Origin of the sequence: Nonomuraea sp. NPDC050022, assembly GCF_044460705.1 — a bacterium.
Classification (GTDB): domain Bacteria; phylum Actinomycetota; class Actinomycetes; order Streptosporangiales; family Streptosporangiaceae; genus Nonomuraea.
In genome coordinates this window covers 55298-165187 of the sequence record NZ_JBITKE010000020.1, presented here as the reverse complement: position 1 = coordinate 165187, position 109890 = coordinate 55298, and the positions used below count along the sequence as shown (strand labels likewise).

Below are 109890 nucleotides of genomic sequence, written 5' to 3'. Positions count from 1 at the left end.
GCGAAGTGTAGACGTGGGCCTCTTGCCGGAGGCGCGGGCACGCGGCTCGCGCCCCGGGGATACACCGCAGGCACGTCGGCGGCTTGCTGAGGTGACCGGACGCGGCGTGTACCGTCTCGTGGAAAACCCAGGAGAGGCGCCCGGTATCGGGGTCCAGCGCGGGCTTGGCGCACACCTGGCAGAGTCGGTGCAGCATGCATTCCCGTTGCCGCAGCGTGTGCAGCTCGTCGTACTGGGGTCTCCCGAGGCGGTGCGATTGCTGCCGGGCCCACAGGACGCCCAGGCCCCAGTCGCTCGCCGCAGGGTCGATGTACGACAGTCGCCGCCCGCTCAACGCCCACGCGTCGACGAGGACGGTCAGAGCCAGCGAGACGGTCTCCTCGCTGTAGGCGACGACGTGCGGCACCCGGAGGGCGGTCGAGGTCATTAGGAGGAGGTCAGGCGCGGGTTCAGGAGCAGCCATGCCTTGACCGTACGTCCACTTGCCCTATCTGGTCTATGGCTTGCTATAAATCAGTTAGATGGTTGACTTCGATCAACAGGGAGCATGTAGTGGAACAATAGGGCATGAGATAGCTCATCTATCGTCGCGAGCGTGCTCAACCGTGAGGGGCCTGTGCCGATATATCAGCAGGTCGCCAATGAGATCAGGCGCCGCATCGCCAGCGGGGCGATCCCGCCTGGCCACGCCATCCCCAGCGAGCACCAGATCGTCGCCGAGTTCGAGGTGTCGCGCATCACCGCGACGAAAGCCATCCGCACGCTGCGAGATGACGGTCTGGTCTACACGGTCCGCGGGATCGGCTCGTTCGCCGGCCCCGAAGACCAGCCGCGCGTCACCGAGACGACGTCGCCCTACCAGCGGGTTGCCGCCGAGATCGCCGAACGCATCCGCGCTGGCGAACTCCGGCCTGACTTCCCGATCCCGAGCGAGACGACGCTCATGCAGCAGTACGGCCTCGCGAAGGGCACTGTCAGGCGGGCGGTCGCTCTGCTGCGCGAGCAGGGGTGGGTGTTCACGGTGCCGATGCGCGGCACGTACGTGGCGGCGCGCAAGGACTGGCCCAAGGCCTGAGGTCGAGGTCATGCCCGCCGGTAAAGTGGAGATCCGCGCACTTGGGGGTTGGCGCGAGATCGCGCTCCTGCCTTGCCATTGTGCGTGGATTTTGCCCGCCGTACCCCGGCTGCTAGGGTTGTTTGCTGGCCAGCCTGGGCGAGCTGGTCGATTACGTATGTGCTCCCCAGGTCAGGTATCCTCTACGGGCCGGGGTCGTTCGTCCGGCTCAAAGGCGGAGTAGCTCAGTCAGGCAGAGCAAACGGCTCATAATCGTTGTGTCGCCGGTTCAAGTCCGGCCTCCGCTACTGCCCCTCCCCAGGTCGCCGACCTGGGCTTGGGCATGTCCCAGTCCCAAACGTAGAAAGGCACTCCCACGTGGCTGCCACCGACGTTAGGCCGAAGATCACGCTGGCCTGCCAGGAGTGCAAGCACCGCAACTACATCACGCGGAAGAACCGGCGCAACGACCCGGATCGGCTTGAGCTGAAGAAGTACTGCCCCAACTGCCGCTGCCACCGCGCGCACCGCGAGACCCGCTAGCTCTTTTCCGAGCGCGGTCTCGCCGGGGGCATTCTCCTGGCCTTACCCAACGCACAACCGGCGTCCTGCACCAGGGCGCCGGTTTGTCGTGTCTGCTGGTCGTCCCGGTGGCGGAAGCCGTCGGGTGTCATTGCGGCAGTCTCCGTCGGTCGTTCCGGTGGGCAATCCGCCAGCCGTCACCGCGGTGGAATTCACCGGTCGTCCCTGCGGCAAAGTCGTGGTCATCCCGGCGACAGCCGAACCTTGTTCTGTTAGCGTCTGCGTAACGGACATGCGAGGGAGCACAGATGGCCTTGAACCGCGACTTCGTGGGCCGGACGTACGCGTCCAAGTCCTCGTACGAGGTCAGCCGGGTGAAGATCAGGGAGTTCGCCGCCGCGATCGGTGACGGCAATCCGATCTACCGAGACCGGGACGCCGCCCAGGCCGCCGGGCATCCCGATGTGGTCGCGCCGCCGACCTTCCCCATCGTGTTCAGCCTGCAGAGCGGCGGTGAGGCGCTGGCCGATCCTGACCTCGGCCTGAACCTGGCCATGGTGGTCCATGGCGAGCAGCGTTTTGAGTACGTCCGCCCCATCTACGCCGGCGACGAGCTCGTCACCAGCTCCACGATCACCGACATCCGCAGCGCCGGTCGCAACGAGTTGCTGACGGTGAGAAGCGACATCGCCACGGTCTCCGGTGAGCCGGTCTGCACCACGTACAACACGATCGTCGAGCGCGGAGGGGCGGCCTGAGATGACTGCCACGGTGAAGTACGACGAGATCGAGGTCGGGTACGAGATCCCGGCCACCGGCTACGACGTCCGCAGGCTCAACCTGGTGATGTATGCGGGGGCGTCGGGCGACTTCAACCCGATCCACTGGAACGAGCGGTTCGCCAAGGCGGTGGGGCTGCCTGACGTCATCGCGCACGGCATGTACACGATGGCGCAGGGCGGCCGGTTCGTCACCGACTGGGTCGGCGATCCCGGCGCGGTGGTCGACTTCGGGGTGCGGTTCTCCTCGATGGTGGTCGTGCCCGATGACGACGAAGGCGCGACGATCACCATCAGTGGCGTCGTGGAGGAGAAGCTGCCGGACAAGCGGGTGGTCGTCGGGCTGACGGCCAGGGCGGGCGACACCCGGGTGCTGTCCAAGGCCCGCGCAGTGGTTCAACTCGCGTAGCGCGACGAGCCCGGCGAGACGAGCCCGGCGGGACGAGCCCGGCGGGACGAGCCCGGCGGGACGAGCCCGGCGGGACGAGCCCGGCGGGACGAGCCCGGCGGGATGAGCCGGGCGGGATGAGCCGGGCGGGATGATAGGCGGGGCGGCTCTCGGGTACGCGGCACCCTATGGATACAGCACCGCACCAAGGCAGGATCTGGCCCACGGTCGAATCGATCCCGGTCTCCGCGGTGACCGACAAGCCGCCCGGCCACCTGGGTCCCGTCAGGACCGAGGACGTGGCGGGCGCCGTCGGCACGGGCCGCGACACGACCGGCGGCGCGGGCGCGGCGACGGGTGTCGGCACCGCGGGGGCCAGGGCGAGAGGCGCTCGCGCCAATCCCGCCGACGAGCTGGGCTTCTCCGGTGACCCTGAGCAGCGGGGCGACCCGGGCGACGACATGCTGCACGCCCAGCGCGTCTGGGACGGAACCCTGGCCGCCAACCGTCTCGACGCGGCGGGCGTCGCCGACGAGCGGCAGCGGGTGGCGACCGCCGACGTCACGGCGTCCGTGAGTCTCATCGTCGACGGCCGGCCGGATGATGTACGGGCGTCCATAGAGTCGGTGCTCGAGCACACCGACGCCCATGTCCTGGCCCTCGACCTGGGAGACGTGGACGGTGCCGGCGAGGTGCTGCACAAGCTGGCGCTGCGCCATCCGGACCGGATCACCGAGTGGCGGGTGGCCGAGACCCCGCACTGGCAGGGCGGCTCGGCCACGTGGGGCGCCTGCCGGGCCAAGCTGCTGCGCCTCGACAGGTCCGAGGTGCACGTGCTGATGGAGACCTCGGTCGTACTGACCGGCGACGCGCTTACGCCGCTCGTCGCGGCGGTCGCGGACGGCGCGGTGGCGGCGGGGTGGCACGGCCTGGAGCGACCGCCGGAGGGCTCGGTGACGCCACCGGACGATACGGAGGCACCGCAGGGCGGCCTGGAGCGGCAGCTGATCGGCGCGGGGTGGCATGAGGCGGGACCGGGGCGCGTGCGCGCGTTGCGCGGCGACCTGATGGCGGTACGCAGGTCGGCCGCGATCGGCGCGCTGCCCGAGGATGCCCCAGACGGGAAAAACGCCGACCTGGAGCTCTCCATGGCCCTCAAGGGCGAGCTGGTCGTGCCCTCCGACCGCCTTCCGGTACGCCGCCTACGCCAGGACGGGTGAACCAGGACAAGGTGCTGGGCATGCCGAGGGCCTCATAAGCTTGTGCCCCATGGAGACCCTCGCGCCGTACACCACCCTCGGGCTGGGCGGCCCCGCCCGCGAATTCGTCGAGGCCAGTACGGCGGAGCACCTCGTCTCCCTCGTGGCCGAGGCCGACCGGCAGGCCCAGCCCACCCTGGTGCTCGGCGGCGGGAGCAACCTGGTGGTCGCCGACGAGGGGTTCGACGGGCTGGTCATCCGGGTCGTCACCCAGGGCGTGTCCGTCTCCCGTGACGGCGACGAGGTGCTGGTCACGGTCGAGGCGGGCGAGGACTGGGACGGACTGGTCACTCGCGCGGTGGCCGAAGGCTGGTCCGGCATCGAGTGCATGTCCGGCATTCCGGGGCTCGTGGGATCGACCCCGATCCAGAACGTCGGTGCCTACGGCCAGGAAGTGGCCCAGACCATCAGGTGCGTACGCGCCTACGACCGCAAGACGCGGCAGGTGGTCGACCTGGAGGCGCGGCAGTGCGGCTTCTCCTACCGCGACAGCGCGTTCAAGCGGGATCTGGCGCGGCATGTGGTGCTCGGCGTGACGTACGCGCTCGACGTCTCGGAGCTGTCGGGTCCCGTGGCCTACCAGGAACTGGCCACCCGGCTCGGCGTCGAGCCGGGCGCCCGCGTGCCGCTCGACCAGGCTCGTCGAGCGGTGCTGGAGCTGCGGCGCGGCAAGGGCATGGTGCTCGACCCGGCCGATCCCGACACCCGCAGCGCCGGGTCGTTCTTCACCAACCCGATCCTGACGGCCGCCGAGGCCGAGGAACTGGCGGCGCGGGCCCCCGGCCATCCGCGCTGGGACATGCCGGACGGCGCGGTCAAGGTGCCCGCCGCCTGGCTGATCGAGCAGGCGGGCTACCCCAAGGGCTACGAACGCGGCCCGGTCCGCATCTCCACCAAGCACACGCTGGCCCTGACCAACCCCAACGGCACGGGCACCACGGCCGATCTGCTGCTGCTGGCCGGGGAGGTGCGTGACGGGGTGCTGGAGAAGTTCGGCGTCACGCTCGTCAACGAGCCGGTGCTGGTCGGCTGCTCGCTGGAATAGGTCCCTGAGGGCCGCTGTTATGGTTGTTCGGAATTACCGAAGGGGAGTAGTCCCAATCGCGTGATCGACATGCTGGCGCGCTAGCGCGCCCGGTCACGCGGGCCTGTACGGGCGGACGAGACCTTCGGCCTGGTAGCTATGGATCAAGACGCTGCCGGGCCGAAGTCGTGCCCGAAAACTCCCTGGGTGCCTGCTTCCGGCTCGGTCGCGCGGAAGAGGACAGTTGGAAGCGTTCTGGATCAGCCTCGCGGTCATTTTCGTGGCCGAGATGGGTGACAAGAGCCAGCTCATGGCGATGACGTTCGCCACCCGTTTCAAGCCTTGGCCGGTGCTGGCCGGCATCACGATCGCGACGACCGCCGTGCACCTGGTCAGCGTCGCGGTGGGCGGACTGATCGGCGACGCGTTGCCCACCACCGCCATCTCCGTCGTGGCCGGCCTCGCCTTCCTGGGTTTCGCCCTGTGGACGCTGCGCGGTGACGAGCTGACGGACGAGGAGTCGAGCAAGGCCCGGCGTACCACCAGGAACGCCGTGGTCGCGGTGACGGTGGCGTTCTTCCTGAGCGAGCTGGGTGACAAGACCATGCTGGCCACCATCACGCTGGCGACGCAGCACGGCTGGCTGGGCACCTGGATCGGCTCCACGGTGGGCATGGTCGCCGCCGACGCCCTCGCGATCGTGGTGGGGCGCCTGCTGGGCAAGCACCTGCCGGAGAAGGCGATCAGGTATGGTGCCGCCGCCGTGTTCGCGATCTTCGGAATCGTGCTGCTGGTCGATGCGGTCGTTTAGCGTCGTTCGATGAGGACCTGGAGGCCGTCCAGGACGCGCTGGAGGCCGAACTCGTAGGCGTGGTCAGCGCTGTAAGCGGCGTTGTTGGCGGCTCCGGCGGCCGCGCCGACCCGGCTGGCCGTCGGATAGGCGGCCTCGTCATAGACGCGGGCGAGCAGCGGAGAGCTGACGGCCCACCACTGCTCGTCGGTCATCGCCTCGCTCTGGGCGGCCCGCTGGTCGGCGGCCGAGCGGGCGGAGGAGTGCGCGAAGCCGAGCAGGTAGGCCAGGGCGGCGTCCATCTCCACGTCGCCCAGGCCGAGCCCTTCGAAAGCCCGCAGCTCATGCTCGTACTTGGCCAAGACCCCCGGGCCGAGCGGCGGGCGCGTGGTGGACACGGCGAGCATCCACGGGTGTTCCTCGTACACCGTGAGGTTGGCCCGCGCCACCGCCTCCAGCCGCGCCCGCCACGGCAGCTCTGACAGGTCGGGGCGGGGCATCTGGCCGAGGACCGTGTCGAGCATGAGGTCGAGCAGCTCGGCCTTGCCCGGCACGTACGTGTAGAGCGACATGGTGCCGATCCCGAGAATCTGGGCGACCCGCCGCATCGTCGTGGCGTCGAGGCCCTCCTCGTCGGCGACGGCGATCGCGGCCGCGACGACCTCGTCGACCGTGCGGCCCTGACGTGGCCCGCGCTGCGCCGGCCGCGCTCCCGGCTGCCGCCAGAGCAGCTCGATGGTGCGGGCGGGGTCTCCGGCGCTGGTCCGGGCGATCGTGGGCGGCACGTCATCCATCTTCTCACTCAACTTAACTTCGTACATAGTACGATGTACGACGTACGGAGTTTATCGAGGGCGAGGAGTGGCGTTGCAGACGTCCCGTATCCAGATCATCGGCGCGCGCGAGAACAATCTCCGCGACATCTCCCTGAGCATCCCGAAGGGGCAGATCACCGTCTTGACCGGCGTATCCGGGTCCGGGAAGTCGTCCATCGTGTTCGACACCCTCGCCGCCGAGGCGCAGCGTCAGCTCAACGAGACCTTCACCGCCTTCGCCCGCAACAGGCTGCCGAAGTACGGGCAGCCGGACGTCGACGTGATCGAGAACCTGTCCGCCGCGATCGTGGTCGACCAGAAGCGGCTCGGGGGCGGCTCGCGCTCGACCGTCGGCACGATCAGCGACATCTACTCGCTGCTGAGACTGCTGTTCTCGCGGGTCGGCAAGCCGTTCGTCGGTTACTCCAACGCGTTCTCGTTCAACGATCCTCAGGGCATGTGCCCCGAATGCGAGGGCCTGGGCAGGACGGTCGCGCTCGACCTCGACGTCTTCCTGGACAGGTCCCGGTCGCTGAACGAAGGGGCCCTCCTGCACCCGCACTTCGCCGTCGGCACCTGGTACTGGAAGATCTACGCCAACTCCGGCCTGTTCGACAACGACAAGAGGCTGGCCGACTACGACGAGCGGGAATGGGCGACGCTGCTGCACGGCGCCCAGACCAAGGTGCCGCTGGAGTGGCAGGGCGGCACGATCAACTCCAGCTATGAGGGCCTGGTGGCGCGGTTCACCCGCCTGTACATCAAGAAGGACGTCGCCGAGATGTCCGAGGCCAACCGCCGGCTTTTCCAGGAGTACGTCACGACGGCCACCTGCCCGCTGTGCGCGGGCGCCCGGCTCAACCAGGACGTGCTCGGCTGCGAGATCGACGGCTTCAACATCGCCCGGCTCGCCGCGATGGAGGCCACCGAGCTCGTGGAGGTGCTGGCCGGGTTCACCGACCCGGTGGGCGCCCCTGTGGTGGCGAGCCTGATCGACCGGGTGCGCGACCTCGTCACGATCGGTCTCGGCTACCTCAGTCTCGACCGCGAGACCGCCACGCTCTCGGGCGGCGAGTCACAGCGCGTCAAGATGGTGCGGCACCTCAGCAGCAGCCTCACGGACATGATGTACGTCTTCGACGAGCCGAGCGTCGGGCTGCACGCGCGCGACGTCGAACGGCTCAACACGCTGCTGCGCAAGCTGCGTGACAAGGGCAACACGGTCATCGTCGTCGAGCACGACCCCGAGGTGATCGGGATCGCCGACCACGTCGTGGACATCGGCCCCGGCGCCGGGACGCACGGCGGGCAGGTGGTGTACGAGGGCACCGCGGCGGCACTGCCCGAGGCCGACACCCTGACCGGCCGGTACATGAAGCGGCGACTACCCCTGAAGACCGACTACCGGCGCCCCACGGGCGCGATGACGATCGCCGGCGCGAGCACGCACAACCTGAAGGACGTCACCGTCGACATCCCGGCCGGCGTGCTGACCGTCGTGACGGGCGTCGCGGGATCCGGCAAGAGCACACTGGTCAACGACGTGTTCCTGAGCCGGCACCCCGAGGCGGTGGTCATCGACCAGTCGGCCGTCAGCGTCTCGCGCCGCTCCAACCCCGCCACCTACACCGGGATGCTGGACGAGATCCGGCGGCTGTTCGCGCGGGCCGGCTCGGTGAGCGCCTCGCTGTTCAGCCCGAACTCCAAGGGCGCCTGTTCCGCCTGCCAGGGGCTCGGCGTCATCTACACCGACCTGGCGTTCATGGACGGGCTGAAGTCGACCTGCGAGGACTGCCAGGGGCGGCGCTTCCGGCCGGAGGTGCTGGAGCACAAGCTGGATGGGAAGTCGATCAGCGACGTGCTGGAGATGACGGCGGCCGAGGCGTACGCGTTCTTCCCGCAGCCGAAGCTCAGGCGGGTGCTGCGGGCGGTCAACGACGTCGGGCTCGACTACCTCACGCTCGGCCAGCCGCTCAGCACCCTGTCGGGCGGCGAGTGCCAGCGCATCAAGCTGGCCACTGAACTGCACAAGAGCGGCACCGTGTACGTCATGGACGAACCGACCACCGGCCTGCACATGTCGGACGTGAAGCGACTGCTCGACATCATGGACCGGCTCGTCGACGCCGGGAACTCGGTCGTGGTCATCGAGCACAACCTGGACGTGGTCAAGAACGCCGACTGGGTCATCGACCTCGGGCCCGAGGGCGGTGGGCAGGGTGGCCAGGTGCTTTTCGAGGGCACGCCGCGCGATCTGCTGGCGGCGACCGGCTCACACACCGCCGAGTTCCTGCGCCGGGACCTGGCCTCCTAGGGGAGTAGGTCCGTGACGCGACCGTCTCGGCCCCTGTGATGGTCCGTGGTGGCTGAGGTCCTTAGGAGAGATACCCCCTCCGGGGGAGCGGAAGAAACCGGTCCGTGGGTGGCTGGGGTCCTTCGGGGGAGAAGAGGGAGGCGGTCCGTCGTGGCTGGGGTCCTTCGGGAGGAATACCCCTTCAGGGGAGAAGAGGAAGCCGGTCAGACTCGCTCCTACCGGGACAGCAGGCAGAGACGGTGTGCGGCCGCGGCTGCCTCGCCTCGGGTGGTCACGCCAAGTTTGGCCAGGATGTTGGACACGTGCACGCTGACCGTCTTGGCCGAGATGAACAGCTCGGCGGCGATATCCCGGTTCGTACGGCCCAGCGCCACCAGCCGCAGCACTTCCGTCTCGCGTGGTGTGAGCAGCTCGGGGACGGTCGCCTGCTGCTGGACGACGCCGACACGGCGGGAGAGCGCCTCGATCTCGTCGATCAGCGGCCTCGCCCGCAGCGCGGCGGCCAGCGGCGCGGCCACGGCGAGCCGGGTCGCCGCGCCTTCCCTGTCGCCCGACCGCGCCACCGCGGTGGCCGCTCTGACGAGGGCCTTGGCCTGGTTGTGCGGGCGCTTGAGGCGCTCCCAGGCGGCCGCCGCCGCGTCGAAGTCGCGCGAGTACGTCAGTTTGTACGCCTCCGCCACCGGCCCGCTGACCTTGAGGTTCGCGGCCACCTTGGCGGCCTGCTCGCGCACCGCGCGGACCCGGTCGGGCTCGGCTTCCTCGGCGGTGTCGCAGACCAGGGTGAGCAGGGACAGCCGCCGCCAGCCCAGCATGGCTTTGGGGGACTGTGACGACAGCGACAGGATGTGCTCGGTCATGGCCAGCGCGGCCAGCGACTCGCCCTTGAACAGATGCCAGCCGATGCGCAGCCGGGTGCTGTTAGTGATGTCCTGCAAGAACTCCTCGGGCCGCTCCTTGAGCACGCCCAGCTCCGCCAGGATGCCTTCGACGACCGCGAGCTCGCCCCTGCCCAGTGCGATGTCGGCGCGTACGCGGAGCAGGTGGTTGTGGGTGCGCAGCACGGGACCGAAGCTGAGCGCCTGCCCGATGGTCTCAAGGGCCTCGTCCCAGCGGCCGATGGCCTCCAGCGCCTCGGCCCTGTTGAGGAGGATGAACAGCCCGTTGACCCGCATCCGGCCGTACTGCTTGGCCAGCTGCCAGCCCTCGTCGGCCAGCGCGAGGGCTTCCTCGGAGCGCCCCAGGTCGCTCAGCGCGTCGATGTTGTTGCCGATCGCCCGCGCGATGAGCCGTCCCGAGCTCTCCTGGCGGCCCATCTCCAGCGCGCGCAGGTTGGTGGCCAGCGTCGCCTCTGTGTCACCGTCGATGGAGTGGCCGAGCGCCAGGTTCAGCAGGAGGTCTCCTTCGAGGCACTTGTCGCCGAGATCCCGGCTCAGGCGCAGACCCTCCTCGATGAGCCGGGTGCCCTCCTTGACGTCGCCACGGAGCATCAGGTGCTGGCTCATCGGCATGATGACGCTCGCGCGGGCCAGGGTCGGCTCGGGCACCAGACGCAGCGCGTGCTGGAAGTCGTCGACGACGCCCGTCTTGCCCTTGTAGATCTTGAGGTTGGCCCAGCGCACGATCAGCGTGGCGACCCGGGCCGGCTCCTGGGTCTCGTCGAGCTGCGCCAGGGCCGCCTTGACGAACTTGATGCCCCGGTCGAGCTCACCGCCCGCGAGGGCGGCCTCGCTGGCCCGTTCGAGCACCGCCGTGTGGTCGGCGCCGATGCGCTCGGCCGCGTCCGGTACCCGGTCCCACAGCATGAGCACCCGTTCGAGCAGCGGGATCGCCTCGGTGTACGCGAAGGCTCCGAACGACTTCTGCGCCGCCTCCCAGGCCGAGATCAGTGCCCAGAGGTCGTTGCGCGCGCCGTACCAGTGGTGGGCCAGCTCCACGGCGGCCCGGCCCGGTGGCACCAGCTTGCGGTCGCGGGAGATCTCCTCGGCGTAGCGCGAGTGCAGCCGTTGATGCTCACCGGGCAGCAGCTCGTCGTGTACGGCCTCGCGGATGAGGGAGTGCCTGAAGACGTAGGCGCGGTTGTCGGCGATCTGCAGCACGTTCCCGGCGATGGCCGACCGCAGCGCGGCCTCCAGCTCCAGGTCGGACAGGCCGCTGACCGCGGCGAGCAGGGCGTGGCCGACCCTGATGCCGCCCGCGGCGGCGATACGCAGCACGCGCTGGGTCTCCTCGGGCAGCCGCTCGACCGAGCCGAGTATCAGGTCCTGCATCGACTCGGGGAACGCGCAGTCCTCGCCGCAGTCCAGCAGGGCCTCGACGAACAGTGGGATGCCCTCGCTGCGCTCGTAGACCTTCTCCACCTTGGGGTAGTCGGGGTCGATGCCGAGGATCCCGGCCATCTGCAGGGCGACCTCGTCCCTGGACAGGCGGGGCAGGTCGAGCCTGAGCACGCTGCTCACCCTGCCCAGCTCGGCGAGTACCGGCCGGAGCGGATGCTGCCGGTGCAGATCGTCAGATCGATAGGTCATGACGATCAATATCTGCGCGGTGCCGAGGTTGCGGCTGAGGAAGGCGATCAGGTCGCGGCTGGACCGGTCGGCCCAGTGGATGTCCTCGATGAGCAGGATCGTCGGCCGGTTGCCGGCCAGTCGTTGGAGGAGCGTCAGGAACTGCTCGAACAGGCGCGCCCGGCCCGTGTCGGTCTCGCCGTCGCCGCTGGGCTCGCCGAACTCGGGGAGCAGCCGGGCCAGGTCGCGTTCGGCGCCGCCCGGCAGCAGCGCGGCGATCTGGCTGGTGCCCTGCTCCCTGACCAGCTGCCTCAGGGCAGCCGTGAACGGCGCGTAGGCCAAGCCCTCCGTGGAGAGCTCGACGCACCCGCCGTACAGCACATGAGCGCCGCTCCGCGCCGCCTGCTCGGCGAAGCGCTGTACCAGCCGGGTCTTGCCGACTCCCGCCTCACCGCCGACCAGCACTGCTGTCGCGGTGCCCTTCCGGGCCTCGTCGAAGGCTTGAGAGAGGGCCGTGAGCTCCTCTTCCCGCCCCACGAAGACGGGACTTACCGAACGTCCCAGCATGTCGTCCAGCATGTCATGCCTCACCAGCCGCTTTCGACGCATTTAGGGCGGATTGATAAGCGGCTTTGGCCCGCTGGGGCGGTGGCCGCAAATGGGGGTTCCCGGGGAGTCGTCACACCGACCGTCCCGATCCCGTGTGACGGTCCGTCGTGGTCGGGGTCCTTCGGAGAGGTACCCCTTCGGGGGAGAGGAGGAAGGCGGTCCGTCGTGGTCGGGGTCCTCAGGAAGGCGCTGCTAGGGAGGGACGGTGGCCCGGCCGCGAGGGAGGGTGCGGCCGGGCGCTTGTGGGGCGGTCATGAGGAGCGGCGCTTGCCGAACACCGAGCGGCGCTCGGACTTGTTGCCCTCCAGTGCCTCGCGTACCTGACGGTGTCGCGCGGCCGCCTGGCGCAGCTCGTTGACGTGGCTCTTCATGATCTGGTATTCGATCTCGGGACTCATGGTGGTGTGTCTCCTTCTTGTGTCTTGCTGACACTCTTAAGGTTCGGGCTAAGGCCCCTACCGCCACATCGGGCGGATGCCCTATCTCCCGGGAAACTCCAGGCCAGGGAGTACCTAGGAGGGGCGCCGATGCCGCCTTAGAGATCCGGTTTGGACGTAGCCCACCTGGTCGGCGATCCTGTGGAGGTGTCAACTGTGACTACCTCGCTCGCCGACGTCGGCTCGTCCGGCGCGACGCTGCGAGCATTCCTGCACGGCCTGCCCGGTGTCGACCGGGTCGGCGCGGACCAGCGAGCGGCGATGCTCGGCACCCGCTCCATCAAGACCAGCGCCAAGGCCATGGCGATCGACCTGGCCATCTCGATGGTCGACCTCACCACGCTCGAGGGCGCGGACACGCACGGGAAGGTCCGTGCGATGTGCACCAAGGCGATGCACCCCGGCGAGGGAGCGCCCCGGGTGGCGGCCGTCTGCGTCTATCCCGACCTGGTGGCCGTGGCCGCCGGCGCGCTGCGCGGCTCGGGGGTGAAGGTCGCCTCCGTGGCGACCGCCTTCCCGAGCGGGCGTTCCTCGCTGGAGGTCAAGGTGAGCGACACCGCGCTCGCCGTCGCCGCGGGCGCCGACGAGATCGACATGGTGATCGACCGCGGCGCGTTCCTGTCCGGCGACTATCTCAAGGTGTACGAGGAGATCGTCGCGGTGAAGGCCGCCTGCGGCTCCGCCCACCTGAAGGTGATCCTCGAGACCGGCGAGCTGTCGACCTACGACAACGTACGGCGGGCGTCCTGGCTGGCGATGCTGGCCGGAGCCGACTTCATCAAGACCTCCACCGGGAAGGTGGCCCCGGCCGCCACGCCACCGGTGACGATGATCATGCTGGAGGCGGTGCGCGACTTCCGCGACGAGACGGGCCGGCAGGTCGGCGTGAAGCCGGCCGGCGGCATCCGCACCACCAAGGACGCCATCAAGAACCTCGTGCTGGTCAACGAGAGCGCCGGCGAGGACTGGCTGTCGCCCGACTGGTTCAGGCTGGGCGCGTCGTCGCTGCTGAACGACCTGCTGATGCAGCGCCAGAAGCTGACCACCGGCCGTTACGCGGGCCCCGACTACTTCACCTTGGACTGATGATGGCGACCTTCGCATACGCACCGGCGCCCGAGTCGCGCGACATCGTCGATCTGAAGCCGTCGTACGGGCTGTTCATCAACGGCGAGTTCGTGGACGGCTCGGGCTCCGCCTTCAAGACGATCAACCCGGCGACGGAGGAGAAGCTGGCGGAGGTCGCGACGGCCTCCTCCGACGACGTCGACCGGGCCGTACAGGCCGCGCGCAAGGCGTTCGGGGTCTGGAGCGCGATGCCGGGCACCGAACGGGCCAAATACCTGTTCAGGATCGCCCGCATCATCCAGGAACGCGCCCGCGAGCTGGCCGTGCTGGAGTCGCTCGACAACGGCAAGCCCATCCGCGAGTCGCGTGACGTGGACCTGCCGCTCGTCGCCGCGCACTTCTTCTACTACGCCGGCTGGGCCGACAAGCTGGAGTACGCCGGGTTCGGCGCGGACCCCCGGCCGCTCGGTGTCGCCGGGCAGGTCATCCCGTGGAACTTCCCCCTGCTCATGCTGGCCTGGAAGATCGCCCCGGCGCTGGCCTGCGGCAACACGGTGGTGCTGAAGCCGGCCGAGACCACGCCGCTGACGGCGCTGCTGTTCGCGGAGATCTGCCAGCAGGCCGACCTGCCGCCCGGTGTCGTCAACATCGTCACCGGAGCGGGTGAGACCGGCGCCGCCGTGGTCGCCCACCCCGACGTGAACAAGGTGGCCTTCACCGGCTCCACCGAGGTCGGCCGGATCATCGCGCGGACCGTCGCGGGCACCGGCAAGAAGCTCACGCTGGAGCTGGGCGGCAAGGCCGCGAACATCGTCTTCGACGACGCCGCGCTCGACCAGGCCGTCGAGGGCGTGGTCAACGGCATCTTCTTCAACCAGGGGCACGTGTGCTGCGCGGGCTCCCGGCTGCTGGTGCAGGAGTCGATCCAGGACGAGCTGCTGACGGCGCTCAAGCGGCGCCTCGGCACGCTGCGGCTGGGTGACCCGCTCGACAAGAACACCGACATCGGCGCGATCAACTCGGCCGAGCAGCTGGCGAAGATCCGCTCGCTCAGCGACCTCGGCGAGCAGGAGGGGGCCGAGCGCTGGTCGCCCGCCTGCGAGCTGCCGGACAAGGGCTTCTGGTTCCCGCCGACCGTCTTCACCGGCGTGGCCCAGTCGCACCGCATCGCCCGGGAGGAGGTCTTCGGCCCGGTGCTGTCGGTGCTGACGTTCCGCACCCCGGCCGAGGCCGTGGAGAAGGCCAACAACACGCCGTACGGGCTGTCGGCCGGGATCTGGACGGAGAAGGGCTCGCGCATCCTGTGGATGGCCGACAAGCTCAGGGCCGGAGTGGTCTGGGCCAACACGTTCAACCGGTTCGACCCGGCCGCGCCGTTCGGCGGGTACAAGGAGTCCGGATACGGCCGCGAGGGCGGGCTGCTCGGGTTGGAGGCCTACCTTGATGTGTGAGCACCGCCGTTCCCGCCGGGGTAGGCGGCGGGCGCAGGCCACGCGCGGCCACGCCTTCGCCCGCGCCGGAAGGCCCGTACGCACCGGCTGGTACGCCCACCGCTGCGGGGTGAGCCGGTGCGGCCAGGTCTTCGTGCCGGTCGAGATGTCGGAGGAGACCATGCGGAGGGGGCGCGGCGATGAGTAGGTTGGCCGTTCGCAAGACGTACAAGCTGTACATCGGCGGGGCGTTCCCGCGCTCCGAGAGCGGGAGGTCCTACGCCGTGACCTCGCCCAAGGGCGACTTCCTCGCCAACGCCTCGCGGGCCTCCCGCAAGGACGTCCGTGATGCCGTGGTGGCGGCGCGCAAGGCGTTCCCCGGCTGGTCGGGCGCCACGGCCTACAACCGGGGCCAGATCCTCTACCGGATCGCCGAGATGCTGGAGGGCCGCCGCGCGCAGTTCGCCGAGGAGCTGGGCGGCGGCAAGAAGGCGGCGCTGGAGGCCGTGGACGCCGCGGTCGACCGGCTGGTCTGGTACGCGGGCTGGTCGGACAAGATCGCTTCCGTGCACGGCACGGCCAACCCGGTCGCCGGCCCGTACTTCAACCTCTCCTCGCCGGAGCCCACGGGGGTCGTCGCCGTCGTCGCGCCCGAGGACCCGCTGGTGGGGCTGATCTCGGTGATCGCGCCGGTGATCGTGACGGGCAACACGTGCGTCGTGATCGCCTCCGAGCGGACGCCGCTGCCGTCCATCACCCTGGCGGAGGTGCTGGCCACCTCGGACCTGCCGGGCGGCGTCGTCAACGTCCTCACGGGTCATCAGCGGGAGCTCGCGCCTTGGCTGGCCGCCCACATGGACGTCAACGGGCTGGACCTGACCGGTGTGTCCGACGCTGAGCTGGCGCTGACCTGCGAGCAGGCGGCGGCGGAGAACCTCAAGCGGGTCCTGCGCCCGTCGCCGGACGAGGACTGGCGGGCGGCCCCGGCCCTGACTCGTATGACGCGTTTCCTGGAGACGAAGACGGTCTGGCACCCGATGGGGGTCTGACCGTCAGGCGGGTGGGATGTTGGCGTTGAGAGCCGTCACGCCGGTGGGATGTTGGCGTTGAGCCGGAACAGGTTGCCGGCATCCCACACCGTCTTCAGCGCGGCGAGCCGCCGGTAGTCGTCCGGATCGTAGGCCAGACGGACCTGGTCGGGCGCGGTGTTCTCGCCGTACAGGAAGTTGAGGCCGCGGCCTCCGGTGTCCCACGGCGACAGGGCCGCGCGGACGCCGTCGTGGAGAGGGCGCACCTCGCCGGGGTCGCCGCCCGGCGCGAGCCGGGACAGGACGCCGACCTGATACTGGGCGTCGTGGTTGACCACGGGCCCGAGGCCCGGCTTGTCCAGCGCGCCACCCAGGTGCCTGATCTCCAGGATGGCGCGCTCGGTCTCCAGCAGCGCGTCCACGGCCCGCGCGGGCAGCTCGCGCAGCAGCGAGTGGGTGGCGTAGTAGGCCATCGGCTCGGCCGGGTCGTTGTGGATGCTGCCCGACTCGGTGTACGGCAGCTCCTTCACCGAGTCCACGAGCCGGGGCCCGATCGCGCGCAGCGGCTCCAGCAGGCGCTCGCCCTCCTCCTGGCCGCCCGTGTACGCGATCCGCACGTGGCCGACGCGGCGGCCGCGGAAGACCTCGGGCACCTGCGGGGCCTCGGGGAACGGGATCACCGCGATGGACGAGGTCATCTCCTCGGGCAGGTCCCGTGTCCACTCGGCCCAGCGCCGCACTACGTCGGTGGCGGCGAGATCGAAGAACAGGCCGCCTCCGTACAGACCGGTCACCGGGACCAGCCCGATCTCCAGCGCCGTGACCACCCCGAAGTTGCCGCGCCCGCCGAGCAGCGCCCAGAACAGGTCCGGCTCCGTCGCGGCCGTCACCTCCCTGAGTACGCCGTCGGCGGTGACCACTTCGATGGCGCGTACCTGGTCGACGGCGTAGCCGTAACGGCGCGCCATGAGCCCGAGCCCGCCGCCGAGCGTGTAGGACACGGCGCCGACGGACGGGGCCGAGCCGGACAGCGGGGCCAGCCCGTGGCGGGCCGCCGCCTCGATGACTCGCGACCAGCGCACGCCCGCCTCGATCCTGGCCGTCGCGGTCTCGGGATCTATCCGTACGCCGGTCATCCTGCGGGTGCTGATGAGCAGGCCGCCGTCGGCCGCCATCGGCATACCGTGCCCGGTGGCCTGCACGGCCACCGGCAGCCCGTTCGCCGCCGCCATGGTCACGGCCGCGCTTACGTCGGCGGCGTCCGTCGCACCGACGATCACGTCCGGCCGGTGCCGGGCGAGGGCCTGGAAACCGGCCCGCTCATCGTCATATCCCTCATCACCCGGCCGGAACACCGGGCACTTCAGCAGGTCTTCCATGCGGTTCAGCTTGTGTCCGGCCCATCCAGAAGTCAAAGAGATGGATTGTCTGGCTGTTAGCATGATTTGTTATGGAGCTCCGACAGCTTGAGTACTTCGTGGCTGTGACCGAGGAGGCGGGCTTCACCCGGGCCGCGGCGCGGCTCCATGTGGCCCAGCCCGGTGTGAGCGCGCAGATCCGGCAGCTGGAGCGGGAGCTGGGCCAGCCGCTGTTCGACCGCTCGGCGCGGCAGGTGCGCCTCACCGAGGTGGGGGAGGCGGTGCTGCCGTACGCGCGGGCCGCGCTCGCGGCGGTCGCCGCCGCCCGGCTGGTCGTCGACGAGATGACCGGGCTGCTGCGCGGGCACGTCGTGATGGGTACCGTCTCGGCGCCCTCCGTGCTCGACCTGCCGGGGCTGCTGGCCGACTTCCACGACCGGCATCCGGCCGTGGAGATCTCGCTGCGGGAGTCCGATCCGGAGAGCCTGACCGAGGCGGTGCGGGCGGGGCGGATGGACCTCGGGCTCATCGGCATCGGATCGAGCGTGCCGCCGGGGCTCGACGCGCAGGTGGTGATCGACCAGGCTCTGGTGGCCGCCGTCGGGCTCACTCACGACCTGGCGGGGAAGTCCGATGGCGGGCTCGCTCACGAGCCCGCCGTGGGGGTCGCTCACGACTCGGCGGGGACATCCGCCATCACGCTGCGGGAGCTGGCGGATCGGGCGCTGATCTGCCTGCCGCGCGGCACCGGTCTGCGGGCCGCGCTCGACGAGGCGTGCGCCGCCGCCGGGTTCACGCCGCATGTCGCCTTCGAGGCCAGCGAGCCGTACGTGCTGGGGCAACTCGCCGCCAAAGGGCTCGGCCTGGCCGTACTGCCCGAGTCGGCGGTCACCGTCGCTAAGGACGACCTACACGTACTGGAGATCACCGAGCCGCGGCTGCGCGGCCGGATGGCGCTCATCTGGCGGGCCACGGGGCCGTCGGGGCCTGCCGCGCGAGCGTTCATCGACCACGCCCGCCACCGACTGCCCGACTTCAGCTGAATCGACCGTGTTCGCAGAGTCGGTTCGTCCGCCGGGGTCAGCTTGAGTAGCCGCGCGGCCGGACCGGTGGGTGTGCGGCTGACAGCTGGGCGGCCAGGCCGAGGAGTTGCGGCTCGCCGCCGGGTGGGGCGATGAGCTGGACGCCGATCGGCAGGCCGCTGGAGTGGGTGGCGATGGGGACGGTGAGCGCGGGCCAGCCGCACATGTTCCAGGCGCCGGTGGCGGGCGCGTACCTGACGTTGGCCAGCAGGTTGCGCAAGAGCCCGCGTTCGCCCCAGCGGTCGGCCTTCGGCGGAATCCGGGCCAGCGTCGGCGTGATCAGCACGTCGGCGTCACCGAACCACTGGTCGGCGCCGTACCCGTGCCAGCGGGCGCGGCCCCGCTCGCCGTCCAGCCTGAGCGCGTGGAGCACCCGGCCCGCGCGGGCCAGCGCGCGGGTGCGTGGTTCCAGACGCGCGCGGTCGAGGCCGGTGGCCGCTCCGGAAGCGCGGGTCAGCCAGGCGGCGATCGTGGCGGGGCCGAGGGCGGCCGGCAGGCGTTGCTCGTGCTCGACGACCGTGTGCCCGGCGACCCTGAGGGTCTCGGCCGCCGCGCGTACCGCAGCCTGGAACTCGCGGTCCATCGGCAGGCCCACCGGTAGCGGCTGCGGGGCGTAGGCCACGCGCAGGTCGAAGGGCTCCGGGGTGTCTTGCGGTGGCCGGGGCGCCCAGACCTCGTCGTCATCGTCCGCCCAGACCGAGCGGAGCATGCGCGGCCGGGGCTCGATCCGCTCGCCGCCGCGCCAGGACTCGGCCAGGCCCTCGTCGGCCGCCAGGACGGAGAGCATCAGCGCCAGGTCGGGCACGTTCCTGGCCAGCGGGCCGTTCTCGGTGAGGCCGCCCCAGGTCTCCGTCGGCGGTGGTACGAGGCCCGTGCCCGGCTTGATGGCGTACACCCCGCAGCACGCCCCGGGAATGCGCAGCGAGCCCATCCCGTCGTTGCCCAGCGCCAGCGGCACCATCCCGGCCGCCACCGCCGCGGCGCTGCCCGCCGACGAGCCGCCGGACGTACGGGCCAGGTTCCAGGGGTTGCGCACGGTGCCGTAGGCGCTGTCGCCGAAGGCGACCAGGCCCAGCTCGGGCAGGTTCGTCAGGCCGACGACCACCGCGCCGGCCGCGCGCAGCCGGCCGACCGTCTCGTGGTCCTTGGGCGCGGGCGTGTCCGCCGTCGCGGCGGATCCGCCCCGGGTGGCCTCGCCCGCGACCTCCAGGTTGTCCTTCACCGCGACGGGTACGCCCGCCAGCGGCAGGTCGGCCAGGTCGCGGCGCTCCTGCACGGCCCGCGCCTCGTCCAGGGCTCGCTCCCTGACCAGCCGGAACGCCCCGACTCCTGGATCGCGCTCGGCGATCGCGTGAAGGTGTTGCTCGACGACGGCCGCGGCCGTGACCTCACCCTGACGTACGGCCGTCGCGATCTCGATGGCGGACCTGCCTGTCCACAACATGCTTAAAGTGTGCGGGTTTTCACCCTTCGTTGCGAGGCTCCCGGCCGGCCTGCTTCAGCGCGAGCCGCAACGCGAACTCGATCTGCGCGTTGACGCTGCGCAGATCGTCGGCCGCCCACTTGGCGAGGGCGTCGTAGACGGCCGGATCGAGGCGCAGCAGGAGCTTCTTGCGCTCAGGCATACAGGCTGCCGGTGTTCACCACCGGCTGGATCGCCCGGTCGCCGCAGAGGACGACCAAGAGGTTGGAGACCATTTGCGCCTTACGCTCCTCATCCAGCTCCACCACCTGCTCGGCGGCCAGCCTATCGAGCGCGAGCTGGACCATGCCCACAGCGCCTTCGACGATTCGGGTGCGTGCCGCCACGACCTGCGCGGCCTGCTGGCGGACCAGCATGGCCTGGGCGATCTCGGGAGCGTACGCGAGGTGCGTGATGCGCGCCTCCAGCACCTCGATCCCGGCCAGCTCGGTGCGCTCGCGCAGCTCGGTGGTGAGCTCGGCGGCCACCTCCGTGCCGTCGCGCAGGCTGGTGCGACCGGCGTCGTGCGAGTCGTAGGGGTGCGTGGTGGCCAGGTGCCGCACGGCCGCCTCCGACTGGATCTCGACGTAGTCCTCATAGTCATCCACCGAGAACTTGGCCTTGGCCGCGTCGTCCACCTTGTAGACGACCACCGCGGCGATCTCGACCGGGTTGCCGTCGGCGTCGTTGACCTTGAGCTTGGCCGTCTCGAAGTTGCGGACCCGCAGCGTGATCGTGGTCTTGTTGGTGAACGGCAGCACCCACTGTAAGCCCGCGTCCTCGACCGTGCCGATGTAGCGGCCGAAGAACTGCACCACCTTCGCCTCGTTCGGGTTGACCACGGTGAACCCGCTGGCGACCAGTGCGAAGAGGACGATCCACCCGATGCCCAGAACCTCCGGCGAGCCGATGGCCGCTATGGCGGCGAGCACCAGCAGGACGAGGACGACCAGGAAACCGTTCAGGCGGAAGGCGTATCGTTCCATCCCGACTCCTTGCTATCGAAGTGATATCACAATGATAGCGCGTCTAGGCTTGGGCCGCGTGAACGGACCATCTCTGGCCACCGGCCAGCGCTCCCTGGGCGACCCCTCGATCACGTTTCCGCTGTGGCCGCCGCTGACCCGCGGCTGCCCCAGAACGAGCACCGCGTCATTGGCCTATCCGGTCGAGGTCGACTATGACTACGCCCGGGTCAGCGCCACCCTGTTCGAGCAGGAGCCGGGCCCCGACCTCGCGCGCTGGTCACCGCTGCTGCCGCCACTGCACGCGCCCACACTGGGCGAGGGCGGCACGCCGCTGATCCCGCTGGAGGGCGTGTACGTCAAGGACGAGTCGCGCAACCCCACCTGGTCGCACAAGGACCGGCTCAACCGGGTCGCCGTCAGCGCGGCCGTGGGCGCGGGCGCGCCCGGCGTGGTGGTGGCCTCGTCTGGCAATCACGGCGCCTCGGCCGCCGCCTACGCCGCCCGCGCCGGCCTGCCCGCCATCGTGCTGGCCTCGGCCGACGCGCCGCCCGCCGTCCATTCGCTCGTCCGCGCGTACGGGGCCAAGGTGCTCGCCGTGCCGGTCGAGGCGCGCTGGCCGCTGATGCGCGAGATCGTGGACCGGCTCGGCTACCACCCGGTCAGCAACCTGACCGTCACCCACACCGGGCACCCGTTCGGGGCCGAGGGCTACAAGACGATCGCGTACGAGCTGTTCCTGCAGCTCGGCGGGGTGCCGGCGGCGGTGTTCGCGCCGACGGGCTACGCGGAGCTGCTCTACGGGGTCTGGAAGGGGTTCACCGAGCTGCGCCGGCTCGGGCTGGCGGGTACGACGCCGCGCATGTTCTCCTGCGAGCCCGCCGCGGGCGGTCCCCACGCGCGGGCCGTCGCCACGGGGGCGCCGGCCGCGATCGTCTCGCTCGGGCACACGGACGCGTACGGCATCGGCGGCTCGGTGGGCGGGCACCGGGGCGTACGGGCGGTGCGCGACAGCGACGGAGAGGCACTGCTGGTCACCGACGAGGAGATGCGGGCGGCGCAACGGGCGCTGGCCAGGCAGGGGCTGTGGCAGGAACTGTCGGGAGCGGCGGGGCTGGCCGCCTACCGCAGGCTGGGGCGGGACTTCGACGGGCCGGTGGTCTGTGTCGCCACGTCCAGCGGGTTCAAGGATGTGGGGGTGGGGTCGGAGACGGTCGAGGTACTGACGAACCCGACCATGGACGACGTGCTGTGAGGTCGTCTGTGCATGCGGTGAGGTCGTCCATGGCCTGGCGATGTGCGCTGAGGTCCGCTGTGGCGCCGCCGGGTCGGGGCGGCGCGTCCGGGGTCACGCCTTCAGCCACACCCGGAGCGGGCCGATCGGGGTGAAGCCGTGCCGGGACGCGGGGGTCGGGTCGGTCTCGTAGCCGACCAGTGGGCGGCCGGGGAACAGCTCGGCCGCCAGAGCTACCGTGCCCGACCAGGCAGCGTCCAGGTCGCAGCCCAAGGCGAACACGTTCGAGACGCCCACGACACTGCCGCTCGCGTTGAGCGCGGCCCCGCACACGATGTCGCCGTCGATCCGGCCCGCCAGCACGGTGACCTCGCTCAGCAGTGACGGCCGGAACAGATCCCCGTCATCCGCCGGAAAACAGGCGCGCTCCCAGTCGCGGAGCGTGCCCGCGTCGCGGACCGCCTCCCAGACGATGACGTCCCCGGTCGCCGCCGGGGCGATGGCCACGCCGGTCGGGGCAGTTGTCTCGTCGGTCAGGGCGGTGGCCTCGCCGGTTGCCGCCGGGGTGATGGTCACGCCGGTCGCCGTGGGCGTGATGGCCTCGCCGGTCGTCGTGGCGGCCGGGCGGTGGATCCACTCGGCCTCGAACAGCAGGTCCCACCCGGGCGGCGGCTGGAGCACTGCGAAACTGTCCTTGACCGAGGCGCTCCGCTTGCCCTCGACCCCGGCCAGCAGGTCGTCCCACGTCCCTTCCGGGGAGAGGGTGACGGCATCGGGGTAGTAGGTAGGGCTGACGCCGGGGTTGGTCCAGCTCAGCGCGCTGAACGTGCCGGGGGACCCGTGCGAGCGGCACACCGCGTCGCACCACTCGGCGTTGTTGCGCGCCGCCTCAAGCAGCCGGTCATCGGTCATCTCGGCTCCGTCCCACCTGGCTCATCCGTCGGTCGGTTCCGGTCCCAGTTCGTCCGTCAGTCGGTTTATGTGCCAGTCGGTCGGGTTCGTCCGGCCACGGGGTCATCTCGGGTTCGCGCGGCGGGTGGGGGCCGCTGTGAGCGGGTCCTCCGGCCAGGGGTGGCGGGGGTAGCGGCCGCGTAGCTCCGCGCGGACCGCACGGTAGCCCTCGCGCCAGAACGAGGCAAGGTCCGCGGTGACCGCCACCGGGCGTCCGGCGGGGGAGAGCAGGTGTACGAGGAGCGGCACGCCCGCGATCTTCGGCGTCTCCGTCCAGCCGAACAGCTCCTGCAGCTTTACCGCCAGCACCGGTTGCCCGCCCGAATAGTCCACCCGGACTCGGGAGCCGCTGGGCACCGCGACGCGCTCGGGTGCCACCTCGTCCAGCCGTCGGCTCCATGGGATCAGCCGCTTCAGGGCGGTGGCCACGTCGATGCGCTCCAGGTCGGCGCGGCGGCGGGCGCGGGACAGCTCAGGCTCCAGCCAGCGTTCGGCGATCTCCGCCAGGTCGTCCATCGGGAGCCATGGGTCGCCGAGTTCGCGATGGCAGAACGCCAGGCGGTCCCTGAGGGCGGTGGCTTCCTTGGTCCAGGTCAGTACGTCCTCGGTACGCAGGCCGTACAGGATGGCCTCGCGGACGTCGGCGTTCTTGAGCGGGGTGGCGGAGAGCTCGATCGCGCCGAGCCGCTCGACGACGCGGGCGGACACATCGCCGCGGCGCTCGCCCGGCGGGGTCCGCCACGCGATCTCCTCCTCAGTGGTGACCGGGAACGCCAGCCTGGCCGTCTCCTCGTCGATCACCACGGCCTGCCGGATCCGGGCCGACGCCGAGCCGGTGGGACGGTCGGCCACCGCCACGGCCAGCCACTTCGCCTCGCCGAGCCGCGACCCCTCGGCCAACTGCGCCTGGGTGCCGGACGCCATCAGGTATCCACCGCCCCGCCGCCGCGCCACCCGCTCGGGAAACGCCAAGGCCACCGCCAGCCCGGCCATCGCGTCGTCGGTCATCTCCCGCTCGTCCGGTGACGCGGGCCCCCGGTCCGGTGACGTGGCCCGCCGGTTCGGTGGTGGGGCGGGTCGGTCCGGGGGTGGGGTGCTTCTGGTGAGGCGGCGGACCTCCTGGCGCCAGCGGGCCGTGAAGCCGTCGCGGCCGTGGCGGGCCGAGCGCCAGATCTCCACGAGGTCGTCACCCGCCTCGCGGGGGATTTGGTCGGACAGGAGCGCCACCACCTCGGCGGCGCGCGGTCCGAGGTCGAGGAGCGCTCTGGCCAGGCGCGGGTGCACGCCGACCAGCGCCATCCGCCGCCCTCGCGCGGTCACCCGCCACATCACCCGGCCGGCGCCGCCACTGGTCAGCTGGTCGGTGTCGTCGCCGGTTGCGTGGTCGGTTTCGTCGTCCGGGGCGTACGAGGGCGTGGTGGTGCCGGGGGTCGGTTCCAGGGCGCCCAGGGTGTGGAGGGTGCGGGTGGCGGCGGTCATCGCGGCGGGTGGAGGCGGGTCGAGCAGGGCGAGGCCTGAGGCGTCCGGGTCGCCCCAGCAGGCGGCCTGGAGTGCGAAGCCCGTGAGGTCTGCCAGCGCGATCTCCGGCCGTGCATGGTCGGCCAACCGCTCGTGCTCCGCCGCCGTCCAGCACCTGTACACCGTGCCGGGAGCCTCCCGTCCGGCCCGGCCGGCGCGCTGGTCGGCCGATGCCTTCGAGACTCGTACGGTGGTGAGCGAGCCGAGGCCCCGGGCGTGGTCGGTGCGGGGCTCCCTGGCCAGGCCCGAGTCCACCACCACCCGCACCCCCGGCACGGTCAGGCTCGACTCCGCCACCGACGTGGCCAGCACCACCCTGCGCGCCGACCCGGGCGACAGCACCGCGTCCTGGACCCGGGCCGGCGCCTGCCCATGCACCTGAAGTATCTCGACGCCGCCGGAGGACCGGCCGCCGGAGCGCCCGCCGCCCGAGCGCCCATCGCCCGAAAGTCCGTCGCCCGAGAGCGTGCCGCTGAGCAGGGCGGCCACCCTGGCGATCTCGCCTGTGCCGGGCAGGAAGCACAGGATGTCGCCCTCCTGTTCCGCCAGCGCCTGCCGTACCACCTGGGCGACATGCGAGAGCAGGGCAGGGTCGACCCGGAGCCCGTGTGGTGGGGCGACCGGGCGTACCGGTGGCGTCCACACGATCTCGACGGGGTGCGTCGCCCCCGACGCGTGGACGATCGGCGCGTCGCCGAGCAGACGCGACCAGGGGGCGGCGTCCGCGGTGGCCGAGGCGGCGAGGAGCCGCAGGTCAGGGCGGAGCGTGTCCCGTACGTCGAGCAGGAAAGCGAGCGCCGTGTCGGCGTCGAGGTGGCGTTCGTGGCATTCGTCGAGCATCACCACGTCCACGCCAGAGAGCTCCTGGTCGCGTTGGAGCCGCTGCAGGAGTACGCCGGTGGTGACGACCTCCACCAGGGGGTTCGCGCCGGTGTGCCGTTCGCCGCGGATCGTGTAGCTGACGCCCATCCGCTTGGCCGCGGCTCGTACGGCCAGTCGCCGCGGCTCCGCCACCAGCACCCGTAGCCCGGCCGATGCCAGGGCGAGCGGGACGACGGTGGTCTTGCCCGTGCCGGGCGGCGAGGTCAGGACGGCCGAGCCGGCGCGGTCGAGCACGTCGAGCAGCTCGGGCAGGACTTGCCGGATGGGCAGTCCATCAGCCGGGGACACCGGCCGCCCGTCAGCCGGGGACGCCCGCCGCCCGTCAGTCTGGGGCAGCGGGCGGCCGTCAGACGCGGACCACCTCTCAGACCGGGACATGAGCCGCCAAAAGGATCGCGTCGAGCAGGCCGGGGAAGCGGGCGTCGAGGCCGTCGCGCCGCAGGCTGATGTACTTCAGCCGCCCCTCCTGTCTCGACATGATCACCCCGGCCTCGCGCAGCGTCCGGTAGTGGTGTGAGGCCGTCGACTTGTGGACGCCGAGGTCGTCGCACGCCGCGGTGCAGGTTATCTCGCCGCGGCTGGCCAGCCGGATGACGATCTCCATGCGTATGGGGTCGGACAGCGCCCGCAACACCTCGGTGAGCTGGATGTCGGCAGTGGCCGGATGTGGAAGCAGGCGCATGGTCCGACCTTACCTCCGTCGCATTGTTTGACAACAATCCAACGATAGTCCAGTTTGATGAGCATCAAACTGAAGGAGACTCAGTGAGCAGTCGGCTCTATCCTCTCGCGCTCGGGAATTTCGCCGTCGGCACCGGCATGTTCGTCACCGCCGGGCTGCTGGCGCCCATTTCACATGATCTGGATATCTCGTTATCGGCGGCCGGCCAGCTGATGACCGTGTTCGCGCTGGCCTACGCGTTGCTGTCGCCGGTGCTGGCCGCCCTGACCGCGCGGCTGTCCCGCAGGCGGGTGCTGCTGATCGCGCTGGCCGTGTTCGTGCTGGGCAACACGTTGACCGCGCTGGCGCCTACGTACCCGCTGGTGATGGTCACCCGCGTGGTCGCGGCGGCGGGGGCGGCGATGTTCACGCCGACCGCCTCCGGGGTCGCCACGGCGCTGAGTTCGCCCGAACGCCGTGGCCGAGCGCTCGCGCTGGTGATGGGCGGCCTGAGCGTCGCGTCGGCGATCGGCGTGCCACTGGGTACCTGGCTTGGGTCCGCGTTGAGCTGGCGGGCGACGATCTGGCTCGTGGTCGCGCTCGGTGTGCTCGGCTTCGCCGGGGTGGTCGCCGTGGTGCCCGACGTCATGATCGAGACCACGGGACGGCTGGCCGACCGGTTCGCCCCGCTGGCCGACCGGCGAGTGCTGGCGGTGCTGACGACGCAGTTGCTGATGTTCGCCGCCGGGTTCGCCGCCTACACCTACATCGGCTCGCTGTTCGACCTGCCGCTGCCCGCCGTGCTGTGGGCGTGGGGGATCGGCGGGGTCGTGGGCAACCAGGTCGGCGGGCGGTTCACCGACAAGTACGGGCCGCGGCGGATGGTGCTGATCGGCATCGCCGCCTCGACGGTGTTCCTGGCGCTCATCCCGGTCGCGAACCTCGCCCTGCCCATCGCCCTGGTGTGGGCGCTCTGCTGGGGCGCGCTCGGATGGCTGGTCGCGCCGGCGCAGCAGTACAGGACCGTGGCGGCCGTGCCGCACAACGTGCCGATCGGTCTTGGACTGCTGTCTTCGGCGCAGTACGTCGGGTTGTTCGTGGCGGGCATCACCGGCGGCCTGGCGCTCGACGGGTACGGCAGGGCGGGCGTGATCGTGCTGGCCACCGGGCTCGCGCTGCTGGCGCTGGTCTTCACGCTGGCGACCTATCGGCCGGAGCCGACACGTTCGGCCAGTGAGTCCAGTAAGAGGGTGTCTGTCTGAGGCGTCAGCCCTGGGCGGGGATCCAGCCGATGGTGACCGCGAGGATGACGAACAGCCCGAGCAGGATGCGATAGATGACGAACCCGGTGAAGCGGTGCTGGCTGATGTACTTCAGGAACCAGGCCACCGCCGCGTAGCCGACGACGAACGAGATGACCGTCGCCAGGATGGTCGGCCCCCAGGTGGGTGCCTGGCCCCCGCCGATCTGGGCGACCTCCAGCAGGCCCGACGACAGGACCGCGGGGATGGCCAGCAGGAAGGAGTATTTGGCGGCGTCCTCGCGCCGGTAGTCGAGCAACAGGCCCGCCGTGATCGTGCCACCGGAGCGGGAGACGCCGGGGATCAGCGCCAGGGCCTGCGCGAAGCCGTAGACGATGGCGTGCGTGAAGCTCAGGTGCTTCTCCAGCGTGAGCCTGTTGCGGGCGGTGTAGTCGGCGAACCAGAGGATGATGCCGAAGACGATCAGCGTGGTGCCCACCAGGCGCAGGTCGCGGAAGACCGTCTCGATCTGGTCCTTGAACACCAGGCCCAGGATGCCGATGGGCAGGGAGCCGACGATCACGTACCAGCCCATGCGGGCGGCGTAGTGGCTGCGCAGTTCGGGCGTCCACAGGGCGCGGGTCCAGGTGGAGATGATCTCCCAGATCTCTTTCCTGAAGTAGATCAGCACCGCCGTCTCGGTGCCGAGCTGGATCACCGCCGTGAACGCGGCGCCGGGATCCTGCCAGCCGAAGAACGCGGACACCACGCGAATATGGGCACTTGAGGAGATCGGCAGGAACTCCGTGAGGCCCTGAATCAGCCCCAGCACCACCGCTTCGAGCCAGCCGATCACGACTACACCTTCCCCATACCCGCGTAAGTGACGAGGCGAGGCTAGCGGATACGGGGGCCCAGCAGTTGCTCGCGGAGTGCGGTCAGCTGGTGTGAGTGCTCCACGGAGCGGGTCTCGTCGAGCGAATCGAGGGCCAGCAGCAGCGCGTCGGCCACGATGATGCCGGTCAGCGGCTCGGCGCTGATGCCGGTGGGCGTGTGGGGGGCGGCCAGTACGGCATCGACGCGATCGGCGAAAGTGCCACCCAGCTCGTCCGAGATGAGGATCACGCCGGCGCCCACCGCGTGCGCCCGGTCGATCAGGACCGTGAGCTCCCTGAGTTTGCGGCCGGGCTGGAAGATGACGACGGCCTCGCCGTGCTGGAGCGAGAGCAGATCGTCGGCCAGCGCGAAGCCGGTGGCCGAGACCGCGCGGGCCCGGTGGCCACGACGGCCCAGCTTGAGCGCGAAGTAACGGGCCGACGGCTCGGAGGCGCCCGCGCCGTAAACGAGCACCGAGCTCGCGTGGGCCATCACCTCGATCGCGCGCTGGAACGCCTCCGCGTCATAGAGCCGGCGGCCGTGGTCGAGGCGCTCGCGGGCCTCGTCGAAGACCCGGTCCCAGATCGCCGACAGGTCGTGGCCGACATGGCTGATGCGTTGCCGCATGCGTACGTCGGGCGCCACGGCCGAGGTGAACTCACCGGCGAGCGCCCGCTTGAGCCCCGGCAGCCCGCCGAAGCCGAGCCGCTGCATGGTGCGGATCACGGTGGCGTTGCTCGTGCCGGAGGCCGCGCCCAGCTCCTGCGCGCTGGAGAAGAGGATCTGCTCGGGCGCGGCGGAGATCAAGAACTGGCACACGGCTCGCTCGGCGGGAGACAGCTCGTCCCAGAGCTGCTTCACCGTGCTCCTGAGCTGCTCGATCGGACTGTGTGAATTTTCCATTACGAACCTTGACTCCTGTGTAGCGCTCATTACTCTTGCCTGGAAACGACCGCTACGGACTCGTTGCCTCACTGAAATGAACGTTACAGGCATCGGCCGGTCCAAGGAGCACCATTGAGCCTCACTTCCCTGCCCGTCGTCGAGATCGCCGGGAGTCCGCGAGAACGCGGGCGCCAGTACGGCGAGCAGGCCCGCGAACGGATCCACCGGGCGCTGGCCTACTACGCAGAGGCGTTCGTCCACTCCAGTGGCCTGGCCTGGCCCCAGGTGACGCAGCGGGCGGCGCGCTGGGTGGAGCCGAGCAAGGCGTTCGCCCCCGACCTGGTCGAGGAGATGGAGGGCATCGCGGAGGGCGCCGGCGTCGAGTTCCTCGACATCGTCGCGCTGAACGCGCGCGGGGAGATCATCTACGACACCACGTTCAACTCCATGGAGCCGGACGGGTGCACCTCCTTCGCCCTGCTGGAGAAGGCGTCCGGCGACGGCCACGTGTACGCGGGCCAGAACTGGGACTGGCGGGCCGGCGTGGCCGACACGGTCATGGTGCTCAGGGTGGTCCAGCCGGGCAGGCCCACCGTGATCATGCACGTCGAGGCGGGCCAGGTCGGGCGGCAGGGGGCCAACTCGGCGGGCATCGCGCTCAACGCCAACGGGCTCGGCGGCCGCTTCGACGACGCGATCGGCGTGCCGCAGACGCTGATCAGGCGCCGGGTCCTCGACAGCGCCGACCTCAACTCGGCGCTGGAGGCGCTGACCAAGTCGCGGGCCCACATCGCCAGCAACGCGCTGGTCACCCACCGCGCCGGCTTCGCGATCGACCTGGAGACCACGCCCGGCGCGGTCGGCTGGATGTATCCCACCGACGGACTGCTCGTGCATGGCAACCACTATCAGGCGTTCATGCCGCCCCAGCTCGCCGCCACCTACCGCCCCGGCTCGGCCGACTCGCTGTTCCGGGTGCCGCGCGCGGAGGGCGGGCTGCGCGCCGTACGCCACGCGTCCGGCAGTGACGAGGCGCGCAAGCTGATCAGGCACGCCATGTCCGACCACCTCGGCTACCCCGAGTCGCTCTGCACCCACCCGGACGAGAGCCAGCCCCCTGTCAAGCAGTGGGCCACCCTGCTGTCGAGCTGCGTCGACCTCACCACGGGCGACTACTTGATCGCCGCCGGCACGCCCTGCGACCACGAGTACGAGCGCGTGCCCTGGAACCTCTACGACGGACCGCACGGAGAAGAGACGTTGTGAAGAAGACACTCGCTGTGGCCGGGCTGATCGGTCTCACCGCCGCGTGCGGTGGCCCGGCCGCCACCACCAAGGCGCCCGACCCGGCCAAGCTCACGCTGGTGAACCAGACGGCCAAGGCGACCGGCGCGCTCGACTCGGCCACCTGGCTGCTCGACGAGGAGCCGGGCACGCTGGACATGGACATCGACGGCAACACCGACAACCGCACGGTCCTGGCCAACGTCTGCGAGCGGCTCATGCAGACGCAGCCCGACATGACGGTCAAGCCGTGGCTGGCCGAGAAGATCGACCAGCCCGACCCCAAGACCATGGTCATGACCCTGCGCACGGACGCCACCTTCCACGACGGCTCGCCGGTCACCGCCGAGGACGTCGTGTGGAGCCTGAAGCGGCATTCGGGCGAGGGCATGGACGAATCCGACGAGTTCGAGGACGTCGAGTCGATCAGCAAGTCCGGCGAGGGCCAGGTCACGATCGCGTTCAAGAAGCCGAACGCGCTGTTCGTCCAGGCCATGGCGGGCGGCGCGGGCATCGTGCTGAACCAGAAGGTCGTGGACAAACTCGGCAAGGAGTACGGCACACCGGGCCACGAGGACGCCTGCAGCGGGCCGTACCAGGTGAAGGACTGGAAGTCGGGCACCGAGCTGTCCATCGAGCGCTATGACGCGTACTGGAACAAGGACGTCAAGCCGCTCACCAAGACGGTGACCTTCAAATGGGCCGGCGACACCGCGCTGGTCAACAGCCTGACGACGGGCGCGGCCGACGGCGCCTACCTCTCCAGCACCGGCCCTGCGGTCGCGCTGCAGGGCAACCAGGCGGTCAACGTCGCCTACGGGCCCACCACGCGGGTGTTCGTGCTGCTGCCCACCGACCGTGGCGTGCTGAAGGACCCGAAGATCCGCCGGGCGCTGTCGCTGGCGGTCGACCGGGCCGGCATCGCCAAGTCCGGGTTCGCCGGGCTGGCCAGGCCGTGGAAGGTGCCGGTGGGCGCGGGCGCCTGGTCGTACGAGAAGCAGGCCTTCCAGACGGCCTATGACCAGCTGTCCGGCGCGCCCGAGACGCCGTCGCTCGACGAGGCCAAGAAGCTCGTCCAGGAGGCAGGCACGCCCAAGGAGCCGATCGTGGTGGCCACCAACGGGGACGAGACCCGTACGGTGATCGCCAACGCGGTGGTCGACGCGGCCAAGAAGATCGGGCTCACCGCGCAGATCAAGACCGTGCCGCCGTCGGAGTTCGGCAGCTTCTACACCGACAAGGCGCTGCGCGCCCAGGTCGACCTGGTGCCCGACGACTGGTACATCACCAAGTCCGACCCGATCGGCTTCTACGACAACGGCCTGACGGGCTCGGCCAACAACTGGGTCGGCTTCAGCTCGCCCGAATACGACGCGCTCGTCGCGAAGGCGCTGGCCGGCACCGACGACGCCCAGCGCGCCAAGGACGTCATCGAGCTGCAGCGGCGCTTCACCGCCGACATGGTGTGGATCTCGCTCGTCGAGGTGCCGTCCGCGGTCGTGCTCGGTGGCAAGGTGACCGGGCCGCCCGCCTCCCAGGTCTACATGGGCTACCCGTGGGCCGCCGACCTCGGGGCCAAGGGCTGAGCATGGTCCGCAAGCTGACGGGGGTGCTCGCGACGCTGCTGGTCACCTCGTTCGTCATCTTCGGGGCGTCGTACGCGGCGCCCGGCGACCCGGTGACGTTCCTGGCGGGCGGCAAGGAGAACCTGACGCCCGAATACCTAGCGGCCGTCCGCGCCCAGTACCACCTGGACGACCCGTTCCTCGTCCAGTTCGGGCGCTGGCTCGGCGACGCCGTGACCGGCGACCTGGGCCGGTCCACGCAGTACAACGACCAGGTGGGCGACCTGCTCGCGGCGCGGTTGCCGAGCACGCTCGGGCTGGTCGCCTACGCGGCCGTGCTGTTCGTGGTGTTCGGCATCGCGCTGGGCGTGCTGGCGGCGGTGCGCGGCGGGCGGACCGACGCGGCGGTGGTGGCGGGCACGACGTTCGCCACCTCCGTGCCGCCCTTCGTGGTGGCTACCGTGCTGATCTCGCTGTTCGGCGTCCGGCTCGGCTGGTTCCCCGTCATGGGTGGCGGCTCGCTCTGGCACCTGACCCTGCCGGCCGTGACGCTGGCGCTCGGCGCGCTGGCGATCATCAGCCGGGTCACCAGGCAGGCCATGGTCGAGCAGCGCGAGCTCGACCACGTGACCGTCGCCCGCGCCTCCGGGCTGTCCGAGCGGCTGATCGTGGTCCGGCACGTCTTCCGCGGCGCGCTGGGCCCGATCGTGACCATGTGCGGGCTGGTGACCGCCGGGATGCTGGCCGGGACGGTGACCGTGGAGACCGCGTTCGGCCTCAGCGGCATCGGCTCGCTGCTGGTCAACGCGATCAACACGCACGACTTCCCCGTGACGCAGGCGGTGCTGCTGCTCATGGTCACCGCCTACATCGTGGTGACCACGCTGGTGGAGCTGGTCCAGCCGCTGATCGACCCCCGAGCAAGGAGGCGGGCATGACCGCTCTGGCCACCACGCTGTCGCCGCGACCGGCCCGGCCGCTCGGCTACCTGCTCGCCGCCGCCTTCCTCGGCCTGGTCGTGGTCGGCGCGGTGTGCGCGCCGCTGATCACGCCGTTCGAGCCGGACGCGGTCGACTTCGGCGCCTCGCTCGCGCCGCTCTCGCCCGAGCACCTGCTCGGCGCCGACCAGTCGGGCCGCGACCTGCTCACCCGCATCCTGTACGGCGCCCGCACCTCGCTGGTCGGCCCGCTGCTGCTGCTGGCCATCGCCTCGGCCCTCGGCGTCGCCCTGGGCACGCTGGCCGCCTGGCACCGGGGCTGGGTCGACGCGGTGGTGTCCAGGGTGACCGACGTGATGTACGCCTTCCCCGGGCTGCTGTTCGTGGTGCTGATCGTGGCCGTCTTCGGCAACGGCATGACCACGGCGGTCATCGCGCTGGGCCTGGCCTACGCCCCGACGATCGCCAAGTACACCAGGAGCGTCGCGCTGGCCGAGTGCGGCAAGCCGTACATCGACGCCTATCGGGTGCAGGGCATGGGCGGCCTGGCGATCTGCGTACGCCACCTGGTGCCGAACATGGGGCGCTCGATCGTCGGCTACCTCGTGGTGCTGTTCGGCGAGGGGCTGATGAGCCTGGCCACGCTGAGCTTCCTGGGGTTCGGCGCGCAGCCGCCGTCGTCCGACTGGGGCCTCATGGTCAAGGAGGGGCAGCCGGCGATCGTGCAGGGCGCCTTCCTGCCCGTGCTGGTGCCCGGCGCGGCCATCGCCCTGGTGGTCGTGTCGTTCAACGTGATCGGCGTACGGCTCGCCGACCGCATGGGCGTGAGGGGAATCTGATGCTGCTCTCCGTGGAGGACCTCACGATCGAGGCGGGCGGCCGGCGGCCGATCCTGCGCGAGGTGTCGCTGAGCGTCGGCAAGGGCGAGGTCGTCGGCTTGGTCGGCGAGTCCGGCTCGGGCAAGTCCACGATCGCCCGCGCGGTGCTGCGCCTGCTGCCGCAGGGGGCGCGGGTGTCGGGCCGGGTGCTGGTCTCCGGCGACGACGTGCTCTCGATGAACCCCGCGGCGCTCAGGGACCTGCGGGCCGCCCAGGTGTCGATGATCTACCAGGATCCGCGCTCGTCGCTCAACCCGGTACGCCGGATCGGTGACTTCCTCACCGAACGCATGGTGCTCACCCTGGGCCGATCCAAGGCCGAGGCCCGTACGCGGGCGCTGGAGCTGCTGGCCGCCGTCGGCCTGCGCGACCCCGAGCGGTGCGTGCGGCAGTATCCGCACGAGCTGTCCGGCGGCATGCTCCAGCGCGTGGTCATCGCCGCCGCGCTGGCCGCCGACCCGGCCCTGCTCCTGGCCGACGAGGCGACCAGCGCGCTCGACGTGACCACCCAGGCCGAGACCCTCGCGCTGCTGCGCCGGATCCAGGCCGAACGGGAGCTCGGCATGCTGTTCATCACGCACGACCTGCACCTGGCGGCCGCCTACTGTGACCGGGTGCACGTGCTGTACGCCGGTGCGGTGGTGGAGTCGCGGCCGGCCAAGGAGCTGTTCGCCGACCCGCGGCACCCGTACACGGCCGGGCTGCTCGCCTGCACGCCCGAGCTCGGCGACCCGCGCCCGATCCGCCCCATCCCCGGCCGGCCGCCGTCGCTCGACGACGCGTTCACCGGCTGCCCGTTCGCGCCCCGCTGCCCGCACGCCACCGGCGACTGCGACGCCTGGCAGCCGCGGCCCCTGACCGTCGCGGGCGGCTCGGCCGCCTGCCGCCTTGTGGAGGCCTGATGACTGCCGTCCATGGCCTGATGGCTGCCGTCCACGGCCCGATGCTCGCCGCTCACGGCTCCGTGCCGCCCGTACGAGACCTCGTGGAGGCCTGATGCTGGCCGTAGAGAAGCTCAGCAAGTCCTTCCAAGGCACCGTGGCGGCCGATGAGGTCTCCTTCGAGCTGGCGCCCGGCGGCTCGCTCGGGCTGGTCGGCGAGTCCGGTTCCGGCAAGACCACGATCGCCCGCATGCTGGTCGGCCTGGTCACCCCCGACTCCGGCACGATCACCGTGGCCGGCCGCGCCCGCGGCCCGAAGGAGCGCAGCAGGGCGGCCAGGCTGCGCCGGGCCCGCGAGATCCAGATGGTCTTCCAGGACCCCTACCTCTCGCTGGACCCCCGGCTGACCGCGACCGAATGCCTGCACACCTCGCTCCGCCTGCATGGCAAGCCGCCCGCCCGCGCCGCCGAACTGCTCGACCAGGTGGGCCTCGGCAGCCGCGAGGCCGGCGCGCGCCCGCACCAGCTGAGCGGCGGCCAGCGGCAGCGCCTCGCCATCGCCAGGGCGCTCGCGGTCGAGCCGTCGGTGCTGGTGCTCGACGAGGCCGTGGCCGCGCTCGACGTCTCCATCCAGGCCCAGATCCTGGAGCTGCTGGCCCAGGTACGTCGCGACGCGGGCGTGGCCCTGCTGTTCGTCAGCCACGACCTGGCCGTGGTCCGGCACCTGTGCGAGGAGACGCTGGTGCTGCATCGGGGGGTGGTCGTGGAGCGGGGCCCGGTCGAGCGGGTGCTGGCCGAGCCCGAGCACCCCTACACGCGCCTGCTGCTGGCCTCGGTGCCCGGCCCCGGCTGGGATCCGGCCAAAGTGGTGCGCTGAGCGCACGGTCCAGGTGGTGCGTTAGCGCACGGTCCAGGTGGCGCGTGGCGCGCGGTCCAGGTGGGGCGTTAACGCACGGTCCAGGTGGCGCGTGGCGCGCGGTCCAGGTGGGGCGTCAACGTACGGTCCAGATCGCCTTGTTCGCTGTGGCGTAGTCGGTGAAGTCCCGGGCGGGCCGGCCGAGCGCCTGGTGGACGCCGTCGGCGAGGTGCGCGTTGCGGCCGTCCAGGACCTCGGCGAACAGCCCGTTCAGCCCCTCGATCTCGTTCTCGGGCACGCCCTGCTCGCGGGCCCCGGCCGCGAACTCCTCAGCTGTCACCGGGACGTAGACGATGTCCCGCCCCGTCGCCTTGGCCAGCTCGGCGGCCACGTCAGCGAAGGTGAGCAGCCTCGGCCCGGTCAGCTCGTACAGCTTGCCACCGTGGCCGTCCTCGGTCAGCGCCGCCACCACGACGTCCGCGATGTCGTCCACGTCCACGAACGGCTCCGGCACGTCCGCGATCGGCAGCGCTATGACCCCTTCGAGCACCGGGTCCAGCAGGTAGCCCTCGCTGAAGTTCTGCATGAACCAGCTGCACCGCACGATCGTCCAGTCGGCCCCGGACGACTGGACGACCTGCTCGGCCGCCTCGGCCATCGGTTCGCCCCGGCCGGAGAGCAGGACCAGCCGGCCGACGCCGCCGGCCACGGCGAGCGAGGTGAAGGCCTGGATGTCTGCCAGGGCGCCGGGGAAGGCGAGGTCGGGATAGTAGGTCACGTACACGGAGTCGACGCCGTCCAGCGCGGGCGCCCAGGTGGATCGGTCGGTCCAGTCGAAGGGCGGTCGCGCGGAGCGGGAGCCGATCCGCCACGGGTGGTCGAGAACGGTGAGCCTGTTCGCCACGCGGCGGCCGGTCTTGCCGGTGCCGCCCAGCACCAAAGTTGTCATGGCTCAAGTAAGCCGCCGAAGGCTGAGACTCTCCATGGTTGAGAAGCGCAATCCCATATGCGATCGTCTAGGCCATGGACCAGCTAGCCGCCCTGCTCGACGGTCCGCGGGCGAGGGGCGCCTTCATGCTCCGCTGTCTGCTCGATCCGCCCTGGTCGCTGCGCATCCAGGACGAGGCCCCGCTCACGGTGGTGGTGATGGTGCGCGGTGAGGCGTGGGTGGTGCCCGATGAGGGGGACGTCGTCCGGCTGTGTCCTGGAGAGGTGGCGATCATTCGCGGGCCCAAGCCGTACACGGTGGCCGACAGCCCGTCCACGCCGCCGCAGATCGTCATTCATCCCGGCCAGCACTGCACGACGGTCGATGGAGTGTCGCTCGCCCAGGCCATGGACCTGGGCGTACGCACCTGGGGCAACGCCGCGGACGGCGAAACCGTGATGATCACCTGCGCCTACCTCATGGAGGGGGAGGTGAGCAGGCGGCTGCTGGAGGCACTGCCCACGCTGCTGGTCCAGCGGGGTGACCCGCTCGTCCCGCTGCTGGGCGCCGAGATCGTCAAGGAGCAGCCGGGGCAGGAAGCGGTCCTCGACCGGCTGCTCGACCTGCTGCTCATCTCCGTGCTGCGGTCATGGTTCGCCACCCACGAGGCGCCGGCCTGGTATCGGGCGCAGAGCGATCCGGTGGTGGGCCGGGCCATGCGGATGCTGCACAACAACCCGGCCCACCCGTGGACGGTCGCCGCGCTGGCCGCGCAGGTGGGCGTCTCGCGGGCTTCGCTGGCCAGGCGCTTCACCGAGCTGGTCGGCGAGCCGCCCATGGCGTTCCTGACCGGCTGGCGGCTGGCGCTGGCCGCCGACCTGCTGCGCGAGCCCGACGCGACGGTCGGCTCGGTGGCCAGACAGGTCGGCTACGGCAGCCCGTTCGCGCTCAGCGCGGCCTTCAAGCGGGTACGCGGCGTCAGCCCGCAGGAGCATCGGGGGGCGGTCCGGTGAGACCGCAGCCCGCAGGAACACCGGGCGGTCCGATGAGACCGCTGCTGCTGATCGACGTCGACGGCGTGCTCAACCCGTTCAGCCGGCCCACGCCCGACTTCCGCCGCTACCACTGCACGGTCGGCGATCAGGTCTACACGGTGCAGCTCAACGCCAGGCACGGCACCAGGCTGCTGGAGCTGGCCCTGGTGACCGGGGCCGAGCTGGTCTGGGCGACGACCTGGGAGCAGCACGCCAACGAGTGGATCGGGCCCCGGCTCGGCCTGCCCGAGCTGCCCGTCATCCCTATGGGACCGGACCAAGGCGGTTTGTACGGGGAAATGTTTAAGACCCCGCACGTAGCCGCTTATGTCGGCCGCAGGCCGTTCGTATGGTTCGACGACCAGGTATGGCTGGAGGACGAGGAATACCTCAGGGGCGCTCAGGGTCTCGATGATTTCCTGCTCATTCATGTTGATCCGAGACAGGGCCTGACCAGCCAACACCTCGCCCAGGCGCATGAGTGGCTGACCCTCTCAGGGTTTTCTCAGGGTGCCTAGTGGGATATCTCCAGCCTGGACATCCGTTTTCCAGATAGGTGCAACCACACGGAGGAAACAATGTACCGCTCACGAGAGCACAGAATCCTGGCCGGCGTCTGCGGCGGTCTCGCCGACAAGATGGGCCTGCCCCCCACCCTCGTCCGGATCCTCTGGCTGCTGCTGTCGCTCATCCCCGGGCCGCTCTGGGTGGTCTACGTGGCCATGTGGATCCTCGTCCCCGAGGAGCCGAAGCGCTACTAGTCGACATACCCGGGACATACCACCCCCCGTTAGGGTCGCGCTCCATTGCGTACGCGACGGAAGGTGGCAAAAGTGATATCCCGGAACTACCGGCTGGGTGCTGCCTGTGTGGCACTGGTTGCCGGCTGCGCCGCGCTGTCGGCCACGAGACCGGCCACGGCGGCGGGTACCGCGACTGCCACGAGCGCTGCGGCGGGCACTCTTAGGTTCACCTACGAGAAGGGCGAGATCTCCTCGGGTACCGCACTCGAGGTCAATGAATGCTGCACGCACTCGCTCGGGATGAGTTCCCTCGGGCGGACCGGTGAGCACGCGGTCATGAGCCAGCTGAAATACGGCGATCCGGAGGTCGAGGGCGGAGTCAGGGCGGAATCGCACACGCTCCACAACAAGGCCAGCCACTTCAGGTCGGGCATCACGGCCTACTACGGTTTCAGCATCTACATCCCGAGTACGTGGGAGAAGGATTCCAGGGAGGAGATCGTCTTCCAGTGGAAGCCGTGGCGCGACAAGTGCGAGGCGCAGAAGTGGCCGAGCGCGTTCATCACCGTGCAGCCCACCGGTAAGTTTCAACTGCGCGTCAACTCCGACGGCAACCGCTGCTCGACGTCCGAGTCCCTCCAGAAGGCCAGCTACGACCTGGCCGACGCGCAGCCGGGGCGGTGGCACGACTTCGTGTTCCACATCAAGTGGAGCCACGGCAGCGACGGCGCCCTCACCGGCTGGCATCAGACTGACAAGACGCCCGGCTGGAAGAAGGTCGTGAGTGCCACCGGGGCCAACACCTTCAACGACGACGCCGAGACCAAGGGCTATCTGAAGTGGGGGCTCTACAAGCCCGCTTGGAACACCGCACCGACCCTCGTCGAGAACCGGGTGATCTTCCACGACAATGTCGCCGTGGGCACATCGTTCAACGCGGTCAACCCCGCGAAGGACTAGGGAGTGTTGCAAAGCGGCCGTCGGTAGCGAGCAGCGGTCCAGGGTGGTGCATCGCGAGGCGGAGGAGGGAGTCAGCCGGGGGTTGGCTGGCGGCCGAAGATGACTCGCGGGGCAGGGCGACCCCGCGAGGTGCCGCGCTGGGCGTCATGCAGCAGGACATGGCTTTAGAAACACCGCCTGGGGCGTCCTATGCTGGAACGCATGAGGGCTAGGCCGCTGACACTCGTCCAGGATGAGCTCGTCGATTACGACAAGGCGATGGAGCGCATGACCGACCTCGTCGGTGAGCGCCAACGAGACGAGCGGCCGGACACGCTCTGGCTGCTGAGCCACCCGTCGGTCTACACGGTCGGGCGCCGCACGCCGGTGACCCACCTGCCGGACCCGTCGCGCGGCATCCCCGTGGTCGAGACCGGCCGCGGGGGCCAGCTCACCTACCACGGTCCCGGCCAGCTCGTCGGCTACCTCATCGTCAAGTTGGGCGAGGAGGAGGGCATCGTCGACTACGTACGGGAAGTGGAGCTCCGGCTGGTCGAGGCCCTGGGCGCGCTGGGGCTGCCCGCGGAGCGCCGCGACACCCCGCCCGGCTCCGAGCTGCTGACCGGCGTCTGGACGTCCGAGACGGGGCGCAAGGTCGTGTCCATCGGGATGCGGCAGAGCCGTGGCGTCACCAGCCACGGCTTCGCGCTCAACGTCGACGGCGACCTGGAGCCGTGGCACTGGGCCGTCGCCTGCGGCATGCCCGACGTGGACATGACCTCGCTCAAGAGAGAGCTGGAGGCCACGTCCATGGACACCGTCCGGGCGGCCGTGGCCACCGCCTTTGAAGCGTCGTAAGCGTCTTAAGGCATGGGCAGTTCGTCGATGGTCCGGCGGGGCCCGGTGAACCAGTGCTTGGCCGACAGCTTCCACCACAGGGCGATGCCGAGGAGCACGACCCCGACCAGGACCGGGGCGTAGTTCACGTCCGTCCAGGTGAAGTTCTCGTTGCCGGGGATCGCCGAGGGCTTGATCGGCATGATGAAGTAGATCGAGATGATCACGATCTCAATGCAGGCGATCCAGCACATGGCCCGATATTTCCGGCCAAGGGTCCACGGGCCGGGCCGGAAGTTGTCGCCCATGCGTAGCCGCAGCCAGATCGGGATGAGGAACGCCAGGTACAGCCCGATGACCGCGATCGACACGACGGCGAGGAAGGCCACCGGAGTGGTCGAGCCGGGCGGCGCCCAGAGCGCGGGCAGCGTGATCAGCGCGGCCACCACGCAGCCCGCGAGGATGGCGTTGACCGGCGTCCGGTTGCGGTCGACCTTCGACCACAGCCGCCAGCCCGGCACGGCGCCGTCTCGCGAGAACGCGTAGGTCATCCGCGACATCGAGGTCACGCAGCTCATCCCGCAGAAGAACTGGCCGATCGTGGAGATCGCGAAGACCGCGGTGGCCAGCGGCGAGGAGAGCGCGGTCTCGAAGATGGCGCCCACGAAGCCGCCCTGCTTGTTGATCTCGTCCACGTTCGTCGCGGCGAACAGGAAGGCCAGCAGCAGGATCCAGCCGCCGATCGCCGAGTAGAAGATCGACTGCCAGAGTCCGCGGGCGGCCGCCGTGGAGGCGCCCTGGGTCTCCTCCGACACGTGCGCGCAGGCGTCGAAGCCGGTGATCGTGTACTGGGTGAGCAGGAAGCCCAGCGGCAGCACGTAGAACCAGAACGGAATGCCGCCGTCGCCGTCGCCGAAGCCGGAGTTGTTGATGGTGTCGGTGAAGACGAAGCCGACCGTCTGGTGGTGGCTCGGAGCGAAGATCAGGATCGCCACCACGATCGCGGCACCCGCCACGTGCCACCAGACCGAGACGTTCTGCAGCATGGAGATGAGCCGGTGGCTGTAGATGTTGATCAGCGCGTGGAGCACCAGAATGATCACGAACAGCAGGAAGGCGTTCCCGAGCGAGGCCTCCCAGCCGCCGCCGGTGAGCCGGTTGATGGTGATGTTCAGGAACGTCGCGCAGCCGTAGTCGACCGACGCGGTGACCGCGATGAGGCCGATCAGGTTGAGCCAGCCGGTGAACCAGCCGTGGATCGGCTTGCCCATGGTGGCGGCCCACCAGTAGATGCCGCCCGCCGTCGGGTACGCGGAGACCAGCTCCGACATGCAGAGACCGATGATCAGGATGAAGACGGAGATCAGCGGCCAGCCCCAGGAGATGGCGATGGGGCCACCGTTGTTCCAGGCCTGGCCGAAGGTGGTGAAGCAGCCGGCGAGGATCGAGATGATGGAGAAGGAGATGGCGAAGTTGGAGAAACCGCTCCAGGTCCTTGACAGCTCCTGCTTGTAACCGAGCTCGGCGAGGCGCCTGGAATCCTCTTCTGTGGTCATTGAGGTCTCCTTGGGGGGATGCGCGGCGGAGGACTCTCTAGGATTTGGTCTATCTCTAGACCATTTCCATGTCACAGGCAAGGCGTTACAGCGGAGTTTCGAGCTGGTAAGGACCGTTCTTTACCTAAATGTGGACCTCGTCGCTAAATGCGCAGTACAAGCCACGGCGGCGCCCACGGCGTACCAGAACAGGTCGGGCGGGTTGAACGTGCTGCCCAGCAGCGGCCGCAGCAGCGGCGGGATCTCCCAGAGCTGGGCGAACTCGATCGCCCAGCTCAGCGCGGCCGACCCCAGCGCGGCCCACACCGGCCGGACGCGCGGCAGGACCAGCACGACGAGCAGGTAGATCAGGACCGTGTAGAGCGCGTCGCCCGCGTACTTGGCGAACGGTCCGTCCCACAGCAGCCGCACCCCCAGCCCGGCCACAACGGTGACGACAGCGGCGGCGAGCACGAGCCAGCGAGACATTTGGCTCACGTTAGTAGCATCGGCCTACATGAGCGCGACGATGGTGGTCAAGGACCTTGCGGCGGGGCACGGCGAGCGGATCCTGTTCTCGAACCTGGATCTGGTGGTGGCCCCCGGCGACGTCATCGGGCTCGTCGGGGCCAACGGCGCCGGGAAGTCCACGCTGCTGCGCCTGCTGGCCGGGATCGACCGGCCCGAGCAGGGCTCCATACGCCTCAGTCCGGCCACGGCCACGGTCGGCCACCTGCCGCAGGAGCCGGAGCGCCGCCCCGGTGAGACGGTCGGGCGGTTCCTGGCCAGGCGTACCGGCGTGGAGCAGGCGCAGCGGGAGCTCGACGACGCCACCCAGGGCCTGGTCGAGGCGCGGCCGGGCGCCGACGACGCCTACAGCGTCGCGCTGGAGCGCTGGCTCGCGCTCGGCGGCGCCGACCTGGAGGAGCGGGCGGCCGAGATCGGGCTGCCGGTGGGCATGGACCAGCCCATGACCTCGCTGTCGGGCGGCCAGGCGGCCCGCGCGGGACTGGCCTCGCTGCTGCTCAGCCGCTATGACCTGTTCCTGCTCGACGAGCCGACCAACGACCTCGACCTTGACGGGCTCGACCGGCTGGAGGGCTTCGTCCAGGGCCTGCGGGCCGGCACGGTGGTGGTCAGCCACGACCGGGAGTTCCTGGCCAGGACCGTCACCAAGGTGCTGGAACTTGACCTGGCCCAGCAGCAGATCCGCCTGTACGGCGGCGGCTACCAGGCCTACCTGGACGAGCGCGAGGTGGCCAGGAGGCACGCCCGCGAGCGGTACGAGGAGTACGCAGACACCCGCGCCCAGCTGGAATCCCGCGCCAGGACACAGCGGGCCTGGATGGAGAAGGGCGTCAGGAACGCCCGGCGCAAGGCGACCGACAACGACAAGATCGGCCGCAACACGCGCATCGAGACGACCGAGAAGCAGGCCGCCAAGGCCCGCCAGTCGGAGAAGCTCATCGAGCGCCTCGAGGTGGTCGAGGAGCCGCGCAAGGAGTGGGAGCTGCGGATGGAGATCGCCGCCGCGCCGCGTTCCGGCGCGGTGGTGGCCACGCTGCGCGGCGCGGTGGTCCGACGGGGCGCGTTCACGCTCGGCCCGGTCGACCTGGAGATCGGCTGGGCCGAGCGGGTGGCGATCACCGGGTCCAACGGCTCGGGCAAGACGACGCTGCTGGCCGCGCTGCTCGGCCGCACCCCGCTCGACGAGGGGCACGCCACACTCGGGCCCGGCGTGGTGGTCGGCGAGGTGGATCAGGTCAGAGGGCTGTTCGAGGGCGGGGAGCCGCTGCTCGACGCGTTCGGCGCGCAGACGCCGGAGCTGCCGCCCGCCGAGGTGCGGACGCTGCTGGCGAAGTTCGGGCTGCGGGCCGCGCACGTGCTGCGGCCCGCCGACACGCTGTCGCCCGGCGAGCGTACCCGCGCGGCTTTGGCGTTGCTGCAGGCTAGAGGCGTTAATCTACTCGTGCTGGACGAGCCGACGAACCACCTCGACCTCCCCGCGATCGAGCAGTTGGAGTCGGCCCTGTCGAGCTACCCAGGCACGCTGCTGCTCGTCACCCACGATCGGCGGATGCTCGACGCCGTGCACGTCGATCGTCGCCTGAGACTGAGCGACGGGACAGTTCTTGAGTCGGTCTGAAAATTTACACCGCTCAAGGAAACGAAGGTGAAACAATTTTCCGGCACTCGTTGACACGCAGTGTTCGTATGGTGTGCCTTTCTCTACACAGGACACCCCCGCCTGAAGGTGAGGCACAATGAGGAAATGGTTCGCACGCCTGGCTCTGCTGGGCGTAGCGGTATTAGTCGCAGGTCAGGGCCAGGCGGCCCAAGCCGCGGAACCGGCAGCGGGGAAGAAGATCGTCCGCATCGGCGCCACGCAGTCGATGGACTCGATGAACCCCTTCCTGGCGGTCAGGCTGGTCTCGTCGGCGATCCAGCGCGAGATGTACAGCTTCCTGACCACGCCCGACCCCAAGACGCTGCAGCCCAGCCCGGACCTGGCCGAGTCGTGGACGACCTCGCCCGACGGGCTCACGTGGACGTTCAAGATCCGCAGCACCAAGTGGTCCGACGGTACGCCGGTCACCGCCGAGGACGCGGCCTGGACCTTCAACAAGGTCATGACGGATGACGCGGCCAAGACCGCCAACGGCCCCGCCGTCGAGAACTTCGAGAGCGTCACGGCCAACGGCCAGGAACTGACCATCAAGACCAAGGCGCCGCAGGCGTCCATGCTGGAGAACCCGATCCCGATCGTGCCCAAGCACGTCTGGGAGAAGGTCACCGACATGGCCAAGTACGAGGCCGACGTCTACCCGGCCGTGGGCAGCGGGCCGTACATCGCGGTCGAGCAGAAGAAGGACCAGTTCGTCAAGCTCAAGGCCAACCCCGACTACTGGCGGGGCAAGCCCAAGGTCGACGAACTGCAGTTCATCTTCTATGACAACCCGCAGGCCGCCATCGCCGGTCTGAAGAAGGGTGACATCGACCTGATCGGCCGCATGACGCCGCCGGACTTCGAGTCGATCAAGGGCGACCCCAACATCGAGCAGTGGAACACCCAGGGCCGCCGCGCGGCGTACCTGGAGGTCAACCCCGGCGCCACCACCACGGACAACAAGCCTGTCGGCGACGGTCACCCCGCGCTGAAGGACCCGAAGGTGCGCACCGCGCTGCACTACGCGATCGACAAGCAGAAGCTGGCCGACGAGGTGCAGAGCGGACTGGCCAAGCCCGCCGACGGCTCGATCATCCCGCCGATGTACAAGGAGTTCTTCTGGGAGGCCACGGGCGACCAGAAGGTCACCTATGACGTCGCCAAGGCCAACAAGATCCTCGACGACGCCGGTTACAAGAAGGGCGCCGACGGCGTCCGTACGATGCCAGACGGCAAGAGGAAGCTGGAGTTCCGCTTCAGCATCCACACCGACACCCCGATCGAGGACAAGCTCGCCGAATACCTGACGGGCTTCTTCAAGGAGATCGGCGTCACGCTGACCACGGTGAAGCTCGACTCCAGCAAGTTCAGCGAGCAGACGGGCGTCACGGGCCTGTACGACATCGCGATCAGCGGCTGGTCGGTCAACCCCGACCCCGAGGAGGTCCTGGCCACGCACCTGTGCAGCCGCCGGCCCACCCCGTCGGGCGAGGGTGGCGGCACCGAGTCGTTCTACTGCGACCCCACCTTCGAGAAGCTCTACCAGGAGCAGCTCAAGGAGCTCGACCGGGCCAAGCGCGTCGAGATCATCAAGAAGATGCAGGAGCGCCTCTACACCGACGCTCCGGTGATCGCGATCTACTACCCGAACGACCTTGAGGGTTACCGCAAGGACCGCATCACCAGCATCACCCCGGTCCCCGAGGACAAGGGTCTGTTCTACGGCGGCAGCAGCGGCTACCCGTTCTACGCCATGGACGTCAAGGCCACCGGCGGCACCAGCGCGGCCGGCAGCGATGGCGGCTCCAACACCGGCCTCATCGCCGGTGTGGTCGGCGGAGTGGTGGTCATCGGACTGGTGGCCTTCCTCTTGACCCGGCGTCGCAAGAGCGTCGCCGACGAGCGCGAATGACCACACCGCTCGAAGCAGCGGAGCCCGCCGTCCAGGCGGCGGGCTCCGGTGATGACCGCCCCGCCTACCGCGGCACGCTGAAGTACGCGCTGTCGAAGGTCGGCGGGGCGTTGTTCAGCATCGCGATGGTGATCGTCGGCACGTTCTTCGTGTTCCGGCTGCTGCCCGGCGACCCGGTGCGCAACCTGGCGCAGGGCCGCAACATGACCCCGACGCAGCTCGCCCTGGAGCGGCACCGGCTCGGCCTGGACAAGTCGCTGATCGACCAGTTCTTCGACTTCGTCGGCAAGACGCTCCACCTCGACCTGGGCACCTCCTACGAGTACAACCGGCCGGTCCTCAGCCTCATCGGCGAGCGGTTCCCCGCGACGCTGCTGCTCGCGGGCGGGGGCCTGGTCATCGCGGTCGGCCTCGGGATCTGGCAGGGCCAGCGGGCCGGATGGCAGCGCGGCAGCCGCTTCGACCAGGTCTCCACGGGCATCTCGCTGGTGCTGTGGTCCATGCCGACGTTCTGGCTGGGGCTGCTCCTGCTCATGGTGTTCGGCGTCGGGATCGGCCCGATCCCCGGCCTGTTCCCCACCCGGGGCATCGAGAGCGTGGACGCGCCCGACGGCTTCGCCTACGTGCTCGACGTCGGCATGCACATGGTGCTGCCGTGCCTGACTCTCGTGGCCGTGGTCTACGCCCAATACCTGCTGGTCATGCGCTCGTCGCTGCTGGAGGAGGTCAGCCAGGACTACGTGAACGTGGCCCGCGCCAAGGGCCTGCGCGACGACCAGGTGCGCCGCCGCCACGCGGTCCCCAACGCGCTGCTGCCGACGGTGACGCTGGTCTTCATGCGCATCGGCTTCGTGGTCGGCGGCGCGGTCACCGTCGAGACGATCTACAGCTGGCCGGGGCTCGGGCAGCTGTTCTACGAGGCGGTCAGGGTGCCCGACTTCACACTCATGCAGGGCACGTTCATGCTGATCACGGTGGCCGTGATCCTCATGAACACGCTGGCCGACGTGGTCTATCACATCATCGACCCGAGGGTGAGGTCGGCATGACCGCCGTGGCCACGTCTCGCAGGCGTCTGGCGCTCGGCCGCTTCTGGCGGAGTTTCCGTCAGGAGCGGGCCGGGATGGCCGGGCTGGTGGTGCTCGTCGCCGCGGTTCTCCTGGCGCTGGTCGCGCCCCTGTTCATCAGCGACGGCGTGACCAGCGTGGTGTCCGGCACGGGCGCCAAGTGGGCGGCGCCCAGCCTCGCGGAGCCCTTCGGCACCGACGAGTCCGGCCGGTCCGTCCTGCTGATGGTCTGGTGGGGCTCGCGTACCTCGCTGCTCATCGGCTTCCTCGCCGCCCTGCTGAGCATCGTGATCGGCATGGTCATCGGCATCGCCGCCGGGCACTTCCGCGGCTGGATCGGGGCCGTGCTCATGCGGGTCACCGACTGGTTCCTGGTGCTGCCCTCGCTGATCACGGCGCTGGTGCTGGCGGCCATCCTGGGCGGCAGCACGGCCACGATCATCGTGGCCATCGGCATCACCACCTGGCCGTCCACCGCCCGGCTGATCAGGTCTCAGACGCTGTCCGTCGAGGCCAGGCCGTACATCGAGCGGTCCAAGGCGCTCGGCGGCGGGCACTGGCACATCACCACGCGGCACGTGCTGCCGAACGTGGCGCCGCTGCTGCTGGCCAGCACCACGCTGGAGGTCGCCAGCGCGATCGTCACCGAATCCACGCTGGCCTTCCTCGGCGTCAGCTCGAACAAGACCTCCTGGGGCACGATGCTGCGCGCGTCCTACGACTTCGGCGCCGCCACCCAGGGCGCGTGGTGGTACATCCTCATTCCCGGCCTCTGCATCCTGGCCGTCGTCATGGCGTTCACACTGGTGGGACGCGCGCTGGAGGCCGTGCTCAACCCGCGACTCAGGAAGGCGGGCGCATGACTCTCCTCGAACTCGACGACCTCTCGGTGACCTACCGGATCGCCTCCGGCGAGGTGCCCGCCGTACGGGGAGTGTCGCTGAAACTGGAGTCGGGCGCGGCGCTCGGGGTAGCCGGTGAGTCGGGATCCGGCAAGTCGACACTGGCCATGGCGCTGCTGCGGCTCCTGCCCCGCGACGCCCGCGTCGGCGGCCGGATCCTGCTCGACGGCGAGGACATCCTGGCCATGAAATGGGGCCGCATGCGCGCGGTCCGCTGGGCCGAGGCGTCGATCGTCTTCCAGGGCGCCCAGCACGGTCTCAACCCGGTCCGCAAGATCGGCGACCAGATCGCCGAGCCGCTGCTGGTGCACAACCTGGCCAAACCCGACCAGGCCGGCAAGCGAGTGGCCGAGCTGCTCGAACAGGTCGGCCTGCCCGCCTGGCGGGCCCGCAGCTACCCGCACGAGCTGTCCGGCGGCCAGCGGCAGCGCGTGATGATCGCGATGGCCCTGGCCTGCTCGCCCCGGCTGATCATCGCCGACGAGCCGACGACCGCGCTCGACGTGATGGTCCAGGCCCAGGTCCTGACGCTGATCAAGGAGCTGATCGCCGAGAAGAACATCTCGCTGATCATGATCTCGCACGACCTGTCGGTGCTCGCCGACGTCTGCGGGCAGCTCGCGGTCATGTACGCGGGCCGCGTCGTGGAGCACGGCCCGTCGCGCGAGGTGTTCCACGAGGCCAAGCATCCCTACACGCGGGCACTGGCGGCGGCGTTCCCCACGGTCGGCGACCCGGTGTCGCGGCTGGCGCCCAAGGGCCTCGGCGGCGATCCGCCGGACCCGATGGACCTGCCCACCGGCTGCGCCTTCCATCCGCGCTGCCCGGTGGCGCTGGAGGAGTGCGCGACCCTCGATGTCGAGCTCTGGCCCGCGGGCGACAGCCGTAGCGCTGCCTGCGTGCACGTACGGGCGAAGGAGGAGGCCTCATGACCGAGACGGAGACGTCCTCGGAGACCGTCGCCACGGGGCACACCACCCTGCTGGAGGCCCGTGACCTGCATGTGGAGTTCCCCTCCCGCGGGCGGCGGGCCCGCGCGGTCGACGGGGTGAACCTGGCGATCGGCGCCGGTGAGATCGTGGCCCTCGTCGGTGAGTCCGGCTGCGGCAAGACCACGCTGGCGCGCACGCTGATGGGCCTGGAACGGCCCACTTCGGGGTCGGTCGTCTATGACGGTAAGGAGCTGGACTACCACTCCAAGGCGCTCAAGGCGTACCGGAAGGCCGTGCAGCTGGTCCTCCAGGACCCGATGGGCTCGCTGAACCCGCGGCACACCGTGTACGAGGCGGTCGCCGAAGGGCCGCGCATCCACGGCCTGTCCGGCGAGCGGGAGATCGTGGCCGAGGCGCTGTCCAGGGCCGGGTTGCGGCCTCCTGAGCGGTTCTTCCTGCGCTACCCGCACGAGCTGTCGGGCGGTCAGCGTCAGCGCGTGGTCATCGCCGGCGCGCTGGCCCTCAACCCGAAGGTGCTGGTCGCCGACGAGCCGGTGGCCTCGCTGGACGCCTCGGTGCGGGGTGAGATCCTCGCGCTGCTGCTCCGGCTCCGCGCGGACCTGGGCCTGTCGGCGTTGGTCGTCACCCACGACCTCGGGCTGGCCTGGAACATCGCCGATCGGGTCGCGGTCATGTACCTCGGCCGGATCGTCGAGGCGGGGCCGGTCGAGCAAGTGCTGACCGCACCCCGCCATCCGTACACCCAGGCCCTGATGTCGGTGCTGCCGGAGTCGCCCGAGCGGATCGTGCTGACCGGTGAGCCGCCGGACCCGACGCGGATCCCGGGTGGCTGCCGCTTCCACGCCCGCTGCCAGGTGCTCGCCTCCGGCAAGGCGGCTGAGGCGGGCGTGGACGCCAAGTGCAGGTCGCAGCAGCTCGACATCCTGCCCGCCACCCCGGCGGCGCGGGCGGCCTGCCATTACGCGGAGCTCAGCGCTTGAACGCCGTGGCGTGCTCGGCGGCCCACTCGGCGAAGGAACGCGGTGCCCGGCCGGTGACCTGCTCGACGGTCGGGACCACCGTGTAGCCGATCTCGGGGGTGTTGCCGAGCGCGCCGATGAGGAACTCGATCGTCTCCGCGCCCATGCCGTCGGCGCTCCACTTCGCGCGGGCCTCGGCCTCGGAGAGCTCGACGAAGCGGATCTCCTGGCCGACGGCTTCGCTGAGGATGCGCACCTTCTCCGTGGTGGTGACGGCCTGCGGCCCGGTCAGCGTGTACGTCTTCCCCGCGTGGCCATCGCTCGTCAGCACGGTGGCCGCCACCGCGGCGATGTCACGCTCATGCACCATGGCGCTGAGCCGGCTGCCGAACGGCTCCCTGATGGCGCCCTCGGCCTTGATCGTCTGGGCCCACCACTGGAGCGTGTTGGACATGAACTCGACCGGCGTCAGCAGCGTCCACTCCAGCTCACTGGCGGCCAGGGCCTGCTCCAGCGGGCCGTCGGCGCGCCCGCCCAGGACGGTGACCTTGCGCACGCCCGACTTGACGGCCAGCTCCACGATCTGCTCGCCGGTCTTCAGCGGCGCGTAGTCGTCGCCGGCGAAGTTGATGAGGTGAACGGCCTGGACGCCCTCGAAGGCGGTCGTGAGGCTGCCCGGCTCGGCCAGGTCCCCGGCGACGACCTCCACACCCTCGGGCAGGCCGGCCTTGGCCGGGTCGCGGGTCAGGGCCCGCACCTGGTGCCCGTTCCGGGCGAGCTCGTCGACGATGAGGCGGCCGACGGTTCCGGTGGCACCGGTGATGAGGATCGTCATGAAAGGCTCCTTCTGGCATTTATGCGGAACGGAACGTTCGATTCCTTACTCTACCAGAACGGAACGCTTTATTCCACATAAGGCTTCAGCGTGATGGCCGTCGCGGCGCGGGCCATGGGTCCGGTGACGCGGTCGATCATCCGGTCGCGGCCGGGCAGGTGGGGGAGCAGTCTGAGCATCCTGGTCTGGAACCAGATGACCGCGCGAGAGGGCAGCACCATGCCCTTGACGTTGGCCGGGCCCAGCTTCTGGTTGGCGTCCACGAAGGCGCGCATCTCCCGCTCGTAGCCGTCCACGCCGCCGCCGGCGGCCAGCTCACCGGCCAGCACGTACGCCCCCACCAGTGCGAGGCTGGTGCCCTGGCCCGACGCCGGCGAGGCGCAGTAGGCGGCGTCGCCGACCAGCACGACCCGGCCCTTGGACCAGCGGTCCATGTGGATCTGGCTGACGGAGTCGAAGTAGAAGTCCGTCGACCCGCGCACGGCCTCCAGCAGCGCCGGCACCTCCCACTCGACCCCGGCCATGGCCTGGACCAGCAACTCCTTCTGCTGCTCCGGGTCGCGGCGGTCGTAGGCGAGCGGCTGCGACGACCACATGAACAGCGCCTTGGCGTGGCTGTCCTGCTTGGTGCTGTAGACGTTCGCGGTCCGGCCGGGGGCGGCGTGGACCGCCTCCTCACGGTCGAGGCCCAGGCGGTTGGGGACCGTACAGATCGAGATGTAGTAGCCGAGATCGCGCACGAACGCCGACTCCGCGCCGAAGACCAGCCCGCGCGTGTTGGAGTGCATCCCGTCGGCCCCGACGACCAGGTCGAACCGCCGCGGCGCCGACCGCTCGAACGTCACCGTCCCGTCCTCGGCGATGCCGGTGATGGAGTCGTCGAAGATGTACTCCACGTCGTCGCGGGTCAGGTCGTAGAGGAGTTCGTTGAGGTCGCCGCGCATGATCTCGGCGTCGGCGCCCTCGCGCCCGCCGAACAGGTCGGCGTCCATCTCCGCGATTCGCCGACCCTTGCCGTCGTAGTGCGTCGCGATCCGCATGTCGGTGCTCCTGGCGCGGACCGCGTCGAGCAGGCCCATCCGCTCGACCACGTCGAGCGCCACCCCGCGGATGTCGACCTTGTAGCCGCCCTCGCGGATCGAAGGCGCCCGCTCCACCACGGTGGGGGTGAAGCCGTGCCGCCGCAGCCAGTAAGCCGTCGCGGTGCCGGCGATGCTCGCGCCGGAGATCAGGATGTTCGTCATGCCCTGAAAGGTACAGTCGTCTCAGACGCTTGTCTAGTACGGATTTCTGAGACGTTCGTGTTAGACTCTGGGCATGGGAAATCGTGAAGACCTGCTGGCCGGGGCCAAGCGCTGCCTGATCGAGAAGGGCTACTCGCGCACGACGGCGCGCGACATCGCCACGGCCTCCGGAGTGAGCCTGGCGGGCATCGGCTATCACTTCAGGTCGAAGGACGCGCTGATGAACGAGGTGCTGTTCGAGGTGATGCGGGAGTGGGGCGACGACCTGGCGGCGACGCTGGCCGCCGACGTCAAGCACGCCGACGTCAAGGCCGACACGGAGCCGCTCGAACGCTTCGAGGCGGCATGGGACCGGGTGATCGAGTCATTCGACCGGCTGCGGCCGCTCTGGGTCACCCAGTTCGAGCTGCTGGGCCAGATCGACCACCTGCCCGACATCCGGGAGCAGCTCGTGGCCGGCATTCAGGAGGGGCGCCAGGGGCTCGCGGAGTTGTTCGAGGGCATCGACCCGGCGGCGGAGCCGGAGCGGGCGCGGCTGGTCGGCACGTTCTACCAGGCCATGCTGACGGGGTTCCTGTCGCAGTGGCTCATCGATCCCGACAGCGCGCTGTCGGGCCGCGAGGTGGTCGCGGCCCTGCGCATGGTCCAGAGGTAGCTTCTCGTGTGGCTTAGAAGGCGCTGATCGTGGCGGGCGCCCGCTCGGCCCTGCTCAGCGTGCGGATCACCGCCGTCGCGCCATGACGGTGTACGGCCAGCCGCGCCAGCAGCTCGACGACCGGCTCGACGACCGAGGACGGCAGCTCCGGAGTCTCCACACCCACGCTGGCGGCCAGGTCGTCGGAGTGCACGACCAGCTCCATCAGGCGGGTGAGCAGGAGGTCGTCGAACCGGAGCGACCAGCCCGACCACGGCAGATAGACCACCTTGTCGCTGGGCTGCGCGGGCAGGGCGACCCGCTGCCGGTCGAACAGCTCGCCCGCCTTGGCGGCCAGCGCCACCGGGCCGTCGGCGGCGGCCACCTCACCGGCCCGCCGGATGCCCACGTTGCTCTCGTGGTCGAGGCCCGCCTGCACCCACGGCGACCTGGTGAAGTGCTCGATCAGCGGGATCGGCTCACCGGGCGGCCCGCCGTCCTCGAGCAGGTTGTCGACCCGGACGATCTGGTGGGCCAGGTGCGCGGCGAGGCCGGCCACGCTGAACTCGGTCAACGCGCTCGGCTTCTCCCACGCGGCGGCCACGGCCGGCTCACGCAGCAGTGCCACCGCGGACGACGCGGCGACCAGATAGGACTCCCTGATCTCCCCCATGTCCCGCCTTTCCCCGTTTTCTGGTGGTGACCCGGCAAAGACTATCCGGGGTACTGTCCTGACCGTCAGCCGAGGGCGCGCCTGATCGCCGACCTGATGAAGACCCTGGCCAGGGTCGCGCGCCTGAACCGGCTCAGGAACGGCCGCGGCAGGCCGTACCTGCGGGCTCGGATGTCCGCCACCACGTTCATCGGCGCACCGAGCTCGGCCAGCACGTCCAGGGCCTCCCGCTTGGTGATCAGCCGCCCGTCCCGCAACGTGACCGTCGCCCTCGCCACGGTGATCATCCCGAGATCCACCCAGATGTCCCGCAGCCACAGCTTGCGCGCGCGCGTCTTGACCAGCCAGAAGTCCCGGAGATCCGCCCGGATGAACTCGCTCAGCTCCTCGTCCGACACCGGCGGCAGCAGGCCCGCGGGCGGCGCGCCGTACAGCTCGAGAGCGCCCGAGTGCAGCTCACGACGGGTCACCGGGGTGACCGGCCGCTCGTACAGCTCCTGGTGCGCCCAGGTCACATGGTCGGTCGCGAAGTCGCCCAACCGGTGTTCGGGCATGTAGGAGCAGTGCAGATGCTCGGCGAGCGGCAGCGCGATCTCCTCGTGCAGCTTGGCCAGCCCCTGCCGCTGCTCCTCGGTGAGGTCGGTCTCGACCACCGCGATGAGATCGAGATCGCTCTTGCCCGGCTGGTAGTCACCCGCCGCGAGCGACCCGTGCGCCCACAGGGCGACCAGGGGTACGGCCGGCCTGATGTCGTGCAAGAAACGGGTTAGGAGAAGATCGGTTGGCCCATGCATGATGGCCACTATGGTCGACACGAGACGCGACGGAAAAGTGGCCCTGGTCACCGGCGTGGGGCGCACTGTCGGCATCGGCGCCGGCATCGCCCGACAGCTGGCGGCCGCGGGCTGGGACATCGCCTACACGTACTGGACCCCGTACGACGAGCGCATGTCCTGGGGCGCCGAGCCGGGGGCGGCCGACGTGATCGGGGAAAGCCTCGCCGGGCGCGGCGCGGCGATCGAGGCCGACCTGACGGACGCCGACGCCCCCGCACGGATCTTCGACGAGGCCGAACGCCGGCTGGGCAACGTCACCGCCCTGGTGATGTGCCACTGCGAATCGGTCGCCTCCGGCCTGCTCGACACCACCCTCGCGAGCTTCGACCGCCACTTCGCCGTCAATGCGCGGGCCACCTGGCTGCTGGTCCGCGAGTACGGCCGCCGCTTCTCGGGCGCCCACGGGACGGGCCGGATCATCGGCCTCACCAGCGACCACACGGTCGGCAACCTGCCCTACGGCGCGAGCAAGGGCGCCCTGGACCGCATCGTCCTGGCCGCCGCCCGCGAGCTGGCCCACCTCGGGGTCAGCGCCAACGTCATCAACCCCGGCCCGGTGGACACCGGCTGGATGTCGGACGAGATCCGGGAGCGGCACCTCCGCCAGACCCCACTCAACCGCCTCGGCACGCCCAAGGAGACCGCCGACCTGGTCGACTTCCTGTGCTCCCCACAGGGCCAGTGGATCAACGGCCAACTGCTGATGAGCAACGGCGGCTTCGCCTAGCGCGGCGTCCACGACGGACCGTCTTCCTCAGAGCGCGTGGCCCCCCGCCACCTGGAGGACCTGACCGGTGATCCACCGAGCCTGGTGCGAGGCGAGGAACACGACGGCGTCGGCGATGTCGGCGGGCTCGCCCACCCGCCCCAGCGGCACGATCTCGCCGACCCGCGCGCACATCTCGGCGTCCATCCAGCCGGTCTGCACCGGGCCGGGAGCCACCGCGTTGACCCGGATGCCGGTCGCGCCGAGGTCGAGCGCGGCCGCCCGCGTAAGGGCCTCCAGCGCCGCCTTGGACGTCCCGTACCCGATCTGACCGGGGAAGGCGCGGGCGGCGTCCGTGGAGACGTTCACCACGCACGGCTCGCGGCCGTCCCGCTGCCGACTCGCCAGTTCGGAGACGAGCAGCGCGGGGGCGATCGCGTTGACCTCGTAGTGGCGGCGCAGGCCGTCGGCGGTCAGGGCGCCGAAGGTGTCCGGGGTCTCGCAGTGCGCGGCGTTGTTCACCAGCACGTCGACCGGCCCCAGCAGCCGCTCGACCGCATCGAACAGCTGCCGCGCCGCCTCCGGCTCACGTAGGTCGGCGGGTACGGCCACCGCGTCGCGGAGCCCGGCGGCCAGCGTCTCGGCGACGTCCCCGGCGGGGGTGACGTGCTCCCAGGTGATGCCAGGGGGAGCGGTCCTCTCGCTGAAGTAGTGCACCGCCACCCGCGCCCCCTCAGCCGAGAAGGCCCGCGCGACCGCCGCCCCGATCCCGCCACTGGCACCGGTGACGAGAACGGTCCGACCGGCGAGTTTCGTATCGATCATCCGAGGAGCATGTCGTGCTCGATCCACGATTGCGAGAGGCCCTCGTGATCACCTTTCGTCACGGCGCGCTGAACAGCGCGCTCACCGACTCGCCGTCGTGGATCCGCCGCATCGCCTCGGCCAGCGCCGGGGCGATCGACAGGACCGTGAGCTTGTCCGTCGGTTTGGGCACGGGCACGGTGTTGGTGCAGACGATCTCCTCGACCTCGGGCAGCGCGCTCAGCCGCTCGATCGACCCGGCCGCGAACAGCCCATGCGTGCACGCCACGCGTACGGAGTTGACGCCACGCTCACGCAGCCGGTCGAGCAGCTCGATGACGGTCGTGCCCTTGGCGATCTCGTCGTCCAGGATGATCACGTCCTTGCCCTTGACCTCGCCGATCACCGAGCTGATCACCACCCGGTCGTCGCTGAAGCGCTGCTTGGCCCCCATCGCCACGTCGGCGCCGAGCAGCCGGGCGAAGTGCGCGGCCTCCTTGGCGTTGCCCAGGTCCGGGGAGACGACGACGGTGTTGGACAGGTCGTGCCGGCGGAAATGGGCGGCCAGCTCGCGCAGCGCGTGCAGGTGGTCGACGGGCACGCTGAAGAAGCCGTGCACCTGCGGCGAGTGCAGCGTCATCGTCAGCACCCGCCCGGCGCCCGCCGTCACCAACAGATCCGCCACCAGCCTGGCCCCCATGGAGATGCGCGGCATGTCCTTTTTGTCGCTCCGAGCAAAGGCGTAATGGGGCATCACGACGGTCGTCCTGGCGGCGGACGCCCCACGGGCGGCGTCGAGCATCAGCAGCAGCTCGACCAGGTTCTCCTGTACGGGGGGAACCAGCGGCTGGATGATGAAGACGTCGCGTTCTCTGCAGTTGGCCTGGAGCTGGACCTCCAGCACGTCGTTGGCGAAGCGGTTGACCTTGACCGGGTGGAGCGGGGTGCCCAGGTGGGAGCAGATCTCCTCAGCCAGGGCAGGGTGGGCGCTGCCGCTGAATACCGTGATGTCTCGCACGATTCCGAAAGGATAGCTTCACGGGCTCAGGTAATGGTGCACCAGGGCGGGTTCACCGGCCGCGTTGCGCCATCGGGCGCGTGAGGTGGCGACGCGCTGCCAGCCGTACCTCTCGTAGGCGGCGATGGCCGCCCGGCCCTCGGCGGAGACCTCCAGGGTGAGGCGCCCGTCCGCGTCGGCGAGGGCGGTGTCCAGCAGACGGGCGGCGAGCCCGCCGCGCCGGGCGGGCGGCGTGACGAACAGACGGGTCACGGACGCGCGGACGGGCGTGCTGACCAGCTCGGCCACCCGCGACTCGACCTGAGCGAGCCCGACATGGCCGACTATGGCGCCCTGCTCGTCCAGGGCGATCCAGGCGCGGAGCAGGTCGCCGGGCGTGAGCCAGCTGTGCGGATCGTCGGGCCAGTCCACGGGGTAGCGGTCGGCGGCCTGAACCTCGGCCAGCGCCCGCACACACGCGTCGAGATCGGCGGGAGTTCTGAGTCGGATCATCGCTGGAGCGCCGCCATCGTGAGGGGGTTTCTGAGCCGGGTCATCGTTCGAGCGCCGCGACCGTGAGGGAGTCGAGGTCGGGGACGACCTTCCAGGCGAGCGCCAGCGCGTCGGGGGCGGGCGGATAGCGGGGATGGGGAACGGCGATCACCCGCATCCCGGCCGCGTGCGCCGAGCGCAGGCCGTTGCTCGAATCCTCCACCGCCACGCACCCGCGCGGGTCGACTCCCAGCTTGGCGGTCGCCTCCAGGTAGCCGTCCGGGGCGGGCTTGCCGCGCGGTACCTCCTCGGTGGAGACGGTGACGGCGAAGCAGTCACGGAACTCGGCCGCGTCCAGCACCACCTCGATCAACGCACGCGGCGAGGAGCTGGCCAGTCCCAGCGTGAGGTCCGCCGCCAGGCGCCGCACCGCCTCGGGCGCCCCCTTCATCAGCGGTACGCCGTGCCGATAGCGCTCGGCCATCTGGTCCACCACGCCGCGCGCGATCTCGTCCGGAGGCAGCGCCACACCGAGTTCGTGCAGGTAGGCAGCCCATTCCTGGGTGCTCATCCCCATGAGCCTGGACTGGGTGTCCTCCTGCCAGGTGCCGCCGTGTTCGGCGACGAACGCCCGCCGTACCTCCTCCCAGACCGGCTCGGAGTCGACGAGTACGCCGTCGAGGTCGAACACGCACGCTTCCACGGAACCCCCTAGCGGGCTTTGTCGGGATTGCCCATTAACGAGGATATGCGTTGACCGGTTCTCGGGAATGGGCCTGGGCATGGCCGACCTTCCACTCCACGATTCCAACGACTTCGAGGCGGCGGCGGATCGCGGCTTCATCGCGAAGTTCAGCCCGGCGGTGGTCAGCGCCGCCGACAGCAAGGTCATCTGGGACGGCGAGTCGGCCGCCTTCCTGGAGCAGGAGTGCCCTGGCAGCGCGCATCCCAGCCTGTGGCGGCAGGCGCGGCTCTCCGCCAGGCAGGGGCTGTACGAGGTGACGGACGGCGTCTACCAGGTGCGCGGGTTCGAGCTGTCGAACATGTCGATCGTCGAGGGCGACTTCGGTGTGATCATCATCGACCCGCTCATCTCCACCGAGTGCGCCGCCGCGGCGCTGCGCCTCTACCGAACCCATCGCGGCGCCCGGCCCGTGACCGGGGTGATCTACACGCATCCGCACGTCGACCACTTCGGCGGCGTACGCGGCGTCACCGGCGGCGGCGTGCCGGTCCTGGCGCCCGCGGGCTTCCTGCGGAACGTCGCCCGCGAGCACCTGCACGCCTGGTCCGCCACGGCCCGCCGATCCGTCTACCTGTACGGCCAGGCCCTCGAACGATCACCCGATGGCCAGATCGGTCCGGGCCTGGGCAAGACCCGCTCCATCTCGCTCATCGCCCCCACGGTCGACGTCGAACGTACGGGACAGGAGGAGACGGTCGACGGGGTACGCATCGTCTTCCAGCTCGCCCAGTCGCCACCGGAGCTGACCCTGTACCTGCCCGGCCGCCGGGCCCTGTGCCTGGGCGAGAACGCCACCCGCAACCCGCACAACCTCCTGCCCCTACGGGACGCCAAGGCCCTGGCCCGGCAGCTGGACGAGACGGTCACGTTGTTCGCGGCCGAGCTCGACGTCGCCTTCGCCTCGCACCACTGGCCCACCTGGGGCGGGCCGGAGATCACCCGGTTCCTGTCGCAGCAGCGTGACCTGTACTCCTACCTGCACGACCAGACCCTCCGGCTGATGAACAAGGGCCTGACCGGAGCCGAGATCGCCGAGGCCATGCGGGTGCCACCCGAACTGGAGCAGGTCTGGCACACGCACGGCTACCACGGGCCGGTCGGCCACAGCGTCAAGGCCATCTACCAGCGCTACCTGGGCTGGTTCGACGGCAACCCCGCGCACCTGTGGGAGCACCCGCCGAGGGAGAGCGCGACCCGCTACGTGGAGTGCCTCGGCGGCGGGGCGGCCGTCGTCGCCTTCGCCCGGCGCTATCTCAAGGAGAACGACCTGCGCTTCGCCGCCCAGCTGCTCAACCACGCGGTCTTCGCCGACGAGGGCAACAAGGAGGCCCGCGACCTGCTCGCCGAGGTGTACACCCGGCTCGGGCACGGCGCGGAGAACGCCACCTGGCGCAACCTCTACCTGACGGGCGCGCTGGAGCTGAGCGACGGCGTCGTGCCGGCCGCCACGGAGCGGGCCGCGCCCGGCTTGGTCGCGGCGCTCGGCGTCGACCAGATCCTCGACTCGATCGCCATCCGGATCGACGGGCCGCGGGCCTGGAACGAGAGCCTGTCCATCGACTGGCACCTGACCGACCTGGGCGAGAGGTACCGGACCACGCTGTCGAACGGCGCGCTCATCCAGCACGCCGACCCGCCCGAGGGGCCGGTCGACCTGACCTTGCGACTGACCAAGGCGCAACTGCTCGGCCTGCTGGCCGGCCGGGGGGTCGAGCGGGTCGAACGAGAAGGCGACATCGGCGTACTGCGGCGCTTGGTGGCCGTACTCGACCACCCGATCCCCGACTTCGCCATCGTGACCGCCTAACGCGGTGTCCCCCGGAGGGGGTATCTCCCAAAAGACCCCAGCCACCACGGACCGTCACAGGGGGTGAGACCGTCCGGGGTCCTCAGCCGCTACGGCGGGGCGCCAGACTCGAAATCGCGAAGTAGAGGACCCCCGCCAGCACCAGCGCGACCACCACGCCGATATTGGCCGCCCCGAACGTCCCCGCCCTCATCTGATCGCTCATCAGGAAACCGACCACCCGGGCGATGTTCGGGTCGGTGGAGGTGATGAGCCCGACACCCACGACAGACGCCGCGACCAGCGAGATCACCCCGGACCAGTTCAGAGCGGGTGCCCCGGGCCGAAGCAGCCGCTCATCGTACGACCGGCCACCAGCCCGCCGGAGCCACATGTCGACGAGGAAGACGGCCACCCAGGCGGCCATCACCACCCCGATGATCGCCAGGAACGCCTGGAAGGTCGCCAGGAAGCTGGTCGAGACGAACAGCAGGTAGTAGCCGCCGAGCACCATCAGCGCGCCGTCGACCAGCACCGCGTAGTGCCGCTTGATCGGCACCCCCAGCGCCAGCATGGACAGCCCCGACGAGTAGATGTCCATGATCGCCCCGGCCAGGAAGCCACCGATGGCGGTCAGCAAGTACGGCAGCAGGAACCAGGTCGGCAGCGCCGCCGCCAGCGCCCCGACCGGATCCGCGCCCGCGGCCTGGGCCAGCTTGGGGTCGCCGCCGGCCAGCAGCACGCCGAAGACGAGCAGCACCATGGGCGGCACCGCCCCGCCCACCGTCGTCCACAGCGCCACCGACGAGGGCTTGGACGCGGTGGGCAGGTAGCGCGAGTAGTCGGCGCCGCAGTTGACCCAGCCCAGGCCGAGCAGCGTCATCGCGAAGATGACCGCGCCCACCCAGCCGCCGGGGCCCGCGGTGGTGTCCAGCGAGGTGCCGAGCTTCGGGGCCATGAGGATCATGTACACGACGGTCAGCACGATGAACGCGTACGTCAGATACCGCTGCACCGCCATGATCAACGCGTGGCCGTACACCCCGACCACGATCGTGAGCAACGCGGCGACCGCGAAGCAGACCGCCATGGCGGTCGTGCCGGGAATGCCGGGCGCGACCCGCTTCAGGATCGCCGCGCCGCCCTGCGCCGACAGCGTCACGAGCACGATCTCCCAGCCGACGTTCGAGACATAGGAGAGTACGGCCGGCAGCTTGTTGCCCTGGTAGCCGAAGGGGGCGCGGCCGAGCGTCATCGTCGGCACCCCCGACCGGGTGCCCGCGATGGCGACCAGCCCGACCAGCCCGAACGAGAGCGCGTAACCGATCGCTCCCGTGATGATCGCCGGGACGACGCCCAGACCGAGCCCGACGATGTAGACACCGAAGGCGACGCCGAAGAGGGAGAGGTTGGCGCCGGCCCATGGCCATAACAGGTCCCGAGGCGTGCCCCGCCGCTCGGCTGCCGGAACGGCGTTGATGCCGTTCTGCTCGACGGTCATCATGTCCATGATCGGACGGTACACCCGGCAACCGCGCCGCCCCAGAGCACCGGCACCGCGGCTGCCCCAAAGCAGCCGGGATCAGCCGTCGAGCCCCAGCAGCGTGGCCTCCACCTTCGGGTCCAGGCCGACCGGCGGCCGGTCAGGACGCATGGGCGCCCGCCCGCCGATGCTCCGCAGCCACGCCCACGTGTCGGCCACCGTCTCGGCCACCGGCCGGAACCGCAGCCCGGCCGCCACCGCCTTCGACACGTCACCTCGGTGCATGGTGTCGTGGTCCTCGCCCAGCAGCCAGATCGGCAGATCGGTCCACGGCTGCACGCCGGCCGCCAGGATCGGCTCCGGCTCCACCCACCGCAGCTCGGCTTCGGACCCGGTCACGTGTACGCAGGTCCGCAGCAGCTCCTCCATGGTGACGAATCCCGATGGGCTCACCACGTTGTAGGCCCCACCCAGCCCGTCCTTGGCCGCGTCAAGGCACCACTGGGCCATGTCGCGCGCGTCCACGTACTGCAGGGGCAGCTCGGCCGGCCCCGGCGCGAGCACCGGCCCGCCACGCGCGATCCTGTTCAACCACCACGGCAGCCGCCCGATGTTCTCGTGCGGCCCCAGGATCAACCCGGCCCGCGCCAGCAGCGCCCGCTCCCCGAAGGCCGCCACCGCCGCCAGCTCCCCACCGGCCTTGAACCGCGCGTAACCCACTTCGTCGCCGTCATCGGCCGAGGCCGCCACCACCGGAGCGTCCTCTCCGGCACCGGCCGCCGTCGGGTAGGTGTAGACGGACCGGCTGGACACGTAGACGTAGTGTCCCGCTCGCCCGGCCAGCAGCCTCGCCGCGTCGCGTACGGCGGACGGCGCCCACGACCAGGTGTCGACCACGACGTCCCACTGACCACGGTCGAGCGCCGCCAGCCCGCCCGGCTTCGCCCGCTCGCCCCGCAGCGCCGTCACCGTGGGCGGCGGGGCATGCGTGCCCCGGTTGAACACGGTCACGTCCCAGCCGGATGCGACAGCCTCCTCGACGAAGGCCCGCCCCACGAACTCCGTCCCGCCCAGCACCAGAAGCCTCATGGCCACCACCCTGCCGATCCCGGTCGCCACCCGGTAGCCGTGCACGCCGACAGCGGAATCGCCAGCAGCGAAACCACCGACCGCGGAATCGCCGACAGCGAAACCAAGGCATCGCCAGCAGTGAAACCAAGGCGTCGCCGACAGTGGGGTCCCTTACTCTCCGCGACAATTTAGCGCTGTAAAGGTAGATATATCAGCAGGTCAGTGTCAATGCTGTTCCTCGCGGCATAATGGGGAAGTGTCACAGATAGTGATGCTAGGGACCATGGAATGGTGAAAAGGATCTTCCCCTGCTCGATGCGGGCGCGCCTGACCATGATCGCGACTCTGGTCGCGGCCGTGGTCTTCGCCGCCACGGTCGGCCTCACCCTGAGCACGTTGCCGGGCAACCTCCGCGGCGCCGTGCAGAACCGGGTGGAGCTGGCCGTACGGCGAGTGGCCAACGACGCCCGGACGAAGGAGCTGCGCAGCCTGCTCCCGGCGCCGGCCCGCGTACCCCTCCTGCAGGTCGTCTCCGCCGAGGGCATCGTCCTCGCCTCCAGCCACAACCTGAGAGGGCAGCCCCCCATCGCGAACCTGCGGCTGCCCCAGCCGGAAACGATCTATGCCACCGAGATCGAGCTCACCGGCGACAGCGACAGTGTGGAGCACGGATCCAAGTACCTGGTCATGGCCATGCAGTCGCGGACGTCGTACGGCCTGATAACCGTGTATGGCGCGTCCTCGCTGAGCGACGTCAACCGGGCACTTGGGTGGCTCTATGCCCTGATCTTCCTCGGCACCCCACTGATGCTGCTCGGTGTCGCGGGCATCACCTGGGTCGTGGTCGGCCACACCCTGCGCCCGGTCGAACGCATCCGGGCCGAGCTGGCCGAGATCACCGGTCACGACCTGAGCCGCCGGGTTCCCGTACCCGGCGCCGGGGACGAGATCTCCAACCTCGCCGTGACCACCAACGACACCCTCGACCGGCTGGAACGCTCCGCCGAGACGCAACGCCGCTTCGTGGCCGACGCCTCGCACGAGCTCCGCAGCCCCATCACCGCGCTGCGCACCCAGCTGGAGGTGGCCAGCGCCTACCCGGACGACACGGACTGGGCGTCGACGGGCGCCCGGGCCCTGAAGTCAGCCGACCGTCTGACGGACATCATCGAGGAGCTCCTGATGTTGGCCCGGCTCGACGCGGGCGCCGTCATCGAATGGCACGTCGTCGACGCCTGCCAGCTGGCGGAGGAGCAGGGGCGGCGCCGTGCGGGAGGCGACATCAGCGTCGTCACCCACGTGATGGGCGAGGCACCGGTCATGGGCTCCCGCATCCAGCTGGACCGGCTGCTGACCAACCTGCTCGACAACGCCACCCGGCACGCCACCTCCAAGATCGACCTCCAGGTGGAGGTCAACCAAAGGGACCGGACCGTCGACATCACGGTCACCGATGACGGAGCGGGTATCGTGGCGGAGGAGCGCGAGCATGTCTTCGAGCGCTTCACCCGCCTGGCCGAGGGCCGGGCCAGGGACAAGGAGGGCAGCGGACTCGGCCTGGCCCTGTCGAGAGAGATCGCCCAGGCGCACCGGGGGACCCTGACGATCACCGACCACCATCCAGGCGCCCAGTTCGTCACCCGTCTGCCGCTGTACCTGGATGGAGATTCACCGGTGTGAGCGGTTCGCGCCCGTCCAGCACGGCCGCGACGTTCGACACCGACAGGTGGCACATCCGCTCGCGGGTCGCCGTGCCCGCGCTGCCGATGTGCGGGGTCAGCACGGTGTTGCCGAGCTCGACCAGCGCCGGGTTCACCGCCGGCTCGCCCTCGAACACGTCGAGGGCCGCCCCCGCGATCGTCCCCGCCCGCAGCGCCTTCACCAGCGCGTCCTCGTCGACGATGCCGCCACGAGCGGTGTTGACCAGGATCGCGGTGCGCTTCATGCGGCCCAGGGCGTCGGCGTCGATGAGGTGGCGGGTGGCCGGGGTGAGCGGGCAGTGCAGGCTGACCACGTCGGCGCGCTCCAGCAGCTCGGGCAGCTCGACGAACTCGACGCCCCGCTCATCGTCCTCCGGCAGCGGCGAGGAGGTGGGCGTGGCCAGGATCTCCATGTCGAACGCGCGGGCGCGCCGCGCCACGGCCCGCCCGATGCGGCCGTAGCCGACCACGCCGAGCGACGCCCCGGCACTGAGATCGAGCCCGAGCAGCATGCGCGGCCCCCAGACCCATGGAGTACGCTCCCGCAGCAGTCGGTCGCCGTCCAGCACCCTGCGCGCGGCGGCCAGGATCAGCGCCATCGTCAGGTCGGCGGTGGCGCCGTCGAGCACCCCAGGAGTGTTGGTGACCTGGATCCCGCGCTCGGTGGCCGCGGCCACGTCGATGTTGTCGTAGCCGACCGCGGTGTTGGCGACGACCCGCAGCGATGGGCCCGCCGCGTCGAGGAACTCGGCGTCGATGCGCTCGGTGAGCGTACACACGACCCCCTCCGCGCCCGCGGCCAGGCGCAGCAGCGTGGCGCGGTCGGGCGGGTCCTCCTCGCCGCACACCACGGGTCGGCCGAGCGAGCGCACGAGCGCCATGGCGGCGTCGGTCAGGGTGCGGGTCACGTAGATCATCGACTCTCCTCGCTCATCGGGGGTGCCGTGGGGGCGGGGCGGCCCACGATCCTGCCCCAGGTCTCGCCGTACGACTCCCACCGCGCGGCGACGACGTGCACCCACTCGGGACGCGGGCCGATGCGCCGATACGGCGGCGCGGGGAGTATGACCCCGTCCGTCCCCTCGGCGGCCATCGCCGCGGCTCCCATCGCGGGCAGGTACGTCTCCTCCACGAGATGGACCGGCCGTCCGAACAGGTCCGCCACGATCCCGGCGTAATCCAGCGAGCCCACCATAACGACATGGGCGGAGTCGCCCAGCATCAGGCGTACCGCGAAGGCCACCCCCTCGACCGCGCCCCACGCCGCCGACCAGGCGTCGGTATCGGGCAGGTAGCCGAGCAGGGCGGTGCGCGGCCGTTCCAGCCACAGCGGGCCGCGCTCGGGTGTCACATGCGGGATGAACACGGGCGCCGCCTCGGCCTGCGCGATCGTGGCCGCTCCGGCTCTGGCGATCAGCTCCTCCACCGCGTCGCCGTAGCCGAGCAGCCGCGCCGCGACCGACAGAGCCACGCCGCCGTTGGTCGCGGAATGCCACAGCCATCTGCCCGGCCGTACGTCCGCGCGCTGCAACACCCGCGGCGCCCGATCGGGTACGGCGGAGCTCCGCGTGACCACATGCGTCGTGCCCACCGTGTACAGCGGCGCGCGAGACCCGTGGATGTCGAGCAGGCAGGCGGCGGCCGCCGTGTCGGCCGCCCCGGTGACGACCGGGATGCCGGGGCGCAGCCCCAGCTCGGCGGCGGCCTCGGGAAGGAGAGCACCGAGGGGTGACAGCGACGGGACCACCGGCGGCAGGACGTGCCTGGGCACCCCCACCAGCTCGGCGAGGTCGTCGATCCAGTCACAGCCGTCGGTGCAGGCGAACAGGCCGCTGTAGGAGGCCTGCGTGGGGTCGATCGCGTCGCGGCCGGTCAGCCGGTGCCCCAGCCAGGTGCCGACGAACCCCATCGTGCGCGTACGAGCCAAGGTCTCCGGCTCGTGCTCGGCGAAGAACCGCCAGGCCAGCCCCATGGCAGTGGCCGGAAAGGCGGCATTGCCCACCAGGGCGGCCGCCTCGTCGCCGCGTGCCTTGGCGTACGCCTCCACGAGGTCGGGAAGCGCGGGATGGTCCCAGCACAGGCCGGGCGCGACGGCATCGCCGGCGTCGTCGAGCGGGATCGCGACCGGGCAGTGCACGGCCAGGCCCACGGCGTCGGCGCGGGTGGCGTCGCCGAGATCGTGGCAGGCCAGCCGCACGCTGCGCGCCCATTCCGCCGTGTCCACCCGGCCCCGCGCCTGCCGGTGAGCGGGACGGTGGTCGGCGCGGCCGCGGGCGAGCACCCGGCCGGCGCCGTCGACCAGGACGGTCTTGGTCGCCGATGTGCCGAGGTCGATCCCCAGATAGGTGGCCATGTGGTCCCTACTTCAGCAGCTCCGCGGCCTTCTCCGGCTCGACGTCCTCATGGACGACCGCGCGGAGGGCACGCACCATCTTGCCGGGATCCTCCGCGCCCCACACGTTCCGGCCGAAGGTGACGCCTCGCCCGCCCGCCTCGATCACCGAGGCCGCCTGCCGGAGCACCTGCAACGGGCTGTCGGCCTTGGCGCCGCCGGCGGCCACGACGATCGCGGGCGTGCCCTCGACGATCTCGCGGAAGGTCTCCGTCGAGCCGGAGTACCAGGTCTTGACCACGTCGACGCCCAGCTCGGCGGCGGCCCTGGCGGCGTACAGGATCGCCTCGACGCTGCCCTTCCTGTCCTCCCACAGCTCCCCGCTGGGGTAGGCGTGGCAGACCACGGGCAGCCCGACCGCGCCGGCGCTCTCCACGACGCCCGACAGCAGTTCGAGGTCGCGCGCCTGGTTGGAGGACCCGGCGCTGATGCCCACGGCGACCGCCTCGGCGCCCAGGCGGATCGCGTCGGACACGGTGGCCACGACCGCGTCGTAGTGGGCGTGGAAGTCCACGGAGAACGTCGACGCCTTGAGGATCCAGGGGACGCGCGTGGGATTGTGGGCGATCACGTGCCCGGCGATGCCCTTGAACATCGTCACGGCGTCGGGACCCGCCGCCACGATGCCGTCGTACGTGGGTGCGATCCCGGCCAGGCGCGGGGCGACGCCGCGCGGCACCGCCTGGTCGAGGGCCACGGTGACCGTCCGGCCCGTGGCGCCGAACAGCCGGCGCAGCCGGATCGTCCGGCCCAGAGCGCTGGTCGTGCCCGTCGGGTTGATATCGAGTGTGGCGTAAGCCGTCATGTCAGTCCTTCCAAGGAGATATGCCGACGCGAAGGTCGCGGCCTGAAGCGGCCAGGTCGATGGCCTTGGCCATGTCGTCTATCGGGAACTGGGTGCCGACCAGGTCATCCACCCTGAGCTCGCCCGCGGAGATCATTTCGGCGATCTTCGTGAAGCCGTCGAGCCGGCACGAGGAGGCGCCCACGACGGACCACTCGTTGTAGTGGATGTCGTTGGCCGGGATCTCCAGCACGCTGCCCTCGCCACCGAACCCCGCGAACATGCTGACCCTGGCACCGGGCGCCAGACAGGTCAGGTAGGGATGCACGGCGTCGAGCCGCCCCACGGCGGCGATGAGCACGTCGACGCCCGCCCCGCCGGTCCACTCCAGCACGTCGGCCGCGGCGCCTTCGCCGGGGGACAGCGCGAGCTCGGCCCCGGACGCCAGCGCGGCTTCGAGCCGCTCCGGGATCGGATCGACCGCCACGACCCGCGGGACGCCCAGCTCCCTGGCCAGCCGTACGTGCATGAGCCCCAGCGGCCCGCACCCGCTGACCAGCATGGTCTCCGCGCCCGGCGCGCCGGCCAGCAGCTGGCCGTTGTAGGCGCAGGCCAGGGGCTCCACGATGGCGGCCTCCGCGGCGGACACGCCGGGCACGGGCACCAGGTTGCCCGCCTCGACCGCCTGCGCGGGCACCCGGACGTACTGGGAGAAACCGCCGGGCAGTTGGTAGCCGAAGGCGACCCGGTTGCGGCAGATGTTGCCGCGGTCCTTGACACACGCCACGCAGGCGCCGCACGGCACCAGCGGATAGACCGCCACCTGGTCCCCGATGGACAGCCCGGCCGGCAGGGCGCCGGCCACCTCGGCGATCGTCCCGGCGAACTCGTGACCCATCACGGTGGGATAGGTGACGTTCCGCTTCTTGGTGCCCTGGTAGATACGGATGTCGGTGCCGCACACGAGGGAGCTCTCCACGCGGACCAGGACGTCGCCCGGCTCCAGCGCGGGCCGCTCGACCTGGGACACGTCCAGGCGCTCTGGGGCGCGCAACACTGCCTGTTTCATCATGGCCTCTCGCTCGGTGGGGGTCGGTCGTCGCTGCCTGCGGGTCGGTGGGGGTCGGTGCGTGCGGGTCGGCGGGAGGGCGGTGGTCATTGCATGTCGGTCGGTGGGAGGTCCGTCGTCGGGCACACCACGATCCGCAGGTCGCCGCCGCTCGCCGCGCGCAGGGCGGCCAGCGCCTCGGGGTCGGCCCCGTCGTCGGTGAGGAGCGTCCAGGGGCGATCGATCGGCGACCAGTAGGAGCTGGCGTCGTCCAGGAGCTTGGCGGAGTCGGCCACCACGACCAGCCGGCGCGTGTGCTGGCTCATCAGCGTCTTCAGCGAGCTCTGCTCGAAGGTGCGCGAGGCGATGCCCCGGGTGGGATGCACGGCGTCGGCGCCCAGGAAGGCGATGTCCGCGTACAGCCCCCTGACCATCTCCTCAGCCCCCGGACCCGTCATGGTCTGGTTGATGCGGCGCAGCCGCCCGCCCATCACCACGACGTCGACACCCTCCTCCTCCACCAGCGTGTTGACCGCCCCGAGGCCGTTGGTGAAGACGGTGAGCCCGGACTTGCCCAGCAGGTAGCGGGCCAGCCGCTCGGTGGTCGTGCCGGCGTCGAGCAGGACCACCTGGTCGTCCTCGACGTACTCGGCGGCCTGGCGGGCGATCGCGTCCTTCTGCCGTACGTGCTTCATGCGGCGCTGGCGTACGGAGATCTCGGTGGTGCCGCCGCCGAGCACCGCCCCGCCGTACGTCCTGGTGATGCGGCCTTCCTCGCGCAGCTGGGCGAGGTCGCGGCGGACCGTGGCGAGGGAGACGTCGAGCGTCTCGCTCAGCCGCTCCACCTCGACGGTGCCGTCCGTGTGGGCGGCGAGGAGCTCCATGATGCGCTCGCGGCGCGCCCTGCTGGGCAAACGGCTCACCGTGCACCACCTTCTGGATGATTGAATCGGTCATTTTGATGATTGTATCGAGCAGAGTTGCTTGTCAAGTCTCTGCGCGAATCGCTCATTGATATGAGCGTTTAACTCGGAACGACGCCCTGATTGCGCGTTTGTTTCCAGGTCTTGACAGCGAGGTTGCGTGTAACGAGCATCCTGTTAACCACATCACAGCACGGCAGGCTCTGAGCGAAACGATCAAATTGGTGCCGTGCCGTAATCTCGCGAGGAGGTCAGCATGGTGAAGCACGAGACCGCCGCAGCGCCACGATCACCGGCTCCCGACAGGGGCCGGGCAACCCGTGTGCGGTGGGTGGTGGCGGCCTTCTGCTTCGGCGGACTCGCCATCAACTACGTCGACCGGGCCGCGCTCTCCGTCGCCCTGCCCTTCATGACCCAGGACCTGAGCCTCACCCCGACCGAGCAGGGGCTGATCCTCAGCGCGTTCTCCTGGACGTACGCGGTGATGCAGCTGCCCGCGGGCTGGCTCATCGACCGGTTCGGCGCCCGGATCATGTACGGGGCGTGCGTGCTGTGGTGGTCGGTGTTCACCGGGCTCACCGCGCTGGCCAGCAGCTTCGGCGTGCTGCTGGGCTTCAGGCTCGGCCTCGGCATCGGCGAGAGCGGCGCCTATCCGGCCAGCGCCAAGGCGGTGTCGCTGTGGTTCCCGCCCAGTGAGCGGGGGAGGGCGACCGCTTTCTATGACAGTGGCGCCCGCATCGGGTCCGCGCTGGCGGTGCCGATCATCACGGCGATCATCGCGGGGTTCGGGTGGCATGCGGCGTTCGTGGTGATGGCCGCTCTGGGGGTGCTGTGGACGATCGGGTGGTGGTCGTACTACCGCTCACCGAAGTCCCACCCCAAGCCGAACGCCGCCGAACGCGCCCACATCACCGGCACGTCCGCCGCTACCTCGACCGGCACGTCTGTCGACACCTCGTCCGCTACCTCGACCGGTACGTCTGTCGAGAGCTCGTCCGCTACCTCGACCGGTACGTCTGTCGAGAGCTCGTCCGCTACCTCGCCCGGCGCCTCCGGTGGCGCCCCGACCGGCACGCCCGGTACTTCTTTCGCGCCGGAGCGGCGTGGGAGCGTGGCGTGGTTGCTGCGGCACCGCGTGGTCTGGGGCATGATCGGCGGCTTCTCCTGCCTGAACTTCGTGGTCACCTTCTTCCTCACCTGGTTCCCGAGCTACCTCGTCCAGGATCGCGGCTTCGACCTGCTCAAGCTGGGCTTCTTCGGCATGATCCCCGGTCTGACGGCCGTGGCGGGTGGCTGGGCGGGCGGGATCGCCGGTGACTGGCTGCTCAAGCGCGGCTGGAGCCTCACCAGGGCCAGGAAGACCTGCCTGGTGGCGGGCATGCTGCTGAGTTCCACTGTCGCGGCCGCCGTCCTGGTGGAGAGCGCCGCGCTGGCACTGACCCTGCTGAGCATCAGCTACGCCGCGATCGCGTTCGCCATCGTGTCGCTCTGGTGCCTGCCCGCCGACGTCGCGCCCGCGCACCAGGTCGCCACGCTCGGCGGGTTGCAGAACTTCGCGGCCAACATCGCCAGCGCGCTCAGCCCGATCGTCATCGGCGCCCTCGCCCAGGCCACGGGGTCGTTCGTGGTCCCGCTGCTGGTGACCGGTGTGGTGGCGGTGCTGGGCGCGCTCTGCTTCGGCCTCCTGATCCGCAAGGTGGAGCCGATCGCCGGCTGACCATCAGGCGAAGAAGAGCATCGGGCGGAAGAGAGCGTCAGGCGACGAAGAAAGAAGGGCCCGCTTCTCGTTGTCAGGGCGGTTTCAAGGGGTCGTTGCAACACCGCTGGTGTTTTAGGTGGTCAGTAGATCACGCAAGCGCTCGGCTGGGGTGTCCCAGTCGAGCGTTTTGCGTGGACGTCCGTTGAGTTCTTGGGCGACGTGTTCCAGGTCCTCGGGCCCGTAGACGCTCAGATCGGTGCTTTTGGGGAAGTATTGCCGGAGCAGGCCGTTGGTGTTCTCGTTGGTGCCGCGCTGCCAGGGCGAGTGTGGGTCGCAGAAGTAGACGGCCATGTCGGTGGCCATGGTGAACTGCTTGTGCTGGGCCATCTCGCAGCCCTGGTCCCAGGTCAGTGACCCGCGTAGGTGGGCCGGCAGGGTCGACATCGTCTGGATCAATCCGTCGCGGACCTGCTCAGCGTCATGGCCGTGGGGCAGGTGCACCAGCATGGTGTAGCGGGTGGTCCGCTCGACCAGGGTGGCGATCGCGGACTGGTTGTTCGCGCCGATGATCAGGTCGCCCTCCCAGTGGCCGGGCACGGCACGGTCTTCGACCTCGGCGGGCCGGTCGGCGATCATCACCATCTCCTCGACGAACCGATGCTGCCGCTGCCCTGGCTGGCGTTGCGGTTTGCGGCGGGTCCTGCCGGTCCGCAACGCTCTTTGAACCTCGCGTTTGAGGCCGCCGCGGGCCTGAAAATACAGGGCTTGGTAGATCGTCTCGTGGCTCACGCGCATGCTCTCGTCATCGGGGAAGTCCTTGACGAGCCTGTGGGAGATCTGCTCGGGAGACAACTTCCGTTCCAGACCTTGTTCGACCTGCTCACGCAACACTCTATGGTCGACCAGCTTGCAGGTCTTGGGGCGGGCCCGCGCGGCGGCAGCGGCTCGGTGAGCCCGGTGCGGCGGGTAGACACCCTCGAGCGAGTGCCGAGCGATCTCACGCGAGACCGTCGACTTGTGCTTGCCGATCCCCTCAGCGATCTCGGTGACCGTCTGCTTGTTGATCAACCCGTCGGCGATCGCCAGCCGGTCGGTCAACGACAGATACCGGCTATGAACCTCGGCCTCGACAGGATCGATCATGGAAGCCTTGTAGCGGGTACCCGAGCCCGAGTCCACAACCGTGCCGTCGGGATAGACCCGTGTGTTGTTGGACTTGCGAACACCCCTGCGCCAGTCCCGTCCGGTACGTGGATGTACGCCCACCTCCCGCGCGGCCCGCGCCGATGGCCAACCCTGCCCGATCAGCTCCAGGAACCGCCGCTTGGCCGCTTCCTTACCCGCAGGCCTCGCCTCGGCCGCCATCACCCCGGCACCGACCAGGACCCGCCGGGCAGCCCCATGACTCAGCCCAGCGGCGATCGCCGCCCGGTTGACGCTCCCCGACTCCGCGAAGACCGCGAGCACCCGCCGGCGATGCTCGTCGGTCACCACGGTCTTGGCACGCCCCGTCCCCCGACCATCCGCCCGCAAGATCGCATACGCGCGCGAACTCGGCAGGCCCAACGCCGTCGCCGCCGACCGCACCGAAACCCCGGCATCGACCAGCCTCAACAACTCATCGCACTCACGCGATGACCCCTCCGACAACGACATGGTCGTCGCAACTCCTCAGATCGAGGTGTTGCGACGACCACATGAACCCGAGCAGAAGCGGGCCCCTCGCTAGTTCGCTAGGGGGTTACGGTGATGCGAGTCGTGGCGGGCGGGGCGATCGGATTGTCGCGGCCCAGCTGGTCGACGAAGGCGTCGATGTCCAGCGGCCCGCTCCAGAGGTCCGTACCGTCCTTGAAGCCGAGGAAGGCGTCACCGCCGCCGACCAGGAAGTTGTTGGCCGCGACCCGGATCGTCTGCGCGTCTGTCACCGCGACGCCGTCGATCTTCATGTTCGACACCTTGGACCCCCACGCCGCGCCGCTGCTGTAGGTATAGGTGAAGTTCGCCGACGGCTGGAGGATCTTGGTGAACGGCTGGGCATTCGGCCCGCCGGTGAACTGCTGCTCCAGGACCGTCTTGAGCTGCGCACCGGTCAGCGTCACGACCTGCATCAGGTTGTTGAACGGCTGCACGGTGAACGCCTCGCCATAGGTGACCACGCCGTCGCCCTCGCCCGCCGCGGAGCCGGCGAAGGTGAGCGAGGCCCGAACGCCACCCGGGTTCATCAGGGCGATCTGCGCGTTTCCGCCGGTCTTGGTGGCGGCCAGCTGGCCGTCGGCGATGAGGTCGCCGAGCGCGGACTCGCCGCTGGGGGCCGCGGTGTTGGTGATGTCCGCGGTGATCCGGCCGACGGGCTTGTTGGCGACCGGGGCGACCCGGTCCTTCCAGGTCTGCACGAAGGCGGAAATTTCGGGATCCGGGGTGACCGTACGGGTCACGATCTGGTTGTCCGCCACCACCGAGGCGCGGTCGATGTCCCGCGTCTTGACGTTCACGTTGAGATCGACCTTCGTGATGACGCGGCCGAACGAGCCACCCTGCGAGTACAGGCGGTCCTGACCTGCGGGGTCCTTGACCTTGCACAGGTACGCCTGGTGCGAGTGGCCGCTGAGAATCACGTCGATCTCGGGGTCGACCTGCGTGGCGATGCGGTTGCCCGCGCCCGGGACGGCGCTGCAGGCGTCCGGCGACTGGCCCGCCGTCACCTGGTCACCCTCATGCACGAGTACGACCTGGGCCTTGACGCCCACCAGCTTGAGCAGCTTGGACGCCAGGTTCGCGGCCTTGACCTCGTCCACGAACTTGAGGTTCTTGATGCCCTCGGCGGTGACGATGTTCGGGGTGGTCTGGGTGACCAGGCCGATGAAGCCGATCGGCACGCCGTTCATCCACTTGACGCTGACCGGCGGCAGGGCGGGCACGCCCCAGTCGCTCATCAGCTTCTTGACCTGGCTCTGCGGCGCGCCCAGCGCCGCGAGCGCGTCGGACTTCTCGTTCGGGTTCTTGAACAGCACGTTGGCGCCGACGTAGTCGTACTGGGCGCCCTTCCACGTGCCGGCCGGCGAGCACCCGTCCACCGGGTGGCAGCCGCCCTTCATGATCCGGCGCAGCTCCGTGTATCCCTCGTCGAACTCGTGGTTGCCGACCGCGGCCACCTTGAGCCCGAGCTTGCCCATGAACTCGACGGACGGCTCGTCGTGGTAGGCCGCCGAGATCAGCGGACTCGCGCCGATCAGGTCGCCCTGGGCCACCGCGATCGTGTTCTTGTCGCTGAGGGCCTTCATGTGCGTGGCGACGTACGCGGCGCCGCCCGCCTCGACGGTGGCGCCGTTCTCGTCGACCATCCGGCCGGAGGATCCGGTCGGGGGTTCGAGGTTGCCGTGGAAGTCGTTGAGCGCGAGCAGCCGTACCGGAACGGTCTTGGGTGCCTTGCTCGCGTTCGCGGGGGCGGTCGCCGCGGCGAACCCGCCCGCGGCGACGGCTCCGGCCAGCACTAGCCGGAGGAGGGAACGTGAGGTCATGGCCTAAGACGTTACGGCCGGAACCTATGCAGCCAATGTCGCAAAGGTAACGATTCATCGGCCCGCCACATGGCGTTATTTGCCAGCAGTACCCCTAGAGTTCGGACTGTGACAGCGCACGTGGAGATCAGACAACGACTTGATGACCGCGAAATCGCTCAGGTGCTCGGCGTGGTGGACGCGGCGACGGAGGCCGACGGCGTCCGCCCGCTCAACGAGCATGTCATGCTCCACCTGCGCTATGGCGGTGATCCGCAGGCCCGTTCCCTGCTCTTGTACGACGAAGATGAGGCTTTGGTGGGCTATGCCCACATAGATCCCACCGACGAGGTCGAGGGTCCCAGCGGCGAACTGGCCATCCACCCGGCTCGCCGCCGGAAGGGGCATGGCACGCGGCTGCTGCGGGCCGTACTCGAGGTGTCGGGTGGCAGCCTGCGCCTGTGGGCGCACGGCGATCATGAGGGCGCGGGCGTCCTGGCGGCGTCGGCGGGGTTCGAGCGCGTGCGCTCGCTCTGGCAGATGCGCCGGTCCCTGTCCTCGCCGCTGCCCGCTTTCGAGATGCCTGAGGGAGTACGGCTGCGCACCTTCGTACCAGGTCAGGACGAGGAGGCGTGGCTCAAGGTCAACGCCGCGGCCTTCGCCCACCACCCAGAACAGGGCGCCTGGACGGCGAGCGACCTGCGCCAGCGCGAGCAGGAGCCCTGGTTCGACCCGGAGGGCTTCTTCCTGGCCTTCCGCGGCGAGCGGCTGGCCGGCTTCCACTGGACCAAGATCCACGGCTCGTCGGAGCACGGCCACGAACCGATCGGCGAGGTGTACGTCGTCGGCGTCGACCCCTCCCAGCAGGGCACCGGGCTGGGCAAGGCGCTCACGCTGGCGGGTCTGGACCATCTACGCGCGCGTGGCCTCGCCCAGGCGATGCTCTACGTGGACGAGGCCAACACGGCGGCGATCCGCCTGTACGAGTCCCTGGGCTTCGACCGCTGGGACGTCGACGTGATGTATGCCGTTATTCCACCACCCAATGCAGGGCAAAGTAGGACACAGCGGCCACCAGAGCCGCAGCCGGAATCGTAAGGATCCACCCGGTCACGATGTTGCCCGCGACGCCCCAGCGCACGGCCGAGAGCCGCTTGGTGGCGCCGACGCCCATGATCGCCGAGGTGATCGTGTGCGTGGTGGAGATGGGCGCCCCGAACCCGATCGCCGCCGTGTACAGGACCACTGCCGCCGCGGACTCGGCGGCGAAGCCCTGCGGCGGGTCGAGCGCGATGATCCGGCGGCCCAGCGTACGCATGATGCGCCAGCCGCCGGAGTACGTGCCGAGCGAGATCGCCCCCGCCGACGCGAGGATGACCCACTGCGGGATCTCCGACCCCGGGCTGATGTAGCCGCCGACGACGAGGGACAGGAAGATGACGCCCATCGTCTTCTGCGCGTCCTGCAGGCCGTGGCCGAGCGCCATGGCGGCGGCCGAGACGGTCTGCGCGTAGCGGAAGCCGCGGTTGGTCTTGCCGGGCTGGCTGTTGCGGAAGATCCAATATATTGCGATCATGATCGCGCCGGCCAGCGTGAACCCGAGCAGCGGCGAGAGCACCATCGGGACCACCACCTTCTCCAGCACGCCGTCCCAGTGGACGGCACTGGCCGACGCGAGGGCCGCGCCGACCAGGCCACCGATGAGGGCGTGGCTGGAGGAGGAGGGCAGGCCGAAGTACCAGGTGATCAGGTTCCAGCAGATGGCGCCGATGAGCGCCGAGGCCACGATGACCAGGCCATGCGAGCCGTCCGGCGCGTCGATGATGCCCTTGCCGACGGTCGCGGCGACCTGGGTGCCCAGGTGGGCGCCGATGAAGTTCATCGCGGCGGCCATGAACAACGCGGCCCTGGGCGTGAGCGCGCGAGTCGAGACCGAGGTCGCGATGGCGTTCGCCGCGTCGTGGAACCCGTTGGTGTAGTCGAAGGCCAGTGCGATGACGACCACGCCGATGACGAGGGCGAGCGAAAGGTCCACAGAGGTTAGCTTTCCTTGACCGCGATCGACTCGACCGTGTTGGCGACGTGCTCGAAGGCGTCGGCCGCCTCTTCGAGCGCGTCGACGACCTCCTTCATCTTCATGACCGTCAACGCGTCGTACTCACCGCTGAACAGCTTGGCCAGCAGCCTTCTGTAGACCTGGTCGCCCTGGTTTTCCAACCGGTTGACCTCGATCCAGTACTCGTTGAGGTTCTTCATCGACCGCAGGCGCGGCATCGCCTCGGCGGTCAGTTCGGCGGCCCGCTCCAGCACCTCCACCTGGCGGACGACGTCCTTGGGGAGGTGATCGATCTGGTAGAGCACGATGAGATCGGATGCCGCCTCCATGGCGTCCATCACGTCATCGAGGTTCGAGGCGAGGCGGTAGATGTCCTCACGGTCGAACGGAGTGATGAAGCTCTCATTGAGGCGGTTCATGATCGCATGGGTGCGTTCGTCCCCGGCGTGCTCGCAGGCGCGCATCTTTTCGGCCAGGGTTTCCCTGTCCGATCCCTCACTAATGATCTCGACCAATAGACGGGATGCCGTGACCAGGTTGTTCGCGGAGTCGGCGAACAGGTCATAGTAGCTGTCCTCACGTGGCGTGAGACGCAGGCGCACGTCGTTCTCCAGATGTGCGGGGATGGTCCGTGGTAGAGAGTACGGGTTACCAGGAGAAATGCGAACTTCATGTCCCCTTCTCCTACTGGCTACCCTCCGTATGGTGTGCGACACCGGGCCAGTTGGTACTTTGGTTGCCCTTTTTCCACGGCGATGTGGGGGAGACTTGGCCGTGGGTTGCGGTCACCGCTTGTCCAGTCCATCTTGGTGACATTTCCGGACCACCGCTAGTCCGGTCGTGGGTTGTTGGGGCGTGTCTTCGGACGTCTTGCGGCTTCGGACGTCTTGTGGCTTCGGACGTCTTGTGGCTTCGGACGTCTTGTGTCTACCGGCAGGCGCATCGCCGCTGCTCATAGGTCGGACGCTGGAGACGCGCTGCTCTCCGCAAGCCGCCCGCCAGTTTTCAGAGGCGCCCCGCCGGCTACCCGAGACCCGCCAGTACGTCGGGGGACGCCCGCCAGCCACCTGAGACACGCCGGCACTCCGGGGGACGCCCGCACCTACTCCGGGGGACGCCCGCACCCCAGGCAAGCCCCCAACAGCACAGCACAGCTCGCGCTCAAACGCCCCAGAGCATCCGACCTTCGTCAGAGACCTTCAACGGATCATCATCATCAGATCTTCGTCCGATGGAAGTTCCGGAACGATCGGGAGGGCGTCGGCCCCCGCTGCCCCTGGTACCGCGACCCGTACTTCGACGACCCGTACGGATGCTCAGCCGGCGAACTCAACCGAAACACACACAGCTGCCCGATCTTCATCCCCGGCCACAGCTTGATCGGCAACGTGGCCACATTGGACAGCTCCAACGTGACGTGCCCACTGAACCCCGGATCGATGAACCCGGCAGTCGAGTGAGTCAACAACCCGAGCCGCCCCAGCGAACTCTTCCCCTCCAGCCGCGACGCCAGGTGATCGGGCAGGCTGATCACCTCGTACGACGAGGCCAGCACGAACTCCCCGGGATGCAGAATGAACGGATCATCCCCGTCAGGCTCCACCATCCGCGTCAGATCCGGCTGCTCCACGGACGGATCGATATGCGGATACCGATGATTCTCAAACACCCGGAAGAACCGATCGAGCCGGACGTCGATACTGGACGGTTGAATCATGTCCCGATCGAACGGATCGAGGGCCAGGCGTCCCGAGTCGATCTCGGCCATGATGTCGCGGTCAGATAGCAGCACGCAGAGCAACCTACCGCGTGCCGGTGGGAAACTCGGGGGGCACGGCTGGCTGATGTGGGCCGAGTTTCCGCTAGAGTGGTGGTCGCGGCTACGGCCGATGCGGGTGTAGTTCAATGGCAGAACATCAGCTTCCCAAGCTGACAGCGCGGGTTCGATTCCCGTCACCCGCTCTCATAGTGAAAGCCCAGGTAGACCGATCAACTCGGTGCCTGGGCTTTGATCTTGTCTAGGGTTGTTGATCTCTGCGTGCCATTAGCGTGCCATTAGGTCTGCGATCAGCCGACCGGGGCGAGCACATCAGGCGGATCATCCTCGCCGTCTTCGCGTGCCCGTTCGTGCCCGATCAAGTGCTTGTCGATCGCTTCCGTGATCACCTTGTCGGCACCTCTGACGGCGTGCTGGTAGATCATCGCGGCTCTGACGTTGTCGTGACCCATCCGGGCCATCAGGTCCTTGAGCCCCGCCCCGGACTCTGCGGCGATCATGTTCCCGGTGTGACGGAGATCATGGAAATGCAGACCAGGAAGGCCGAGCGCGCGTACGGCCTCCGTCCATCCGGCCAGCTTGTTGAAGCCGCTCCGCCGCATTGGACCGCCCTTGATGCCCGCGAACACGAGAGAGCCCTGTTCCGGCTTGACGAAGATCTGCAGGTGCTCCCGGAGCGCCGGGATGATCGCCTGCGGGATGCCGACCACGCGCCGGCCAGCCTTGGATTTTGGCGGCCCGATCACCAACTCGCCGGTGGAGCGCTCGACGTATGCGGCCTTGATCCGTACCGTTCCGGCGTCGAGGTCAATGTCACTGCGGGTCAGCGCGGTGATCTCACCCCATCGCAGGCTCGCGAAGGTGGCCAGCAGGACGAAGGCCCGGAAGCGCCGGTTGTGGATGCCGTCGGCCTGTCCTTTGTGAAGCATCTTCCAAAGAGCCTGCTCGGCTGCTGCTCGTGTGGTGAAGACCTCGGGATGAGTTCGCATCTCGCCATGCCGCTGGAACCGGAGCCGGTACGCCTTGCCGGACTTCCGGATGTTGCCGATAGGGCGACGCCCGATCGCGTCGGCCAGGGCGAAGACCTGAGACACGGTGAGGACGGGCCGTTCCTCCGCCTTCTCGTCACCGGCCCCGCGGATCCTGCACGGGTTGCGCGAGATGATCCGGTCGTCTTCGGCTGCGGTCATCAGGACGGCGCGTAGCAGCCGGTAAGCCTTGGCCGCCATGCTGACCGAGACACCCTTGCTCAAAAGATCAGCACGCCACTGCCGAATCATCGCCGTCGAGAGCTTCCCGAGGGGAACCGCGCCGAGGTGCGGGGCGATGTGCTTCTTGAGCAGCCAGCGGTACAGGTCCACCGTCCTGGGCCGGAGGCCGGGGCGCTGGTCGATCCAGATTGCCGAATACTCAGCGAGCTTGATCTTGCTCCGCTCCGGATCCGTCCACTCACCGGAGAGGATCTGTCCCTCGATCAGGGTGAGCGCCCTATCCGCATCGCCCTTGCGCTCGTAGGTGTCCTCTCCGGTCCTGATGCGCCCGTCCGGACCGGGGTAACGGATCTGGAACCGGCCAGAGGGCAGCTTCCGGATGTTGCCGAAACGGCGATGGTTGTCCTTGTTCGCCATCAGGCGGCCTTCCCGGTTGCGTCGAAGGTCGTCATGGGCGCGACGGTGCCCGCGACGACGAAGGTGATCAGCGCTGACTCACGGATGCGGACGTGCCGCCCGACCTTCACGAACTCGATGCGACGTTCGGCGATGAGTCGGCGCACGAAGCGAACCGAGGTGTGCAGCAGCTTGGCCGCCTCTGGCACGGTGAACAGTTGGTCCAAAGTCGCCTCCTTCAGGCCGCTGGTCGAGTTGCCGAAAGATTCTGTTCTTCGAGTCGTTGCAGGTGAGCGCGCCAGCGTTGGCGCTCTGCGACGGATCGGAGTAGCCGGACGCCGATCGGGGCGAGATCGGGGTCACCAGCCTTGATGGGACGCCAGACGTACCGGTGCGGGTCGGGTGTCTCGTCCGGTTGCCCGAGAGCTTCAAGCACCCAAGTGCGGCGATCCTGCTTGTGTTCTGCCAGCGTCTTGTTCGACCACTTCCGGCTGACCAGGACGCGACGGCCCGCGTAGCCGAGGTGTTCCGGTTTGTGCGCCTTGGACCGGCAGTGGCCGGGCACCATCCCGGCTTTGGCGCTCTTGGGCTGCATGCCGTACCGCAGCCAGTTAGGGCAGGTGGGTGAGCACGGCTCGTAGCGCAGGGCATCGACGAACCGGGCTGCGTGCTCCCGCTGCGCCTGACCGTCCAAGGTCTCCCCGAGACTCTTGGTGAGGTACTTGGACAGGTACCGGATGCACTGGTCCGCGTCCGGCGACCCGGCGAGCACACCCTTGACGTCCACTTGATCGCCGAAGCGGATCACATGCATGGGCTCGTCCCCGAGCTGGTCGAGAGCTTCGTCCCAGGTGGGCAGGACCTCGCCCGTGCCAGGGTCGAGATAGCCGATGCCGTCGTTCCAGACGGGCAGGTGCTCGCCCTCGAAGCGTGCTTCGTCGGCCTGGGGCCACCAGACCTGGTGATAGGTGGCCGCCGCTATCTGCTTGATCTCCGCGCGTGGCAGAGTGCCGCGGATGGCCATGTGCAGGTGCGGCGCGAGCCGCTTCTGAGGCTCCACAGTGGCGAAGTACTGCACGTCATAGCCCGCCACACGGCGAAGATTCTGCACGAACCGGTCCACGAGCTTGGAGAAGTGCAGCGCATCGCGGGCCGCCCGCACGTAGTCGTAGCTGTCAGGATCGACGGGCGCGCCGTTCATGACCTTGCCATAGCCGGGCAGGGTGAGCGTGACGAACAGCGAGGGCCGGTAGGTCTTGCCGTCCGCAGCCTCGAAGGTCCGCCCCAGCGTGGTGCTGGCCATCTTCTGCTTGGGGAGGTCCGGTGCGTCCTGGCGGCGCTTGGTCGAGCGGACCCGCTTGGAGGCCGTACGACCCAGCACGTTCCCCCGCATCCCAGCCTCGTTGATCTCGATGTCGAGCCCGGTGAGCACGGCGTCCAAGTCGGTGGTGTCGCCGCCGGCCTTTTCCTCGCTGTCCCGCTTCGCCTGCATGTCAGCCCGGAACTCGACGAGCCAGCGCTGCCCGTCGGTCGGCTCGTCGGGCGTGATGATGGGCTCCTCGTCGAGGTGCCAGCCCTCACGGCACTGGGCCATGCGGAGCTGCCGGTTGCGCTTCGCGCAGGGAGGGCACTTGCTCTCCAGCGGTGAGCCGCACGGGACATCGACGACCTCTGTCTTGCCGGTGGTCATGTCGAGCCGCTTGAGGGCGATAGGACGGATGCAGACGCCGTGCAGCTTGGCGATCTCCTCGGCCACATCGCGGGCGAGCGGTTGAGCCATGCGGACAGCGCGCGGAGTCTTTCGGTCGGTCAACGGACCTCCTCTCCGATCTCGGGGAAGGCGAGCGCGGTCTGTCCGCACTCGCGGCACTCGACCAGGCCACGCAGCGGGTCGAGCCACAGGACATTGAGGGCGCGGCAAACAGCGCAGCGCAGGCCATCGAGGAAGTGGGCGAGCGTCATTCGACCTCACCGACCATCGCGCGGATGTCCTCGTCGGAGACGTACGCCGCCCGGACGCGAATCGGATCGGGACTGGTCTCCAGCCGGACGTAGCCGACGCCAGCGCCCCTCTCAGGACGAGGGGAGATCAGGTCGGCCAGCGCGCCGCGATCTCTCGCCCCGTCGCCGAGAACCATGTCCACCTGTTCCGACTCGTCGAGCCGAAGGGCGATCTTGTCCGGGAAGAGGTTGCGGATGTTCATGACCTCCTTGCGCGGGTCTTGGAGAGCCGCCAGGACGCCGAAGCCGACCGCGCGCCCCTGGGTGGTCAGCGTGGCCAGGGCGGCGGAGATACGCTGCCTGAGCTGCTTGTCGGACTGGTACGCGGTCAGGAACGCCACCTCGTCGACCACAACTAGGACGAAGGGATGGTCGAGGGTCGGCGTGTGCGAGCGTTGCGCCCCGGCGAAACGAGCCGCGCGCTTCTGCATGACGCTCACGGCCTCGTCGAGCAGGTCAGCACAGTCAGCGGGATCGGCCGCGTACCGACCGCCGAAGAGCGCCTTCCCGTACGACAGTTCCATCAGCTTCGGATCGAGCGCCCAGACCTCCACTAGGCCCGCCCGCATGGCAGGCAGGAGCCCACGCACCACTGACCAGATGATCGAGCCCTTGCCCGCCCCGGTGGCACCAGCGACCAGGACGTGAGTTCCGTGCACCCGGAGCAGCCAAGGAGAGCCGTCCTCCTGCTTGCCGACCTCGACCGGTCCCACGGTCGGTATGTCTGAAACGGGAAGCGCCGGTATCGGTGTGGCCAGCGGATCACGGCGTGGGAAGGTCAGCACGAGACGACCGGCCTTCGCCACCGAGACCCGGCATGACTCCGAGCCGAAGCCATGGGAAAGGTTCTCGATCTTGTCGGTCCAGTCCTTGACTGCCTGGCCGTCGAGCATGCGGACGGTAATCCGGTCGGCCCACGAGTCGCAGGTGACCTTGACCAGCCGTGGAACGTACTCCCGTCCGCGTATGTGCCGAGCCAGACCGGAGACGGTCATGACCGGCTGCCAGTGTCGCCGGTAGATCCAGAACCAGCGTGCGAACGCCATCAGTCGCCAGCCGACCCACCGCGCGAACGTGGGCCTGTCGAGGATCGCCCAGGCGATCAGTCCGGCGAGGGCCGGAGTGACGAGCAGCAGCGCGACGCGCCAGCCGTACGCGAAACAGAGCGCGCCCGGAACGGCGGCCACGGTCAGTGCGAACGGATGCCGCCAGACGAGGCGAACCAGACCGGCGACGAACCGCGCGGTGAAGATGATGAGAGTGATGATCGCCGGGGTAGGGACCACGGCCGGTTTGAAGACCACCGCCGTGTCAGGGGTGGTGGAGACGATGCGGTGCGGCTCGTCGCCGGGCAACCTCTTGAACATTAGGGTGAAGTCCTTCCAAGCATGTGGTGTGTGCGGAAGACCGAGGGGCCGCCGGAAGTTGCCGCTTCCTGCGGCCCCGCTGAACATCAGGCCGCCTCGTCCGCGGTGGCCTTGGCTGTCTGCTCGGAGTGCAGTCGCTCGCAGTCAGCGAGATATCGAGCGGCGGTGTTGAAGATCTCCTGAGCGACGGTGAGGTCCTGATCGGTCACAGGTCCCGCGGTTGAGACGGTCACGGAGGCGTCCGAGGTGTCCAGGTCGAAGCAGGGCCTGCCGCCCTCGCCCAGCCAGGCACGAGCCCGCAGGTCCACCGAGTTGAAATAGACGCCAACCCGCGAGGGCTCGCCCGGACGCATGGACACGGTGATGTAGGTGTACGGGTTACGAGTCATCGGCCCGCCACCCCCAGCCCGTTCGGCAGGCCGTGGAACATGCGCTCCACCGCGCTGGCGAACATCGCGGCCTCGCGCGCCAGACTCCGAGCGAACTCGACGTCGTCGAGGGTGACGTGATCGTTCGCTGAGGTGGTGACAAGCACCTGAGTGCCGCCGAAGACCAGCCCCAGGACGGGCGATCGCAGTGGATACGGATGGTTGCGCACGTCGGCGCCCTGACCGGCCTTGAGATTGATCGTGCTGGCCGGGAAAACCTTGCGCCGCCCCATCACGCCGCGTCCTTGCTCGCGGTCGCCTTGGCAGCGGGACGAGGAGCGCGCATCTCGCGAACCTTGATCGAGTACGCCAGCCGCCCGGCCTGGTTGACGTACGGCGTGACCGCCATGTGGTCGAAGTCCACCGGCGTGAACGGCAGCCCCGGCATGGGAGCCGGAGGAACTGGCTGCACCGGGTTGAGGATCTTCACGGCCACCGTCTTCTGAGCGGCCTTGAGCGACGGGTCCGCGTCCATGACGGTGACCTGCCAGACGAGCTCGCCCGACTGCTTGTCGCGTGCCTGGACGAAGCGCCCGTTGGTCGAGGCGTCGAAGTCCTTGACGGGCTCGACCTCGCCAACGATGTAGCAGCCGTGCGGGAAGACCATGTCGAACGTGACGGGGATGGGACCTTGCAGTGCCATGAGGCTTGCTCCTAGCTTGTCGTCTTGTCGCTAACTCGTATTGTCGAGTTGTCATGAAGGTACCCATGGGTCGACGACTTGACAACACGAGTTAGCGGGAAATCTTCAAGATCTTTTTATGCGTCCGACAAATCAGCCCATAAGTCATTGCGACAAAGTGCGGCGATCGGAACATAACCGGCAACGGGCCTGACATAGGCTCACAAATTAGGAAAATAGAGCCCTAAAGCGAATAATCATCCTAAATGTGGCTGAGCGTAGGGCAGCAAGAAGGCCGCAGGAACGGGCTATGAGCTAGAGCGAATATGAGTCTTCTAGCTCGTGAAGGTCGCCGGGCAGCACCAAGTCCACGACAAGTACGGGCCGTCCTCCGCCATTGAACACACTCGCCAGCACCCCGAGAATTGGCGTGGTCTTGCGGATCTCCATGAGCTTGGCCTCGTCGGTCGAGGGGTGTCGGGCACTCAGACGTTCGACGACGTGTTGGAGCTTGAGACCCTTGCTTGCCGCGAGATGCTGCCTGATGCCGGCTGACAGTGGCGCTGCCTCGCTGAGCTGCGTGCCATCGGCGTGATGTGCCGGGCACCAGACGGTAACGAGGTCGGTGGGCTGCTCAGCGTCGCGAAACAGGACGCGACGCCGTACCACGGGAGCCCCCTCGGGCACGTCAAGGAGCTTCGCCACCGAGGCGGTCGCGGTGAGTGGTCCGGCGTCAACGACCGAGCAGTTCTCCTCGGCTTCCACTCGATCTAGGACAGCCCGCCCAGGCCGGGTGCTCTGATCCGCCGAGACGGGCGGAGTCGCCCTTACGAAGGATCCCTTGCCGTGCTCCCGCTCGATGATGCCCCGAAGCTGGAGGACTTGGAGCGCCCGCACGACGGTGGGACGGCTCACCCTGAACTCACGGACAAGCTGAGTCTCGGAAGGCAGCAGAGAGCCCGGGGGATAGGTTCCGTCCGCGATCTTCTGCCTGATCGCCTGCACGATCTGGGCGTACTTCGGCGGCGCGAACTCTTCAGACGACATGACGACCATCCAACAACTCGACTTGTCGTTAAGCCTAGTTCGAGTTGGACGGCCTGTCTTCCCCTCAGGCGAGGAAACGTTCGGCATGGTGGGGGACTATCTGACTGCGCAACAGACGTCCCCCACCAACCGAGACGCGACGGCCACGGGCACCCGGTATAAGCCCACCGTCACGCCTGCTTTATCGAGCCCCACCGTCGAGCAGAGCCAGCCAGACACCTTGTGCCTCGCTGAACCGCCATCGGTAGGTCTCATGGCTCTGCATCGACCTGTGGCTCCGCTGAGTTCTGCGGATGTAGGCCTGGCCGGCTGCATGGCAGAGCTCGTACACCGTGTCCACGCAGTCGCAGGTCCAGGCGGCCACGCGGACGCGTTCCTCCGCCTTGAAAGGGTCTCGCCAGACCAGGCGCATGTGATCCGGACGGGCAGGGGCGACATGGAAGCTGAGGCAGTCGGCAATCAGGCTCACGACAGTGCCCCTGCCTTGCCGGTCCCGTTGCATCGCCAGCAGTCGTCCCGGTGTCGCTCGCCGGAAGAGGCGTCAGCGGAGTTCTCGGCCGCCACCAGGACGCGGCGCAGGCTCACGTACTTCCAGCCCCGCCCCGAGCAGGAAACACATCGCGCAGTCATGCAACGAGGATTGCCCGAGGCCCTGTCACGTCTCGATCGCTCCCAGGTACCGTCTGTGATCGACTTGTCTCTTTCCGTCTCCTCTTTGTCTCGTCCTCGCTCGTCTCTGTCGCTAACCTGGGCCCATATGGCACCCCAGCCCGAGGCGCGGATCATGACTGACCAGCCGATCCTGTTGAAGACGCTCCTGACGCAACGCCACTGGCAGACATACAGCACGTTCTGTAAGGAGTACGACAAGGCGGCCAAGAAGGTGGACCCCTCGTTGCAGGGCGGTTGGCCGAGCCGGGCGCAACTCCACCGTTGGCTGACCGGCGAACTCAAGGGCTTGCCGTACTCCGGCCACTGCCGTGTCCTGGAGGCGATGTTCCCTGGCAGGTCGGCCCACGAACTGTTCTCCACGAACACCGCCGAAGTGCCCACACCGAGGACAGAGCCGGAGCCAGCCAGAAGCGCCGACCCCGAGACCGAGATCTGCGCCATGCCGCAGATGGCCGATGTGACCGCTGTCTTCAGCAGCCGCTCTGCTTTCTCCTCCGCCTATCCCGCCTCCACTCTGTTCGACAGCGCGAAGGAGATCAACGCGGCGGGCCTGTCGCTCAATGTGCTTTGCCAGGGTTATCCCGATCACCAGCTCAAACGCTTGCTGGACTCCGGCACCCGGATCCGGTGCCTCTTCCTCGACCCGAAGGGCCAGGCGATCCGCGCACGCGAGGCAGAAGAGCGCTACACAGACAGCACGTTGACGACCCTCACGGCGCTCAACATCACCATGCTGACCAGACTGCGCGACCGGCTCGACACCGCATCGGCTCAGCGCCTTGAACTGCACGTCTACGACGAGACGATCCGGTTCAACCTCTTGATCGTGGACCGGGCGTTCTGCGTGGTGCAGCCATACCTGCCGCAGGCCCGCGGAGTTGACTCACCTACCTTGGTTATTAGAGATAACACCGCTGCTGACGGCCTGTTTCCGGTCTTCGACCAGGTGTTCAACGAGATGTGGGAGCGGAGCGAACCCGTATGACCATCGACGCCCGGACCCTCCTCCCCGTCGCTGAACACGCCGTGTCGATGGCCAGCGAGATTATCCGGACCAAGGCTCCTGGCGTCGTCACGGCCAAGGGCGATCGGGACATGGCTACGGAGGTGGATTACGCCGTCGAACAGGTCGTACGCGAGTTTCTGTCCCGAGAGACACCTGAGATCGGATTCCTCGGCGAAGAGGAGGGCGTCAGCCACATTGGTGATGGTCTGATGTGGGCGTTCGACCCGGTGGACGGGACGGCCAACTTCCTGCACGGCATCCCACTCTGCGGCGTCTCTCTCGGCCTGGTCGATAAGGACATGCCCACGCTGGGGGTCATCGATCTGCCGCTGCTCGGCATCCGCTACATCGCCGCAGAAGGAGCAGGAGCCCAAGCCAACGGATCCGACATCCGGGTGAGTGATGCCCGCGACTTGGAGTCCGCCATCGTGGCTCTGGGCGATTATGCCGTGGGGGAGAACGCCCACGAGCGGAACCGGCCCCGCTTCGCTCTGACTCATGAGCTGGCGGCGCGGGTTCAGCGCGTTCGGATGTTCGGTTCAGCCGCGATCGACCTGGCGTGGGTTGCGGACGGCAAGATCGACGCCAACATCATGCTGAGCAACAACCCGTGGGACACCGCCGCAGGTGTCGTCATCGCCCGCGAAGCCGGAGCCGCCGTGGTCGACATTGATGGAAGCCCGCACAGCATGACCGCTCACGCGACCATCGCCGCAAGCCCGAAGCTGATTGCTGATCTCGTTGAACTCATCGCTGAGGCACGTAAGGCTGCGAGATACAGCCAGCGCACTGCCGAATAGTTCTTGTAGGTATCAAGGCTGCGGCGCAAGCGCCGCAGCGCGGCCCGCGCACGCCCGCACGCTGCGCGTGCGGCCTGGGGGCCGTTCTCGCGTGCGACGCGCGCGGGCCGCTATGCATTGCTACCAGGCTCATCCTGAGCCTCATGCGGGTAATACCCGTAGTGCCGTTGCTGCCGACGCCCGAAGTAGCCCAGGCCCACGAAGAAGACACCCATGAGGACCGCACCGCCGAGGCAAACGAGCAAGGAAACCAGCGTGAGGGCGTCTTCCGCCCCGAGCGCGGCACTGATCAACACGATGACGCCCAAGAGCCCTCCGAAGGCAGGGCCTACGATCAACCCGAGGCGCACAGGATGGGCCGCAGCGAACCGCTGACCGCGATGCGGCTTAACATCGCCACCCAAGAACGTATCTACTCGCCAGAACCAGTCCGCAAGGAGCCTCAACAGGCGCACAGACAACCCCTTTCATGCCTCCGGCGGGGGCGCTCCGGCTCCGGGATGATCGCCGTGCGGGGTGCCAGGGCCGTAGGTGGCTGTGGTGGAAGCCTGATCATCCCGCCTGCCATCGACCCGGGACAAGCCGAGCAGACCAGGGCCACGGGGCCAAGGTCGTTCCTCCAGTTGGGGGCTCCACCTTGTCCCCGTGGCCCTGGCCCGCTTCCCCTTCGGGCGGGTCGACGGCAGACGGGATGATCAGGCGGACGGCGTATGCGCATCGCGCTCCCAGTCGACCTCGTCGTACTCGTCGATCCACACTTCGGCGCCGACCTTCGCCAGAAGTTTGATCACAGGGGAGTCCAACATGAAGCACAGAGCGCCCGCTCCCGGCCCGAGCAGTTCCCGAGTAAGGTGCAGCTCGATCATTGCCCCCTGACTGGCCAGTGCGGCGAGCTTGTCTCCAGCCCCAAGCAGGGGGCCAGTCACTGCCCTGACGAGTTCTTCTAGCGATGCCTCGTTGCCCTGAGCGGAAGCTTCGAGCTGCCAATCGCCAGAATGAGTGATCTCTGAAGGCTGCACGCCTAATGCCCGGGATATTTCGGCGGGGCTGTGCACCCTGCTCCTGATCCGAAGCGTTGCGCTGTGTTCGACTCTCACGGCGCATACGCTAGGGGTCAGCTCTCAGGTCATGCCAGGTCGAAGGCTGATCGTCGTGCCATTAGCGTGCCATTAAGGGCGGTGACGAGGGGTCAACCACGGTCACTCATGACCGTCCTCAGCCGCAGGTCAACGCCCCTACAAGCCAAGATCCATGCAATTCCCAAGCTGACAGCGCGGGTTCGATTCCCGTCACCCGCTCTCACAGCGAAAAGCCAGGTCAGGGATGAATTCCCGACCTGGCTTTGATCGTTTTTGCGGCGGCTTTCGATCTTCCGTGCCCGTTACGTGCCCGATCCGTCTTGATCTTGATCCTTCAGGGCTTCTTCGGCGAGCTTGCCGAGAGCGTCGGCGATGGCCCGATCACGCTCCATCGCGGTGTGCTGGTAGATCAACGCGGCTCGGGTGGACGCGTAGCCCATGCGGGTCATGAGGTCCCGGAGAGTCGCGCCGGACTGGGCCGCGAGGGTGTTTCCGGTGTGACGAAGATCATGAAAGTGGAATCCGCTGAGCATCGCCTTCTTGAGCGCCGCCACCCAGACGCGGGTGAAGTTCGCACGCCGGAGCTTGGCACCCTTGGGGCCGACGAAGACGTGCCCGTGCTCGCCCTTCTCGGCGTACGTCTCCATATGCGCTCGCAGATCGGGCAGCAGCGTCGCCGGGATGCTGACGAGACGCTTGCCCGCTTCCGACTTGGGCGGCCCGATGGTCACCGAGCCGTCCTTGAGCTCGGTTGTGGTCCCGACGATGCGGATCGTCCCCGCCTCCAGGTCGAGGTTCTTCCGCTGGAGTGCGGCCAGTTCACCCCACCGCAGACTGGCGAAGGTCGCCAGCAGGATCAGCATGCGGAACCGCGGTTCGATGGCGTCGGCCAGGGTGAAGACCTGCTTCATGGTCAGTACGGGCCGCTCGGGTGAGTCTTCCTTACCTGCCTTCTTGATCGTGCAGGGGTTGGCCTTGATCAACCCATCCTCCACGGCCGTGTTGAAGATGGCCTTCAGGAGCCGGTATGCCTTAGCCACGGTGATCGGTCCAACCCCGCCGTCCAGGAGCTGCTTGCGCCACTTCCGAATGTGAGCGACCTTGACCTCGCATGCATCGAAAGCGGGGCATCAGTGAGCTTCGGTGTGGTCTTCTACCGGGCTGGGCTGGCGTTCTCCGCCAGAACCCGGTGAGGAGCTGAATGCCCTACGGGTCAGCTCAGCAGCCGTACCACCCGGCGTAGGCGTCCCACTTGCCGCTCTTGGTGAATTCTGCGCTCTTGCCCTTGTTGATCGTGGTGCACTTCGAGTCGGGCATAAAGGCCCCCCTCCAGTCCACCTTGAGCTTCTTCTTGCTGGCGCAGTTGTTCGTGATCTTCACCCAGTGGTCATAGTACTTTCCGAAGGCGGTCTCCTCGTAGAAGGTCCTCCCATGCTGGACATTGACGCAGGAGGGCGCGGCGTTGGCCGCCGGAGCGGCGGCGGCCGGTGTGGCGACAGTCATGGTGAGCACAGCTGCCGCCACAGCTGCGGCTCGGATGAAGGCACGGGAATCCATCGTTCTCCTTGGGGATATCGCGGCGATTTTGGATGCTGCCGGTTGGGCAGCAAGAAACGCCCGCCACATGCGGGTTGTTGACACGGCCAACGCTAGCGAGGGGCGGTATATCGCGGGTATGGCAGTGATTCGAGCAAGGCCAGGCCGGATACCCGCTTCGTCGACCTCGACCACGCTCAACCGCTACACGCACGCGTCGCCCGAGGGTCTGTAGTGCCGAGTCAACAATCGCCTCTGGAGTGGATCTCCGGCTCAGGGATGGGGAAGTGCTCAAGATCGGCGGGTCCTAATGGGGCCGAGGCGGGCGGGGTGCGCGCAGTGCGTTTCAATCCCAGGTCGGAGAGCTGATACTCGTGCCAGATGCGTGCCAGAACGAACGGCAGGTCAAGGTCATTCAGGGCCACTCACGGCCACTCGTCGCGGTCTGACCAGGAGTCCCGTTCTCCCCGCTCAGGACACCAAGATCAGTAGCCGGTTCCCAAGCTGACAGCGCGGGTTCGATTCCCGTCACCCGCTCCAGTGTTCGTGTAACAGCGTTCAGTCCCACCGCTCAGCGATGGTCACTGAGAGCTTGCGTCGTTAAGGAGTTCGGTCTCGACGACGCCATCAAGCGCCCGGTGGAGTTTCGCGTCGGTGGTCAGCAGCGGAATCTCTCGATCGAGAGCAAGCTGTGCGAAGACGGCGTCATACATGCGCAACGTCAACCGCACCGCCAGGGCGGCGGCCCGCTCCAACCGGTCGGCGTCCACGGGATAGACTCGGACGCCGAGCTCATCAATGATCCGAACGGCCGCGATGAACTCATCTGCAGATAGCCGACCCGCGAGCAGACCCTTCTTTCGCAACACTCCGGCAACCTCAATCCGCGCGAAGTCCGCTGTCTCCAGTCTTACCCGGCCGTGCAGGAAGTCGTCCCGGATCTGGCGGGCGTGCTCGAAGCCAGATTGATCGACGAACCACCGTAGGAACACACCGGTGTCCACGACGTACGCGTCAGCCACGCGCGCCTTCCCGGAGACGGTCCAGCTCCTCGTCGACGCCTGTCACACCGCGCATCCGCTCCTGAACCCGCTCCATAATGGCCAGCGCTCGCTCACGCCGACCAGCCGTCTCAAGGTTCTCGCGGACAAGTGCGAGAACCGGCTGGACACGATCATCCGGAAGCCGATCGACCAGAGCATGCAACTCTTCACGCATCGCGCTCATGGTCGCAGTCTACGCCTCGCCATGCTCGCCTCCCTGGCCGTTTGTGCAGGGCGAGGCAGACCGGTGTCCGTGCCCGTTGCGTGCCCGTTCACAGAGCGATCTGCGGAGACTCAGGGGGACTCGCGGTCACTTGACCGGCATACGCCCAGGTCAGCGTTGCCCCAGCTCAGCCTACGTAATCTTGAAAGAGTTCCCAAGCTGATAGCGCGGGTTCGATTCCCGCCACCCGCTCCACAGAAACTCAGCCGGACCCCTGGTGCTTGTCGGTTGCCTTAAACTTCCTCATCCCTCTTCATGTCGCTGCGGTATCGCGGTCGCTAGCACAGATGCGAGCTGGCAGTATCGAGATGGAGGGGAGACACCATGAACTTCGATCGGATCACTGTCGAGCTCGACAAGCTCGAAGGTAAACCGACCATCCGAGGGCTGCGCATCACCGTGGAGACGGTGGTACGGCTCGTCGCGGCCGGATGGACCTTCGATGAGATCTTGTCGGACTACCCCGACCTCGAACGCGAGGACATCAAGCAGGGGCTGGAGTACGCAGCGGCCTCCACGAACGTCCACTTCTACCGCCTCCGAGAGCCGGCGTGAACTTCCTGATCGATGAGAACCTCTCACCGCGCGTCGCTGAACTGCTGGCGAAAGCCGGTCACGATGCGGTGCACGTGCGCGACCTCCAAGCAACGAGTGCGCCGGACTCCACGATCATGGCCCTTGCCATGGCGGACAACCGGGTCATCGTCTCGGCGGATACGGACTTCGGCGCGCTTTTGGCTCAGGCCCGTACCACCAAGCCTTCGGTCGTGCTCGTGCGGGAGATCCTTGAGCTTCGACCGCCTGAGCTGGTGAATATCATCCTTAACCACCTTGATGTCCTCGAACCTCACCTGTCTACGGGTGCGATCGTGGCCTTCGCCCCAGCGGGCATCAGAGTGCGAGCACTCCCGCTCCGTTGAGAGCACTTGACCGTCGTGCCATTAGCGTGCCATTAAGGGCGGTGACGAGGGGTCAACCACGGTCACTCACGACCGGCCTCAGCCGCAGCTCAGCGGCTCTACGAGCCAAGATCCCTGCAATTCCCAAGCTGACAGCGCGGGTTCGATTCCCGTCACCCGATCCACAGAAAGCCCAGGCCAACCGGCATTTTCAGGATCTGAGCCTTGATCTTGCTCGAGCTTGTTGAGCTTCTCGTGCCATTGGCGTGTTTTAGGGTCGGTGATCACCCAGCGTACCAGTACGCCAAGCGGGTCGTCCTCGCCGTCACCGCGTGCCCGTTCGTTCCCGATCAGGTGCTTGTCGAGCGCTTGCGTGATGGCCTGGGTCCGCCCCGCGCACCGCATGCTGATAGATCATCGCGGCGCGCACGTTCGCGCAACTCCGGCAGGATGGGCCTCCGGGATACCGATCACGCGCTTGCCGGCCTTGAACTTGGGCGGTCCGAGAATCATCTCCCGATCCTCGGCGCCTCGGCAAGGACCAGACGTTGGTCCTGGAGTTCGCCGGGGGCGAGGATGACGCCCCGGAGGAGCGGAATGTCCTGTGGCGGCTTGCGGGATATCTGATCATCGGCCTGATCGGGCCGCGCGTCGCCATCGACGACACGGCGTGGAACAACGGCCGGAGCTGAACCTGCGCAGTGTCGCACCCTCTACCTGCGACAAAGTCCTGCCATAGCGGAACGCCCCGGCGTTCGGTGCGCTCCACGGCCTCACTGATGACGCCACCTTCGGGCTATTCGACCAGCGCGCCGAATACGTAGGTTCCGGGAGCGTCCGGGTCGTCGCCGGCCCAGAACTCTGTCCAGTGGATGCGGAACTCCTCGCGGGTGAGGTGGCCGTCATCGTCCAGGTCGAGGCGCGGGAAGATCTCATCGGTCGCTGAGGGCGCCCCGTTCCACGTCTCGATGAGCGCGCCGTATTCCGAACAGGAGATGAGGCCGTCGCCGTTGAGGTCGATGGCCTCGAACATCGCGTCGGCAGTGCCGGAGACCGCGTCGGTCATGTCACCGAGTCTTTCCACGACGCGAAGCACCTCGTCGAGGGAGACGGCGTCGTCGCCGCCGGGGTCGGAGGCGGCTCGGAGTACCGGCCACCAACCGGTCATGATGGAGGCCAGTCGCTCTGGGTCGACGGATCCCCCGACGGCCATCCAGCGATGGGCGAGCGCCTGGAAGTCGGCCTGGGTCAGTCGGCCGTCGCCGTCCACATCCATTGCCCGGAAGACTCTGCCGACCTTTCTACGCTGGAACTCGCTGGCCACATCCGCCTCCGCTCTTCGGGAGACTCAATGTTTTCGAGAGATCACTAATCGCGACCATACTCATTTAAGTGACGAATCTGTTACTTAGCGTGGAGGCTCTGGTTCGTGACGTAGGAAATCGTCATCCGAAGGACCGGGTTAACAAGGACCAGAGAATCGCCCCGGCCGCCGCGGGTCGACGGCAGACGTTGCGGATGATCAGGCGGGCGGGGTGGGCGACCTGCGCTACTCGACGTAGGTGCCGTCCGATCGGATTATCTGGTCACGTGTAAATGGAGCGTCGGTTGACCGGCGTCGTCTATCGCTCACTGCCACGATCATTCGGAGGTGTTCGTCGGCGTCGCGAACGACGTAGGTGAGGACCTTGTACTCGTTGCCGTCCCGCCCGACGATGTTCTCCCAGTCCTTGTCCCCGTTCTCTTCCATGACGGCAAGCTCCGCGTAGATGGCAACGCGACGCCAGCGGGCCAGATACTCCTCGGCGAGCTCGGCCGCGACCTGCTCGTTCATCCCCACATCCTCGCCTAAGGTCGTGCCATTAGCGTGCCATTAAGGAGAGTAACGAGGGGTCAACCACGGTCACTCAGGACCGTCCCCAGTCGCAGGTCAGCGCCCCTACGAGCCGAGATCCTTGCAGTTCCCAAGCTGACAGCGCGGGTTCGATTCCCGTCACCCGCTCTCATGGGAAAGCCCAGGTAGGGGCTCGTGTCGGGGCCGTCGAAGCTCTGAACTACTTGGCCGCAGATCGGCGCGCCCCCTCAGGCGACTTTCCAGGTTCGGTCGCCGAGTGCAGCTACGAGATCCAAGTGCCCCCGATCGCGGCGATGTACTCTCGCACGACGTCGATGCCGGATACCTCGCCGTGTTCAATCTTGGAGACGCGAGCTTGGTTGACTCCCAAGGTGTTGGCGAGTTCAGCCTGGGTGACACTGGCGGCCTGACGGAACTCGGCGAGCTGAAATCCGCGGATGTACGCTTCGCGGCACTTTGTTGCCCGCTATGTCTTATGCCACCAGGGCCGCTGCCCCGAGTGCGTGCCCGACAGCCGCTTCGTTGAACGCACGGATCGCCGCAGTCTCCGCCGCCTTCACCCAAGCCAGGCCGAGGATCGAGGGAGGCAACCCCGCGACGGGAACGAAGCGGACGTCCGGGCGCCCGTGGTGAGCCGCCGTCGGAGTGCAGAACAACATGCCGCCCCGGTTGAGCGCCACCTGAGTCAGACCCTCCTGGCTGGTGGCCACCGTACCGGCCAGGGGAATGGGCCGGCCGGAAGGGGTTGCGGACGGTGTCACACGCTCGCGCCACGCGCGCGGAGCCGGGCCGTCCAGGCCGATCAGGGACAGGTCGGCCAGCTCCTCCGCGCCGATACTCGCACGAGCGGCCCACGAGTGGCGCGAGGAGAGGCCGAGCTGGTACGAGACCCGGTTCAGCCCTTCGCTCGTAGCCAGATCGGGCTCGTCCACCGGGAGCAGCGTGAACGCGATGTCCACCTGCCCGACCCGCAACTTGCCAAAAGGGTCGGAGAGCGGGATCTCCACCAGCTCGACCTCGCACTCCGGGTACTGGCGCTCGAAGGCACGCACGCTGCCGATGACGACGTCTGTGGGGGTGGCGAAAAAGCCGAGCCTGATCACGCCTGTCACCTCGCGGGCTGCCGCCTTGGCCCGGCTGACCGCGTTCGCGAGGCCGTCGTAGGAGGGGCGCAGATCAGCCAGGAAACGTTCGCCCAGGGGCGTGAGGCGCACGCGCCTGCTGGTCCGGTGGAAGAGCCGGCCGCCGAGCCTGGTCTCCAGCGAGCGCATGAGCTGGCTCACCCGGCCAGGTGACAGGTAGAGACGCTCGGCTGTACGCGCGAAGTGCAGCTCCTCACTGAGTACGACGAAGCACTCCAGCTCCCTGAATTCCATCCCCACCTCCATCGGATCGCTTAGTCCACCTAAACCAAGCCTTCGACTTCCGCCATTGTTCCCGCTGGTGGCCGGCAGAAAGCTGGCATTCATGACCATGACTGATGTTTCTGCCGCCACCCGGGCGCGCTGGTTCGCCGTGTTTTCGGTCGCGGTGGGCACCTTCACCATCGTGACCAGCGAGATGCTGCCCGTTGGCCTGCTGACCTCGATCGCCGCCACCCTCGGTGTCTCCGACGGGATGGCCGGGCTGATGATGTCGGCGCCCGGACTGGTCGCCGCCGTCTCCGCGCCCGTGCTGGCGATCACCACCCGACGGCTCGACCGGCGCGTCACGCTACTGGGGCTGATGGCACTGCTGGCGGTGGCCAATCTCGCGGGCGCGTTCGCGCCGAACTACCCCGTCATGCTGGCCGCCCGGGTGCTGACCGGGGTAAGCATCGGCGGGTTCTGGGCCTTCGCGGCCGGACTCGGCCTGCGACTGGTGCCCGAAGGGTCCGTCGGGCGAGCCACGTCGATCATCTTGGCCGGGGTGTCGGTGGCGTCGGTATTGGGGGTGCCCGTGGCGACGTTCATCTCGTCGTTCGCGGGGTGGCGGACCGCGTTCATCGCCATGGGGGTGCTGGCCCTGGCCCTACTCGCGCTACTCGCTATCACCCTACCGCCCCTACCCGGCGATCCCCGAGCCCGCGCGTCCGAGCCGTTGCCCCGGGAGGCCACGGCTCGCGCGTCGGAGGGGCGGCTCGTGCGGCTCTCCGGCCCGCTCAAGATCGTCCTGGTCCTCACCGTCTTGATCGTGTCCGGCCACTTCGCGGCCTACACCTACGTCCGGCCGTTCCTGGAGCAGGTCTCGCACGCCGGTCCCGCCCTCGTCAGCGCCGCCCTCCTCATGTACGGCGCCGCGGGCGTGGCCGGCAACTTCGCGGCTGGCGCATGGGCGGCCAGGAACCCCAAGCCGGTCCTGGTCACGCTGGCCGTGCTCATGGCACTCTCCACGGCGGCGCTGCCCCTGATCGGCCTGCCCCTGATCGTGCTCGTGGTGTGGGGCCTGGGCTACGGCGGCGTAGGAGTGACCCTGCAGCTCTGGATCATGCGGTCGGGCGGCGGCGAAATGGGCACGGCGCTCTTCGTCGGCGCCTTCAACGTCTCCATCGCGCTCGGCTCATTCATCGGCGGCCGGGTCGTGGACGGAGCGTCGATATCCGCGGTGATGTGGGTGGGAGCGGCGCTCGCCGTGGTCAGCGCGGCCGCCGCTGGCATCTCGGGCAGGGGTAGGACGACCGCTTCATGAAAGGAACGCGCCTGATCGGGGTGCCGCAGCGGGAGTAGCGCAGGTCGTGCCCGCCGATCAGGTACAGCACCACGATCGCCATGTTGTGGCCGGGCGGGAAGCTATTCCAGCCGGTGGGCGTACGGCTTCGGAGGGGCGACGTGCGGGCTGACGCAGCCCATGATGATTGCCATTACGCGGCGCTCCTCGAGCACTCAAGCAAGCGACCTTCGGCGGAGTGACAGCCGCACTCTCGATAGGCGTTCACTGTCGGCGCGGCTCTTACGCAACGACCGCCGGCCCTTCGCACGGCAGGCCCGGCACCTCTGAGTCCGAGTGAGCATGCCAAGATCTTGGCCCCCGCGGCGTCCGCCAGGCGTGCCCACTGCGTGCCCGTTCGGACGGCGATCAACGGGGAGTCGTGGGAACGCACGGTCGCTCGACCGGCATCGGCCCAGTTCAGCACGCCCCTTGTTTTCACCTTTTGTGATCTTGAAAGAGTTCCCAAGCTGAGAGCACGGGTTCGATTCCCGTCACCCGACGAAGATCGTGAACGTGAATTGCCGGGACGTTCGCCTTCTTGATCGCCTTGGCCCAGAAATGCGTGAAGGCGCTACACCGGAGGTGAGCGCCGTGCTCGCCGACGAAGGCCAGGCCATCAGGTTTGGCCTGGCTGAAGCGCCGAAGGTGCCACGCCAGGTCGCTGATGATGACCTCCGGCAGCGACACGACCCGCACGCCCGCATCGGTCTTGGGGCGTCCCGTCACGAGCTCGCCCGTCTTCATCTCGGCGACCGATTCCTCGATCCTGACCGCCCGCGCGTCGAGGTCAAGGGTGTGCCGCCGCAGAGCCGTCGGCTCACCCCACCTCGGACCGCCGAAAGTCGCGAGGAGCACCAGGGCACGGAAGCGAGGCGGCACGGCTGAAGCAAGCGCGAACACCTGGGCACGGTCAGCACGGGCTGTTCCTCCGGTCGCTCCACCCCAGCATTCTTGATCTTGCGCGGATCCTTCTTGCTCAGCTCGTCCTCAACGGCGGTGTTGAGGACGCCACGCATTAGGCGGTATGCCTTGGCCGACGTCAAGGCCACGCTCCGCGCCGCCGCGCGGCCCGCGCACGCCCGCACTGATCCACATGACCCTGGTCAGGACCACTTCTGGTAGTTGGTTCCGTTGCAGTCTCTGAGTTTGACGCCTAGGGAGACGCTCGCGGCGAGGCACTTACCGTTCTGCAGATTCGGAACAGTGCCCGAATCGTACGTGTACCACCGCTGGTACAAGTTTCCCCTGCAGTCGACGAGTCTGATGCCCTTCTCGACGCTCCCGTCGAGGCACTTGCGGCTCTGCAGGTGAACGATGGTCACACCATTCATCGTCGACTCCGTGTACCACCTCTGGTAGTCGGTTCCGTTGCAGTCTCTGAGTTTGACGCCTAGGGAGACGCTCGCGGCGAGGCACTTACCGCTCTGCACGTGCTTAATTTCCGGGAACGTTAACTTGCTGGACAGCTGCGACGATCCCGATTGCCGTTCGGCGGCAGCCGGTGTGGCGACAGTCATGGTGATCACAGCTGCTGCCACTGCTGCGGCTCGGATGATGGCACGGGAATCCATCGTTCTCCTTGGGGATATCGCGGCGATTTTGGATGCTGCCGGTTGGGCAGCAAGAAGCGTCTGCCACATGCGGGTTGTTGACGCCGCTGACGCTAGCGAGGGGCGGTATATCGCGGGTATGGCAGTGATTCGGGCAAGGCCAGGCCGGATACCCGCTTCGTCGACCTCGACCACGTTCAACCGCTACACGCACGCGTCGCCCGAGGGTCTGTAGTGCCGAGTCAACAATCGCCTCTGGAGTGGATCTCCAGCTCAGGGAGGGGGAAGTGCTCAAGATCGGCGGGTCCTAATGGGGCCGAGGCGGACGGGGTGCGCGCAGTGCGTTTCAACCCCAGGTCGGAGAGCTGATCCCCGTGCCAGATGCGTGCCAGAACGAACGGCAGGTCAAGGTCATTCAGGGTCGCTCACGGCCACTCGTCGGGTTCTGACCAGGACCTCCGTTCTCCTCGCTCAGGACACCAAGCTCAGTAGTCGGTTCCCAAGCTGACAGCGCGAGTTCGCATCCAAGTGAACAGGCGAATAGCCACGACGCTGTTGACTTGAGGGGGCTTGCGGTGAGCTGGACAACAGCGGTCTAGGCAGGGTCCGGCAGACAGGCTAAAGAGAGGTTGACTCGGCGAGCGTCAGTGCTTTGCCTTCCTCAAAGTCAGCCATCGCTCGAGAGTCTCGGTCGAAGTAGTCGCTCCAGAAACCAGCTCGGTGCCAACTCAAAGGTGCCGCGCGAAGGCGGCCATCTTCAAGTGTCATCCTCCAGCACGTGGGGATCCGCGAATCTACGGTTTCGAACATCGACGGGTCCCAGAGGGGGCCGGGGCTCTCGCCGGCATCGCCAAGGATGCGGATGTAGTAAACCTCTGCGTCCGAGTACATTTCCAGGACAACGTATCGCCCACCTACATGCACGCCCGGATAGGCATCCATGGGCTCGCCCTGCGGGCTGATGATTCGAACGCAGCGTACGATCACTCGCCGATCGTATTTGTACGTGGCACTCTGACGAGAACAAGATCCGGAAAATGCTCGGAATGACCTTGCTACAGCCGAGAGGCTTCGAGCGATCACCCGCAGGTCAGCGCGTCTTCGGGCCAAGGAAGAGCGATCCACTTCTGATCCGACGCCATTCGAAGCCTCGTGCCCGTTGCGTGCCCGTACGGTCGGCGATCATCGGGGAGTCACGGGACTTAGCGGCACTCGATTCACGTACGCCCACGTCGGCGTTTCCCCTGATCAGAGTGCATGATCTCGAAAGACTTCCCAGCTGACAGCGCGGGTTCGATTCCCGCCGCCCGCTCTCACTGTGAAAACCCGGATAGACCGATGGATTCGGGACCTGGGCTTTGATGTTTCCTGATGTCGTTGATCTCTGCGTGCCACTAGGTTCATGATCACCCTGGCGGAACGGCAGGACGGGGCATCACTCAAACCTTGATGACAGTTACGCGTGCACCGCACAGTACGGCGAGGTCCTCGGGGTCGGAGGTGAGGACCGTGACGGGGCCTGGGGCAGCGAGGGCGGTGGCGCTGAGCATGGCATCGATGGCGTACTTGTGCCCGTGCAGGCCGGCGTCGGACAAGAGTGTGGCGGCGTGGCGGGCGATTCGTTCGGTGACCGGCTCGATGACGAGGCGGGACAGCGTCCACTCCAGAGCCGGCCGGTTGACGCGAGGGTGGACCACCTCGACGAGGGTGGCGGCAGAGGTGATGACGCGGAAGTCGTCAGCACGGGCGAGAGCAAGCCATGCGGTGACCGTACGGTCGCGCAGGACGGCCTTGGCCAGTCCTTCGCTGTCGAGGACGAGGGTGCCGCCGGGAGAGGCGGGAGAACGGGTCACGCGGCCGTCCCACCACTGGCCTGTCCTCGCCGGGCCTGGTGGAGTTGGTCGCGCAGTGCCTGGACCTCCTCGTCGGTGATGGGGCCGTGCTCGGCCTCGGCGACTTGGATGAGTTCGCTGAGGTTGTCGCGTTCGATCTGGCGGGCGACGGCGGCGGCGACATAGGCGGACAGGCCGGAAGGGCCGCTCCGGGATCGGGCTGCCTCGGCGATATCACGCGGCATGGTGATCGAATACTTGCCAGTAGGCTCGCTCATGCTCTCTATCCTACCTCTCATCCTCCCGAGGTCGCTGGCGGTGAGTTGAGTTGTGCATTGACAAGAGCTGATCGATCTCCTGCGCCCCCTCGCAGCGTCCGCCAGACGTGCCCGCTGCGTCGCGCGGCCCTGGGAAGAACCGCGCCGTCACGCATGCTCGGAGCGCTCGGCCGGAGAGCAGTGATATCCGCTTTTCTGCAGGGGTTTTCAACGGCGTGTCACCTCTGCCTTCGCTTAAAGTCCCCGATGTATGTCCACGCCGAGGAATCAAGATCTTTTTCCGGGCTGGACGGGTGCCGCGGAGGGGAAGGCAGGCCAGTACTTGTCTCGTAAGACAAAGCGTCTTACGGTGGCTGCATGGCTGACACCATCACCATCCGCAGCGACCCGGAGACTGAGCACGCCCTGGATATTCTCACCCATGACGGCAGCTCACGCTCGGCGGCTATCCGCCAAGCCGTGCTGGAAGCCGCCCTTCGTAAGGAGCGCGCTGTCGCTATGCGGCGCGCTGTCCTGCGTATGCCGCTCGGCGAACCGGACGGCATCGACATTGCCGCGGAGATCGCCCACGGCCGCGAGAACGAACGCTGATGATCTATCTCGACTCGGCCGCCGTCGTGAAACTCGCCCACGCCGAGGCTGAGTCGCAGGCATTGCGCGACTGGCTCGACGAACGGGCAGAGACCGGATGGACGAGTTCGGTTTTGCTGGAGATCGAGTCATCACGGGCCCTGGCACGCTACGCCCCAGAAGCCGTCACCCGACTTCACCTGGTCCTCGACTTGATCGACCTGGTGGAACTGGACGCCGGCATTCGCATCCTGGCCCAGACTGTGAAACCGATGATCGTACGGAGCCTGGACGCTATCCACCTGGCAACCGCTCTCCGCATCCGCTCCCGGCTCACTTCATTTGTCACGTACGACAAACGACTGGCCGATGCTGCCCAGACAGCCGGACTGACCATCGACATGCCTGCCTGAGACGTCTCTTCACCGCCGGGATCTCCTGGCGGGGCGCCTGGCCGCGAATACCTGAGACGTCGCGTGAGCAAAGCGGCTCCGACAGCCCGGCCGCTCCGGATCGAACTGCTGACGAAGGCCGGTCACGATGCGGTGCACGTGCGCGACCTCCAAGCAACGAGCGCGCCGGACTCCATCGGTGATGGCCTGAAATGGGCGCTCGACCCGGGGGATGGGACGGCCAACTTCCGGCATGGCATCCCACTCTGCGGCGTCTCTCTCGGCCAAGCTGCGGCAAGATGTGTGCTACGCTTCGCAGGTTGCAGTTGTGGTACCCATAAAGACTTGTGCGCACCTGAACGAGCATGATCTTCAGGTGCGTTTTTTGTTTGCCGGTCGTCTCCGGATGGGCTCATCAAAGCGACACAGGATCCGCAACGTGCGGATCCCGTATCTGCAACCATCAGAAGGAGATCGATATGGCATCCGGAACCGTGAAGTGGTTCAACTCGGAAAAGGGCTTCGGCTTCATCGCGCAGGACGGCGGCGGCGCCGATGTCTTCGCCCACTACTCCAACATCGTTGCCAACGGCGGCTACCGTGAGCTGACCGAGGGCCAGAAGGTGGCCTTCGACGTCGTCCAGGGCCAGAAGGGCCCGCAGGCGGAGAACATCGTTCCCGCCTGACATGGCGCATGCCTTAAGTGGGGCCCGCATCGGCATGGCGGTTTCAAGGGGTCGTTGCAACACCGCTGGTGTTTTAGGTGGTCAGTAGATCACGCAAGCGCTCGGCTGGGGTGTCCCAGTCGAGCGTTTTGCGTGGACGTCCGTTGAGTTCTTGGGCGACGTGTTCCAGGTCCTCGGGCCCGTAGACGCTCAGATCGGTGCTTTTGGGGAAGTATTGCCGGAGCAGGCCGTTGGTGTTCTCGTTGGTGCCGCGCTGCCAGGGCGAGTGTGGGTCGCAGAAGTAGACGGCCATGTCGGTGGCCATGGTGAACTGCTTGTGCTGGGCCATCTCGCAGCCCTGGTCCCAGGTCAGTGACCCGCGTAGGTGGGCCGGCAGGGTCGACATCGTCTGGATCAATCCGTCGCGGACCTGCTCAGCGTCATGGCCGTGGGGCAGGTGCACCAGCATGGTGTAGCGGGTGGTCCGCTCGACCAGGGTGGCGATCGCGGACTGGTTGTTCGCGCCGATGATCAGGTCGCCCTCCCAGTGGCCGGGCACGGCACGGTCTTCGACCTCGGCGGGCCGGTCGGCGATCATCACCATCTCCTCGACGAACCGATGCTGCCGCTGCCCTGGCTGGCGTTGCGGTTTGCGGCGGGTCCTGCCGGTCCGCAACGCTCTTTGAACCTCGCGTTTGAGGCCGCCGCGGGCCTGAAAATACAGGGCTTGGTAGATCGTCTCGTGGCTCACGCGCATGCTCTCGTCATCGGGGAAGTCCTTGACGAGCCTGTGGGAGATCTGCTCGGGAGACAACTTCCGTTCCAGACCTTGTTCGACCTGCTCACGCAACACTCTATGGTCGACCAGCTTGCAGGTCTTGGGGCGGGCCCGCGCGGCGGCAGCGGCTCGGTGAGCCCGGTGCGGCGGGTAGACACCCTCGAGCGAGTGCCGAGCGATCTCACGCGAGACCGTCGACTTGTGCTTGCCGATCCCCTCAGCGATCTCGGTGACCGTCTGCTTGTTGATCAACCCGTCGGCGATCGCCAGCCGGTCGGTCAACGACAGATACCGGCTATGAACCTCGGCCTCGACAGGATCGATCATGGAAGCCTTGTAGCGGGTACCCGAGCCCGAGTCCACAACCGTGCCGTCGGGATAGACCCGTGTGTTGTTGGACTTGCGAACACCCCTGCGCCAGTCCCGTCCGGTACGTGGATGTACGCCCACCTCCCGCGCGGCCCGCGCCGATGGCCAACCCTGCCCGATCAGCTCCAGGAACCGCCGCTTGGCCGCTTCCTTACCCGCAGGCCTCGCCTCGGCCGCCATCACCCCGGCACCGACCAGGACCCGCCGGGCAGCCCCATGACTCAGCCCAGCGGCGATCGCCGCCCGGTTGACGCTCCCCGACTCCGCGAAGACCGCGAGCACCCGCCGGCGATGCTCGTCGGTCACCACGGTCTTGGCACGCCCCGTCCCCCGACCATCCGCCCGCAAGATCGCATACGCGCGCGAACTCGGCAGGCCCAACGCCGTCGCCGCCGACCGCACCGAAACCCCGGCATCGACCAGCCTCAACAACTCATCGCACTCACGCGATGACCCCTCCGACAACGACATGGTCGTCGCAACTCCTCAGATCGAGGTGTTGCGACGACCACATGAACCCGAGCATGGATGCGGGCCCCACTGCGTTCGGATGGCACTCTTCCGCGGTGACGATTCAGCGTCTGTATGCCCTGATCGGGGCTCGTCAGCGGGTCGCGTGCCGGCCCGGCGCGACAACAGACGGCGTCCGGCTGAGCCCGAGGGCCAGAGCGGGGCACATCTCGGCGGCTCGCAGGGCGTCTGGCAGGAGCCGCGCGGGCAACTCACTCTCGGTGAGCACCGGATATCCGAACACGTCCAGCTGTACGACCTCGGGAACGAGGTGGCCGCACAGGCCGTGGCCGGCGCAGCGGGACCAGTCCACGGTCAGTCGCCCCCCCCGGAGTCCTGAACCACTTCACCCGGCACCGGCAGGAGCCCACGTACGGGGCGACCGCAGCCGCCCTTCGCGGCGTGCGCGGCGACATCGTCGCTGAAGACATCGAGCGCCGAGAGCAGAAACCTGGTGGTCCCGTCCGAATGATGACAGGCCCCCCTGCCGCGGACGATCCCGCTACCCTGCCTGATCGCGGCCAGCGCCCCAGCACCGGCGTGGCCCGCGGCCAGGGAAGAGAAGGATCGGGCGATGGCGGGCAGCCCCATGTGGCAGGGCCCGCACTGCCCCGCCGACTCGGTCGCGAGGTAGTCGGCCACCCGGGCCACCTCTCCCAGGGGGCACGTCCCCTCCTCCAGAGGGACGATGATTCCGGCGCCCAGCGCGGCGCCCACCTCGGCCATGGACTGCCGTGACACGGCGACCGCGGCGGCCTGGTCCGGGGCGAGCCATGCCCCGCGGTAGCCGCCGACCATCACGCCCTGGCCCGCGTTCAGCCCGCAGTGCTGAAGCACCTCCCAGAGCGGGAGGCCGGCCGGGGCCTCCACGACGGTGCGCCGCCGATCAGGACCGGTCACGGTAAGCAGGACCGTACCGGGCTCGGCGGGCGTTCCGACGGCTCGGAAGCCGGCGGCTCCGAGTTCGGCCAGTACGGCCAACTGGGCGAAGGTCTCCGCGTAGGACAGCAGGGTCGGCAGGCCGTCGACCCCGCTCTGCGCGGCCCTCACCTTCCGGCCCGGCGGGATCGGCGTCTCCCCGTTGACCCCTCGGACCCGGGCGCCACCCTCCCCGGTGATGAAGCGTTCGGGCAGGTGAACGACCCGCACGGTGGGGACGATGCCCGCCTCCCCGATCGCGCTCAGCAGCGAGCGCTCAGCGGCCCCGCCGTCGGTCGCACCGATGACGATCTCACTGGCGTCGAGCGCGTGGGCGGCGAGCGCGGCCCCGCCGAGAACCAGGTGCGGCGCCCGTGCGAGGAGCGTCTTGTCCTTGGCGCTGGCCGGCTCGCCCTCGGTCGCGTTGACCAGAACCACCGGCCGGGTGTCGCGGCGGACGGCCGCGTCGGTCACCGCGTTGAGCTTGCGGGCGAACGGGAAAGCGGCGCCTCCCCGGCCGCGGAGGTCGACGTCCTCCGCCAGTGCGACCAGTTCCCGCAACGAGAGCCTGGGCAACGGTGAATGGCAGCGGCGGTAGGTCGGCCAGGCCGAGGAAGAGCCGGGCCGGGCCGATCGTGACTACCTCAAAAGCATCGCTCACCTGTGACTCCCCGTCCATAGCTGCGCCTCGTGCTTGAGCTCCGCCCAGGCACGCCGTGCGCCCCGGTGTCCGGCGCACGCTGGGTGGTATGTGCGGTGACCCGTCCTGCCCGCCGGCGGACCGTGCCACGCCCGCGCAGCCACACCAGGAACCTGACCAGCGCCATGACGGCGACCAGCCGACCGGTCCGTGATCTGCCATCGCGCCGACCACCGTCACGCCGCCGCCAGAGCCACGCGGCCGTGCTCAGCTCGGCCGGTGGATCATTACAGCCGCTTGAGGCTGGGGGGCGTAGAAGCCCTCCACCAGCGCGATCTCATCCGACGAGCAGCACCACAAAAACTTGACCTCTGCGTTCCGCTTGAGCAGATCCACCGTGCAGGCCACGGCCGACACGGTCCGCACTGGAGACGAGCCGACCCACACGTCGATGCCCTCACCATCCCCGCCTTGGGTGCCCGACAAGAAGCCATAATCCAGCGGGTAGATGAAGCTCGACACCTTGGGATGCGGCGTGCCCGCAGGACGATCAATCACAATCTCGGCGTCACCCACAAGGGAGTCAGCCTGCTCCCATAGAGAAAGCCGCGCCCATGCGTCAAAGTCCGGCATGGGCAGACCATAGCCCCCGGCGGGGGCGCACCGGCTCCGGGATGCTCGCCGCGCGAACCGGGAATCCGCTGAGGTGGAAGCCGGATCATCCCGCCCATCATCGACCCGGGACAAGCCGAGCAGAACAGGGCCATACGTACCAGATCGTTCGTCCGGTGGGGCGCTCCATCTGGTAGCCGTGACCCTGGCCCGCTTCCCCTTCGGGCGGGTCGACGGCAGACGGGATGATCAGGCGGGCGGGGGCCGCGCGTTGCGCGAGAAACACCAGGTGACGGGCTGATCACCGGGCCATTAGCGGCCATTAAGAGGGGTGACGCGGGGGCAATCACGGTCACTCAGGGCCGGCTTTCTGCCCAGCTCAGCGCCTCATCAGGCCGTGATCGATGCAGTTCCCAAGCTGACAACGCGGGTTCGATTCCCGTCACCCGCTCTCATCCGCGAAAGCCCCGGGTAGGCCGACGGATTCGGTACCTGGGCTTTGACCATGCAGTGGGTTGTTGATCTTCGCGTGTCATTACGCGTCCTATGGGTGCGATTATGGCCGCGTGGTTGATGTGACCTTGGATGAGTCCGGTGATTCCGGGGCCGTGGTGAAGCTCCAGACCGAAGCCTGGGAGTTTAACATCTGGGCGCCCCTGGCGGATTTGATGCGCCTCCGCGGGATCAAGGAGGCAGATTGGGATGCACGCCGCTCACTTCCAATCGGGACCTGTGCTGACGCGCACGTGTTCTGGGTGGCAAACGAGGAGCAAGCGACGATCCTCATCGGCCAGGACGACGAGACATGGGACATTGCGGTCACGGTGCCGCTCGAAACCGTCGACCAGATCGCACGCCTCGCCGAGGAGCACATGTGATGTATTGCATTGGTGATCACCTGGCAGGAGAGAGTAGGTCGGGCAGCTCCCCGAGCCTCAGCGCGGCATTGCCCGAGCATGCTGCGCGGAAAGGGCCGCCCATCGCTCAACATCACGTATGTGATCACCTTGCGGACATGCGGAATGCTCGCCTACCTGCACATCTCTCCAGCCGCCATCGCTCGCATCATGCAGGGGAAGTATTGCTCCGCCACGCTCGACGAGCACGAGGGCCGTCGCTATGAAGCCCTCCATGATTGAATGCAGGATCGCATGGTTCGAACGCTCGTAGCGCTCGATGAGAGCGCTCACGAAGGCCGCGAAGGCAGCCACGTCGACCTCACATTCGTCGCTCTCCATGAGGCCGAGTCCCGTCGGCAAGCCCGTCTCGAGTGCAAATGCCTCTGCCAATCCGCGTCATCCCCCGAACCACCACCCAGGAGATCACCCGGATCAAGTCCACGGCGCATACCAAGAAGCGAGAGATCGGCTAGAGAGGGTCAAGCGTCAAGTGTGACCAGACACGAGATCCAGTCGGCGCACTGCCGAATAGTTCTTGTATAGGTATCAAGGCGGCGGCGCTTCGCGCCAGCCCGCTCGGCGGCCGGTCATGCGGCCTGGGGCGGGTTCCGGCCACTGGCATCTCCGGCCGCGCTCGCCTGCGGTCGACAGGCTCTCGTAGGTGCTACAGGGCCTGGGGCGAGAGTTCGGTTCGGACACCCCCCTTGACTGTGCGTATGGCTAACGGGGCAGACAAAACTGATCTTGAGACAGTAATCTGCCCTCGCATCGTTTGCCGACTCCTGGGGCCACCCTCCGGCGAGGCGGTCGACGTCCCCTGTAGATGCCCCATCGACGAAGATGAGGAAGGCTCGTGATTCGACGCTCCAGGGTTTTATTACCCGCAGCGGCCATCCTGATCGCCTGCGCTGTTGCGCAGCCCGCTTCCGCGCAAGGTGCCGCATCCGCCGGACCTGCCATCGTGCGGCCGGTCTCGGGCAGCAGCCCCCTGCCCGCAGGCTGCGGACTACCCCCGGCCGACGGTTACACGCTGAACCCCAACACCGAAGTCCTGCCCATGCTGGCGCGGGACCCGAACCGTCCGTGGCACCTCGTCACGGTGTTCCAGCAGGACCGCTGGAACCGGTACGGCAGCAACGGCGCGGTTACCGCCGTATCGGACGACTACGGCAAGACCTGGCAGCGGTCCGAGAACCTGCCTGCCTTCTCTCGGTGTAACGGCGGCACGACCGCCAACGGCGGAGACTACGACGTCACGACCGACAACTGGGTCACGGTCACACCATCGGGCGCGGCGGTGGCCGCGTCGTTCTCGCTGTCGCGCACCGGCGACGTGACCGCCATTCTGGTGTCCCGGTCCGCTGACGGCGGCCGGCGCTGGGACGCCCCGGTAACCCTGCAACGGGACGACAACCCGCGCTACTTCAACGATCGCCCGTCGGTGACCGCGGACCCGTACCACCCGGGCGTGGTCTACGCGGTGTGGGACCGCATCGACAGCACGGACGCGAGCTGGGTACAGCCGATCTATCTGGCGAAGTCGACCGACGACGGGCGCACCTGGACCACGAAGAAGGTGTACGACGTACCCGCCAACAGCGGCGTCATCGGCACACAACTGGTGCCGCTCGCCGACGGGACGCTGCTGATCGGCATGCACCACGAGACGGACACCGAGGGTGCCACCCAGGTCATCCGCTCGACCGACGGCGGCCAGACGTGGTCGGCGCCGACGTTGAACGTTCCGGCCCCGCTCGCGGTGGGCCCCCGCATCCCGGACCCGGACAACTCGGGTGACCCGGTACGCAACGCTTCCCTGCCGCTGCTGGCCGCCCAGCCGGGCACCCAGGTGGTCAACGCCACCTGGCAGAGCCAGGAGGCCGACGGCACCTTCCACGTGGCCTACTCGCGGTCGACAGACGGCGGAAAGACTTGGTCCAGCCCGGTCCGCGTGGACAAGACACCCACCGGCTCCGCCGCCGTACCGGTCATCGCCGCGTCCAAGACGGGCACCGTGGCGGTCACCTACTACGACTTCCGCAACAACACGCCCGACCCCGCCACCCTGCCCACCGACGTGTGGGCCGTCACCTGCACCGCCGACTGCACGCAGCCCGGGGCGTGGCGCGAGCAGCACATCGAAGGGCCGTTCGACGCGAGGAAGGTTCCGGCGACAAGCGTCGGACGCCTGGTCGGGGACTACACCGGCCTGGTCTCGGTTGGCGCAGCCTTCACGGCCGTGTATGGCGTGGCCACCGGCGACGCCACCAACCCTGTGGACATTCACAGCGCGGTTTTCTCTAGCTGAGCGGTTTTGCACACCGGCGGGGTTCGGTCAGACCGAACCCCGCCCCCTCTCACGGCAGCGCCGACCTGGCGGTGCGTTTGGAGCAGGTCCGGAGGATGGCGCCCGGGGCTAACCCTCGGCCATCTGCCGCTGGACAAGTCACCCGCCAGTCGGGCGGCGCCTATGCGAGATCGCGCACCAGATAAAGCAGCTCACCACGCTTGTCGGTTTCGACGCGGTCCAGCACCAGGCCCAGCCGTTCGCAGATCCTGAGCGAGGCAGCATTGCGGGGTCGAACCGTCGCCCACAGACGTTTCACGGTCGTGGTTGCCTGTAGCTCGGACACAACGGCCTGAGCCGCTTCAAGCGCGAGGCCGCTTCCACGTTCGGAGTGCTTGATCTCGTAACCAATCTCCGGCTCCAGAACTCCTGTGCGGTTGGCGAGAATGCCACAGCCACCGATCAGCGGGCCGCCGTCGCGATGGCGTATGCCGTACCAGACAAAGCCATAGTCCTGCTTCGTCTTGAGCCTGCGCTCAAGCCAGTCCACCGTCTCAGCCCGCGACGTGAACGGCCCCGCCCCGATCGTGTGGGTTAGCGGATCGCTAAATAGGCCGTGAAACTCGTCAGTGTCGTCGAGCGTGCAAGCAGTCAGCCGCAGCCTGGTGGTCTCAATCTTGTCGCGCACGCGATGCCCTTATCGAATACCTCCGGCTCCGGGATGATCGCGAAAGGCAGAGGTCTGTTGGCGGCTGAGGCGGAAGCCTGATCATCCCGCCTAGTTCTTGGCTCAGAGCGCTCGGAGGAGTCCGCTTGGTCCTCACCGGGAGGAGCTACAGAGCCAAGGCATGCTGTAGCGCCCGGCCGACGTCCATCATCGTTGGCATCGACAGCGCCCCTAGATCGGCGACGATCTGGTCTCGATACAGGGGGCCGAGGTCGTCGCAGTTGACGTAGCCAGTGAGTGGGTCACCAGCGCGTAGGACGGCCCAGGATGGCAGATCGCGGCGAGTGGTGGTGA

At 68.6% G+C, this 109890-nt stretch carries 118 protein-coding genes and 2 tRNA genes (2 of these 120 only partly in view); 51 read left to right on the top strand and 69 right to left on the bottom strand.

Features of this window, described 5'->3' with window-relative positions:
- Window positions 1–463: the 5' portion of a hypothetical protein gene (locus ACIBO2_RS54670; protein WP_397305010.1), read on the bottom strand. 158 nt of this gene lie to the left of the window's left edge; 463 of the gene's 621 nt are visible here — the first part of the coding sequence; the start codon lies at window positions 461–463; its stop codon lies off the left edge, out of view.
- A gap of 132 nt (window positions 464–595) precedes the next feature.
- On the opposite strand from ACIBO2_RS54670, the gene ACIBO2_RS54665 reads away from it, so the two are divergent.
- From ACIBO2_RS54665 to ACIBO2_RS54630, 8 genes are all read left to right on the top strand, one after another.
- Window positions 596–1075 carry a GntR family transcriptional regulator gene (locus ACIBO2_RS54665; RefSeq protein WP_397305009.1) on the top strand — a complete coding sequence of 160 codons (480 nt, stop codon included), beginning with the start codon at window positions 596–598 and terminating at the stop codon, window positions 1073–1075.
- Between the two features lie 213 nt (window positions 1076–1288).
- Window positions 1289–1362: transfer RNA gene (locus ACIBO2_RS54660), tRNA-Met, on the top strand.
- A 70-nt stretch (window positions 1363–1432) separates the two neighbouring features.
- Window positions 1433–1597: a 50S ribosomal protein L33 gene (gene rpmG / locus ACIBO2_RS54655; RefSeq protein ID WP_019632658.1), complete on the top strand. Its 165-nt coding sequence runs from the start codon at window positions 1433–1435 to the stop codon at window positions 1595–1597.
- A 287-nt stretch (window positions 1598–1884) separates the two neighbouring features.
- Entirely contained in the window at window positions 1885–2334 is a 450-nt protein-coding gene (locus ACIBO2_RS54650; protein WP_358553171.1) for a MaoC family dehydratase N-terminal domain-containing protein, read from the top strand.
- A 1-nt stretch (window position 2335) separates the two neighbouring features.
- The gene (locus ACIBO2_RS54645) at window positions 2336–2764 is read left to right on the top strand and encodes a MaoC family dehydratase (protein ID WP_358553173.1); all 429 of its coding nucleotides are present in this window, start codon (window positions 2336–2338) and stop codon (window positions 2762–2764) included.
- Window positions 2765–2931: 167 nt separating this feature from the next.
- Entirely contained in the window at window positions 2932–3963 is a 1032-nt protein-coding gene (locus tag ACIBO2_RS54640; RefSeq protein ID WP_358553175.1) for a hypothetical protein, read from the top strand.
- A gap of 49 nt (window positions 3964–4012) precedes the next feature.
- Window positions 4013–5047, top strand: a complete 1035-nt coding sequence (locus ACIBO2_RS54635; protein WP_358553177.1) for a UDP-N-acetylmuramate dehydrogenase — start codon at window positions 4013–4015, stop codon at window positions 5045–5047.
- Between the two features lie 223 nt (window positions 5048–5270).
- Window positions 5271–5837 (top strand): TMEM165/GDT1 family protein, encoded by a 567-nt coding sequence (locus tag ACIBO2_RS54630; protein WP_397305008.1) that lies wholly within the window; start codon window positions 5271–5273, stop codon window positions 5835–5837.
- Here ACIBO2_RS54630 and ACIBO2_RS54625 read toward each other — a convergent pair.
- The gene (locus tag ACIBO2_RS54625; protein ID WP_397305007.1) at window positions 5834–6622 is read right to left on the bottom strand and encodes a TetR/AcrR family transcriptional regulator C-terminal domain-containing protein; all 789 of its coding nucleotides are present in this window, start codon (window positions 6620–6622) and stop codon (window positions 5834–5836) included. The genes ACIBO2_RS54630 and ACIBO2_RS54625 overlap by 4 nt on opposite strands.
- Before the next feature lie 55 nt (window positions 6623–6677).
- On the opposite strand from ACIBO2_RS54625, the gene ACIBO2_RS54620 reads away from it, so the two are divergent.
- Entirely contained in the window at window positions 6678–8945 is a 2268-nt protein-coding gene (locus ACIBO2_RS54620) for an ATP-binding cassette domain-containing protein (protein ID WP_397305006.1), read from the top strand.
- Between the two features lie 215 nt (window positions 8946–9160).
- Here ACIBO2_RS54620 and ACIBO2_RS54615 read toward each other — a convergent pair whose 3' ends face one another.
- Both ACIBO2_RS54615 and ACIBO2_RS54610 read right to left on the bottom strand, forming a co-directional pair.
- Window positions 9161–12016 carry an ATP-binding protein gene (locus ACIBO2_RS54615; RefSeq protein WP_397305005.1) on the bottom strand — a complete coding sequence of 952 codons (2856 nt, stop codon included), beginning with the start codon at window positions 12014–12016 and terminating at the stop codon, window positions 9161–9163.
- 293 nt (window positions 12017–12309) lie between these two features.
- Entirely contained in the window at window positions 12310–12456 is a 147-nt protein-coding gene (locus tag ACIBO2_RS54610; RefSeq protein ID WP_358553189.1) for a hypothetical protein, read from the bottom strand.
- Window positions 12457–12651: 195 nt separating this feature from the next.
- Between ACIBO2_RS54610 and deoC the strand changes: the two genes are divergently transcribed.
- From deoC to ACIBO2_RS54590, 4 genes are read left to right on the top strand one after another with little or no spacing between them, the layout of a single operon-like run.
- Entirely contained in the window at window positions 12652–13581 is a 930-nt protein-coding gene (gene deoC / locus ACIBO2_RS54605; RefSeq protein WP_358553191.1) for a deoxyribose-phosphate aldolase, read from the top strand.
- A gap of 2 nt (window positions 13582–13583) precedes the next feature.
- The gene (locus ACIBO2_RS54600) at window positions 13584–15014 is read left to right on the top strand and encodes an aldehyde dehydrogenase family protein (protein WP_357959305.1); all 1431 of its coding nucleotides are present in this window, start codon (window positions 13584–13586) and stop codon (window positions 15012–15014) included.
- The gene (locus ACIBO2_RS54595) at window positions 15007–15201 is read left to right on the top strand and encodes a hypothetical protein (RefSeq protein WP_358432328.1); all 195 of its coding nucleotides are present in this window, start codon (window positions 15007–15009) and stop codon (window positions 15199–15201) included. The genes ACIBO2_RS54600 and ACIBO2_RS54595 overlap by 8 nt, the downstream gene beginning before the upstream one ends.
- Complete coding sequence (locus ACIBO2_RS54590; protein WP_358553193.1) at window positions 15194–16042, top strand: aldehyde dehydrogenase family protein; 849 nt, start codon at window positions 15194–15196, stop codon at window positions 16040–16042. The genes ACIBO2_RS54595 and ACIBO2_RS54590 overlap by 8 nt, the downstream gene beginning before the upstream one ends.
- 35 nt (window positions 16043–16077) lie before the next feature.
- Here the strand turns inward: ACIBO2_RS54590 and ACIBO2_RS54585 are convergent, their stop codons facing one another.
- Window positions 16078–17400, bottom strand: a complete 1323-nt coding sequence (locus tag ACIBO2_RS54585; protein WP_358553195.1) for an FAD-binding protein — start codon at window positions 17398–17400, stop codon at window positions 16078–16080.
- Between the two features lie 71 nt (window positions 17401–17471).
- On the opposite strand from ACIBO2_RS54585, the gene ACIBO2_RS54580 reads away from it, so the two are divergent.
- On the top strand, window positions 17472–18422 hold the full coding sequence (locus ACIBO2_RS54580) for a LysR family transcriptional regulator (RefSeq protein WP_397305004.1): 951 nt from the start codon (window positions 17472–17474) through the stop codon (window positions 18420–18422).
- Window positions 18423–18459: 37 nt separating this feature from the next.
- Here ACIBO2_RS54580 and ACIBO2_RS54575 read toward each other — a convergent pair whose 3' ends face one another.
- From ACIBO2_RS54575 to ACIBO2_RS54565, 3 genes are read right to left on the bottom strand one after another with little or no spacing between them, the layout of a single operon-like run.
- Complete coding sequence (locus ACIBO2_RS54575) at window positions 18460–19905, bottom strand: amidase (RefSeq protein ID WP_397305003.1); 1446 nt, start codon at window positions 19903–19905, stop codon at window positions 18460–18462.
- 19 nt (window positions 19906–19924) lie between these two features.
- A complete protein-coding gene (locus tag ACIBO2_RS54570) occupies window positions 19925–20086 on the bottom strand; it encodes a hypothetical protein (protein ID WP_225294533.1) in 162 nt (53 codons plus the stop codon).
- Window positions 20079–20909 carry an SPFH domain-containing protein gene (locus tag ACIBO2_RS54565; RefSeq protein WP_358553201.1) on the bottom strand — a complete coding sequence of 277 codons (831 nt, stop codon included), beginning with the start codon at window positions 20907–20909 and terminating at the stop codon, window positions 20079–20081. The genes ACIBO2_RS54570 and ACIBO2_RS54565 overlap by 8 nt, the downstream gene beginning before the upstream one ends.
- Window positions 20910–20967: 58 nt before the next feature.
- Here ACIBO2_RS54565 and ACIBO2_RS54560 point away from each other — a divergent pair, with 58 nt between their 5' ends.
- Window positions 20968–22143 (top strand): pyridoxal-phosphate dependent enzyme, encoded by a 1176-nt coding sequence (locus tag ACIBO2_RS54560; RefSeq protein WP_397305002.1) that lies wholly within the window; start codon window positions 20968–20970, stop codon window positions 22141–22143.
- A gap of 93 nt (window positions 22144–22236) precedes the next feature.
- On the opposite strand, the gene ACIBO2_RS54555 is transcribed toward ACIBO2_RS54560, so the two are convergent.
- The 3 genes from ACIBO2_RS54555 to ACIBO2_RS54545 all read right to left on the bottom strand — a co-directional run bounded on the left by ACIBO2_RS54555 (window position 22237) and on the right by ACIBO2_RS54545 (window position 26155).
- Window positions 22237–23034, bottom strand: a complete 798-nt coding sequence (locus tag ACIBO2_RS54555) for a hypothetical protein (protein WP_397305001.1) — start codon at window positions 23032–23034, stop codon at window positions 22237–22239.
- A 102-nt stretch (window positions 23035–23136) separates the two neighbouring features.
- On the bottom strand, window positions 23137–25851 hold the full coding sequence (locus ACIBO2_RS54550) for an ATP-dependent RNA helicase (protein ID WP_397305000.1): 2715 nt from the start codon (window positions 25849–25851) through the stop codon (window positions 23137–23139).
- Window positions 25838–26155 (bottom strand): helix-turn-helix transcriptional regulator, encoded by a 318-nt coding sequence (locus ACIBO2_RS54545; RefSeq protein WP_358553209.1) that lies wholly within the window; start codon window positions 26153–26155, stop codon window positions 25838–25840. Before ACIBO2_RS54545 ends, ACIBO2_RS54550 begins: the two co-directional genes overlap by 14 nt.
- An 83-nt stretch (window positions 26156–26238) precedes the next feature.
- Here ACIBO2_RS54545 and ACIBO2_RS54540 point away from each other — a divergent pair, with 83 nt between their 5' ends.
- Window positions 26239–27396, top strand: coding sequence for an MFS transporter (locus ACIBO2_RS54540; RefSeq protein ID WP_358553211.1), 1158 nt, complete (start codon window positions 26239–26241; stop codon window positions 27394–27396).
- Window positions 27397–27400: 4 nt separating this feature from the next.
- On the opposite strand, the gene ACIBO2_RS54535 is transcribed toward ACIBO2_RS54540, so the two are convergent.
- Entirely contained in the window at window positions 27401–28231 is an 831-nt protein-coding gene (locus tag ACIBO2_RS54535; RefSeq protein ID WP_358553213.1) for an undecaprenyl-diphosphate phosphatase, read from the bottom strand.
- Between the two features lie 41 nt (window positions 28232–28272).
- On the bottom strand, window positions 28273–29154 hold the full coding sequence (locus ACIBO2_RS54530) for a MurR/RpiR family transcriptional regulator (protein ID WP_358553215.1): 882 nt from the start codon (window positions 29152–29154) through the stop codon (window positions 28273–28275).
- 114 nt (window positions 29155–29268) lie between these two features.
- On the opposite strand from ACIBO2_RS54530, the gene ACIBO2_RS54525 reads away from it, so the two are divergent.
- The 6 genes from ACIBO2_RS54525 (at window position 29269) to ACIBO2_RS54500 (ending at window position 35559) form a co-directional block, all read left to right on the top strand.
- Window positions 29269–30402 (top strand): C45 family autoproteolytic acyltransferase/hydolase, encoded by a 1134-nt coding sequence (locus ACIBO2_RS54525; protein ID WP_397304999.1) that lies wholly within the window; start codon window positions 29269–29271, stop codon window positions 30400–30402.
- Window positions 30399–32006 carry an ABC transporter substrate-binding protein gene (locus ACIBO2_RS54520; protein ID WP_397304998.1) on the top strand — a complete coding sequence of 536 codons (1608 nt, stop codon included), beginning with the start codon at window positions 30399–30401 and terminating at the stop codon, window positions 32004–32006. Before ACIBO2_RS54525 ends, ACIBO2_RS54520 begins: the two co-directional genes overlap by 4 nt.
- A 2-nt stretch (window positions 32007–32008) precedes the next feature.
- Window positions 32009–32923, top strand: a complete 915-nt coding sequence (locus ACIBO2_RS54515) for an ABC transporter permease (protein WP_364010793.1) — start codon at window positions 32009–32011, stop codon at window positions 32921–32923.
- Entirely contained in the window at window positions 32920–33762 is an 843-nt protein-coding gene (locus ACIBO2_RS54510; RefSeq protein WP_358553223.1) for an ABC transporter permease, read from the top strand. The genes ACIBO2_RS54515 and ACIBO2_RS54510 overlap by 4 nt, the downstream gene beginning before the upstream one ends.
- A complete protein-coding gene (locus tag ACIBO2_RS54505; RefSeq protein ID WP_397304997.1) occupies window positions 33762–34703 on the top strand; it encodes an ABC transporter ATP-binding protein in 942 nt (313 codons plus the stop codon). The genes ACIBO2_RS54510 and ACIBO2_RS54505 overlap by 1 nt, the downstream gene beginning before the upstream one ends.
- 94 nt (window positions 34704–34797) lie before the next feature.
- On the top strand, window positions 34798–35559 hold the full coding sequence (locus ACIBO2_RS54500; RefSeq protein WP_397304996.1) for an ABC transporter ATP-binding protein: 762 nt from the start codon (window positions 34798–34800) through the stop codon (window positions 35557–35559).
- Window positions 35560–35674: 115 nt separating this feature from the next.
- On the opposite strand, the gene ACIBO2_RS54495 is transcribed toward ACIBO2_RS54500, so the two are convergent.
- Window positions 35675–36487, bottom strand: coding sequence for an NAD(P)H-binding protein (locus tag ACIBO2_RS54495; RefSeq protein WP_358553229.1), 813 nt, complete (start codon window positions 36485–36487; stop codon window positions 35675–35677).
- Between the two features lie 74 nt (window positions 36488–36561).
- Between ACIBO2_RS54495 and ACIBO2_RS54490 the strand changes: the two genes are divergently transcribed.
- The 5 genes from ACIBO2_RS54490 (at window position 36562) to lipB (ending at window position 40040) form a co-directional block, all read left to right on the top strand.
- Window positions 36562–37479: an AraC family transcriptional regulator gene (locus tag ACIBO2_RS54490; RefSeq protein ID WP_358553231.1), complete on the top strand. Its 918-nt coding sequence runs from the start codon at window positions 36562–36564 to the stop codon at window positions 37477–37479.
- A 32-nt stretch (window positions 37480–37511) separates the two neighbouring features.
- On the top strand, window positions 37512–38018 hold the full coding sequence (locus ACIBO2_RS54485) for an HAD domain-containing protein (protein ID WP_358553233.1): 507 nt from the start codon (window positions 37512–37514) through the stop codon (window positions 38016–38018).
- Between the two features lie 60 nt (window positions 38019–38078).
- On the top strand, window positions 38079–38261 hold the full coding sequence (locus tag ACIBO2_RS54480) for a PspC domain-containing protein (protein ID WP_219529398.1): 183 nt from the start codon (window positions 38079–38081) through the stop codon (window positions 38259–38261).
- Window positions 38262–38369: 108 nt separating this feature from the next.
- Entirely contained in the window at window positions 38370–39203 is an 834-nt protein-coding gene (locus tag ACIBO2_RS54475; RefSeq protein WP_397304995.1) for a polysaccharide lyase, read from the top strand.
- A gap of 201 nt (window positions 39204–39404) precedes the next feature.
- The gene (gene lipB / locus ACIBO2_RS54470) at window positions 39405–40040 is read left to right on the top strand and encodes a lipoyl(octanoyl) transferase LipB (protein WP_364010772.1); all 636 of its coding nucleotides are present in this window, start codon (window positions 39405–39407) and stop codon (window positions 40038–40040) included.
- 5 nt (window positions 40041–40045) lie between these two features.
- Here the strand turns inward: lipB and ACIBO2_RS54465 are convergent, their stop codons facing one another.
- Entirely contained in the window at window positions 40046–41575 is a 1530-nt protein-coding gene (locus ACIBO2_RS54465; RefSeq protein ID WP_358553238.1) for an amino acid permease, read from the bottom strand.
- Window positions 41576–41695: 120 nt separating this feature from the next.
- Window positions 41696–42043, bottom strand: coding sequence for a DUF2809 domain-containing protein (locus tag ACIBO2_RS54460; protein ID WP_358553240.1), 348 nt, complete (start codon window positions 42041–42043; stop codon window positions 41696–41698).
- Window positions 42044–42071: 28 nt separating this feature from the next.
- Here ACIBO2_RS54460 and ACIBO2_RS54455 point away from each other — a divergent pair, with 28 nt between their 5' ends.
- The 6 genes from ACIBO2_RS54455 to ACIBO2_RS54430 all read left to right on the top strand — a co-directional run bounded on the left by ACIBO2_RS54455 (window position 42072) and on the right by ACIBO2_RS54430 (window position 49535).
- Window positions 42072–43700 carry an ABC-F family ATP-binding cassette domain-containing protein gene (locus ACIBO2_RS54455; protein ID WP_358553242.1) on the top strand — a complete coding sequence of 543 codons (1629 nt, stop codon included), beginning with the start codon at window positions 42072–42074 and terminating at the stop codon, window positions 43698–43700.
- A gap of 118 nt (window positions 43701–43818) precedes the next feature.
- Entirely contained in the window at window positions 43819–45633 is a 1815-nt protein-coding gene (locus ACIBO2_RS54450) for an ABC transporter substrate-binding protein (RefSeq protein ID WP_397304994.1), read from the top strand.
- A complete protein-coding gene (locus tag ACIBO2_RS54445) occupies window positions 45630–46682 on the top strand; it encodes an ABC transporter permease (RefSeq protein WP_358553246.1) in 1053 nt (350 codons plus the stop codon). Before ACIBO2_RS54450 ends, ACIBO2_RS54445 begins: the two co-directional genes overlap by 4 nt.
- Complete coding sequence (locus ACIBO2_RS54440; protein ID WP_357959081.1) at window positions 46679–47563, top strand: ABC transporter permease; 885 nt, start codon at window positions 46679–46681, stop codon at window positions 47561–47563. The genes ACIBO2_RS54445 and ACIBO2_RS54440 overlap by 4 nt, the downstream gene beginning before the upstream one ends.
- Entirely contained in the window at window positions 47560–48534 is a 975-nt protein-coding gene (locus ACIBO2_RS54435) for an ABC transporter ATP-binding protein (protein ID WP_358553248.1), read from the top strand. Before ACIBO2_RS54440 ends, ACIBO2_RS54435 begins: the two co-directional genes overlap by 4 nt.
- A complete protein-coding gene (locus tag ACIBO2_RS54430) occupies window positions 48531–49535 on the top strand; it encodes an ABC transporter ATP-binding protein (RefSeq protein ID WP_358553251.1) in 1005 nt (334 codons plus the stop codon). The genes ACIBO2_RS54435 and ACIBO2_RS54430 overlap by 4 nt, the downstream gene beginning before the upstream one ends.
- Here the strand turns inward: ACIBO2_RS54430 and ACIBO2_RS54425 are convergent.
- Window positions 49525–50349, bottom strand: coding sequence for an NAD(P)H-binding protein (locus ACIBO2_RS54425; RefSeq protein ID WP_397304993.1), 825 nt, complete (start codon window positions 50347–50349; stop codon window positions 49525–49527). The two genes, ACIBO2_RS54430 and ACIBO2_RS54425, sit on opposite strands and share 11 nt — an antisense overlap.
- Window positions 50350–50417: 68 nt before the next feature.
- A complete protein-coding gene (locus ACIBO2_RS54420) occupies window positions 50418–51593 on the bottom strand; it encodes an FAD-dependent monooxygenase (protein WP_397304992.1) in 1176 nt (391 codons plus the stop codon).
- Window positions 51594–51666: 73 nt separating this feature from the next.
- Here ACIBO2_RS54420 and ACIBO2_RS54415 point away from each other — a divergent pair, with 73 nt between their 5' ends.
- The gene (locus ACIBO2_RS54415; RefSeq protein WP_358553257.1) at window positions 51667–52248 is read left to right on the top strand and encodes a helix-turn-helix domain-containing protein; all 582 of its coding nucleotides are present in this window, start codon (window positions 51667–51669) and stop codon (window positions 52246–52248) included.
- Window positions 52249–52261: 13 nt separating this feature from the next.
- Here ACIBO2_RS54415 and ACIBO2_RS54410 read toward each other — a convergent pair whose 3' ends face one another.
- Complete coding sequence (locus ACIBO2_RS54410; protein WP_358553259.1) at window positions 52262–52900, bottom strand: maleylpyruvate isomerase N-terminal domain-containing protein; 639 nt, start codon at window positions 52898–52900, stop codon at window positions 52262–52264.
- A 65-nt stretch (window positions 52901–52965) separates the two neighbouring features.
- Window positions 52966–53658 carry a nucleotidyltransferase domain-containing protein gene (locus ACIBO2_RS54405; protein WP_397304991.1) on the bottom strand — a complete coding sequence of 231 codons (693 nt, stop codon included), beginning with the start codon at window positions 53656–53658 and terminating at the stop codon, window positions 52966–52968.
- Window positions 53659–53704: 46 nt separating this feature from the next.
- Between ACIBO2_RS54405 and ACIBO2_RS54400 the strand changes: the two genes are divergently transcribed.
- On the top strand, window positions 53705–54463 hold the full coding sequence (locus ACIBO2_RS54400; protein WP_358553263.1) for an SDR family oxidoreductase: 759 nt from the start codon (window positions 53705–53707) through the stop codon (window positions 54461–54463).
- 27 nt (window positions 54464–54490) lie between these two features.
- Here ACIBO2_RS54400 and ACIBO2_RS54395 read toward each other — a convergent pair whose 3' ends face one another.
- Genes ACIBO2_RS54395 through ACIBO2_RS54380 form a run of 4 tightly spaced genes read right to left on the bottom strand, consistent with a single transcriptional unit; the run spans window position 54491 to window position 57438 of the window.
- Complete coding sequence (locus tag ACIBO2_RS54395; protein ID WP_358553266.1) at window positions 54491–55267, bottom strand: SDR family oxidoreductase; 777 nt, start codon at window positions 55265–55267, stop codon at window positions 54491–54493.
- A gap of 58 nt (window positions 55268–55325) precedes the next feature.
- Window positions 55326–56264: a ribose-phosphate pyrophosphokinase gene (locus ACIBO2_RS54390; RefSeq protein ID WP_358553268.1), complete on the bottom strand. Its 939-nt coding sequence runs from the start codon at window positions 56262–56264 to the stop codon at window positions 55326–55328.
- A gap of 18 nt (window positions 56265–56282) precedes the next feature.
- On the bottom strand, window positions 56283–56756 hold the full coding sequence (locus tag ACIBO2_RS54385; RefSeq protein WP_397304990.1) for a GNAT family N-acetyltransferase: 474 nt from the start codon (window positions 56754–56756) through the stop codon (window positions 56283–56285).
- Between the two features lie 40 nt (window positions 56757–56796).
- Complete coding sequence (locus ACIBO2_RS54380) at window positions 56797–57438, bottom strand: HAD family phosphatase (RefSeq protein ID WP_358553272.1); 642 nt, start codon at window positions 57436–57438, stop codon at window positions 56797–56799.
- 79 nt (window positions 57439–57517) lie between these two features.
- Between ACIBO2_RS54380 and ACIBO2_RS54375 the strand changes: the two genes are divergently transcribed.
- Window positions 57518–59287, top strand: coding sequence for an alkyl/aryl-sulfatase (locus tag ACIBO2_RS54375; protein WP_397304989.1), 1770 nt, complete (start codon window positions 57518–57520; stop codon window positions 59285–59287).
- An 82-nt stretch (window positions 59288–59369) separates the two neighbouring features.
- On the opposite strand, the gene ACIBO2_RS54370 is transcribed toward ACIBO2_RS54375, so the two are convergent.
- Window positions 59370–60776 carry a cytosine permease gene (locus tag ACIBO2_RS54370; RefSeq protein ID WP_358553276.1) on the bottom strand — a complete coding sequence of 469 codons (1407 nt, stop codon included), beginning with the start codon at window positions 60774–60776 and terminating at the stop codon, window positions 59370–59372.
- Window positions 60777–60848: 72 nt separating this feature from the next.
- The gene (locus ACIBO2_RS54365) at window positions 60849–61838 is read right to left on the bottom strand and encodes an NAD-dependent epimerase/dehydratase family protein (protein ID WP_358553278.1); all 990 of its coding nucleotides are present in this window, start codon (window positions 61836–61838) and stop codon (window positions 60849–60851) included.
- Window positions 61839–62108: 270 nt separating this feature from the next.
- On the opposite strand from ACIBO2_RS54365, the gene ACIBO2_RS54360 reads away from it, so the two are divergent.
- Complete coding sequence (locus ACIBO2_RS54360; RefSeq protein WP_358553280.1) at window positions 62109–63500, top strand: ATP-binding protein; 1392 nt, start codon at window positions 62109–62111, stop codon at window positions 63498–63500.
- Here the strand turns inward: ACIBO2_RS54360 and ACIBO2_RS54355 are convergent.
- From ACIBO2_RS54355 to ACIBO2_RS54335, 5 genes are all read right to left on the bottom strand, one after another.
- Complete coding sequence (locus ACIBO2_RS54355) at window positions 63457–64437, bottom strand: D-glycerate dehydrogenase (RefSeq protein ID WP_358553283.1); 981 nt, start codon at window positions 64435–64437, stop codon at window positions 63457–63459. The two genes, ACIBO2_RS54360 and ACIBO2_RS54355, sit on opposite strands and share 44 nt — an antisense overlap.
- Entirely contained in the window at window positions 64434–65873 is a 1440-nt protein-coding gene (locus ACIBO2_RS54350; protein ID WP_358553285.1) for an FGGY family carbohydrate kinase, read from the bottom strand. Before ACIBO2_RS54350 ends, ACIBO2_RS54355 begins: the two co-directional genes overlap by 4 nt.
- A gap of 7 nt (window positions 65874–65880) precedes the next feature.
- Window positions 65881–66717 (bottom strand): class I fructose-bisphosphate aldolase, encoded by an 837-nt coding sequence (locus ACIBO2_RS54345; RefSeq protein WP_397304988.1) that lies wholly within the window; start codon window positions 66715–66717, stop codon window positions 65881–65883.
- Window position 66718: 1 nt separating this feature from the next.
- Window positions 66719–67768 carry an alcohol dehydrogenase catalytic domain-containing protein gene (locus tag ACIBO2_RS54340; protein ID WP_397304987.1) on the bottom strand — a complete coding sequence of 350 codons (1050 nt, stop codon included), beginning with the start codon at window positions 67766–67768 and terminating at the stop codon, window positions 66719–66721.
- Window positions 67769–67851: 83 nt separating this feature from the next.
- On the bottom strand, window positions 67852–68667 hold the full coding sequence (locus tag ACIBO2_RS54335; protein ID WP_397304986.1) for a DeoR/GlpR family DNA-binding transcription regulator: 816 nt from the start codon (window positions 68665–68667) through the stop codon (window positions 67852–67854).
- A 256-nt stretch (window positions 68668–68923) separates the two neighbouring features.
- On the opposite strand from ACIBO2_RS54335, the gene ACIBO2_RS54330 reads away from it, so the two are divergent.
- Window positions 68924–70384, top strand: a complete 1461-nt coding sequence (locus ACIBO2_RS54330; protein WP_358553293.1) for an MFS transporter — start codon at window positions 68924–68926, stop codon at window positions 70382–70384.
- Window positions 70385–70498: 114 nt separating this feature from the next.
- On the opposite strand, the gene ACIBO2_RS54325 is transcribed toward ACIBO2_RS54330, so the two are convergent.
- Together ACIBO2_RS54325 and ACIBO2_RS54320 are read right to left on the bottom strand one after the other, a co-directional pair.
- Window positions 70499–71509 (bottom strand): IS30 family transposase, encoded by a 1011-nt coding sequence (locus ACIBO2_RS54325; protein WP_397305020.1) that lies wholly within the window; start codon window positions 71507–71509, stop codon window positions 70499–70501.
- Window positions 71510–72099: 590 nt separating this feature from the next.
- Window positions 72100–73884: a bifunctional metallophosphatase/5'-nucleotidase gene (locus tag ACIBO2_RS54320; protein WP_397304985.1), complete on the bottom strand. Its 1785-nt coding sequence runs from the start codon at window positions 73882–73884 to the stop codon at window positions 72100–72102.
- Between the two features lie 108 nt (window positions 73885–73992).
- Between ACIBO2_RS54320 and mshD the strand changes: the two genes are divergently transcribed.
- On the top strand, window positions 73993–74961 hold the full coding sequence (gene mshD, locus ACIBO2_RS54315) for a mycothiol synthase (protein WP_358553297.1): 969 nt from the start codon (window positions 73993–73995) through the stop codon (window positions 74959–74961).
- Here mshD and ACIBO2_RS54310 read toward each other — a convergent pair.
- The 3 genes from ACIBO2_RS54310 to dcd all read right to left on the bottom strand — a co-directional run bounded on the left by ACIBO2_RS54310 (window position 74894) and on the right by dcd (window position 77711).
- Window positions 74894–75898: an inorganic phosphate transporter gene (locus ACIBO2_RS54310; RefSeq protein WP_357959007.1), complete on the bottom strand. Its 1005-nt coding sequence runs from the start codon at window positions 75896–75898 to the stop codon at window positions 74894–74896. The genes mshD and ACIBO2_RS54310 overlap by 68 nt on opposite strands.
- A 5-nt stretch (window positions 75899–75903) precedes the next feature.
- Window positions 75904–76521, bottom strand: coding sequence for a DUF47 domain-containing protein (locus tag ACIBO2_RS54305; protein ID WP_225294450.1), 618 nt, complete (start codon window positions 76519–76521; stop codon window positions 75904–75906).
- Between the two features lie 614 nt (window positions 76522–77135).
- A complete protein-coding gene (gene dcd / locus ACIBO2_RS54300) occupies window positions 77136–77711 on the bottom strand; it encodes a dCTP deaminase (protein WP_358553299.1) in 576 nt (191 codons plus the stop codon).
- Window positions 77712–77810: 99 nt separating this feature from the next.
- Here dcd and ACIBO2_RS54295 point away from each other — a divergent pair.
- Window positions 77811–77881 (top strand) — tRNA-Gly (locus tag ACIBO2_RS54295).
- Between the two features lie 105 nt (window positions 77882–77986).
- On the opposite strand, the gene ACIBO2_RS54290 is transcribed toward ACIBO2_RS54295, so the two are convergent.
- The 10 genes from ACIBO2_RS54290 to ACIBO2_RS54245 form a co-directional block, all read right to left on the bottom strand.
- Window positions 77987–79324 (bottom strand): tyrosine-type recombinase/integrase, encoded by a 1338-nt coding sequence (locus ACIBO2_RS54290; RefSeq protein WP_397304984.1) that lies wholly within the window; start codon window positions 79322–79324, stop codon window positions 77987–77989.
- Window positions 79324–79530, bottom strand: a complete 207-nt coding sequence (locus tag ACIBO2_RS54285) for a helix-turn-helix domain-containing protein (RefSeq protein WP_397304983.1) — start codon at window positions 79528–79530, stop codon at window positions 79324–79326. Before ACIBO2_RS54285 ends, ACIBO2_RS54290 begins: the two co-directional genes overlap by 1 nt.
- 11 nt (window positions 79531–79541) lie before the next feature.
- Entirely contained in the window at window positions 79542–81083 is a 1542-nt protein-coding gene (locus ACIBO2_RS54280) for a replication initiator (protein ID WP_397305021.1), read from the bottom strand.
- Between the two features lie 29 nt (window positions 81084–81112).
- Entirely contained in the window at window positions 81113–81265 is a 153-nt protein-coding gene (locus tag ACIBO2_RS54275; RefSeq protein ID WP_397304982.1) for a hypothetical protein, read from the bottom strand.
- Window positions 81262–82671, bottom strand: a complete 1410-nt coding sequence (locus tag ACIBO2_RS54270; protein WP_397304981.1) for an FtsK/SpoIIIE domain-containing protein — start codon at window positions 82669–82671, stop codon at window positions 81262–81264. Before ACIBO2_RS54270 ends, ACIBO2_RS54275 begins: the two co-directional genes overlap by 4 nt.
- Window positions 82672–82757: 86 nt before the next feature.
- A complete protein-coding gene (locus ACIBO2_RS54265; RefSeq protein ID WP_397304980.1) occupies window positions 82758–83060 on the bottom strand; it encodes a hypothetical protein in 303 nt (100 codons plus the stop codon).
- Window positions 83057–83332, bottom strand: coding sequence for a hypothetical protein (locus ACIBO2_RS54260; protein ID WP_397304979.1), 276 nt, complete (start codon window positions 83330–83332; stop codon window positions 83057–83059). Before ACIBO2_RS54260 ends, ACIBO2_RS54265 begins: the two co-directional genes overlap by 4 nt.
- The gene (locus ACIBO2_RS54255) at window positions 83332–83742 is read right to left on the bottom strand and encodes a plasmid replication, integration and excision activator (RefSeq protein ID WP_397304978.1); all 411 of its coding nucleotides are present in this window, start codon (window positions 83740–83742) and stop codon (window positions 83332–83334) included. The genes ACIBO2_RS54260 and ACIBO2_RS54255 overlap by 1 nt, the downstream gene beginning before the upstream one ends.
- 294 nt (window positions 83743–84036) lie before the next feature.
- A complete protein-coding gene (locus ACIBO2_RS54250) occupies window positions 84037–84777 on the bottom strand; it encodes a GntR family transcriptional regulator (RefSeq protein WP_397304977.1) in 741 nt (246 codons plus the stop codon).
- A 456-nt stretch (window positions 84778–85233) separates the two neighbouring features.
- A complete protein-coding gene (locus ACIBO2_RS54245) occupies window positions 85234–85398 on the bottom strand; it encodes a hypothetical protein (protein WP_357958976.1) in 165 nt (54 codons plus the stop codon).
- A 154-nt stretch (window positions 85399–85552) separates the two neighbouring features.
- Here ACIBO2_RS54245 and ACIBO2_RS54240 point away from each other — a divergent pair, with 154 nt between their 5' ends.
- On the top strand, window positions 85553–86425 hold the full coding sequence (locus ACIBO2_RS54240; protein ID WP_397304975.1) for a DUF5919 domain-containing protein: 873 nt from the start codon (window positions 85553–85555) through the stop codon (window positions 86423–86425).
- Window positions 86422–87246 (top strand): inositol monophosphatase family protein, encoded by an 825-nt coding sequence (locus ACIBO2_RS54235; protein ID WP_397304974.1) that lies wholly within the window; start codon window positions 86422–86424, stop codon window positions 87244–87246. The genes ACIBO2_RS54240 and ACIBO2_RS54235 overlap by 4 nt, the downstream gene beginning before the upstream one ends.
- Window positions 87247–87356: 110 nt before the next feature.
- On the opposite strand, the gene ACIBO2_RS54230 is transcribed toward ACIBO2_RS54235, so the two are convergent.
- The 6 genes from ACIBO2_RS54230 to ACIBO2_RS54205 form a co-directional block, all read right to left on the bottom strand.
- Entirely contained in the window at window positions 87357–87554 is a 198-nt protein-coding gene (locus ACIBO2_RS54230) for a hypothetical protein (protein ID WP_397304973.1), read from the bottom strand.
- A gap of 387 nt (window positions 87555–87941) precedes the next feature.
- The gene (locus ACIBO2_RS54225; RefSeq protein WP_397304972.1) at window positions 87942–88343 is read right to left on the bottom strand and encodes a hypothetical protein; all 402 of its coding nucleotides are present in this window, start codon (window positions 88341–88343) and stop codon (window positions 87942–87944) included.
- 284 nt (window positions 88344–88627) lie between these two features.
- Window positions 88628–89365, bottom strand: coding sequence for a tyrosine-type recombinase/integrase (locus tag ACIBO2_RS54220; RefSeq protein ID WP_397304971.1), 738 nt, complete (start codon window positions 89363–89365; stop codon window positions 88628–88630).
- A 178-nt stretch (window positions 89366–89543) separates the two neighbouring features.
- Window positions 89544–89882 (bottom strand): hypothetical protein, encoded by a 339-nt coding sequence (locus ACIBO2_RS54215; RefSeq protein ID WP_397304970.1) that lies wholly within the window; start codon window positions 89880–89882, stop codon window positions 89544–89546.
- A 560-nt stretch (window positions 89883–90442) separates the two neighbouring features.
- The gene (locus ACIBO2_RS54210; RefSeq protein WP_358553305.1) at window positions 90443–90883 is read right to left on the bottom strand and encodes a type II toxin-antitoxin system VapC family toxin; all 441 of its coding nucleotides are present in this window, start codon (window positions 90881–90883) and stop codon (window positions 90443–90445) included.
- Window positions 90876–91088, bottom strand: a complete 213-nt coding sequence (locus ACIBO2_RS54205; RefSeq protein WP_219529428.1) for a hypothetical protein — start codon at window positions 91086–91088, stop codon at window positions 90876–90878. The genes ACIBO2_RS54210 and ACIBO2_RS54205 overlap by 8 nt, the downstream gene beginning before the upstream one ends.
- A gap of 363 nt (window positions 91089–91451) precedes the next feature.
- Between ACIBO2_RS54205 and ACIBO2_RS54200 the strand changes: the two genes are divergently transcribed.
- Both ACIBO2_RS54200 and ACIBO2_RS54195 read left to right on the top strand, forming a co-directional pair.
- Entirely contained in the window at window positions 91452–91682 is a 231-nt protein-coding gene (locus ACIBO2_RS54200) for a DUF433 domain-containing protein (protein WP_358185534.1), read from the top strand.
- Window positions 91679–92047 (top strand): DUF5615 family PIN-like protein, encoded by a 369-nt coding sequence (locus ACIBO2_RS54195; protein ID WP_358553307.1) that lies wholly within the window; start codon window positions 91679–91681, stop codon window positions 92045–92047. Before ACIBO2_RS54200 ends, ACIBO2_RS54195 begins: the two co-directional genes overlap by 4 nt.
- Window positions 92048–92125: 78 nt before the next feature.
- Here the strand turns inward: ACIBO2_RS54195 and ACIBO2_RS54190 are convergent, their stop codons facing one another.
- A complete protein-coding gene (locus tag ACIBO2_RS54190; RefSeq protein ID WP_358553309.1) occupies window positions 92126–92431 on the bottom strand; it encodes a hypothetical protein in 306 nt (101 codons plus the stop codon).
- Window positions 92432–92574: 143 nt separating this feature from the next.
- On the opposite strand from ACIBO2_RS54190, the gene ACIBO2_RS54185 reads away from it, so the two are divergent.
- Window positions 92575–92718 carry a hypothetical protein gene (locus tag ACIBO2_RS54185; RefSeq protein ID WP_358553311.1) on the top strand — a complete coding sequence of 48 codons (144 nt, stop codon included), beginning with the start codon at window positions 92575–92577 and terminating at the stop codon, window positions 92716–92718.
- A 104-nt stretch (window positions 92719–92822) separates the two neighbouring features.
- Here ACIBO2_RS54185 and ACIBO2_RS54180 read toward each other — a convergent pair whose 3' ends face one another.
- From ACIBO2_RS54180 to ACIBO2_RS54165, 4 genes are all read right to left on the bottom strand, one after another.
- On the bottom strand, window positions 92823–93350 hold the full coding sequence (locus tag ACIBO2_RS54180) for an EF-hand domain-containing protein (protein ID WP_358553313.1): 528 nt from the start codon (window positions 93348–93350) through the stop codon (window positions 92823–92825).
- A 225-nt stretch (window positions 93351–93575) separates the two neighbouring features.
- The gene (locus ACIBO2_RS54175) at window positions 93576–93860 is read right to left on the bottom strand and encodes a hypothetical protein (RefSeq protein WP_358553315.1); all 285 of its coding nucleotides are present in this window, start codon (window positions 93858–93860) and stop codon (window positions 93576–93578) included.
- Between the two features lie 283 nt (window positions 93861–94143).
- A complete protein-coding gene (locus ACIBO2_RS54170; RefSeq protein ID WP_358553325.1) occupies window positions 94144–94320 on the bottom strand; it encodes a helix-turn-helix domain-containing protein in 177 nt (58 codons plus the stop codon).
- 34 nt (window positions 94321–94354) lie between these two features.
- A complete protein-coding gene (locus tag ACIBO2_RS54165) occupies window positions 94355–95257 on the bottom strand; it encodes a LysR family transcriptional regulator (RefSeq protein ID WP_358553317.1) in 903 nt (300 codons plus the stop codon).
- A 97-nt stretch (window positions 95258–95354) separates the two neighbouring features.
- Between ACIBO2_RS54165 and ACIBO2_RS54160 the strand changes: the two genes are divergently transcribed.
- On the top strand, window positions 95355–96548 hold the full coding sequence (locus ACIBO2_RS54160) for an MFS transporter (RefSeq protein WP_397304969.1): 1194 nt from the start codon (window positions 95355–95357) through the stop codon (window positions 96546–96548).
- Here the strand turns inward: ACIBO2_RS54160 and ACIBO2_RS54155 are convergent.
- The 5 genes from ACIBO2_RS54155 to ACIBO2_RS54135 all read right to left on the bottom strand — a co-directional run bounded on the left by ACIBO2_RS54155 (window position 96496) and on the right by ACIBO2_RS54135 (window position 100229).
- Complete coding sequence (locus ACIBO2_RS54155; RefSeq protein WP_397304968.1) at window positions 96496–96630, bottom strand: zinc finger domain-containing protein; 135 nt, start codon at window positions 96628–96630, stop codon at window positions 96496–96498. The genes ACIBO2_RS54160 and ACIBO2_RS54155 overlap by 53 nt on opposite strands.
- Window positions 96631–97004: 374 nt before the next feature.
- On the bottom strand, window positions 97005–97469 hold the full coding sequence (locus ACIBO2_RS54150; protein WP_358553319.1) for a tyrosine-type recombinase/integrase: 465 nt from the start codon (window positions 97467–97469) through the stop codon (window positions 97005–97007).
- 203 nt (window positions 97470–97672) lie between these two features.
- A complete protein-coding gene (locus ACIBO2_RS54145) occupies window positions 97673–98314 on the bottom strand; it encodes an RICIN domain-containing protein (RefSeq protein WP_358553321.1) in 642 nt (213 codons plus the stop codon).
- 1244 nt (window positions 98315–99558) lie between these two features.
- Window positions 99559–99972 (bottom strand): PIN domain-containing protein, encoded by a 414-nt coding sequence (locus ACIBO2_RS54140; protein WP_358558274.1) that lies wholly within the window; start codon window positions 99970–99972, stop codon window positions 99559–99561.
- Entirely contained in the window at window positions 99969–100229 is a 261-nt protein-coding gene (locus ACIBO2_RS54135) for a CopG family transcriptional regulator (protein WP_358558271.1), read from the bottom strand. The genes ACIBO2_RS54140 and ACIBO2_RS54135 overlap by 4 nt, the downstream gene beginning before the upstream one ends.
- 357 nt (window positions 100230–100586) lie before the next feature.
- On the opposite strand from ACIBO2_RS54135, the gene ACIBO2_RS54130 reads away from it, so the two are divergent.
- From ACIBO2_RS54130 to ACIBO2_RS54120, 3 genes are all read left to right on the top strand, one after another.
- Entirely contained in the window at window positions 100587–100820 is a 234-nt protein-coding gene (locus tag ACIBO2_RS54130; protein WP_358558268.1) for a hypothetical protein, read from the top strand.
- On the top strand, window positions 100820–101212 hold the full coding sequence (locus ACIBO2_RS54125) for a type II toxin-antitoxin system VapC family toxin (RefSeq protein WP_358558265.1): 393 nt from the start codon (window positions 100820–100822) through the stop codon (window positions 101210–101212). The genes ACIBO2_RS54130 and ACIBO2_RS54125 overlap by 1 nt, the downstream gene beginning before the upstream one ends.
- Window positions 101213–101670: 458 nt before the next feature.
- The gene (locus ACIBO2_RS54120; protein WP_357649055.1) at window positions 101671–101877 is read left to right on the top strand and encodes a cold-shock protein; all 207 of its coding nucleotides are present in this window, start codon (window positions 101671–101673) and stop codon (window positions 101875–101877) included.
- Window positions 101878–101950: 73 nt separating this feature from the next.
- Here the strand turns inward: ACIBO2_RS54120 and ACIBO2_RS54115 are convergent, their stop codons facing one another.
- The 4 genes from ACIBO2_RS54115 to ACIBO2_RS54100 form a co-directional block, all read right to left on the bottom strand.
- Entirely contained in the window at window positions 101951–102961 is a 1011-nt protein-coding gene (locus tag ACIBO2_RS54115) for an IS30 family transposase (protein WP_397305020.1), read from the bottom strand.
- 646 nt (window positions 102962–103607) lie between these two features.
- Window positions 103608–103826, bottom strand: a complete 219-nt coding sequence (locus tag ACIBO2_RS54110) for a ferredoxin (RefSeq protein ID WP_397304967.1) — start codon at window positions 103824–103826, stop codon at window positions 103608–103610.
- A gap of 2 nt (window positions 103827–103828) precedes the next feature.
- Entirely contained in the window at window positions 103829–105007 is a 1179-nt protein-coding gene (locus tag ACIBO2_RS54105; RefSeq protein ID WP_397304966.1) for an NADH-ubiquinone oxidoreductase-F iron-sulfur binding region domain-containing protein, read from the bottom strand.
- Window positions 105008–105338: 331 nt separating this feature from the next.
- Window positions 105339–105704: an Inorganic pyrophosphatase gene (locus ACIBO2_RS54100; protein WP_357962489.1), complete on the bottom strand. Its 366-nt coding sequence runs from the start codon at window positions 105702–105704 to the stop codon at window positions 105339–105341.
- Window positions 105705–106249: 545 nt separating this feature from the next.
- Between ACIBO2_RS54100 and ACIBO2_RS54095 the strand changes: the two genes are divergently transcribed.
- A complete protein-coding gene (locus ACIBO2_RS54095) occupies window positions 106250–106561 on the top strand; it encodes a hypothetical protein (protein ID WP_358558256.1) in 312 nt (103 codons plus the stop codon).
- 57 nt (window positions 106562–106618) lie between these two features.
- On the opposite strand, the gene ACIBO2_RS54090 is transcribed toward ACIBO2_RS54095, so the two are convergent.
- Window positions 106619–106972: a DUF6086 family protein gene (locus ACIBO2_RS54090; protein WP_358558254.1), complete on the bottom strand. Its 354-nt coding sequence runs from the start codon at window positions 106970–106972 to the stop codon at window positions 106619–106621.
- Window positions 106973–107543: 571 nt separating this feature from the next.
- Here ACIBO2_RS54090 and ACIBO2_RS54085 point away from each other — a divergent pair.
- Window positions 107544–108890: a sialidase family protein gene (locus tag ACIBO2_RS54085; protein WP_397304965.1), complete on the top strand. Its 1347-nt coding sequence runs from the start codon at window positions 107544–107546 to the stop codon at window positions 108888–108890.
- Window positions 108891–109050: 160 nt separating this feature from the next.
- Here ACIBO2_RS54085 and ACIBO2_RS54080 read toward each other — a convergent pair whose 3' ends face one another.
- The gene (locus ACIBO2_RS54080; RefSeq protein ID WP_358558250.1) at window positions 109051–109557 is read right to left on the bottom strand and encodes a GNAT family N-acetyltransferase; all 507 of its coding nucleotides are present in this window, start codon (window positions 109555–109557) and stop codon (window positions 109051–109053) included.
- Between the two features lie 145 nt (window positions 109558–109702).
- Window positions 109703–109890, bottom strand: partial view of a type II toxin-antitoxin system PemK/MazF family toxin gene (locus tag ACIBO2_RS54075; RefSeq protein WP_358558248.1) — the 3' portion only. Its footprint extends 136 nt past the window's final position; the window shows 188 of its 324 coding nt (coding positions 137–324); its start codon lies beyond the right edge, outside the window; the stop codon is at window positions 109703–109705.

Bases quoted from the DNA above. Each gene is read 5' to 3' on its own strand.
- ACIBO2_RS54530 (WP_358553215.1), bottom strand. From the start codon at position 29,154: ATGGAAAATTCACACAGTCCGATCGAGCAGCTCAGGAGCACGGTGAAG.
- ACIBO2_RS54425 (WP_397304993.1), bottom strand. From the start codon at position 50,349: ATGACGATCCTCATCACCGGTGCCACCGGAACCGTCGGCCGCCTCATC.
- ACIBO2_RS54175 (WP_358553315.1), bottom strand. From the start codon at position 93,860: ATGAACGAGCAGGTCGCGGCCGAGCTCGCCGAGGAGTATCTGGCCCGC.
- ACIBO2_RS54330 (WP_358553293.1), top strand. From the start codon at position 68,924: ATGGTGAAGCACGAGACCGCCGCAGCGCCACGATCACCGGCTCCCGAC.
- ACIBO2_RS54350 (WP_358553285.1), bottom strand. From the start codon at position 65,873: ATGGCCACCTATCTGGGGATCGACCTCGGCACATCGGCGACCAAGACC.
- ACIBO2_RS54265 (WP_397304980.1), bottom strand. From the start codon at position 83,060: ATGACTCGTAACCCGTACACCTACATCACCGTGTCCATGCGTCCGGGC.
- ACIBO2_RS54450 (WP_397304994.1), top strand. From the start codon at position 43,819: ATGAGGAAATGGTTCGCACGCCTGGCTCTGCTGGGCGTAGCGGTATTA.
- ACIBO2_RS54570 (WP_225294533.1), bottom strand. From the start codon at position 20,086: ATGCCTGAGCGCAAGAAGCTCCTGCTGCGCCTCGATCCGGCCGTCTAC.
- ACIBO2_RS54500 (WP_397304996.1), top strand. From the start codon at position 34,798: ATGCTGGCCGTAGAGAAGCTCAGCAAGTCCTTCCAAGGCACCGTGGCG.
- ACIBO2_RS54120 (WP_357649055.1), top strand. From the start codon at position 101,671: ATGGCATCCGGAACCGTGAAGTGGTTCAACTCGGAAAAGGGCTTCGGC.
- ACIBO2_RS54395 (WP_358553266.1), bottom strand. From the start codon at position 55,267: ATGATCGATACGAAACTCGCCGGTCGGACCGTTCTCGTCACCGGTGCC.
- ACIBO2_RS54495 (WP_358553229.1), bottom strand. From the start codon at position 36,487: ATGACAACTTTGGTGCTGGGCGGCACCGGCAAGACCGGCCGCCGCGTG.
- ACIBO2_RS54645 (WP_358553173.1), top strand. From the start codon at position 2,336: ATGACTGCCACGGTGAAGTACGACGAGATCGAGGTCGGGTACGAGATC.
- ACIBO2_RS54190 (WP_358553309.1), bottom strand. From the start codon at position 92,431: ATGCGGTGCGCGGGGCGGACCCAGGCCATCACGCAAGCGCTCGACAAG.
- ACIBO2_RS54600 (WP_357959305.1), top strand. From the start codon at position 13,584: ATGGCGACCTTCGCATACGCACCGGCGCCCGAGTCGCGCGACATCGTC.
- ACIBO2_RS54320 (WP_397304985.1), bottom strand. From the start codon at position 73,884: ATGACCTCACGTTCCCTCCTCCGGCTAGTGCTGGCCGGAGCCGTCGCC.
- ACIBO2_RS54555 (WP_397305001.1), bottom strand. From the start codon at position 23,034: ATGACCGATGACCGGCTGCTTGAGGCGGCGCGCAACAACGCCGAGTGG.
- ACIBO2_RS54340 (WP_397304987.1), bottom strand. From the start codon at position 67,768: ATGATGAAACAGGCAGTGTTGCGCGCCCCAGAGCGCCTGGACGTGTCC.
- ACIBO2_RS54430 (WP_358553251.1), top strand. From the start codon at position 48,531: ATGACCGAGACGGAGACGTCCTCGGAGACCGTCGCCACGGGGCACACC.
- ACIBO2_RS54200 (WP_358185534.1), top strand. From the start codon at position 91,452: ATGAACTTCGATCGGATCACTGTCGAGCTCGACAAGCTCGAAGGTAAA.
- ACIBO2_RS54585 (WP_358553195.1), bottom strand. From the start codon at position 17,400: ATGGAAGACCTGCTGAAGTGCCCGGTGTTCCGGCCGGGTGATGAGGGA.
- ACIBO2_RS54385 (WP_397304990.1), bottom strand. From the start codon at position 56,756: ATGATCCGACTCAGAACTCCCGCCGATCTCGACGCGTGTGTGCGGGCG.
- ACIBO2_RS54455 (WP_358553242.1), top strand. From the start codon at position 42,072: ATGAGCGCGACGATGGTGGTCAAGGACCTTGCGGCGGGGCACGGCGAG.
- ACIBO2_RS54465 (WP_358553238.1), bottom strand. From the start codon at position 41,575: ATGACCACAGAAGAGGATTCCAGGCGCCTCGCCGAGCTCGGTTACAAG.
- ACIBO2_RS54155 (WP_397304968.1), bottom strand. From the start codon at position 96,630: ATGGCGATCGTGGTGCTGTACCTGATCGGCGGGCACGACCTGCGCTAC.
- ACIBO2_RS54250 (WP_397304977.1), bottom strand. From the start codon at position 84,777: ATGGTCGTCATGTCGTCTGAAGAGTTCGCGCCGCCGAAGTACGCCCAG.
- ACIBO2_RS54325 (WP_397305020.1), bottom strand. From the start codon at position 71,509: ATGATCGATCCTGTCGAGGCCGAGGTTCATAGCCGGTATCTGTCGTTG.
- ACIBO2_RS54545 (WP_358553209.1), bottom strand. From the start codon at position 26,155: ATGCGCCTGCTTCCACATCCGGCCACTGCCGACATCCAGCTCACCGAG.
- ACIBO2_RS54415 (WP_358553257.1), top strand. From the start codon at position 51,667: ATGGGAAATCGTGAAGACCTGCTGGCCGGGGCCAAGCGCTGCCTGATC.
- ACIBO2_RS54490 (WP_358553231.1), top strand. From the start codon at position 36,562: ATGGACCAGCTAGCCGCCCTGCTCGACGGTCCGCGGGCGAGGGGCGCC.
- ACIBO2_RS54505 (WP_397304997.1), top strand. From the start codon at position 33,762: ATGCTGCTCTCCGTGGAGGACCTCACGATCGAGGCGGGCGGCCGGCGG.
- ACIBO2_RS54270 (WP_397304981.1), bottom strand. From the start codon at position 82,671: ATGTTCAAGAGGTTGCCCGGCGACGAGCCGCACCGCATCGTCTCCACC.
- ACIBO2_RS54130 (WP_358558268.1), top strand. From the start codon at position 100,587: ATGGCTGACACCATCACCATCCGCAGCGACCCGGAGACTGAGCACGCC.
- ACIBO2_RS54125 (WP_358558265.1), top strand. From the start codon at position 100,820: ATGATCTATCTCGACTCGGCCGCCGTCGTGAAACTCGCCCACGCCGAG.
- ACIBO2_RS54215 (WP_397304970.1), bottom strand. From the start codon at position 89,882: ATGGATTCCCGTGCCTTCATCCGAGCCGCAGCTGTGGCGGCAGCTGTG.
- ACIBO2_RS54460 (WP_358553240.1), bottom strand. From the start codon at position 42,043: ATGTCTCGCTGGCTCGTGCTCGCCGCCGCTGTCGTCACCGTTGTGGCC.
- ACIBO2_RS54445 (WP_358553246.1), top strand. From the start codon at position 45,630: ATGACCACACCGCTCGAAGCAGCGGAGCCCGCCGTCCAGGCGGCGGGC.
- ACIBO2_RS54400 (WP_358553263.1), top strand. From the start codon at position 53,705: ATGGTCGACACGAGACGCGACGGAAAAGTGGCCCTGGTCACCGGCGTG.
- ACIBO2_RS54375 (WP_397304989.1), top strand. From the start codon at position 57,518: ATGGCCGACCTTCCACTCCACGATTCCAACGACTTCGAGGCGGCGGCG.
- ACIBO2_RS54260 (WP_397304979.1), bottom strand. From the start codon at position 83,332: ATGGGGCGGCGCAAGGTTTTCCCGGCCAGCACGATCAATCTCAAGGCC.
- ACIBO2_RS54590 (WP_358553193.1), top strand. From the start codon at position 15,194: ATGAGTAGGTTGGCCGTTCGCAAGACGTACAAGCTGTACATCGGCGGG.
- ACIBO2_RS54510 (WP_358553223.1), top strand. From the start codon at position 32,920: ATGACCGCTCTGGCCACCACGCTGTCGCCGCGACCGGCCCGGCCGCTC.
- ACIBO2_RS54360 (WP_358553280.1), top strand. From the start codon at position 62,109: ATGGTGAAAAGGATCTTCCCCTGCTCGATGCGGGCGCGCCTGACCATG.
- ACIBO2_RS54480 (WP_219529398.1), top strand. From the start codon at position 38,079: ATGTACCGCTCACGAGAGCACAGAATCCTGGCCGGCGTCTGCGGCGGT.
- ACIBO2_RS54635 (WP_358553177.1), top strand. From the start codon at position 4,013: ATGGAGACCCTCGCGCCGTACACCACCCTCGGGCTGGGCGGCCCCGCC.
- ACIBO2_RS54160 (WP_397304969.1), top strand. From the start codon at position 95,355: ATGACTGATGTTTCTGCCGCCACCCGGGCGCGCTGGTTCGCCGTGTTT.
- ACIBO2_RS54575 (WP_397305003.1), bottom strand. From the start codon at position 19,905: ATGTTGTGGACAGGCAGGTCCGCCATCGAGATCGCGACGGCCGTACGT.
- ACIBO2_RS54580 (WP_397305004.1), top strand. From the start codon at position 17,472: ATGGAGCTCCGACAGCTTGAGTACTTCGTGGCTGTGACCGAGGAGGCG.
- ACIBO2_RS54485 (WP_358553233.1), top strand. From the start codon at position 37,512: ATGAGACCGCTGCTGCTGATCGACGTCGACGGCGTGCTCAACCCGTTC.
- ACIBO2_RS54420 (WP_397304992.1), bottom strand. From the start codon at position 51,593: ATGACGAACATCCTGATCTCCGGCGCGAGCATCGCCGGCACCGCGACG.
- ACIBO2_RS54565 (WP_358553201.1), bottom strand. From the start codon at position 20,909: ATGGAACGATACGCCTTCCGCCTGAACGGTTTCCTGGTCGTCCTCGTC.
- ACIBO2_RS54165 (WP_358553317.1), bottom strand. From the start codon at position 95,257: ATGGAATTCAGGGAGCTGGAGTGCTTCGTCGTACTCAGTGAGGAGCTG.
- ACIBO2_RS54245 (WP_357958976.1), bottom strand. From the start codon at position 85,398: ATGACTGCGCGATGTGTTTCCTGCTCGGGGCGGGGCTGGAAGTACGTG.
- ACIBO2_RS54365 (WP_358553278.1), bottom strand. From the start codon at position 61,838: ATGAGGCTTCTGGTGCTGGGCGGGACGGAGTTCGTGGGGCGGGCCTTC.
- ACIBO2_RS54255 (WP_397304978.1), bottom strand. From the start codon at position 83,742: ATGGCACTGCAAGGTCCCATCCCCGTCACGTTCGACATGGTCTTCCCG.
- ACIBO2_RS54595 (WP_358432328.1), top strand. From the start codon at position 15,007: ATGTGTGAGCACCGCCGTTCCCGCCGGGGTAGGCGGCGGGCGCAGGCC.
- ACIBO2_RS54290 (WP_397304984.1), bottom strand. From the start codon at position 79,324: ATGGCGAACAAGGACAACCATCGCCGTTTCGGCAACATCCGGAAGCTG.
- ACIBO2_RS54550 (WP_397305000.1), bottom strand. From the start codon at position 25,851: ATGTCCCGGTCTGAGAGGTGGTCCGCGTCTGACGGCCGCCCGCTGCCC.
- lipB (WP_364010772.1), top strand. From the start codon at position 39,405: ATGAGGGCTAGGCCGCTGACACTCGTCCAGGATGAGCTCGTCGATTAC.
- ACIBO2_RS54235 (WP_397304974.1), top strand. From the start codon at position 86,422: ATGACCATCGACGCCCGGACCCTCCTCCCCGTCGCTGAACACGCCGTG.
- ACIBO2_RS54280 (WP_397305021.1), bottom strand. From the start codon at position 81,083: ATGGCTCAACCGCTCGCCCGCGATGTGGCCGAGGAGATCGCCAAGCTG.
- ACIBO2_RS54370 (WP_358553276.1), bottom strand. From the start codon at position 60,776: ATGGACATGATGACCGTCGAGCAGAACGGCATCAACGCCGTTCCGGCA.
- ACIBO2_RS54100 (WP_357962489.1), bottom strand. From the start codon at position 105,704: ATGCCGGACTTTGACGCATGGGCGCGGCTTTCTCTATGGGAGCAGGCT.
- ACIBO2_RS54410 (WP_358553259.1), bottom strand. From the start codon at position 52,900: ATGGGGGAGATCAGGGAGTCCTATCTGGTCGCCGCGTCGTCCGCGGTG.
- ACIBO2_RS54205 (WP_219529428.1), bottom strand. From the start codon at position 91,088: ATGAGCGCGATGCGTGAAGAGTTGCATGCTCTGGTCGATCGGCTTCCG.
- ACIBO2_RS54435 (WP_358553248.1), top strand. From the start codon at position 47,560: ATGACTCTCCTCGAACTCGACGACCTCTCGGTGACCTACCGGATCGCC.
- ACIBO2_RS54615 (WP_397305005.1), bottom strand. From the start codon at position 12,016: ATGCTGGGACGTTCGGTAAGTCCCGTCTTCGTGGGGCGGGAAGAGGAG.
- ACIBO2_RS54610 (WP_358553189.1), bottom strand. From the start codon at position 12,456: ATGAGTCCCGAGATCGAATACCAGATCATGAAGAGCCACGTCAACGAG.
- ACIBO2_RS54440 (WP_357959081.1), top strand. From the start codon at position 46,679: ATGACCGCCGTGGCCACGTCTCGCAGGCGTCTGGCGCTCGGCCGCTTC.
- ACIBO2_RS54240 (WP_397304975.1), top strand. From the start codon at position 85,553: ATGACTGACCAGCCGATCCTGTTGAAGACGCTCCTGACGCAACGCCAC.
- ACIBO2_RS54650 (WP_358553171.1), top strand. From the start codon at position 1,885: ATGGCCTTGAACCGCGACTTCGTGGGCCGGACGTACGCGTCCAAGTCC.
- ACIBO2_RS54115 (WP_397305020.1), bottom strand. From the start codon at position 102,961: ATGATCGATCCTGTCGAGGCCGAGGTTCATAGCCGGTATCTGTCGTTG.
- ACIBO2_RS54355 (WP_358553283.1), bottom strand. From the start codon at position 64,437: ATGATCTACGTGACCCGCACCCTGACCGACGCCGCCATGGCGCTCGTG.
- ACIBO2_RS54275 (WP_397304982.1), bottom strand. From the start codon at position 81,265: ATGACGCTCGCCCACTTCCTCGATGGCCTGCGCTGCGCTGTTTGCCGC.
- ACIBO2_RS54135 (WP_358558271.1), bottom strand. From the start codon at position 100,229: ATGAGCGAGCCTACTGGCAAGTATTCGATCACCATGCCGCGTGATATC.
- ACIBO2_RS54515 (WP_364010793.1), top strand. From the start codon at position 32,009: ATGGTCCGCAAGCTGACGGGGGTGCTCGCGACGCTGCTGGTCACCTCG.
- ACIBO2_RS54640 (WP_358553175.1), top strand. From the start codon at position 2,932: ATGGATACAGCACCGCACCAAGGCAGGATCTGGCCCACGGTCGAATCG.
- ACIBO2_RS54345 (WP_397304988.1), bottom strand. From the start codon at position 66,717: ATGACGGCTTACGCCACACTCGATATCAACCCGACGGGCACGACCAGC.